101 protein-coding genes (1 of these 101 only partly in view) are annotated in these 112,782 nt (G+C 73.2%); 41 read left to right on the top strand and 60 right to left on the bottom strand.

Going from position 1 to position 112,782, the window contains the following annotated elements; translation table 11 throughout:
* Positions 1-173: the 3' portion of a hypothetical protein gene (locus ACFVDM_RS21145; protein ID WP_383641972.1), read on the top strand. Its footprint begins 49 nt before the window's first position; the window shows 173 of its 222 coding nt (coding positions 50-222); the start codon falls outside the window, past its left edge; the stop codon is at positions 171-173.
* A 15-nt stretch (positions 174-188) separates the two neighbouring features.
* On the opposite strand, the gene ACFVDM_RS21140 is transcribed toward ACFVDM_RS21145, so the two are convergent.
* From ACFVDM_RS21140 to ACFVDM_RS21105, 8 genes are all read right to left on the bottom strand, one after another.
* Complete coding sequence (locus ACFVDM_RS21140; RefSeq protein WP_383641969.1) at positions 189-1,067, bottom strand: polysaccharide deacetylase family protein; 879 nt, start codon at positions 1,065-1,067, stop codon at positions 189-191.
* 98 nt (positions 1,068-1,165) lie between these two features.
* Complete coding sequence (locus tag ACFVDM_RS21135) at positions 1,166-2,014, bottom strand: NAD-dependent epimerase/dehydratase family protein (protein ID WP_383641966.1); 849 nt, start codon at positions 2,012-2,014, stop codon at positions 1,166-1,168.
* Positions 2,015-2,024: 10 nt separating this feature from the next.
* Positions 2,025-4,247 (bottom strand): FAD-dependent oxidoreductase, encoded by a 2,223-nt coding sequence (locus ACFVDM_RS21130; protein WP_383641963.1) that lies wholly within the window; start codon positions 4,245-4,247, stop codon positions 2,025-2,027.
* A 13-nt stretch (positions 4,248-4,260) separates the two neighbouring features.
* Positions 4,261-6,552, bottom strand: a complete 2,292-nt coding sequence (locus ACFVDM_RS21125) for a hypothetical protein (protein ID WP_383641960.1) — start codon at positions 6,550-6,552, stop codon at positions 4,261-4,263.
* A 54-nt stretch (positions 6,553-6,606) separates the two neighbouring features.
* A complete protein-coding gene (locus ACFVDM_RS21120) occupies positions 6,607-7,485 on the bottom strand; it encodes a carbohydrate ABC transporter permease (protein ID WP_383641957.1) in 879 nt (292 codons plus the stop codon).
* On the bottom strand, positions 7,482-8,444 hold the full coding sequence (locus ACFVDM_RS21115; protein ID WP_383641954.1) for a carbohydrate ABC transporter permease: 963 nt from the start codon (positions 8,442-8,444) through the stop codon (positions 7,482-7,484). Before ACFVDM_RS21115 ends, ACFVDM_RS21120 begins: the two co-directional genes overlap by 4 nt.
* A 6-nt stretch (positions 8,445-8,450) precedes the next feature.
* Complete coding sequence (locus tag ACFVDM_RS21110) at positions 8,451-9,830, bottom strand: ABC transporter substrate-binding protein (protein ID WP_383641951.1); 1,380 nt, start codon at positions 9,828-9,830, stop codon at positions 8,451-8,453.
* Positions 9,831-9,944: 114 nt separating this feature from the next.
* The gene (locus tag ACFVDM_RS21105) at positions 9,945-10,934 is read right to left on the bottom strand and encodes a LacI family DNA-binding transcriptional regulator (RefSeq protein ID WP_383641949.1); all 990 of its coding nucleotides are present in this window, start codon (positions 10,932-10,934) and stop codon (positions 9,945-9,947) included.
* A gap of 190 nt (positions 10,935-11,124) precedes the next feature.
* Between ACFVDM_RS21105 and ACFVDM_RS21100 the strand changes: the two genes are divergently transcribed.
* Complete coding sequence (locus tag ACFVDM_RS21100; RefSeq protein WP_383641946.1) at positions 11,125-12,267, top strand: mandelate racemase/muconate lactonizing enzyme family protein; 1,143 nt, start codon at positions 11,125-11,127, stop codon at positions 12,265-12,267.
* A 44-nt stretch (positions 12,268-12,311) separates the two neighbouring features.
* Here the strand turns inward: ACFVDM_RS21100 and ACFVDM_RS21095 are convergent, their stop codons facing one another.
* From ACFVDM_RS21095 to zapE, 8 genes are all read right to left on the bottom strand, one after another.
* Positions 12,312-13,688: an alkaline phosphatase PhoX gene (locus tag ACFVDM_RS21095; protein WP_383641943.1), complete on the bottom strand. Its 1,377-nt coding sequence runs from the start codon at positions 13,686-13,688 to the stop codon at positions 12,312-12,314.
* An 81-nt stretch (positions 13,689-13,769) separates the two neighbouring features.
* The gene (locus ACFVDM_RS21090; RefSeq protein WP_383641940.1) at positions 13,770-15,326 is read right to left on the bottom strand and encodes a sensor histidine kinase; all 1,557 of its coding nucleotides are present in this window, start codon (positions 15,324-15,326) and stop codon (positions 13,770-13,772) included.
* Entirely contained in the window at positions 15,323-16,042 is a 720-nt protein-coding gene (locus ACFVDM_RS21085) for a response regulator transcription factor (RefSeq protein WP_383641937.1), read from the bottom strand. Before ACFVDM_RS21085 ends, ACFVDM_RS21090 begins: the two co-directional genes overlap by 4 nt.
* 209 nt (positions 16,043-16,251) lie before the next feature.
* On the bottom strand, positions 16,252-18,033 hold the full coding sequence (locus tag ACFVDM_RS21080) for a CotH kinase family protein (protein WP_383641934.1): 1,782 nt from the start codon (positions 18,031-18,033) through the stop codon (positions 16,252-16,254).
* Entirely contained in the window at positions 18,030-18,707 is a 678-nt protein-coding gene (locus ACFVDM_RS21075) for a DUF4956 domain-containing protein (protein ID WP_383641931.1), read from the bottom strand. Before ACFVDM_RS21075 ends, ACFVDM_RS21080 begins: the two co-directional genes overlap by 4 nt.
* Positions 18,704-19,543 carry a polyphosphate polymerase domain-containing protein gene (locus ACFVDM_RS21070; RefSeq protein ID WP_383642437.1) on the bottom strand — a complete coding sequence of 280 codons (840 nt, stop codon included), beginning with the start codon at positions 19,541-19,543 and terminating at the stop codon, positions 18,704-18,706. The genes ACFVDM_RS21075 and ACFVDM_RS21070 overlap by 4 nt, the downstream gene beginning before the upstream one ends.
* A gap of 280 nt (positions 19,544-19,823) precedes the next feature.
* Positions 19,824-20,249: an OsmC family protein gene (locus ACFVDM_RS21065; RefSeq protein ID WP_383641928.1), complete on the bottom strand. Its 426-nt coding sequence runs from the start codon at positions 20,247-20,249 to the stop codon at positions 19,824-19,826.
* A gap of 83 nt (positions 20,250-20,332) precedes the next feature.
* Positions 20,333-21,427 (bottom strand): cell division protein ZapE, encoded by a 1,095-nt coding sequence (gene zapE / locus ACFVDM_RS21060; protein ID WP_383641925.1) that lies wholly within the window; start codon positions 21,425-21,427, stop codon positions 20,333-20,335.
* 59 nt (positions 21,428-21,486) lie between these two features.
* Between zapE and ACFVDM_RS21055 the strand changes: the two genes are divergently transcribed.
* The 4 genes from ACFVDM_RS21055 to msrB all read left to right on the top strand — a co-directional run bounded on the left by ACFVDM_RS21055 (position 21,487) and on the right by msrB (position 24,731).
* Positions 21,487-22,251: a pyrimidine reductase family protein gene (locus ACFVDM_RS21055; protein WP_383641922.1), complete on the top strand. Its 765-nt coding sequence runs from the start codon at positions 21,487-21,489 to the stop codon at positions 22,249-22,251.
* A 149-nt stretch (positions 22,252-22,400) separates the two neighbouring features.
* Positions 22,401-22,853, top strand: a complete 453-nt coding sequence (locus tag ACFVDM_RS21050) for an indole-3-glycerol phosphate synthase (protein WP_383641919.1) — start codon at positions 22,401-22,403, stop codon at positions 22,851-22,853.
* A 65-nt stretch (positions 22,854-22,918) separates the two neighbouring features.
* Positions 22,919-24,313 carry a UDP-N-acetylmuramate--L-alanine ligase gene (murC, locus tag ACFVDM_RS21045; protein ID WP_383641917.1) on the top strand — a complete coding sequence of 465 codons (1,395 nt, stop codon included), beginning with the start codon at positions 22,919-22,921 and terminating at the stop codon, positions 24,311-24,313.
* A 10-nt stretch (positions 24,314-24,323) separates the two neighbouring features.
* Positions 24,324-24,731, top strand: coding sequence for a peptide-methionine (R)-S-oxide reductase MsrB (gene msrB, locus ACFVDM_RS21040; protein ID WP_383641914.1), 408 nt, complete (start codon positions 24,324-24,326; stop codon positions 24,729-24,731).
* 64 nt (positions 24,732-24,795) lie between these two features.
* Here the strand turns inward: msrB and ACFVDM_RS21035 are convergent, their stop codons facing one another.
* The 4 genes from ACFVDM_RS21035 to ACFVDM_RS21020 form a co-directional block, all read right to left on the bottom strand.
* A complete protein-coding gene (locus ACFVDM_RS21035) occupies positions 24,796-26,469 on the bottom strand; it encodes a protein kinase (RefSeq protein ID WP_383641911.1) in 1,674 nt (557 codons plus the stop codon).
* Between the two features lie 139 nt (positions 26,470-26,608).
* On the bottom strand, positions 26,609-27,067 hold the full coding sequence (locus tag ACFVDM_RS21030) for a hypothetical protein (RefSeq protein WP_383641908.1): 459 nt from the start codon (positions 27,065-27,067) through the stop codon (positions 26,609-26,611).
* 121 nt (positions 27,068-27,188) lie between these two features.
* Positions 27,189-29,612 (bottom strand): GTPase-associated protein 1-related protein, encoded by a 2,424-nt coding sequence (locus ACFVDM_RS21025; RefSeq protein WP_383641905.1) that lies wholly within the window; start codon positions 29,610-29,612, stop codon positions 27,189-27,191.
* 197 nt (positions 29,613-29,809) lie between these two features.
* Positions 29,810-30,430, bottom strand: coding sequence for an L-threonylcarbamoyladenylate synthase (locus ACFVDM_RS21020; RefSeq protein ID WP_383641902.1), 621 nt, complete (start codon positions 30,428-30,430; stop codon positions 29,810-29,812).
* Between the two features lie 241 nt (positions 30,431-30,671).
* Between ACFVDM_RS21020 and ACFVDM_RS21015 the strand changes: the two genes are divergently transcribed.
* Positions 30,672-31,118: a MarR family winged helix-turn-helix transcriptional regulator gene (locus ACFVDM_RS21015; protein WP_383641899.1), complete on the top strand. Its 447-nt coding sequence runs from the start codon at positions 30,672-30,674 to the stop codon at positions 31,116-31,118.
* A 91-nt stretch (positions 31,119-31,209) separates the two neighbouring features.
* Here the strand turns inward: ACFVDM_RS21015 and ACFVDM_RS21010 are convergent, their stop codons facing one another.
* Complete coding sequence (locus tag ACFVDM_RS21010) at positions 31,210-33,198, bottom strand: RICIN domain-containing protein (protein ID WP_383641896.1); 1,989 nt, start codon at positions 33,196-33,198, stop codon at positions 31,210-31,212.
* Positions 33,199-33,385: 187 nt separating this feature from the next.
* Here ACFVDM_RS21010 and ACFVDM_RS21005 point away from each other — a divergent pair, with 187 nt between their 5' ends.
* From ACFVDM_RS21005 to ACFVDM_RS20990, 4 genes are all read left to right on the top strand, one after another.
* Complete coding sequence (locus ACFVDM_RS21005) at positions 33,386-34,222, top strand: alpha/beta fold hydrolase (RefSeq protein WP_383641893.1); 837 nt, start codon at positions 33,386-33,388, stop codon at positions 34,220-34,222.
* Positions 34,223-34,501: 279 nt separating this feature from the next.
* Positions 34,502-35,530 carry an L-threonine 3-dehydrogenase gene (tdh, locus tag ACFVDM_RS21000; RefSeq protein WP_383641890.1) on the top strand — a complete coding sequence of 343 codons (1,029 nt, stop codon included), beginning with the start codon at positions 34,502-34,504 and terminating at the stop codon, positions 35,528-35,530.
* Between the two features lie 41 nt (positions 35,531-35,571).
* Complete coding sequence (locus tag ACFVDM_RS20995) at positions 35,572-36,765, top strand: glycine C-acetyltransferase (RefSeq protein ID WP_383641886.1); 1,194 nt, start codon at positions 35,572-35,574, stop codon at positions 36,763-36,765.
* 57 nt (positions 36,766-36,822) lie between these two features.
* The gene (locus ACFVDM_RS20990; protein WP_383641883.1) at positions 36,823-37,764 is read left to right on the top strand and encodes a LysR family transcriptional regulator; all 942 of its coding nucleotides are present in this window, start codon (positions 36,823-36,825) and stop codon (positions 37,762-37,764) included.
* A 38-nt stretch (positions 37,765-37,802) separates the two neighbouring features.
* On the opposite strand, the gene ACFVDM_RS20985 is transcribed toward ACFVDM_RS20990, so the two are convergent.
* Positions 37,803-40,424: an FtsX-like permease family protein gene (locus ACFVDM_RS20985; RefSeq protein WP_383641880.1), complete on the bottom strand. Its 2,622-nt coding sequence runs from the start codon at positions 40,422-40,424 to the stop codon at positions 37,803-37,805.
* Positions 40,421-41,131: an ABC transporter ATP-binding protein gene (locus ACFVDM_RS20980; RefSeq protein ID WP_383641879.1), complete on the bottom strand. Its 711-nt coding sequence runs from the start codon at positions 41,129-41,131 to the stop codon at positions 40,421-40,423. Before ACFVDM_RS20980 ends, ACFVDM_RS20985 begins: the two co-directional genes overlap by 4 nt.
* A 171-nt stretch (positions 41,132-41,302) precedes the next feature.
* On the opposite strand from ACFVDM_RS20980, the gene ACFVDM_RS20975 reads away from it, so the two are divergent.
* Positions 41,303-42,532 (top strand): sensor histidine kinase, encoded by a 1,230-nt coding sequence (locus ACFVDM_RS20975; RefSeq protein WP_383641876.1) that lies wholly within the window; start codon positions 41,303-41,305, stop codon positions 42,530-42,532.
* Complete coding sequence (locus ACFVDM_RS20970; RefSeq protein WP_383641874.1) at positions 42,520-43,179, top strand: LuxR C-terminal-related transcriptional regulator; 660 nt, start codon at positions 42,520-42,522, stop codon at positions 43,177-43,179. The genes ACFVDM_RS20975 and ACFVDM_RS20970 overlap by 13 nt, the downstream gene beginning before the upstream one ends.
* Positions 43,180-43,223: 44 nt before the next feature.
* Here the strand turns inward: ACFVDM_RS20970 and ACFVDM_RS20965 are convergent, their stop codons facing one another.
* Positions 43,224-43,778: a hypothetical protein gene (locus ACFVDM_RS20965; protein WP_383641871.1), complete on the bottom strand. Its 555-nt coding sequence runs from the start codon at positions 43,776-43,778 to the stop codon at positions 43,224-43,226.
* An 83-nt stretch (positions 43,779-43,861) separates the two neighbouring features.
* On the opposite strand from ACFVDM_RS20965, the gene ACFVDM_RS20960 reads away from it, so the two are divergent.
* Together ACFVDM_RS20960 and ACFVDM_RS20955 are read left to right on the top strand one after the other, a co-directional pair.
* Positions 43,862-44,524, top strand: a complete 663-nt coding sequence (locus ACFVDM_RS20960) for a nucleoside/nucleotide kinase family protein (RefSeq protein WP_383641868.1) — start codon at positions 43,862-43,864, stop codon at positions 44,522-44,524.
* A 92-nt stretch (positions 44,525-44,616) separates the two neighbouring features.
* On the top strand, positions 44,617-45,747 hold the full coding sequence (locus tag ACFVDM_RS20955) for a M24 family metallopeptidase (protein WP_383641865.1): 1,131 nt from the start codon (positions 44,617-44,619) through the stop codon (positions 45,745-45,747).
* 24 nt (positions 45,748-45,771) lie between these two features.
* On the opposite strand, the gene treZ is transcribed toward ACFVDM_RS20955, so the two are convergent.
* Positions 45,772-47,514: a malto-oligosyltrehalose trehalohydrolase gene (treZ, locus tag ACFVDM_RS20950; RefSeq protein WP_383641862.1), complete on the bottom strand. Its 1,743-nt coding sequence runs from the start codon at positions 47,512-47,514 to the stop codon at positions 45,772-45,774.
* Between the two features lie 153 nt (positions 47,515-47,667).
* Between treZ and ACFVDM_RS20945 the strand changes: the two genes are divergently transcribed.
* Positions 47,668-49,023: a GH1 family beta-glucosidase gene (locus tag ACFVDM_RS20945; protein ID WP_383641859.1), complete on the top strand. Its 1,356-nt coding sequence runs from the start codon at positions 47,668-47,670 to the stop codon at positions 49,021-49,023.
* A 7-nt stretch (positions 49,024-49,030) separates the two neighbouring features.
* Here the strand turns inward: ACFVDM_RS20945 and ACFVDM_RS20940 are convergent, their stop codons facing one another.
* Entirely contained in the window at positions 49,031-49,987 is a 957-nt protein-coding gene (locus ACFVDM_RS20940; RefSeq protein WP_383641855.1) for a GNAT family N-acetyltransferase, read from the bottom strand.
* Positions 49,988-50,184: 197 nt separating this feature from the next.
* On the opposite strand from ACFVDM_RS20940, the gene ACFVDM_RS20935 reads away from it, so the two are divergent.
* Positions 50,185-50,751, top strand: coding sequence for an FHA domain-containing protein (locus tag ACFVDM_RS20935; RefSeq protein WP_383641852.1), 567 nt, complete (start codon positions 50,185-50,187; stop codon positions 50,749-50,751).
* Between the two features lie 34 nt (positions 50,752-50,785).
* Here the strand turns inward: ACFVDM_RS20935 and ACFVDM_RS20930 are convergent, their stop codons facing one another.
* Positions 50,786-52,207 carry an FAD-dependent oxidoreductase gene (locus ACFVDM_RS20930; protein ID WP_383641849.1) on the bottom strand — a complete coding sequence of 474 codons (1,422 nt, stop codon included), beginning with the start codon at positions 52,205-52,207 and terminating at the stop codon, positions 50,786-50,788.
* A gap of 111 nt (positions 52,208-52,318) precedes the next feature.
* Between ACFVDM_RS20930 and ACFVDM_RS20925 the strand changes: the two genes are divergently transcribed.
* Both ACFVDM_RS20925 and ACFVDM_RS20920 read left to right on the top strand, forming a co-directional pair.
* Positions 52,319-53,209: a LysR family transcriptional regulator gene (locus tag ACFVDM_RS20925; RefSeq protein WP_383642434.1), complete on the top strand. Its 891-nt coding sequence runs from the start codon at positions 52,319-52,321 to the stop codon at positions 53,207-53,209.
* A gap of 127 nt (positions 53,210-53,336) precedes the next feature.
* Complete coding sequence (locus ACFVDM_RS20920) at positions 53,337-54,356, top strand: cytochrome P450 (protein ID WP_383641846.1); 1,020 nt, start codon at positions 53,337-53,339, stop codon at positions 54,354-54,356.
* Between the two features lie 198 nt (positions 54,357-54,554).
* Here the strand turns inward: ACFVDM_RS20920 and treY are convergent, their stop codons facing one another.
* Together treY and glgX are read right to left on the bottom strand one after the other, a co-directional pair.
* Positions 54,555-56,942 (bottom strand): malto-oligosyltrehalose synthase, encoded by a 2,388-nt coding sequence (treY, locus tag ACFVDM_RS20915; RefSeq protein WP_383641843.1) that lies wholly within the window; start codon positions 56,940-56,942, stop codon positions 54,555-54,557.
* A 98-nt stretch (positions 56,943-57,040) separates the two neighbouring features.
* Positions 57,041-59,206: a glycogen debranching protein GlgX gene (gene glgX, locus ACFVDM_RS20910; protein WP_383641840.1), complete on the bottom strand. Its 2,166-nt coding sequence runs from the start codon at positions 59,204-59,206 to the stop codon at positions 57,041-57,043.
* 378 nt (positions 59,207-59,584) lie between these two features.
* Between glgX and ACFVDM_RS20905 the strand changes: the two genes are divergently transcribed.
* Both ACFVDM_RS20905 and ACFVDM_RS20900 read left to right on the top strand, forming a co-directional pair.
* On the top strand, positions 59,585-60,817 hold the full coding sequence (locus tag ACFVDM_RS20905; RefSeq protein WP_383641837.1) for an SAV2148 family HEPN domain-containing protein: 1,233 nt from the start codon (positions 59,585-59,587) through the stop codon (positions 60,815-60,817).
* A 75-nt stretch (positions 60,818-60,892) separates the two neighbouring features.
* Positions 60,893-61,663: a 3'-5' exonuclease gene (locus ACFVDM_RS20900; RefSeq protein WP_383641834.1), complete on the top strand. Its 771-nt coding sequence runs from the start codon at positions 60,893-60,895 to the stop codon at positions 61,661-61,663.
* 34 nt (positions 61,664-61,697) lie between these two features.
* Here the strand turns inward: ACFVDM_RS20900 and ACFVDM_RS20895 are convergent, their stop codons facing one another.
* A complete protein-coding gene (locus ACFVDM_RS20895) occupies positions 61,698-62,564 on the bottom strand; it encodes a phosphotransferase enzyme family protein (RefSeq protein ID WP_383641831.1) in 867 nt (288 codons plus the stop codon).
* Between the two features lie 126 nt (positions 62,565-62,690).
* Between ACFVDM_RS20895 and ACFVDM_RS20890 the strand changes: the two genes are divergently transcribed.
* The 5 genes from ACFVDM_RS20890 (at position 62,691) to ACFVDM_RS20870 (ending at position 67,763) form a co-directional block, all read left to right on the top strand.
* Positions 62,691-63,644 carry a carbohydrate ABC transporter permease gene (locus ACFVDM_RS20890; protein ID WP_383641829.1) on the top strand — a complete coding sequence of 318 codons (954 nt, stop codon included), beginning with the start codon at positions 62,691-62,693 and terminating at the stop codon, positions 63,642-63,644.
* Entirely contained in the window at positions 63,641-64,480 is an 840-nt protein-coding gene (locus tag ACFVDM_RS20885; RefSeq protein WP_383641826.1) for a carbohydrate ABC transporter permease, read from the top strand. The genes ACFVDM_RS20890 and ACFVDM_RS20885 overlap by 4 nt, the downstream gene beginning before the upstream one ends.
* The gene (locus ACFVDM_RS20880; RefSeq protein ID WP_383641823.1) at positions 64,480-65,772 is read left to right on the top strand and encodes an ABC transporter substrate-binding protein; all 1,293 of its coding nucleotides are present in this window, start codon (positions 64,480-64,482) and stop codon (positions 65,770-65,772) included. The genes ACFVDM_RS20885 and ACFVDM_RS20880 overlap by 1 nt, the downstream gene beginning before the upstream one ends.
* A 284-nt stretch (positions 65,773-66,056) precedes the next feature.
* Positions 66,057-67,259, top strand: a complete 1,203-nt coding sequence (locus ACFVDM_RS20875) for a S8 family serine peptidase (protein WP_383641820.1) — start codon at positions 66,057-66,059, stop codon at positions 67,257-67,259.
* 123 nt (positions 67,260-67,382) lie between these two features.
* Positions 67,383-67,763, top strand: a complete 381-nt coding sequence (locus ACFVDM_RS20870) for a DUF4440 domain-containing protein (protein ID WP_383641817.1) — start codon at positions 67,383-67,385, stop codon at positions 67,761-67,763.
* Positions 67,764-67,775: 12 nt separating this feature from the next.
* Here ACFVDM_RS20870 and ACFVDM_RS20865 read toward each other — a convergent pair whose 3' ends face one another.
* On the bottom strand, positions 67,776-68,612 hold the full coding sequence (locus ACFVDM_RS20865; protein ID WP_383641814.1) for an ABC transporter ATP-binding protein: 837 nt from the start codon (positions 68,610-68,612) through the stop codon (positions 67,776-67,778).
* Between the two features lie 14 nt (positions 68,613-68,626).
* Complete coding sequence (locus ACFVDM_RS20860; protein ID WP_383641811.1) at positions 68,627-69,496, bottom strand: aldo/keto reductase; 870 nt, start codon at positions 69,494-69,496, stop codon at positions 68,627-68,629.
* A 95-nt stretch (positions 69,497-69,591) separates the two neighbouring features.
* Here ACFVDM_RS20860 and ACFVDM_RS20855 point away from each other — a divergent pair, with 95 nt between their 5' ends.
* On the top strand, positions 69,592-70,179 hold the full coding sequence (locus tag ACFVDM_RS20855) for a TIGR03086 family metal-binding protein (protein ID WP_383641808.1): 588 nt from the start codon (positions 69,592-69,594) through the stop codon (positions 70,177-70,179).
* Between the two features lie 66 nt (positions 70,180-70,245).
* Complete coding sequence (locus tag ACFVDM_RS20850) at positions 70,246-70,878, top strand: DsbA family protein (protein WP_383641806.1); 633 nt, start codon at positions 70,246-70,248, stop codon at positions 70,876-70,878.
* A gap of 51 nt (positions 70,879-70,929) precedes the next feature.
* On the opposite strand, the gene ACFVDM_RS20845 is transcribed toward ACFVDM_RS20850, so the two are convergent.
* The 14 genes from ACFVDM_RS20845 to ACFVDM_RS20780 form a co-directional block, all read right to left on the bottom strand.
* The gene (locus ACFVDM_RS20845; RefSeq protein WP_383641803.1) at positions 70,930-71,700 is read right to left on the bottom strand and encodes a sirohydrochlorin chelatase; all 771 of its coding nucleotides are present in this window, start codon (positions 71,698-71,700) and stop codon (positions 70,930-70,932) included.
* Positions 71,701-71,709: 9 nt separating this feature from the next.
* Positions 71,710-72,633: an ABC transporter permease gene (locus tag ACFVDM_RS20840; protein ID WP_383641800.1), complete on the bottom strand. Its 924-nt coding sequence runs from the start codon at positions 72,631-72,633 to the stop codon at positions 71,710-71,712.
* The gene (locus tag ACFVDM_RS20835; protein WP_383641796.1) at positions 72,620-73,408 is read right to left on the bottom strand and encodes an ABC transporter ATP-binding protein; all 789 of its coding nucleotides are present in this window, start codon (positions 73,406-73,408) and stop codon (positions 72,620-72,622) included. The genes ACFVDM_RS20840 and ACFVDM_RS20835 overlap by 14 nt, the downstream gene beginning before the upstream one ends.
* Positions 73,409-73,442: 34 nt before the next feature.
* Entirely contained in the window at positions 73,443-74,558 is a 1,116-nt protein-coding gene (locus ACFVDM_RS20830) for an aliphatic sulfonate ABC transporter substrate-binding protein (RefSeq protein ID WP_383641793.1), read from the bottom strand.
* 233 nt (positions 74,559-74,791) lie between these two features.
* A complete protein-coding gene (locus tag ACFVDM_RS20825; protein WP_383641790.1) occupies positions 74,792-76,135 on the bottom strand; it encodes a sulfate adenylyltransferase subunit 1 in 1,344 nt (447 codons plus the stop codon).
* A gap of 2 nt (positions 76,136-76,137) precedes the next feature.
* The gene (cysD, locus tag ACFVDM_RS20820) at positions 76,138-77,073 is read right to left on the bottom strand and encodes a sulfate adenylyltransferase subunit CysD (protein ID WP_383641787.1); all 936 of its coding nucleotides are present in this window, start codon (positions 77,071-77,073) and stop codon (positions 76,138-76,140) included.
* Complete coding sequence (cysC, locus tag ACFVDM_RS20815; RefSeq protein WP_383641784.1) at positions 77,070-77,639, bottom strand: adenylyl-sulfate kinase; 570 nt, start codon at positions 77,637-77,639, stop codon at positions 77,070-77,072. The genes cysD and cysC overlap by 4 nt, the downstream gene beginning before the upstream one ends.
* On the bottom strand, positions 77,639-78,355 hold the full coding sequence (locus ACFVDM_RS20810; protein WP_383641781.1) for a phosphoadenylyl-sulfate reductase: 717 nt from the start codon (positions 78,353-78,355) through the stop codon (positions 77,639-77,641). Before ACFVDM_RS20810 ends, cysC begins: the two co-directional genes overlap by 1 nt.
* Entirely contained in the window at positions 78,352-78,531 is a 180-nt protein-coding gene (locus tag ACFVDM_RS20805) for a hypothetical protein (protein WP_383641778.1), read from the bottom strand. Before ACFVDM_RS20805 ends, ACFVDM_RS20810 begins: the two co-directional genes overlap by 4 nt.
* Positions 78,528-80,225, bottom strand: coding sequence for a nitrite/sulfite reductase (locus ACFVDM_RS20800; RefSeq protein WP_383641776.1), 1,698 nt, complete (start codon positions 80,223-80,225; stop codon positions 78,528-78,530). Before ACFVDM_RS20800 ends, ACFVDM_RS20805 begins: the two co-directional genes overlap by 4 nt.
* A 114-nt stretch (positions 80,226-80,339) precedes the next feature.
* On the bottom strand, positions 80,340-80,423 hold the full coding sequence (locus ACFVDM_RS20795) for a putative leader peptide (protein ID WP_311203059.1): 84 nt from the start codon (positions 80,421-80,423) through the stop codon (positions 80,340-80,342).
* A gap of 213 nt (positions 80,424-80,636) precedes the next feature.
* Positions 80,637-81,245, bottom strand: a complete 609-nt coding sequence (locus ACFVDM_RS20790; RefSeq protein ID WP_383641773.1) for a GNAT family N-acetyltransferase — start codon at positions 81,243-81,245, stop codon at positions 80,637-80,639.
* Positions 81,246-81,306: 61 nt separating this feature from the next.
* A complete protein-coding gene (locus tag ACFVDM_RS20785; RefSeq protein ID WP_383642427.1) occupies positions 81,307-82,560 on the bottom strand; it encodes a GAF domain-containing protein in 1,254 nt (417 codons plus the stop codon).
* Between the two features lie 268 nt (positions 82,561-82,828).
* Entirely contained in the window at positions 82,829-84,466 is a 1,638-nt protein-coding gene (locus tag ACFVDM_RS20780) for an acyl-CoA dehydrogenase family protein (protein ID WP_383641770.1), read from the bottom strand.
* 74 nt (positions 84,467-84,540) lie between these two features.
* Here ACFVDM_RS20780 and ACFVDM_RS20775 point away from each other — a divergent pair, with 74 nt between their 5' ends.
* On the top strand, positions 84,541-85,665 hold the full coding sequence (locus ACFVDM_RS20775) for a YihY/virulence factor BrkB family protein (RefSeq protein WP_383642424.1): 1,125 nt from the start codon (positions 84,541-84,543) through the stop codon (positions 85,663-85,665).
* Between the two features lie 24 nt (positions 85,666-85,689).
* Here the strand turns inward: ACFVDM_RS20775 and ACFVDM_RS20770 are convergent, their stop codons facing one another.
* On the bottom strand, positions 85,690-86,094 hold the full coding sequence (locus ACFVDM_RS20770; RefSeq protein WP_383641767.1) for a CU044_2847 family protein: 405 nt from the start codon (positions 86,092-86,094) through the stop codon (positions 85,690-85,692).
* 64 nt (positions 86,095-86,158) lie between these two features.
* Between ACFVDM_RS20770 and ACFVDM_RS20765 the strand changes: the two genes are divergently transcribed.
* Positions 86,159-86,854 carry a DUF6597 domain-containing transcriptional factor gene (locus ACFVDM_RS20765; protein WP_383641764.1) on the top strand — a complete coding sequence of 232 codons (696 nt, stop codon included), beginning with the start codon at positions 86,159-86,161 and terminating at the stop codon, positions 86,852-86,854.
* Positions 86,855-86,859: 5 nt separating this feature from the next.
* On the opposite strand, the gene ACFVDM_RS20760 is transcribed toward ACFVDM_RS20765, so the two are convergent.
* Entirely contained in the window at positions 86,860-87,252 is a 393-nt protein-coding gene (locus ACFVDM_RS20760; RefSeq protein ID WP_383641761.1) for a VOC family protein, read from the bottom strand.
* A gap of 166 nt (positions 87,253-87,418) precedes the next feature.
* Between ACFVDM_RS20760 and ACFVDM_RS20755 the strand changes: the two genes are divergently transcribed.
* On the top strand, positions 87,419-88,120 hold the full coding sequence (locus ACFVDM_RS20755; RefSeq protein ID WP_383641758.1) for a hypothetical protein: 702 nt from the start codon (positions 87,419-87,421) through the stop codon (positions 88,118-88,120).
* Between the two features lie 109 nt (positions 88,121-88,229).
* Here the strand turns inward: ACFVDM_RS20755 and ACFVDM_RS20750 are convergent, their stop codons facing one another.
* Positions 88,230-89,786, bottom strand: coding sequence for a 3-hydroxyacyl-CoA dehydrogenase (locus ACFVDM_RS20750; protein WP_383641755.1), 1,557 nt, complete (start codon positions 89,784-89,786; stop codon positions 88,230-88,232).
* Positions 89,787-89,965: 179 nt separating this feature from the next.
* On the opposite strand from ACFVDM_RS20750, the gene ACFVDM_RS20745 reads away from it, so the two are divergent.
* Positions 89,966-90,904 (top strand): LysR family transcriptional regulator, encoded by a 939-nt coding sequence (locus ACFVDM_RS20745; protein WP_383641752.1) that lies wholly within the window; start codon positions 89,966-89,968, stop codon positions 90,902-90,904.
* Here ACFVDM_RS20745 and ACFVDM_RS20740 read toward each other — a convergent pair.
* Both ACFVDM_RS20740 and ACFVDM_RS20735 read right to left on the bottom strand, forming a co-directional pair.
* The gene (locus ACFVDM_RS20740; protein WP_383641749.1) at positions 90,864-91,232 is read right to left on the bottom strand and encodes a hypothetical protein; all 369 of its coding nucleotides are present in this window, start codon (positions 91,230-91,232) and stop codon (positions 90,864-90,866) included. The genes ACFVDM_RS20745 and ACFVDM_RS20740 overlap by 41 nt on opposite strands.
* Positions 91,233-91,454: 222 nt before the next feature.
* Positions 91,455-91,772, bottom strand: coding sequence for a hypothetical protein (locus tag ACFVDM_RS20735; RefSeq protein WP_383641746.1), 318 nt, complete (start codon positions 91,770-91,772; stop codon positions 91,455-91,457).
* 197 nt (positions 91,773-91,969) lie between these two features.
* On the opposite strand from ACFVDM_RS20735, the gene ACFVDM_RS20730 reads away from it, so the two are divergent.
* Positions 91,970-93,196: an acetyl-CoA C-acetyltransferase gene (locus tag ACFVDM_RS20730; protein ID WP_383641743.1), complete on the top strand. Its 1,227-nt coding sequence runs from the start codon at positions 91,970-91,972 to the stop codon at positions 93,194-93,196.
* Positions 93,197-93,254: 58 nt separating this feature from the next.
* Here the strand turns inward: ACFVDM_RS20730 and ACFVDM_RS20725 are convergent, their stop codons facing one another.
* The 4 genes from ACFVDM_RS20725 to ACFVDM_RS20710 all read right to left on the bottom strand — a co-directional run bounded on the left by ACFVDM_RS20725 (position 93,255) and on the right by ACFVDM_RS20710 (position 97,394).
* Positions 93,255-94,721 carry a sialate:H+ symport family MFS transporter gene (locus ACFVDM_RS20725; protein WP_383641740.1) on the bottom strand — a complete coding sequence of 489 codons (1,467 nt, stop codon included), beginning with the start codon at positions 94,719-94,721 and terminating at the stop codon, positions 93,255-93,257.
* Between the two features lie 62 nt (positions 94,722-94,783).
* The gene (locus ACFVDM_RS20720) at positions 94,784-95,479 is read right to left on the bottom strand and encodes an N-acetylmannosamine-6-phosphate 2-epimerase (RefSeq protein WP_383641737.1); all 696 of its coding nucleotides are present in this window, start codon (positions 95,477-95,479) and stop codon (positions 94,784-94,786) included.
* Positions 95,476-96,438: an ROK family protein gene (locus ACFVDM_RS20715; RefSeq protein WP_383641734.1), complete on the bottom strand. Its 963-nt coding sequence runs from the start codon at positions 96,436-96,438 to the stop codon at positions 95,476-95,478. The genes ACFVDM_RS20720 and ACFVDM_RS20715 overlap by 4 nt, the downstream gene beginning before the upstream one ends.
* On the bottom strand, positions 96,435-97,394 hold the full coding sequence (locus tag ACFVDM_RS20710) for a dihydrodipicolinate synthase family protein (RefSeq protein ID WP_383641731.1): 960 nt from the start codon (positions 97,392-97,394) through the stop codon (positions 96,435-96,437). The genes ACFVDM_RS20715 and ACFVDM_RS20710 overlap by 4 nt, the downstream gene beginning before the upstream one ends.
* 151 nt (positions 97,395-97,545) lie before the next feature.
* Between ACFVDM_RS20710 and ACFVDM_RS20705 the strand changes: the two genes are divergently transcribed.
* Complete coding sequence (locus tag ACFVDM_RS20705) at positions 97,546-98,241, top strand: FadR/GntR family transcriptional regulator (RefSeq protein ID WP_383641728.1); 696 nt, start codon at positions 97,546-97,548, stop codon at positions 98,239-98,241.
* A 189-nt stretch (positions 98,242-98,430) separates the two neighbouring features.
* On the opposite strand, the gene ACFVDM_RS20700 is transcribed toward ACFVDM_RS20705, so the two are convergent.
* Positions 98,431-99,018: a TetR/AcrR family transcriptional regulator gene (locus tag ACFVDM_RS20700; RefSeq protein ID WP_383641725.1), complete on the bottom strand. Its 588-nt coding sequence runs from the start codon at positions 99,016-99,018 to the stop codon at positions 98,431-98,433.
* Positions 99,019-99,167: 149 nt separating this feature from the next.
* On the opposite strand from ACFVDM_RS20700, the gene ACFVDM_RS20695 reads away from it, so the two are divergent.
* Entirely contained in the window at positions 99,168-100,292 is a 1,125-nt protein-coding gene (locus ACFVDM_RS20695; protein WP_383641722.1) for an ABC transporter permease, read from the top strand.
* On the top strand, positions 100,289-100,966 hold the full coding sequence (locus ACFVDM_RS20690) for an ABC transporter ATP-binding protein (RefSeq protein WP_383641719.1): 678 nt from the start codon (positions 100,289-100,291) through the stop codon (positions 100,964-100,966). The genes ACFVDM_RS20695 and ACFVDM_RS20690 overlap by 4 nt, the downstream gene beginning before the upstream one ends.
* Before the next feature lie 337 nt (positions 100,967-101,303).
* Here the strand turns inward: ACFVDM_RS20690 and ACFVDM_RS20685 are convergent, their stop codons facing one another.
* From ACFVDM_RS20685 to ACFVDM_RS20670, 4 genes are all read right to left on the bottom strand, one after another.
* Complete coding sequence (locus ACFVDM_RS20685; protein ID WP_383641716.1) at positions 101,304-102,740, bottom strand: exo-alpha-sialidase; 1,437 nt, start codon at positions 102,738-102,740, stop codon at positions 101,304-101,306.
* A gap of 77 nt (positions 102,741-102,817) precedes the next feature.
* Positions 102,818-104,110, bottom strand: a complete 1,293-nt coding sequence (locus ACFVDM_RS20680; protein WP_383641713.1) for a GDSL-type esterase/lipase family protein — start codon at positions 104,108-104,110, stop codon at positions 102,818-102,820.
* A gap of 15 nt (positions 104,111-104,125) precedes the next feature.
* On the bottom strand, positions 104,126-105,127 hold the full coding sequence (locus tag ACFVDM_RS20675) for an acetylxylan esterase (protein ID WP_383641710.1): 1,002 nt from the start codon (positions 105,125-105,127) through the stop codon (positions 104,126-104,128).
* Positions 105,128-105,293: 166 nt separating this feature from the next.
* Positions 105,294-106,013 (bottom strand): FadR/GntR family transcriptional regulator, encoded by a 720-nt coding sequence (locus ACFVDM_RS20670; RefSeq protein ID WP_383641707.1) that lies wholly within the window; start codon positions 106,011-106,013, stop codon positions 105,294-105,296.
* Between the two features lie 170 nt (positions 106,014-106,183).
* Between ACFVDM_RS20670 and ACFVDM_RS20665 the strand changes: the two genes are divergently transcribed.
* The 5 genes from ACFVDM_RS20665 to ACFVDM_RS20645 all read left to right on the top strand — a co-directional run bounded on the left by ACFVDM_RS20665 (position 106,184) and on the right by ACFVDM_RS20645 (position 112,730).
* Entirely contained in the window at positions 106,184-107,779 is a 1,596-nt protein-coding gene (locus tag ACFVDM_RS20665; protein WP_383641704.1) for an ABC transporter substrate-binding protein, read from the top strand.
* 92 nt (positions 107,780-107,871) lie between these two features.
* Positions 107,872-108,822: an ABC transporter permease gene (locus ACFVDM_RS20660; protein ID WP_383641701.1), complete on the top strand. Its 951-nt coding sequence runs from the start codon at positions 107,872-107,874 to the stop codon at positions 108,820-108,822.
* Position 108,823: 1 nt separating this feature from the next.
* A complete protein-coding gene (locus ACFVDM_RS20655) occupies positions 108,824-110,794 on the top strand; it encodes a dipeptide/oligopeptide/nickel ABC transporter permease/ATP-binding protein (RefSeq protein WP_383641698.1) in 1,971 nt (656 codons plus the stop codon).
* Positions 110,791-111,798 carry an ABC transporter ATP-binding protein gene (locus tag ACFVDM_RS20650; RefSeq protein ID WP_383641695.1) on the top strand — a complete coding sequence of 336 codons (1,008 nt, stop codon included), beginning with the start codon at positions 110,791-110,793 and terminating at the stop codon, positions 111,796-111,798. The genes ACFVDM_RS20655 and ACFVDM_RS20650 overlap by 4 nt, the downstream gene beginning before the upstream one ends.
* On the top strand, positions 111,795-112,730 hold the full coding sequence (locus ACFVDM_RS20645) for a dihydrodipicolinate synthase family protein (protein WP_383641693.1): 936 nt from the start codon (positions 111,795-111,797) through the stop codon (positions 112,728-112,730). The genes ACFVDM_RS20650 and ACFVDM_RS20645 overlap by 4 nt, the downstream gene beginning before the upstream one ends.
* Positions 112,731-112,782: the final 52 nt, after the last annotated feature.

Below are 112,782 nucleotides of genomic sequence, written 5' to 3'. Positions count from 1 at the left end.
GCGGCACCCCGGACGTCCGGCGAGAGGCGTCCCCGGACGAGCCCGCCGGACCGCCGTACGCGGAGTGCGTGCTGTGCCGGAAGCCGACCGAGTACCCCGAGTCGGTCAGGGGCATCACGCTCTGCCCGGTCTGCGAGTGGCAGGAGGCCCAGCGGACGGCCTGTTCCGGCTGACCGGGGGCCGAGACCTCACCGTCCGGCGATGAGCTGCGACACGCGTACGAAACGGTAGCCCCGCGCGCGGAGTTCGGGCACCACCCGCCGGACCGCCCGCGCGGTGGCCGGGGCCGCGCTGCGCGTGCAGTGCAGCACCACGAGCGAACCCGGTTCCACCCCGTCCAGCACCTGCTCCGCCACCGCGTCCGCGTCGGTCGCGAACGCGTCCCCGCCGACCACGTCCCACTGCACCGCCGTCACCTTCTCCGGCGCGATCGCGCGCAGCGCCGCCCGGTCGTAACACCCGCCCGGGAAACGGAAGTACGGCACCACCCGGCGCGCCCCCGACCGCCGGATCGCGTCGAACGCCCGCTCCACCTCCCCGCGCATCGCCGCCGGGTCGCCGTCCACCGCCGGCAGCCCGTAGCAGGGCGTGGTGAACGCGTAGTGGCTGTACGAGTGGTTGGCGATCTCGAACAACGGGTCCGTGCCGATGGAGCGGGCCTGGTCGGGGTACTCCTCGGCCCAGCGCCCCGTCATGAACACGGTCGCCGGCACTTTCAGTCGGCGCAGCAGCGCGATCAGCTCCGGATGGTCGAACCGCTCGCCCGCCGCCGCGCGCGGCCCCTCGTCCGCCGTCATATCGGCGTCGAACGTGAGCGCCACGACCTTCTCCGTACGCCCGGCACCGCGCTTCAGTACGGGCGTCAGACCGCCCGGCCCGGGGGCCAGGACCGGCGGCTCCGGCGCGGGCGGGGGTGTGCGCGGGGCGGCGGGGGAGGCGGACGCGGGGGAGTGCGCGGGGGACGGGGCGTGGGCGGCCGGGGGCGCGGCCTTCGGGGAGCCGTCCGCGCCCGCGCAGCCGGCGAGGCCGCCGCACAGCACCGCACCCAAGATGCTCAGAGTCGTCAATTTCCGTGCAGACGTGATCACTCACGGAAACTAACCGATCAGGGCAGGGGTGCCCGCCCCCGGCGCTCCCGGGGCGGTGAAGCCGCCCCGGGATTCACTCAGTCGTCGAGCAGGTACTCCGCCGTGAAGCCGAACAGCCGCTCCGCGGCCGAGGTGTCCACCGGTGCCGTCCGTCCGGGCAGCGGCCGGCGCAGCGGCGTACCGGGGTGGTAGCGGCGCAGCAGTTCCTCCGTCGGGAACGGCACCAGGGTCTCGGGGGCGCACACATGGACGGCGTGCGCGCCCGGCCCCGGCACACCGAGCGCCAGCAGGGCCGCCCGCGCGGCGTCCCGCACCTCCAGATACGTCCACAGGTCCCGGGCCCCCGCCGCCGGATCCGCCGTCACCCGCGCCGCATGGGCCCGCAGCCGTTCGTCGAAGCCGCCGACGAAGGGGTAGCGCAGACAGACCACGCCCATCCCGTGCCGCCGCGCCATCGCCGCGGCCGTCGCCTCGTCGACCTGCTTGGACAGCCCGTAGGCGTCCGCCACCTGGGAGGGCATCGCCTCGTCGACCGGGAGATAGGCCGGATGCGGCGAGGGATCGGCCGTCCACGGCAGTCCCGTGACCCCCCAGGAACTCGCGACGACGGCCTGCCGCACTCCGGCGAGACCCGCCTCCTCCAGCACCGTGAACGTGGCGAGCGTGTTGGCACCGAACAGCTCCCGCGCCGGGGTGCGCTCCGGCGTGGGGATCGCCGCCAGATGGATCACGCCGTCCACCCCCTCCAGCGCCGCCCGCACCGCCTCCGCGTCCGCGGCGTCCCCGGTGACGACCCGGCGCGCGGCCAGGTCCCCGGGATCCTCCAGGACCAGCGCGTGGGCCTGCACGGACCGCTCCGCGAGCAGTGCGAGCACCGCCCGTCCGATCCGTCCGGCCGCCCCGGTGACCAGGACTCGTGTGACCACCCGCTGCTCCTTACGCGTAGGCGCGGACCGCGACGACATGCGCCGACGCGGCCCCGTTGGTCGTCTCGGCCACGATCCGCACCGCCGAGGCCGTGACCGGCTCGTCGAGCACGTGCACCTGGCGGCGGCGCCGGTTGTCCGTGGTCCGCGCCACGGTCTCCCAGCCGCCGTCCGCGCGCCGCGCCTCGATCCGGTAGTCGCGCAGCAGCGTCGGAAGGACGTCGAACGGGGTGCGGTGGTGGTGCAGATTGATCAGGTCCTCGTTGACGTCGTCGTCGGCCAGCACATCGAACCGCGACAGCGTCACCGGACCGGGCCAGGACAGCTGGAGCCACTCCTCGCCGCCCTCGCGCAGCGGCTCGGAGACCCACATGTGCGGTCCGGCGTACGGTCGGGCGAAACCGTCCACCGCCTTCTGCGCCGCGTACGCCGAGGTGGCCCCCGTCCGCAGGCAGAACGTGCGGCGCAGCAGCCCGGCGTCCGTCCACTCCCGCAGCGGCTGCGGCGACTCGTCCTGCGGCCGCAGCGCCACCCGGGTCAGCGCCAGCACCCCCGGGGCCGGCGCGTCCGAGGTGTACAGGGCGAGATCCGCGTCGGCCCGTACGACGACGAAGGCGTTGCGGGCGCTGTCCGGCGCCCAGCGCAGACCCGTGCGCACCCACTGCTTCTCCCCGGCCGCGACCGGCACCTCCACCCGTTCCACCAGATGGCGGGGCACGTAGTTCTGCCCGAGCCCCGGGTCGTAGAGCTCGACGACGAGCCGGGTGTCACGGGCGGCGTCCACCAGCAGCTCCAGCGCGTCCAGCGCCGGATCGACGGGCACCACGAATCCGGCGTCGGCCGCCAGCGGCCACCGTTCCCGCGCCACCGTCGCGTCGGGGGCCGCCAGCACCGAGGAGGCGGTGGCCGTCGCGCCCAGCGCCAGGTCCTCCGGATCGGCCGAGGCCAGCCCGATCACCGAGGCGTCCTCGCGCAGCAGCGTCCGCTGGAGGGCGGCCGGTTCCAGCTCCCTCGGGGCGATCCCGCCGGCGGCGCACAGCGCCGCTGCCGTGCCCGCCGCCTGCCCGAGCGTCGCACAGGTCGCCATGACCCGGGTCGAGCCGAACGCGACGTGGCTGGCCGAGATGTTCCGCCCGGCGAACAGCAGGTTCGTCGTGTTCACGGAGTACAGACTGCGGTACGGGATGTGGTAGATCCCGTCCGCGTACCGCTGCTTGGCCCCGTCCTCGGTGGCGTACACGCCCTTCGGCGGGTGCAGGTCGATCGACCAGCCGCCGAAGGCCACCCGGTCGGCGAACTCGCTCTGGCCGAGGATGTCGCCCTGGTGCAGGACGTAGTCGCCGAGGAAGCGCCGGTACTCGCGCTTGCCGGGCACCGAGCCCACCCACTCCAGCGTCATCGAGTCGGCGTCGAACTCGCCGGAGTTCTTGATGTGGTCCCAGATGCCGTGGATGACCGCCCACAGCTCGTCACGGATGCGCTCGTTGTCGTGCACCGTGTCCAGTTCGCCGCCGAACTCGATCCACCAGTACGCGCAGCCGTTGTCCCCGGACTTGATGATCCGGCGCTGCGGGATGGTGGTCTCGGCGATGTTCCGGGCGAAGTCCGGGGCGACGTACCGGACCGGATGCCCGGCGTCCTTCGTGTAGAAGAGCAGCGTCGAGCCGAGCGTGATCGAATCGGCGGTCTCCGGAGCCCACGGCTCCGCGTACTCGGCCCGGGACTCCCGGCCGATCCGGTGCCGCGCCCCGGCCAGATGCCCCACCAGCCCGTCCCCCGAGCAGTCCAGGAACATCGCGCTCTCGAACCGGATCCGCCGCTCGGACCCCATCATCCAGCCGGTGACCGCCGTGATGCGCCGAGCGTCCTCGGGGCCCTCCGCGTCCACCTCGCGCACATCGGTGTTCAGGTAGAGCGTGATGTTCGGCTCGGCCCGCACCACGTCCAGGATCACCGCGTCCCAGAAGTACGGATTGCCGTCCGGGTTGCGGAACTGGTTCTCGACGAACAGCTCGCCCATGACGCCGCCCTCGCGGGCGTAGTGGTTGCGGCCGTGCCCGGTCGCGCCGCAGACCCAGACGCGGACCTCGCTGCTGGAGTTCCCGCCGAGGACCGGCCGGTTGTTGATCAGGGCGACGGTGCGGCCCAGCCGGGCGGCGGCGACGGCCGCGCTCACCCCGGCCAGCCCGCCGCCGACCACGGTGACGTCGTGGCGTGCGGTTTCGTTCCTCATGGTGCCGGTGCTCCTACTTCCAGTCGGGGTTGGCGGCGAGGCCGTAGTAGACGCGGGGCGCGCCGTCGAGCGTGAGGGTGACCTTGCCGCCGGCGGCCGTGAGCGTGCGCTCCTGCCCGATGCAGTTCAGCTCCCGCACGGTGCCGTCGACCGCGGCCGAATGGGCCACGACCTCGGTGCGGCTCGTCCAGGTGTCGGTCCAGGGCTCCGGCGAGGCGTACCACGCGTCCTCGCCGTGGTCGGCGTTGAGGACGTACCCGTCCGCGCGGCTCCACAGCACCGAGACCGGACCGTCCGGGGTGGTGAACAGCAGCCCCTTGACGTCCGCGTCCGCGAAGACCAGCGGCCGGACGTACACGGCCCCGTCCAGGACCCGCGCCGCCGTGGCGTACGCCAGCAGCGACGGCTTGGGCGCGGTGTCCCGGTGCATCAGCCCGTAGTGGTACTCCGCGTTCGCCGGGTCCGCCTCCTGCGGGTGCAGCACGGTGGAGTCGTGCAGCTGGTACCAGTTGACGCCCCGGACCCCCTCGGCCTTCGCCAGGACGAGCGTCAGCAGGACGTTCTCGGCGGCGTGCCGGTAGGTGTCGGACCACCAGGCGTTCGGCCGGGTCGGCGCGTACGCCTCGGTCAGCCACAGCTCCTTGTCGCCGCCGTACTCCGCGATCACCGCCTTCGCCTTGCGGACCGCGCCCAGGAAGTTCCAGTAGGTGCCGGCCGAGCCCTGGGTCCAGTCCGCCGGATCCGGTGCGAAGTCGGGGGTGAAGTTGCCCCGGCCCGGATGGACGGCGAGCGCGTCGATGAGGTCCCAGCCGCCCGCCGCGCGGAAGTTCTCCAGCCAGACGTAGTCCATCCCGCCCAGGCCCGCGTTCATCACCTTCATCGTCGGACCGGCCGTGGCCAGCCGGTCGGTGACCTGCTTCAGCCCGTCGCGCACGTAGACGTCGGCGCCCCGACCGGACATCCACGGCTGGTTGACCTCGTTGGCCACCTCGAAGTACCGGGCGCGCGCCGCCACCGCCTTCGCGACGTTGGTGTCCGCCCAGGCGGCGATCTGCTCGGCCGTGCCGCCCAGCGGGATGGAGCTGAGCTCCACGTTGTGCGCGATGCCCGCCGCGTCCAGGGTGTCGATGTCGATGCCGGGCGCCCCCTCGTACGCGATCCGCACCCACTTCACGCCCAGCTTCCGCAGCAGCCCGAGCACCTCCTCCCGGCCCGGCTTCAGCAGCCACGGGTAGTTGGCGATGCCGAACATGGACTCGGTGCCCGCCCGGTAGGCGAAGTCGGGGAGCACCGCGAGGTTGGTCCGGGCGAGCGCCCGGTCGGTGCCCGAGGCGACGGCCACCTCGGTGAAGACGATGCCCTGGCCCGGGGCGGTCAGCGGGAACGCGGCGTCCCACGAGGCGCCCGCCGCCAGCTCCCGGGTCTCCGTGCCGGACCCGAGCACCGCACCCGCGAAGTCGCGGGCCCACCAGGTCAGCGTCACCGGCCGCGACGCCGCTCCGCCGTTGACCACCTGGGCCCGCAGCAGCATGGACTCCCCGGCCGCCTCATACAGGTTGAACGGCTGGTCGGTCCACACCTCGACGCCCAGCGGACGGCCGGCGGCGATCGTCCCGGCCGCACGCGGCCGCAGCTCCCCGAGGACGAAGGCGGCCTCCGTGACCGCGATGTCCGCGCCCGTCGACGTGCCCGGGGCGTGGATCCAGGTGGCGTTCGTGTAGGACGGATTGGTGGCGTCCAGGCAGAAGAAGCCCGAGGTCTCGCCCCAGGAGGCCGCGTACACCCCGCCCGCGTCGATCTCGTACGGAATGCCGCCCCGGGCGTCGCGCTCCCAGACCGTCAGCGCCTCGTACGACTCCGGGACGCTCGGCTGGACCAGGGTCCGGGCGACCATGAAACCGGTCGGGGTCAGCGTGGCGGAGCCGCCCACCTCCCAGCGCATGCGCAGGGTACGGGCGGTGACGTCGAAGACGCCGCTGACGGTGACGCCCGGCGCCCCACTGCCCATCGTGTACGTGATCCGCAGGGCGGGCCGGCCGTCGGGCAGGGTGATCCGGGCCGGGGCGCCGCCGAAGGTGCGCTGCTGGCCCAGCACGCTGTCCTTGATCATGAAGTGGCTGATCAGGACGCGGTCGGCGCCCGAGCCGTCCCGGACGAGCACGCCGCCGTCGCTCTGGCCGACGACCGTGATCCCCTCGGCGGTGAGGGTGACCGGGTCGGCCGCGTGCGCGGGGGCGGCGGGGAGCAGGGCGGCGCCGGTGGCGACGGCCGTGCCCTGGAGGAAGGTGCGGCGGTGAACGGACATGGTGGTGCCTTTCTCTCGTCCCGAAGAGGAAGGTGCGGGGGAGGGCGTGAGGGGTCAGCCCTTGACGCCGGTGAAGCCGAGCCCGGCGACGATGTACTTCTGGCAGACCGCGAAGACGAGCACCGGCGGTGCGACGGCCAGCACCATCGCCGCGATCAGCTGGTCCTGCGGGGCCTGCGTGGCGAGCTGGGCCAGTGCGACGCTGACCGGCTGCTTCTCCGGATCGGTCAGCGCGACCAGCGGCCAGATGAAGTCCTTCCAGCTGTGCATGACGGCCAGCAGGCTGATCACGGCCAGCACCGGCCGGCTCATCGGCAGCACGATCTTCGTGAGCAGCTGCCGGGTGGACACTCCGTCGACCCGGGCCGCGTCGAACAGCTCGCGGGGCAGCGCGTCGAAGAACTGCTTGGCCAGCAGCACCGTGAAGGCGTTCGTCCCGGCCGGCAGCCAGATCGCCCAGTAGGTGTCACCGAGGTTGAGGTGGAGGAACGGTACGTCGATCACGGTCATGAAGAGGCTGACCATGTTCACCGTGTACGGCACGAACATCGTCGCCAGGACCGCCCCGTAGACGACCTTGCCGAAGCGGGGCCTGAGCACCGAGAGCGCGAAGCCGGCGGTGGCCGACACGAAGAGCTGCACCAGCCAGGAACCGCCCACCACCAGCACGGTGTTCATCAGGTAGTGGCCGACGCCCAGATCCCGGTAGGCGGTGGCGAAGTTGCCGGTCAGCGGCCGGTCCGGCCACAGGGCGAGCGGATGCGTGGTCAGTTCGGCCGGTGGCGACACCGCGCCCTTGACCATCCAGTAGAGCGGACCGACGCCCAGGAGCAGCAGCAGGACCAGGGTGAGCACCTGGACGGAGCGCACGGCCGCCCGGACCCCGGGCCGCTGCCGGTCGTTGACGGAGACGAAGGTGGTGAGGGAGGTCATGTCTTGCTCCAGCTGCGGGTGGCCCGCAGATAGACCGCGGAGAGCAGGGCGAGGGTGAGGACCATCAGGAAGGAGAGCGCGGCGGCCTGGCCGTACGCCCCGTCCTGGAAGGCGTACCGGAAGATCAGCAGCAGCACCGTGAGGGTGGAGTTCTCCGGGCCGCCGCCGGTGAAGACGTACGGCTCGGTGAAGACCTGCACCGTGTTGATGAGCTGGACGAGCAGCAGCAGACCGATGACGGGACGCAGCTGCGGCAGCATCACGTGCCAGAGCCGCCGCCAGATGCCGGCCCCGTCGACCTCGGCCGCCTCGTACAGCTCGCCCGGGATGCCGACCATCGCGGCGAGGTAGATCAGGACCGCCCCGCCCATGCCCGCCCAGGTCGCCTCCAGGACCAGCGAGAGCATCGCGCTGCCGGAGGACTCCAGCCAGGGGTACGGGCCGAGGCCCACGGTCCCCAGCACGCTGTTGAAGAGCCCGCTGCCCGGATCGTAGAACCACTTCCACAGCAGGATCGCCACCACCGGCGGGATGACCACCGGCAGATAGACCAGGAAGCGGAAGACCCCGGCGCCCCGCCGCACCGTCGACATCACCGCGGCCAGCAGCAGCGGGGCGGGGAAGCCGATCAGCAGGCCGAGCCCGACGAACAGCAGGGTGTTGGAGACGGCGGTCCCCAGCAGCGGATCGTCGAAGACCGCCCGGAAGTTGTCCAGCCCCACCCAGACGGCGGGGTCGACGAGGTTGGTCCGCTGGAAGCTCAGCAGCAGGCTGCGGACGATCGGCCACCAGGCGAAGAGCCCGAAGACCAGCAGCGTCGGCACGAGGAACAGCCAGGCGGTGAACTGCTTGCGCAGGCCCGCGCCGCGCGGGGTGCCGGAGCGCCCGGCCGGACCGGTCCGCTCCGGCTTTCCGGGCGGTGCGGCGGCGGGGCGCCGGGAGGGGGTGAGCAGGCTCATGGCGGACTACTTCTGGCCGGCGGCGAGCTTGGCGTTGACGTCCTTCTCGGCCGAGGCCAGCAGGGCGTCGACATCGGCGTCGCGCTTGGTCAGCACCGCCTGCACGACGGAGTCCAGCGCGGTGTACAGCTGCTGCGCCTGGTAGGGCGGTTCGGCCTTGAGCTCCAGCTTCGCCAGCCCGTCCGTGTACGGCTTGAAGTGCTCCGCCTTCACATTGGCGTACGGGGCGATCGCCGCGTCGATCTGCTTCTGCCGCTCGGCGTCGAAGACCGGCAGCGTCGGCACGCCGACCGCGGACTTCGGGTCGGCGGCCAGGGCCTTCGCCTGCTGCGCGGCGCTCTCGGTGCTGTACTGCGGCTGGGCGTACGCGAAGGTCAGCCACTTGACCGCGGCCGCCGCGTGCTTGCTGTCGGCCGACTTCGGGACCATGTAGATGTCACCGCCGGTCAGCGTGGCGTCGCCGCCGGACTGCGGCAGCGGACCGACGCCGAAGGCGTCGATGTCCTCCATGCCGAACTGCATCTTGGCCAGCCGGTACGTCCCCGGGCTGCCCATGAACATCCCGACCTGGCCGGCCGCGAACTGCTTGACCACGTCGTTCTGGTTGTTGAGCTGGTTGCGGCCGAGCGAGTCGTCCTTCCAGCGCATGTCCTTGAGCAGGGTGAGCGCCTTCTTCGTGGCGTCGCCGGTGAGCGTGGCGGTGTACGTGTCGCCCTGCCGGGTCTCCAGGTCCCCGCCGAACGCGTACGACAGCATGGTCAGCTGCCAGCCGCCCTGGTTGTCCTTCGACTCGTGGACGAACCCGGCCTTTCCGGTCTTCTCGCTGATCCGCTCGGCGGCGGCCCGGACCTCCTCCCAGGTGGCCGGCGGCTTGTCCGGGTCGAGCCCGGCCTTCTCGAACAGGTCCCGGTTGTAGACCAGGCCCTGGGCGTACGGGTTCTGCGGGACGCCGTAGACCTCGCCCGCCTCGTCGCTGACCGGCTTGAGGACCTGCGGGTTGAACTCCTTGAAGTGGTCCCACGCCTGGAGCTGCCCGGTGATGGGGAGCACCTGCTTCTGCTGGATGAGCCGCTGGGGTTCGGTCAGCGGCACCTTGATGACGTCCTCGACATTGCCGCCGGACAGCTTGGCGGAGAAGGTCAGCGGGTCGAAGACCGTGGTGGACCCCTTCACCTTGATCCCCGGGTTGGCCTTCTCGAAGTCGGCGACCTGCTTCTTGAAGAGGGCCAGGGCCGGCTTGTCGGTGGCCGGGGGCATGCCCTGGACGCGCAGGACGAGATCGCCGCCCGAACCCGCCTTGCCCGGGGTGACGGAGGAACAGCCGGTGAGGGCCACGGCCGCGGCTATGCAGCCGAACACGGCCGCACGTCGGGAGGTTCTGGACATTTCAACTCCAAGAAGGGCAGGGGGAATCAGGGAGGCGGCCGGGAGGGCGCGCGGGGCCGCGGCGGGCCGACGGGGGAGTGAGGCAGTGCGGGAGTGCGGGAGGAGGAAGGGGGATCAGAGAGTGGGTGCGGGACCCGTGGAGGCGCGGGGGACCAGCCGGGAGCCGATCTCCACGCACGGCGCCGAGCCGGCCGCGCCGCCGGCGCGCCCGGCGATGGTCTCGATGAGCAGATCGCCGGCGCGGGTGGCGATCTCCTCCGGGTCGATGCGGATCGTGGTCAGCCCCGGCGTGGAGACGGAGGCCAGCAGGGTGTCGTCGATCCCGACGACGCTCACCTCGCCCGGAACGCCGACCCCCAGGTTCGACAGCTGGTGCAGCACCCCGAGGGCGACCAGGTCGTTGTGGGCGATGACCGCCGTGGCGCCGTGCGCGCCGACGAGCGTCGCCGCGTGCACCCCCGTCTCGAACCTCGGCTCGTAGGGGCCGAGCTCGACGAGCGAGAGGTCCAGCGCCTCGAACGACTCCTGGATCGACTTGCCGCGGCTCAGCTCGGCGCGCGAGGCGTTGATGAACACACAGCGGCGGTGACCGTAGGCGCGCAGGTGCTCGACCGTCTGCGTGATGCCGGCGGACAGGGAGATCCGCACCTCGGGGATGCCCGGCACATGACGGTTGACGACCACCACCGGCATCCGGTCCGACAGCTCGCGCAGCCGGTCCTCGGTGAGCGTGGACGCCCACAGCACCAGACCGTCGACCCGCTTGGAGACCGCGGCGATCGCCTCCAGTTCGTCGGCCTCGCGTTCGTCGCTGTCGGCGACCAGGACCGTGTACCCGAGCCGCCGGGCGCGGGCCTGCATCGCCTTGACGATCGGGGGGAAGAACGGGTTGGCGATGTCCGGGACGATCAGCCCGAGTGTGCCCGTGCCGCCGCCCCGCAGGCTGCGCGCCGCCGGGTTGGGCGAATAGCCCAGCTTGGCCGCCGCGTCCAGGATGCGCTGCCGGGTCCTCGGCTGGACCTGGTCCGGTGCGGTGAACGCACGCGACACCGTCGACACCGAGACGCCCGCGGCGCTCGCCACCTCCCGGATTGTGACTGCCACCGACGGCCTCCTCGCCTCGTCCCTGCTGGATGCGGTGGATCCTTGCGAACGTTCCCGGGAGGTGTCAAGACCGTTTCACCAAGGAAAATCTGCTGCGTTCCGGGGGGTTGTGCAAGGGCTCGGTCGATGTCGATGATGCGTTCTCATCAACGGTTCTGAAATTGCGGGAACGTTTTCATAGAGGAGTGGCATGAAGATCACCGGCCTGGAAGTGCTGACGCTGCCCGATCACGGCGACAGCATGATGCTCGTGGTGGTCGACACCGACGAGGGCATCCACGGCCTGGGCGAGGTCGGCATCAGATCGCGGCAGAAGGCGGTCGCCGGCGGACTCGCCCATCTCGCCGAGCTGATCACCGGTGAGGACCCGCGACGCATCGAGCACCTGTGGCAGGTCATGTTCCGCCGCGGCTTCTTCCCCGCCGACCGGATACTCGGGGCCGCCATCGCCGCCGTGGACGTGGCCCTGTGGGACATCCGCGGCAAGGCACTGGGCGTGCCGGTGCACGAACTCCTCGGCGGCCGGGCCCGCGACCACGTGCCGGCCTATGTGCACGTCGGCGACGGATACCACGACCGCCCGTGGTTCCTGGACCGCTGCCGCGCACTCGTCCGGGAGGGCTGGCGCCATCTGCGCTTCGCCGCTCCGCACGACGAGGGCGACGTGCTGGACGCCCGCCGCTGCCTGCGCGATTCCGTCGAACTCTTCCACCAGGTACGGGAGACGGTGGGCGACGAGGTGGAGCTGATCCTGGACGTGCACACCCGGCTCGACCCGCCCGAGGCGCTGACCCTGTGCCGGGAGATCGAGGCGGCCCGCCCGTACTTCGTCGAGGACCCGCTGCGCTCCGAGAACCCCGAGAGCTACCGGATGCTCCGGGCCCGCACCGGTGTTCCGCTGGCCGCCGGCGAACAGTACGGCTCCAAATGGGAGTTCAGGCCGCTGATCGAGGGCGAGCTGATCGACTACGCCCGGGTCGACGTGGGCGTCGCGGCCGGTCTGACCGAGGCCAGGAAGATCGCCGCCATGGCCGAGGCCCACCACATCAAGCTGGCCACCCACAACCCGCTCGGCCCGGTCACCGCCGCCTCCTCGCTCCAGCTCAACCTGGCCTGCCCGAACGTGGCGATCCAGGAGCACCAGACCGACCCCGAGCCGGCCATCGCCGCGCTCTTCACCCACCGGCCCGTGGTGGTGCCGGGCCGGGTCGAGGCGAGCGAACTGCCGGGCATCGGCGTGGACATCGACCGAGAGGCCGCGCGCCGCTTCACGGCCACCGCCGACGAGCGCCCCCATCTGCGCACCGACGACGGGGCGTTCACCAACTGGTAGGCGGACAGCGGGCGGCGGGGTTCCCGCCGCCCGGGATCAGCTCCTCACCGCCACGGCCCCGTCACCGCGAACGTCGTTCCCGGCGTGTAGCAGTTCACGTACATCGTCCGGTCGTCCGGGGCGAAGGTGACGCCGGCGAACTCGCCCCACTCGGGCTCCTCGGCGGTGCCGATGTTCTGCCGGCCGCGTGCCATCGCGTAGACCTCGCCGCGCCGGGTCAGGCCGAAGACGTGCTGGGCGCCGTTGCCGTCCTCGCACACCATCAGCCCGCCGTCGGCGGCCAGGCAGATGTTGTCGGGGGACTCGCCGGGCAGTTGGACGTCGGTGCCGGGGCCGAAGACGATGACGAGGGTGAGGCGGCGGTGGGCGGGGTCGTAGCGCCAGACCTGTCCGAAGTGGTCGGCGGCCGAGCCCTCGTCGCTGTGGGCGAAGCTGGAGACGAAGTAGACGCTGGTGCCGCCCCAGTAACAGCCCTCCAGCTTCTGGGCGTGGGTGATGCCCTTCGGCCCGAAGTCCTGGAAGCGGATGGGGGTTTCGGCGGCCAGGGGATCCGGTACGGGGACCCACTCGATGCCCTCGAAGACCGTGCCGGTCTCCTGGACGGCGGAGAGGTCGGCGATGCCCGGGACCCGCATGGCCTCCAGCCGTCCGCCCGCCCGCAGGGAGCCCGTGCCGCCCAGCGGCTTGCGCGGCAGGAAGCGGTAGAACAGCCCGAAGGGCTTCTCGAAGGCGTCCTCCGTCTCGTAGACGACGCCGTTGCGCGGATCGATGGCGACGGCCTCGTGCTGGAAGCGGCCCATCGCGGTCAGCGGGACGGCACCGGTGCGGTGCGGGTCCGCGCCGTCCACCTCGAAGACGAAACCGTGGTCCTTGGTGTAGCCGTTGGTACCGGCCCGGTCCTCGGTCTCCTCGCAGGTGAGCCAGGTGTCCCAGGGGGTGCGCCCGCCCGCGCAGTTGACGGCGGTGCCCGCGACGGCGACGCGCTCGGTGAGCACCCGGCCCGCACCGTCCAGCTCCAGGGCGGTGCAGCCGCCCTTGCCCATCGGGTCGTACGTGAGCCCCTCGGTCGTCGGCACGGCGATCGCGGCGTCCACGCGGTTCTCGTGGTTGCGCACCAGCCGGACGCCGCCGCGCCGGCCGGTGAACGCGGCCATGCCGTCGCAGTGGCTGGGCACCGGCCCCTCGCCCGAACGGAGCGGGTCGCCCTCGCGGGAGAGCACCCGGTAGCGGAACCCCTTCGGCAGATCGAGCAGCCCGTCCGGGTCCGGCACCAGCGGGCCGTAGCCGGCATGGCCCCGGGCGGAGGCGCTGCTGCCCGCGAAGAGTTCACCGAACGCGCCGGTGAAGGCGACGGCGGCGACCGCGCCGCCCGTGGCGAGGATCTGGCGTCGGGTGGCGGGGGTGCGGGTTTCGTCGGACATGAGGCAACTCCCTGTTGGCGGACAGGTGACATGGCAACGTCAAGGGCAGCCCTGCCCGTTCGACGTCCCGGGCGAACGTTGTCACGCCACAGTGGCCGATTCCGGTCCGACGCCCCGGGGCAGCAGCAGACGGAACGTGGAGCCGTAGCCCGGACGGGTGTCGAGTTCGAGGCGGCCTCGGTGGGCCGCCGCGATCGTGGAGGCGATGGCCAGACCGAGGCCGGATCCGGGCTCCGGACCGTCCGCCGCCGACGGCCCCCGGTAGAACCGTTCGAACACCTGCCGGGCGGCGTCCGGCGCCAGCCCCGGCCCGTCGTCCACCACCTCCACCACGCACACCGGAACCCCGGGCGGCAGCGCGGCCGTGGCACTCGTGCGACCGGGCCGGTCGCGTCCCCCGGTGCGCTGCCCGGTCAGGGCCGTACCGACCCGCACCTCCACGCCCGCGTCGGGCGGGGTGTGCACACAGGCGTTGGCCAGCAGATTGGCGATCACCTGGGCGAGCTGATGGGGGTCGCCCAGCGTCTCGACGACGTCGAGCGCGGTCGCCGTCCCCTCCGGCCCGTCCCCCGCGAGCGGCGCCAGCCGCACCTCCCGCTCCGGGTGGGCGACGACCGCCGCGCGCACCCCGTCCGCCGCCAGTGAGAGCAGGTCCACGGTCTCCGGGTGCGTCACGGGCGCGTACCCCAGTTTGGCCAGCAGGAAGAGGTCGTCGACGAGCCGGCTCATCCGCTCGGAGTTCCGGACGATCAGCTCATGGGCCTCCCGGCGCCGCGCGGCGGGCAGCCGGGGCTGTTCGACCAGCAGTTCGGCGAAACCCTGGACGGACGTCAGCGGGGTCCGCAGCTCGTGACCGGCGTCGGCCATGAAGCGGCGCAGCCGCTGCTCCGAGGCGTCCTTGCGGTGCAGGGCGGCCCGCACCTGGTCGAGCATGGTGTTGAAGGCGATGCCGAGCCGCCCGGTCTCGGTCCGCGGGTCGGTGTCGGTGACCACGAGCGCCGACTCCCCCGCGGTGATCCGCAGGGCCGTGCGCTCCATCCGGGCCAGCGGGCGCAGCCCCAGCCGCACCGCCGCGCTGCTCAGCAGTCCGACACCGGCGGCGGCGACGGCCCCGATCGCCAGACTGAACCACAGGAGCTTGGAGGTGGCCCCCTCCACGGTGTCGAGCGGCAGCGCCACGACGACCCTCCGCCCCCGCGGATCGGTGTCCACGACCACCCGCCAGCTCCCGTCGCCCTCCTCGGCGGGCAGGGTGGCGGGCTTCCCGGTCGTCAGCCCCAGCGCCGCCACGGTCCCGGGCAGCCGGGGGCGCCCGTCGCCGCTGCCCAGCGAGTCCGGCAGAAGCGTTCCGTCGGCGTCGTAGAAGAAGACCCGGTAGTCGGAGGGGAGGAGGTCCTTCTGCGGCACGGCCGCGTCCGAGGAGCTCGGCAACGTGCCGTGCCCCCGGACGTACGCGGGCAGCGGCGGGGGACGGAACTCCCCGAGACGGTCGTCGATCTGACCCGTGAGCCAGCCGCTCATCACCGTCATCCCGGCCGCCTGCGACACGAGGACGGCGACGGTGGCGAGCACGGTGGAGATCAGCACCAGCCGGGTGCGGATCGAACGGGGCCGCAGCCGGCGCGGCGGCCGTGTCACGGGGCTTCCTCGCGGGGCAGCCGCAGGCAGTAGCCCACCCCGCGCACAGTGTGGATCAGTGGCCGGTCCGCCCGGTCGATCTTGCGGCGCAGGTTCTTGATGTACGTGTCCACGATGCGGGTGTCACCGGCGAAGCCGTACTGCCACACCTCCATGAGGATCTCCTGTTTGCCCAGCACCTTCTCCGGATGGGACACCAGACAGACCAGCAGCCGGAACTCGGTGGGGGACAGCTGCACGGCGCGGCCCGCCCGGTGCACCGTGTGGCGCTCGCGGTCGACGCTCAGATCGGCGTAGCGGAGCGGGGGCCGCTCCGGCGCCCGTCTCGGTGCGCCGGCCGTGCGGCGCAGGATGGCGCGGATCCGCAGCAGGATCTCCTGGATGTGGAACGGCTTGGTGACGTAGTCGTCGCCGCCCGAGCTGAGACCGATGATGCGGTCCTCGATGTCGGTGCGGGCGGTGAGGAAGAGCACGGGGGTGTAGTCGCCCCGCGCCCGCAGTTCGCGCGTCACGGCGAAACCATCGGTGTCCGGCAGCATCACGTCGAGGACGATCAGGTCCGGGCGGCAGCGGTCGGTGGCCTCGACGGCCGCCCGTCCGTCCACTGCCGTGACGACGCGGTACCCGGCCGCGGTCAGGGCCGAGGAGAGCAGGGTGCGGATGCCCGGGTCGTCCTCGACGACCAGGACGGTGTGCGGAGCGGGCCGGTCGCCCATGGAAAGCGATCACCTCGTGGCGTGGCGGACGGGGGCGCACGCCGGGACGGGACGGGACGGTGCCGTGGGTGCGGTGCGCGCGAGCGTAGTCGGCGAACTTGTGCGGATTCACAGGAACGGCCGGGTCCGGCCCGGAGCGGGCCGGACCCGGTGGGGCGTACGCCCGCGCGCCCGGGCGCCGGAAGGGGTTCCGGGCCCGGGGCGCGCCGTCAGCCGGTGACCTCCTTGTTCTTCGCCAGGGCCGTGGTCCGCTGCGTGACCGTGGTGCGCAGCGCGCCCACCGCCTTGTCGACGTCCTTGGCCGCGACCCCGGCCCTGCCCGCCTGCTCGGCGATGTCCTTGAGCGCCTCGGTGGCCTTGCCGGAGCCGTAGAACTTCTCGTACAGGTCCCGGTAGGCCTTCTTGTAGACGGCGTCGAAGGCGTCGAGCTCCAGGAAGCGGCTTTTGAGCGCGTGACCGGACATCCGGCCGCCCGGACCCGCGCCCGGCGCCCCTTCACCGTCGCCGAAGTCGGGCATCCCGGCCCCTTCGGGCAGGTCCGGCATGCCCTCGGGAGGTTCCGGCATGCCTCCGGCCGTGTCGCCGCCGGGCTGTCCGGCGTTCTGTCCGCCCCCGGGTCCGCCCCGGCCGCCGCCCATGCTCATCGAGTCGTCGGGTCCGGCGGTCGCGTCCCCGCTGAAGGTGAGGTTGTAGTCCCAGCCCAGTACCGAGAACTTCTTGGTGTCCAGGTCGTACCCGAGCAGATAGTTCTTCCCCGGGCCCGCCATGTCGTCGAAGTTCATCAGCAGGTTCTGCGCCGCGACGTAGTGGGCGAACGAATCGATGTCCACGTGGTCGTCGAGGTGCTCGGCGAACTCCTCGTCCGAGGCGTTCTCCACCCACTTGATCAGCTTCATCACCGGTTCGAGGTCCTGGCTGCCCACCTTGTTGAGCTGACGGAAGGACGTCTCGTACTTCGAGGGGTCGTCGCCCTGGTAGGCGAAGCTGCCGCCGGCCCTGGCCTTGTAGACGACGGACTCGCCGTCGACCGCCTCGGCGTACTCGGTGTCCGGGTTCTCCACCATCAGCCGGACGGCGGCCGGCCGGTTGTTGACCTTCAGGGTCGAGAAGCCGTACCGCTCGGCCGGCTCGCCCGTCCCGTCGATCAGCGCGAGCGACAGGGCCTCGTTGACCGGCACCTGGGCGTTGCTGCCCGGACGGAGCGAGATCTCCCGCTCGCCCTGGTAGGCGCGGCCCTCCACGTACTCGTCGATCTTGATGAGCCAGGGCAGTTCCTCGGGCTTGTCGGCGGAGAGGTTGTACTGCACCATGCCGCCGCCACGACCGCCACCCGGTCCACCAGCCGCACCACCGGCACCACCAGCCGCATTGTTCTTACCGGCCTCAGCGGTCCCACCGGCGCCGCCGGTCCCCGCCGCACCACCGGCCATGCCCGCACCACCGGCCATGCCCGCACCACCGGCCATGCCCGCACCACCGGCCGTGCCCGCGCCGCCCGGCATTCCGGCGCCCCCGGGCATGCCTCCGCCCCCGCCCGGCATCCCGCCCCCGCCCGGCATCCCGCCCCCGCCGGGCATCCCGCGGCCGCCCCGCAGGGACATCAGGGTGGAGTTGCCCTTGAGGCGGATGCCGACGTCCTGGAGGTAGACCCCGTCGATGGTGAGGTCGGCGGGGATGGCGTCCTTGGTGCCGTCCTTCTTGAACTCCTTCATCATCTTGTCGAAGTCCGTCTGGTTGTACTCCAGTTGGATGGAGTGCCGCACCGAGGTGTCGTACAGGCCGACCGTGCCCTTCACGTTCTCCGTGATGGTGTCCGCCTCCACCCGCGAGGCGGAGGTGACGTACGGGGAGATACGGGCGTCGCCGAAGACGGCCACCATCACCACGAGCCCCGCGCACAGCGCGCCCGCCGGTTTCCAGTGGTGACGCACCCGCACGGGCACCCGGTCGCGCAGCCGCCGGCGGCGGGCGCCGCCGTCGCCGGTGCTCACAGGTCGGTGGTGTCGTAACCGGTCAGCACGGTCACCCGCTGCCCGGACGTGTGCTCCTGGAGCGCGGTGACCAGGTCGCCGGGCTCGGTGCCCTTCTTCATCCGCACGGTGTAGAACACCTCGTTCAGCGCCCCGCCGCGGATCGACTCCGTGCTGACCAGCTCGAACTCGCTGGTGTAGCGGATCAGGACGTCACGGATGCCCGGGGTGTGGTCCTCGCCCGCCGGGACCTGGACCTTGACCACCTGGCGCTGGACGTTCAGCGCGAACCAGTCGAACTTGTGCATGACGACGACGACCACGCAGATGACGACCGCGCCGACCGCGGCCAGCGTGTAGAAGCGCGCACCGCAGGCCATGCCGATCGCCATCGCCAGGAAGATGAACCCGACGTCCCGGGTCTCCTTGACCGCGTTGCGGAACCGGACCACGGACAGGGCACCGACCAGGGAGAACGCCCGTGCAAGGTTGGACCCGACGACCAGCATGATCAGGGCGACGATCATGCCGACGACGACCAGGGTCTGGACGTAGGACTGGCTGTACGACACGTTCCGGTGGGTGTACCGGTAGACGTAGCCGATCACCGTGCTCAGGACGAAGGACAGCACCATCGCCGCGACGACGTCGGTGACGCTGAACGTCCCGCTGAGTTCCTGCAGATCGAAGTTCACTGGGCTCCTGCTTTCACCGGCGCGTCCTGCGCCGGCAGCGTCGTGTCGAGGGGGGAGGGGGTGGGGGAGGGCGGCGGGAAGGCCACCTCGTCGAGATGGAAGACGGAACGGGGGGCCAGTCCGAACGCCTCGATGGACTGGACGTACTTGGACACCCGGATGAGGCTGAGATTGCGGCGGGCCGCCAGATCGGTGATCCAGGTGGGGGTGCGTTCGTTGACCTTGATCTCCATCACCGAGAGGTGCGGCGGGATGGTGAAGCGGTTCTCCGGGTCGGGGCCGCCGAAGTGGAAGTCCCGGTCGCGGCCCCGGATGCGCCGGTCGAAGGTGACGCGCAGTCCGGTGTCGGCCGCCCGCCCCACCAGGGCCTCGCGCTGGTAGCCGGTGATCGCGGTCGGCCGCAGATTCAGCCGTACGACCAGATCGAGCACCTCGTGGACGAACGCCCGCTCGTTCGGCGCGTGCTCGATCAACTCCCGTGCGTCGCAGAGCCGTCGGGCCGTTCCGTACGGCAGGGTGATGCGCCGCTTCTGGGTGACCCGGTTGACGCGCTGCTTGATCTCGACGCAGACCGGGGAGTCGTCGGTGACCCCGACCGGTTCGCCGTAGTGCCGGATCCGCAGCTTGCGGCGGAACTTCAGGCCCTCGATCTTCTCCCAGTAGAACCGCAGCTGCGGTGAGTCGTAGTACAGGCTCCACACGCCGTACCCGCCGACGGGGCTGTGGAGATCGCGGTCCATCCGCTCCGCCAGCTCGTCGCGGAGTTCGGTCGCCTGCTCCACCGGGACCAGGTACTTGAGCTCGAACCGGTTGAACGCGTGCAGTCTGCTCGCCACATGCAGCGGTCGGGGGTCCTCGGAATGCCCCTGGGTGGGCTCCCGGGACGGGGCCGTGTCGTGTTGCGACACCGCGTGCCTCCTTCGTCGTCCGTGCCGGACCGGCCGGCAGGCGATACGCAACCAACGCCGCATGAAGAAGTGATGAGAAACCTCGGTGTATTGCAGGAGGATTCAAGATGGCCGGAAGGTGAACAGGGCGGCGTCCGGGACGGAGGGGGACACAGCGATGCCCCTGGGGCCCGGCCGCGACCGGCCCCCAGGGGCATCGGGGAAGAACTCAGACGAGCGAGGCGCTCAGGGTGATCGTCGTGCCCGTCAGCGCCTGGCTGACCGGGCAGTTGGCCTTCGCGTCCTCGGCCGCCTTGACGAAGCCCGCCTCGTCGAGGCCGTCCACCTCGCCCTGCACGGTGAGGTGGATACCGGTGATGCCGGTGCCCGGCTGGAAGGTGACCTCGGCCTGGGTGTTCAGCCGGGTCGGCGGGGTGCCGGCCTTGGCGAGGCCGTTGGACAGCGCCATGGAGAAGCAGCTGGAGTGGGCGGCCGCGATGAGCTCCTCGGGGCTGGTCTTCCCGTTCGCCTGCTCCGCGCGGGACGGCCAGGAGACCGGGTACTCCCCGATCCCGGAGGAGTCGAGGGTGACGACCCCCGTGCCTTCGAGCAGGTTGCCTTCCCAGACCGTGTGCGCCTGACGCGTGGTAGCCATGCTGGTTCCCTTCGAACGGAATGCGCGGTTGTACGGGGACGGCGCGGCACTGCGTCGGACCGCGCCGGTGTACGCCCCCGAACCTACTGCGCCACCAGCCCCTTCGCGTCACGCGCCAGGGCCGTCAGCCGGGAGATCGCCCGGAAGTACTTCTTCCGGTACCCGCCGTTCAGCATCTCCTCGCTGAACAGACGGTCGAAGGGCTGCCCGGAGGCGAGCACCGGGATCTCCCGGTCGTACAGCCGGTCGGCGAGCACCACGAGCCGCAGCGCGGTCGACTGGTCCGGCACCGCCCGCACCTCGGTGAGGCACACCGCCCGCACCCCGTCCGTCAGCGCGCCGTACCGGCTGGGGTGCACCCGGGCCAGATGGTCGAGCAGCGCGGGGAAGTCGTCCAGGCTGGAGCCCTCGGTGGCGTACGCGGCCTTGGTGACCTGCTCGTCGGAGTACGGCGGCGGGGCCTCGGGCAGACCGCGGTGGCGGTAGTCCTCGCCGTCGATGCGCAGCGGGCGGAAGTGCGCGGAGAGCCCCTGGATCTCCCGCAGGAAGTCCGCGGCGGCGAACCGTCCCTCGCCGAGCTTGCCCGGCAGCGTGTTGGAGGTCGCCGCCAGGGCCACACCCGCCTCGACCAGCCGGCTCAGCAGCGAGGAGACCAGCACGGTGTCGCCCGGGTCGTCCAGCTCGAACTCGTCGATGCACAGCAGCCGGTGCCCGCTCAGCGTGCGTACGGTCTGCTGGAAGCCGAGCGCGCCCACCAGGTTCGTCAGCTCCACGAAGGTCCCGAAGGCCTTCAGCGAGGGCGCGGCGGGGGTGGCGTGCCAGAGCGAGGCCAGCAGATGCGTCTTGCCGACGCCGTACCCGCCGTCGAGGTAGACCCCGCGCGGCCCGCTCGGCGCCACCGCCTTCTTCGCGAACCACCTGCGCTTGCCGGAACCCGAGGCGTGCGCCCCGCCGAGCCCCGCCGCGAAGCCGGAGAGGACCTCGACGGCCTCGGTCTGGCTCGGCTGGTTCGGATCGGGGACGTAGGTGTCGAAACGCACCGAGTCGAAGCGCGGCGGCGGCACCATCTCGGCGACCAGCCGGTCGGCGGGGACGTGCGGTTCGCGGGCGCACAGGGACAGCGGGGCCGTATCGGCTATCGGACCCGGCCCGGACGCACTGGCAGTGAAGGAGGACACAACCACTCAGCTTACGGCCTCGCCCGCGGTGGCCGGCGGGCCGTGCCAGACTGCGGATCATGCGACGCCTGTTCCCTGTGACCGACCCGACAGCCGCCGAGGACCGCGGGGAGTGGAGCCTCGACGCCCTCGCCGACGCCTACGCGTACCCCGGCGGTGACGGACCGTGGCTGCGCGCCAACATGGTCTCCACGCTCGACGGAGCCGCCCAGCACGAGGGCCGTTCCCAGCCGATCTCCTGCGAGAGCGACATGCGGATCTTCGGCACCCTGCGGGGCCTGGCCGACGTGGTGATCGCGGGCGCGGAGACCGTACGCCTGGAGGGATACCGCCCGGCCAGGGCGCGCGAGGTCTTCGCCGCGCGCCGGGAGGCCGCCGGGCAGGGGGCCGCACCCGCGATCGCCGTGGTGAGCGGCAGCCTGGACCTGGACTTCTCGCTGCCGCTCTTCGTCTCCCCGCTGGTCCCCACCCTCGTACTGACCGGGGCCGGGGCGCCGCCGGACCGGATCGCTGCGGCCCGGAAGGCGGGCGCCGAGGTGGTGATCGCGGGGGAGGGTTCCCGGGTGGACCCGGCCCGCGCGGTGGCCGAGCTGGCCGCCCTCGGACACCGCAGGCTCCTGACGGAGGGCGGGCCCCGGCTGCTCGGTCAGTTCGTCGCGGCGGGCGTACTGGACGAACTCTGTCTGACCCTGGCGCCGATGGTCACGGCGGGCGACGCCCAGCGGATCGCGGGAGGTCCCCCGGTCGCCGTGCCGGAACGATTCGCCCTGGCATCGCTGCTGGAAGAGGCCGGGTTCCTCTTCGCTCGGTACCGTCGGGGCTGACAAACAGCGGAATATCCCGTTCCGGTTAGCGTTCGGTGGGCAGAATGGATCTCGCAGACCCCGTGCGCGCACGGGGAAGGATGGTTTCAGCAGCGATCGGCCACGGTCACTGAATCAGAAGGGCCCCTGTGGTGTTCACCAGCGTTTTGATGATCGAGAAGCCCCTCACCTCCGCGGACGTCGAGTTCGTCACCACCCTGCACGGGGAGGAGCGGATCTCCTTCGTCGTCCTGATGCAGCCGCGCGGGGACCAGGCGGACATCCTGTTGCGCGCCATCGACGACCTGGCGATGGGCGAACTGAAGGAGGCGGCCCGCGAGAGCGAGGTGCCGGAGGGGAAGAACGCCAGAGAGTCCGCCGATCTGGCCCTGGAGGTGTCGGTGGAGGCGCTGCGCCAGGCCGGCTGCGAGGCCGTCGGACAGGTGATCGAGGACCACCCCCTGGACAAGCTGAAGTCCGTCGTCGACGACGCGCGTGCCGACGAGGTCATCGTCCTGACCGCGCCCCACTACGTCGAGGAGTTCTTCCACCGCGACTGGGCCTCGCGCGCCCGGCACAAGGTCGGCGTCCCGGTGCTCAAGCTCTTCGCGCACAGCGAATAGGCTGGTTCCGCGGCTCCGGAGTGGCACCGGTCCGCAGAACTCGAAGCCCACCCGGAGGAGCACAGATGGCACCCGGCATTCCAGCCGCCATGGAACGACCCCACTTCATCGGCATCGGCGGCGCCGGAATGTCGGGCATCGCCAAGATCCTCACCCAGCGCGGCGCCAAGGTCGCGGGCAGCGACTCCAAGGAGTCCCCCACGGCCGAGGCGCTGCGCGCCCTGGGCGCGACCGTCCACATCGGACACGCCGCGGCGCACCTCGCCGACGACGCCACGTGCGTGGTCGTCTCCAGCGCCATCCGCGCCGACAATCCGGAGCTGGTGCGTGCCGGGGAGCTGTCGATCCCCGTCGTGCACCGCTCCGACGCCCTGGCCTCGCTGATGCACGGGCTGCGCTCCATCGCCGTCGCCGGCACCCACGGCAAGACGACCACCACCTCGATGCTGGCCGTCGCCCTGACCTCCCTGGGCCTCGACCCCTCGTACGCCATCGGCGGCGACCTGGCCGGACCCGGGACCAACGCCACCCACGGCGAGGGCGAGATCTTCGTCGCCGAGGCCGACGAGAGCGACCGCAGCTTCCAGAAGTACGACCCCGAGGTCGCGATCGTCCTCAACGTCGAACTGGACCACCACGCGAACTACGCCTCGATGGACGAGATCTACGAGTCCTTCGAGAAGTTCACCGGCAAGATCGTCCCCGGCGGCACCCTGGTCGTCTCCGCCGACCAGCCCGGCGCCGTCGAGCTGACCGCCCGGGTGCGCGCCCTGCCCGGCGTCACCGTCGTCACCTACGGCGAGTCCGAGACCGCCGACGTACGCGTCCAGAAGATCACCCCGCGTGGTCTGACCAGCGAGGTCACCGTCGTCCTCAACGGCAAGTACCTCACCTTCACCGTCTCGGTCCCCGGCCGCCACTACGCGCTGAACGCGGTCGCCGCCCTCGCCGCCGGCGTCGCCCTGGGCCTGCCCGCCCACAACCTCGCCTCGGCCCTCGGCACGTACACCGGGGTCAAGCGCCGCCTCCAGCTCAAGGGCGAGGCCGCGGGCGTCCAGGTCATCGACAGCTACGCCCACCACCCGACCGAGATGACCGCCGACCTGGAGGCCATGCGGGGCGCCGCCGCCGACGCCCGCCTCCTGGTCGTCTTCCAGCCCCACCTCTTCTCCCGCACCCAGGAACTGGGCACCGAGATGGGGCGGGCCCTGGCACTCGCCGACGCCTCCGTGGTCCTGGACATCTACCCGGCCCGCGAGGACCCGGTCCCCGGCGTCACCAGCGCCCTGATCATCGACGCCGCCACGGCCGCCGGGGCCGACGTCGCCGCCGTCCACGACAAGGACACGATTCCCGAGGTCATCGCGGGAATGGCGAAGCCCGGCGACCTCGTTCTCACCATGGGGGCGGGCGACGTCACTGACCTCGGCCCGCGGATCCTGGACCACCTGTCGAGCTGAGGGAGCCACCGTGCCGTACGACATCGAGAAGTCCGACGAGCAGTGGCGGGCGGAGCTCAACCCCGCCGAGTACGCCGTACTGCGCGACGCGGGCACCGAGCCCGCCTTCGTCGGCGAGTACACCGACACCACGACCGAGGGCGTCTACTCCTGCCGCGCCTGCGGCGCCGAGCTGTTCCGCTCCGACACCAAGTTCGCGTCGCACTGCGGCTGGCCGTCGTTCTACGACCCCAAGGACACCGACGCGGTCGAACTGCTCCAGGACCGCAGCCACGGCATGGTCCGCACCGAGGTGCGCTGCGCCCGCTGCGGCTCGCACCTGGGCCATGTCTTCGAGGGCGAGGGCTACCCCACCCCGACGGACCAGCGGTACTGCATCAACTCGATCTCGCTGAGGCTCACGCCCGACGAGGGCTGAGCCCCGGGCCCCGCCGCCACCCGTCCGCCGGATGTGCGGCGGGCGGCGGCGGGGCCCGCGTGCGTCAGCCGCCGTTCCCGGCCCCGACCGCCGCCCAGGAACGGGGCTGCAGCACCGCGATCACGAGGGCGACGGCCGCCCAGGCGCCCACACCGATCGCCGCGGAGGCGAACGCGGAGAGACCGGTCACGGCGGCGAGCAGACCCGCCAGCACGAGACCGTTCAGCAGACCGGCGGCCGAGGCCGCGGCGGCCTGCCAGTCGGGCCTGTCGGCCACCGTGGCGACACCCATCCGGATGCCCATCCCGCTCAGGATCAGGACGGGGCCGCCCAGCACGGCGGCCAGCAGCGCCGTCCACCACGGCGACGGGGGCCAGAACAGCAGGAACACGGTGGCCAGCACCGTGCAGAGCACCCCCATGCCGGCCACACCCGTGTCCGGGTCCGTCCTGTCGTCCGCGGCCACCGTCGGCGCCCCCAGGAACGCCGCCGCCAGCGCGACCAGATAGACCGGCACGCACACGGCCACGGTCCAGAACACGGACCAGCCGGTCAGCAGCGTGAACTGGGCCCCGAGACCGCCGGTGGCCAGCAGCGCGTCCCACGACGCGATGCGCCCGGACCCCGGAACCGACGGGGCATGGGTGGCGGGACGGGCGGCAGGCGCCGCGTCCGGCGGTACGGGCTCCGGTGACGGGACCGCGTCCCCGTCACCGGCGACCCGGGGCCGGGGTGGGGGCGGTGCCGTGTCCGGCTCTCCGGTGGCCCGGGGCGGGGGCATGTCCGGCTCCCCGGGGGTATGGTCCCGGCTGCGCGGGGCGTCGGCCGTGGGCGCGCCGGCGAACGCCAGCGCGTCGGGCGGCACGGGCCCGGCGGCGGGCGGCCGGGCGTCGCGCACGGTGCCGGCCGGCAGTGCGCGCAGACGCGCGGACACCGCCTCGGCCGTCGCCGGCCGGTCGTCCGGATCCTTGTGCAGCAGGGCGGCGACCAGCCGGTCCAGGGCGGCCGGGACGTCCGGGCGCAGGCTCCGCACCGGCTCCGGCGTGCCGTTGAGGTGCTGGGCGAGCACCGACCAGCCCACCCCCTCGAACGGCGGCCTGCCCACCAGGAGCTGGTACAGCAGACAGCCCAGCGAATAGAGGTCGCTGCGGCCGTCGAGCGTACGGTCGCCGCGCACCTGCTCCGGGGACATGTAGGCGGGCGTGCCGATCGCCGCCCCCGTGCCCGTCAGTCCGGCGCCGGACTCCTCGACCAGCCGGGCGATCCCGAAGTCGCAGATCTTCAGGTCGTGTTCGCCGTCCCCGTACACCATGACGTTCGCCGGCTTGATGTCCCGGTGGACGACCCCGGCCCGGTGGGCGGCCGCCAGACCGGCGCAGATCTGGAGCGCCCAGGCCACCACCGTCTCGACGCTCCGCCGCTCGGCCGCGTCGAAGGAGGCCATGGAGCGGCCCGGGACCAGCTCCATGACCAGGAAGAGGATCTGCTGCCCGTCGACCAGGGCCTCGCCGTGGTCGTGGATGGTGACGATCCGCGGGTGCGTCAGCCGCGCGGTGGCCCGAGCCTCCTGGCGGAAGCGCGCGGCCGACTCACCGGTGGCGGGCGCGTTCTGGGCGATCACTTTGACGGCCACGTCACGGTCGAGCCGTGCGTCGACGGCCCTCCAGACCTGGCCCATCCCGCCGGCCCCGAGCTTCTCCACCAGCCGGTAGCGGTTCTCCAGCACCTCGCCGCGCACTGACGTCTCCCCCTAGGTCGTGTCCGGGGTCCGGACCCGGTGGTGCGGCCGTCGGACCACGAGGCAGAAGCCTACGCAGCGACGGGCCGTGACACACACTCGCGCGGGGAACCCGTCCGGACCCCGTCCGGCGTATCGCTCAGGAGTCGTCGCTCTCCGGTTTCAGCAGCGGGTGCGCCACCCCGGGGAAGACCCGGGCCCGCACGACCTCCTCCGCCGAACCTCCCCGGACCACCGTCTCGGCGACGCCCCAGGGCCGCCCGGCCAGCCGGACGAACAGGGTGTACGAGGCCGAGCAGCCCAGGCACTCGTACCGGTCGACCCAGGTCTCCACCTCCGTGGTGCTGCCCGGGTAGCGCGCCACGTGCCGGTGCAGGGCGTGACAGCGCGCGCACCGCTCGCCCGGCTCGCACGTGCTCCCGCACGGGCACGGCACGTCCGGGGAGTCCGCGGGCTTCCAGCGCTGGGTGAGCACCGCCTCGCGCGTGGCGCCCATGTCCTTCATCGCCTTGAGGTTCCGCGCGGCCACGTTGTACGACTCACCCGTCGCCGCCATCCGGTCGCGGATCACGTCCTTGCGGCCGCGGTTCGTCGTCACGTCGTTCCTCCTGGGGTTCACGCAGCCCGCCAGGAGCCCATGAGATCGGTACCCGTCCACGGTACCCGGCGGCGCGCGCTCCGCGACACGCGCGGGCGCGGGAGGCCCGTGCGGCCCCGGCTCAGGCCCGGCGGACCCGGCCCGCGATCCGGCGGCCGAGCTGCCCGAGGGTGCGCCGGCCCCGGCGGTTCCAGTCGCGGAAGGCGTCCGCCCGGCCGCTGCTGCCGGACCGGGCCACGGCCTCCTCGACGGCGGCGACCCGCTCGGCGGGGAGCGCGCGCACGACGGGGCGCAGCACCTCCTCCAGCAGGGCGGCCGAGGTCCGGCTCCAGGCGGCGCCCGCGTGCGGATGGGCGGTCCAGACCGTGAAGCAGTCCGCGGCGTAGGACGGTTCGGCGGTGAGCCGGGCCCGGACGCCGGGGGTGCGGGCCGCCCGGTCGTAGGCGGCGACGAGGTCGGCGTCGCCGCTGTGCACCAGCGCGTACAGCTCGGCCTCCGGCCGGTCCGGGACGAGGAGCCGGGCGGCGAGCGCCCCGAAGGCGTGCCCGAGGACCTGCGGCTCGACCGGTTCGGCGTCCCGGCGCAGCCCGAGCACCCGCTCCGCCCACTCGGGCGCGGCGGTGTCCGCGCGCAGTTCCCCGGCGAACTCCAGGAGCAGCAGCGCCCCGCGCTCGCGGTCCCCGATCTCCTGCGGGAAGGCGCGCAGCACGTCATGGGCGAGGACCGGTGCCTCCTCGTCGCCCTCGGGCGCGCCGAGCGCGGCGGCGACCAGATGGGCCCAGGTGCCTGCGGTGCGGTGGGCGTCCGATGTGGCGGCCTCCAGGAGCAGCCGGGCCTCGCCCGCCGTGGGCGCGCCCTCCTCCCAGACCAGCCCCACGGCCGTGCGCAGGACCAGCGGCTCGGCGAACGGCGACAGACCGCCGGCGCGCAGCACCCGGTGCATGGCGCCGACCCGGTCGTCCCCGCAGCCGGCCTTCGCCTCCGGCCCCTGCGCGCACATCCGCAGATGCGGCAGCGACTGGGTGCCGGTGAACGGCAGCGGCACGCGCCCCAGCAGCCGTTCCACGGCCGACGGGTCCTGCGGGGCGATCCGGTCCAGGGCACCGAGCAGCGCCGTACGGACGTCGAACTGTTCGTCCATCAGCTCCAGCAGCGCCGGCGCCCAGGCCGGCTCGCCGCCGGTCCGGGACAGCAGCGCCGGGGCCAGCCGGCGCACCACCGAGGGCAGCAGCTCCGCGCAGTCCACGTCGAGCAGCCGGGCCACCCGCAGCAGCTGCACGGTCCTGGCCACGTCCAGGCCGACGCCCGCGCCGCCCAGTTCGGTGAGGATCTCCGGGCCGAGGACGGAGGCGACGGCCGCGCCCTCGGGCCCGCCGAAGGCGCTGCGGCCCGGCAGCTCCACGGAGGCGTTGCCGCCGCGTACCGCCTCGGTCACCAGCATCGCGGCCAGCGGGGCCGTGGTCGTGGCGGGGGAGCGTCCGTCGAGCGCGGCGAACAGCCGTCCCGCGGCGTCGAATTCGGGCCCGGTGCGGTCGTCGACGCCCGGGGCGGTCAGTGCCTCCACGAGCTGCCGCGTCCGCTTGTCGTCCAGCGCGTACGGCCGCTCGGCGGCCCAGGCCGCGGCGGCGGCCCGCCCGCCCGGCCCCAGGGCGATGCCCGCGCACAGGGCCGTCACCGCGAGCGGACCGGCGGCGAACGGTTCCCCGGGCAGCGCGGCGGCCTCCCGGAACAGTCCGGGGGCGCGGCCCCGCCAGATCCGCGCGGCGGTCTCCGCCCAGGCGTCCGTCACCGGACCCTCCGGACGCGCCCCGGCGCAGCGGTGCACGTACAGCTCCGGTCCGGTCAGCCCGTCGCCGTCCTGCGGCAGCACGCCGACGACCCGCTGGGGCGCGGTCAGCGGGTGGCGGGTGTACGTGGTGAAGGTCAGCCGCTCGGCGGCGTCGGCGGGCAGGGCGACGCAGGCCAGCGCGATCCACCGGGCCACGTCCGCGCTCTGCGGCTCGACCAGGACGATCCGCCCCGCCCCCTCGTCCCGGCACAGCCGCCGCAGATCCGCCAGCACCCCGGCGAGCCACGGGCCCCGCGACACCGCGAAGTCGTTCAGCCCCTCCCGGTCCCCGGCCCGCCCGGCGGCCGCCCCGGTCAGCGGTCCCGGCGCGCCGCGCTCCGGCGTCGCCGCCGCCCAACGGGCGCTCCGGCAGGCGGTGATCGGCAGCGTCCCGCCCGGCAGCCGGCCCCCCGGCGGAAGGTGCACCGCGTGCGCGTGAAAGCCCGTCCCGGCCGCCGCCCCGCCCCGCACCGCCACGGTCCGGGCCAGCAGATGCCCCCCGTCGGCCAGCGCACTGAAGCTGTACGCCTCGGGCAGCGCCCGCAACGCGGCGTCGGACAGCCCGGATTCGGCACCGGCGGGCGGCTCGTAGGCCAGCAGCGCCTCCGCCTCGCTCAGCACGGACGCCGGTATCTCCGCGTCAACCGCGCTGAACCGCCCGGAGACCGGTCCCTCCCCGTCCGCCGCCGAGGTGTAGTGCAACTGCGCGAGGCTCATGCGTCGGCTCTCTTCGTCCTGCCGTGAAGGTCCCCTGCCACCCGCACCCGCCCCCGCGGTGGCAGCGCCGTCCCGGCAGAGAGCGGCGACCCCGGCGGGGAGTGCTCCGCAGTCGCTGGGGCGACGCTATCAAGGACCCGCACACCCGTGCGGCGAGACGGCGGAGCACGGTTCCTCCGCGCGGCCGGCGTGCTCCGTTACTCGAAGCGCGCGGTGTCGCCCGCTCCGCGCCGTACGATCTCCGGCTCGCCGCCGGAGAAGTCGATGACGGTGGTCGGTTCGGTGCCGCAGTCGCCGGAGTCCACGACGACGTCGACCTCGTGGTCGAGGCGTTCCTTGATCTCCCAGCCCTGGGTGAGGGGTTCGGCCTCGTCGGGCAGGAGGAGGGTGCTGGAGAGCAGGGGTTCGCCGAGCTCGGCCAGGAGGGCCTGGACGACGGTGTGGTCGGGGATGCGGACGCCGACGGTCTTCTTCTTCGGGTGCAGGAGCTGGCGCGGCACCTCCTTCGTCGCGGGGAGGATGAAGGTGTACTGGCCGGGCGTGGCCGCCTTGACGGCGCGGAAGACGTCGTTGTCGATGTGGACGAACTGGCCCAGCTGCGCGAAGTTCTGGCACATCAGGGTGAAGTGGTGACGGTCGTCCAGGTTGCGGATCGTGCGGATGCGGGAGAGGCCGTCGCGGCTGCCGAGCTGGCAGCCGAGCGCGTAACAGGAGTCCGTCGGATACGCGACGAGTGCTCCGGAGCGGATGCTTTCGGCCACGCTGGTGATGCTGCGGGGCTGGGGGTTGTCCGGGTGTACGTCGAAATACTTCGCCATCCGGCGAGTCTACGGCCGGAACGGCGGGCGGTTCGCGGCGAAGGCGGAAGGCCGCGTCTCCGGGAGGGGCAGGACAACCGGTTCGAGTGGCGATCGTCGTTCAAACCTTTTCGGCCACGCCGGGCATGCAGTGTGTAGCGTACACACTGCATGCATCGTGCACACAATCTGTGATATATCTGTACAGAGGGGTCGCCGTCCCGGAGGAGGGGGCGGTGTCCGTAGTCGTAGGGAGCCGCGTGTGGACATGCCTGTGGACCGGATCGAGTTCGAGACGATGCTGCTCGGCCGGCACATGAGTCTGCTGACCTCGCGCGGCGGCGGGCGGCTGGACCGGAGCGCGTACATCCTCCTCAGCCGGATCCGGGCCCAGGGGCCCATGTCCATCGGTCAGTTGAGCGACGCCTTCGGACTGGACACCTCCACCCTCAACCGGCAGACGGCCGCCATGGTCCGCGCCGGCGTCGTCGAGCGCATCGCCGATCCGGACGGGGGCATCGCCCGCAAGTTCGTCATCACCGAGGAGGGCCGGCGCCGGCTGGACAGGGACCGCGCCGAGAACCGCGAGGGGCTCCAGCGGGTGCTGGCCGAGTGGACGCCGGAAGAGGCGGCCCGGTTCGCGGACGATCTGGCCCGGCTCAACCGGGACATCGAGCGCCTGGACGGGCGGCCCTGGCCGCGCGACTGAACGGCGAGAGGGGCGGGGCACCCTCCTCGGCGCCCCGCCCCGGCCGGCCGTCGTCGGAGCTCCGCCCCGCCCTCCCGCCCTCGGTCCCGCCTCAGTCCGCCGTGGTGAACGTCCACGTCTGGATCGCCGAGGACGCCGCCGCCCGCTGGGTCAGCGCGGCGCCGTTCACCGACGAGGCGGCGGTCAGGAGCAGCCCGCTGCGCCGGCTCGTCAGCGTGTAACCGCCGCCCGGCACGGGTGTCGCGGTCCAGCGCTGGTTGTCCGTGCCGCCGCACGGCCACTGGATCACCGCGGCGCCCGCCTGTGTCGTGTTGCCCTCGACATCGGCGCACAGCCCGCTCTCGACGTTCTTCAGCGTGTACGTGCCGTCACCGGCGGCGGTCACGTTCCACTGCTGGTTGGGGCCGCCGTTGCGCAGCCAGCCGACCAGGCGGGTGCCCTGCGTCGTCGCGTGCGCCGGGACGTCGATCGCCTGGGTGCCCGCCGTGATGACGGAGACGCCCGTCGGGGGTCCGGACGGCGCGACGCATCCCGGCGAGGACTGGTGCGCGCCCCGGTCCGGGACGCAGCCCGCCGGGACCGCGCCGCCGAAGTAGTCGCGCCCGCCCGCGTCCGCCACCACCGCGCCGTTCGCCAGCGCCGAGGAGCCCGCCGCGAGCCGGTAGCCGTCGGCGTCGGTGCGCGAGGTCGCCGTCCCGGGCGCGGTCAGTTTCGGGTCGGCCGTCACCTTGTGGGCGTCGGCCGGCTCACCGGCCGGATGCGTGCCGTAGAAGACGTTGGAGTCGAAGCCGAGGGCCGTGGCGTTCACATAGCTCGCCTCGGCCGTCGCGACGTGGAAGACGTTGTTGGTGAACACGGCGTTGGCCGCCGTCGACCCGTTCGCGTTGTTGACGATCTGCACCGGATCGGAGAGGTAGAAGGTGTTGTTGTGGATCCGGGTGTTCGTGGTCTTCGCGCAGACGAGGTCGAAGAGCTGGCCCCCGTCGTTCTGGCTGATGTTGTAGCGGACGACGTTGCCGTCGGTCGTCGAGCCCGAGCCGTTGCACAGGAGGATGAAGCCGCCCTCGTTGTCGTGGCTGTAGTTGTACTGGTAGACCGTGCGGATATTGCCCTCGTCGAGGTCGAACCCCTGGCCGTCGCACTCGCTCCGGCCGCCGCTCACCTCGTTGAACTGGTACAACGCGTCATCGGTGTTCCAGCCCCAGATGCCCGCCGCGCAGTGCTGCGGCTCGCGCTCGCGGAAGCCGTCCACGCGGTTGTACTCGACGAGTGCCCCCTCGGTGTGGTGGGGGACGATCGCGTCGCCGCCGATGTCCGTGACGGTGTTGCCCCGGATCACCACCCGGGTCTGCGGTGTCCACGCCCCGCACGTCGTGCCGCAGTTGGCGTTGTTCAGCTCCGGCCGGCTCATCCACCGCGTCCAGAAGTGGATCCCGTAACGGTCCACCGTGCGCACCGTGTTGTCCGCGATCACCACGTCGTCGAACCTCGTCGGCGTGGTGTTCCCCAGGACCTCGAAGAAGATGCCCGCGCTGGCGTCGTCGTCCTTCTTCGTCCGGTTGCCGTTGACGTCGTGGATGTCGAGGCCGCTCAGCCGGTAGTGCGTGCCGGTGCCCGAATCCGTACGCGTGATGTGCACCCCGCGCCGGGTCGCCTCGGCCGCCCCGTGGTTGGAGATCTCCAGATCGCGGATCTCCCAGTACTGCTGGTCCGCGAGCCGCACCACGTCGGTGACCAGGCCCTCGCCCGCCAGGACGGGCTTCGCGCCCGTGCCGTAGGCGGCGACGGTGACCGGCGCTCCGGCCGCGCCCGAGCCCTTGGGGAAGAGCTGCTGGCCGGTGCAGGTCGAACCGCGCCGGAGCAGGATCGAATCACCGGGCTGGAACGTGTGCGCGTTCACCGCCGCCAGCGCGTTCCAGGGCGCGGACTCGCTGCCGTCGCCGGCGGACGCGGCCCCGCAGTCGACGTGGAAGGACCGTGCGGCGGCCGGGGCGGCGGCGGGTGCGGGCGTCGCGGCCAGGAGGGCTGCCAGGGGCGGTAACAGGGCCGCGAGGAGAAGCGTGGTGCGTCGTGCGGTCATGGGGGACTCCCGCGTGTGGTGGATGGCTTGTGGTGCCTGAAAACGGACAGCAGACGTCTGACGCCTGCTCACCGTAGGGGGGTGTCGAACCAGTGGTCAAGACCTCTTCACCGCCTCCCGGTACGGTGGCCGCGGCGGCACCGGGCCGTCGCGGCACGCCTGTCCTCTCGTTCAAGTGGGGTACCGAATGGCCGAGTTGGAGCTCTCCGCCGGAATCGTCGAGTACGAGGACACCGGTGGGGACGGTCCCGTCGTGGTGCTGCTGCACGGGGTGGCGATGGACGGCTCGCTGTGGCGGCATGTCGTCGCCGATCTCCGGGACGGCCACCGGTGCATCGTGCCGACCCTGCCGCTGGGCGGCCACCGGCGCCCCATGCGGCCCGACGCGGACCTGTCGGTGCTGGGCGTCGCCCGGCTGGTCGCCGAATTCCTCGACGCACTGGACCTCGACGGCGTCACCCTGGTCATGAACGACTGGGGCGGGGCCCTCGCCCTGGTCGCCGACGGCCGGGACCGGCGCATCGGCCGGCTCGTCCTCACCTCCTGCGAGGCCTTCGACAACTTCCCGCCCGGTCTGCCCGGCGCCAACCTCCGCGCCTCCGCCCGCATGCCCGGCGGCCTGCGCGCCGCCTTCGCGCTGCTCAGGTTCGGGCCGATGCGGAGGCTGCCGATGACCTGGGGCCGGATGAGCAAGCGGCCGGTGCCGGACGCGGTGATGGACGCCTGGTTCCGCCCGCTGTGGACGTCCGCGGAGATCCGGCGCGATCTGCGCCGGTACGTCCTCGGCGTACCGCCCCGGGCGGAGCTGCTGCGCTGGACCGACGCCCTGCGCGGCTTCGACCGGCCGGCCCTCGTCGTCTGGGCGTCGGAGGACCGGGTCATGCCACCGGAGCACGGGCGCGGGCTGGCGGAGCTGCTGCCCCGCGGTGAACTGGTGGAGATCGCGGACAGCTACACGCTCATCCCCGAGGACCGGCCGGAGGAGCTGGCTCGGCACCTGAGGGCGTTCCTGGCCGGGGACTGAGGGCGGCGGTCCCGGGACGGGCCGGGGCCGCCGCGTCCCCCGTACGGAGCAGCGGCCGCCGGGCGTGAAGCGAAGCTGCGGGGGCGCTTAAGAAAACCTCGATGGACCTGGGGCGCGGGGTACGGCAGATTTCTCCGTGACGGCGGAGGATGGTGCGCGGCAGCCGGACGAAGCGCGCTGCCATGCCGTCCCTCTCACTTCCCCGGGCCGCAGGATTCCTCAGGCATGCCCCCGGCCCGGGGACATCAACGCCGCACCACGCACCAGGGAGCCGCAGCCGTGAAGGCACTCGTGAAGCAGAAGGCCGAGCCGGGACTCTGGCTGATGGACGTGCCCGAACCGGAGACCGGCCCCTCCGACGTGCTGATCAAGGTGCTCCGCACCGGCATCTGCGGCACCGACCTGCACATCCGCAACTACGACGGATGGGCCCAGCAGGCCGTCACCACCCCGCTCGTCCTCGGCCACGAGTTCGTCGGCGAGGTCGCCGCGATCGGCGCCGACGTCGTGGACATCGCCGTGGGCGACCTGGTCAGCGGCGAGGGCCACCTCGTCTGCGGCAAGTGCCGCAACTGCCTGGCCGGCCGCCGCCACCTGTGCCGCTCCACCGTCGGGCTGGGCGTCGGCCGCGACGGGGCCTTCGCCGAGTACGTCGCGCTGCCGGCGTCCAACGTCTGGGTGCACCGGGTCCCCGTCGACCTCGACATCGCCGCGATCTTCGACCCCTTCGGCAACGCCGTGCACACCGCCCTGTCCTTCCCACTGGTCGGCGAGGACGTCCTGATCACCGGCGCCGGCCCCATCGGCATCATGGCCGCCGCCGTCGCCAAGCACGCCGGCGCCCGCAACGTCGTGATCACCGACGTCAGCGAGGCCCGGCTGGAACTGGCCCGCAAGGTCGGCGTCAGCCTCGCCCTCGACGTCTCCGGGCGCACCATCGCCGACGGACAGCGCGAACTCGGCCTGCGCGAGGGCTTCGACATCGGCCTGGAGATGTCCGGCCGCCCCGAGGCCATGCGCGACATGATCGCGAACATGACGCACGGCGGCCGGATCGCCATGCTCGGACTGCCCTCCGAGGAGTTCGCCGTCGACTGGGCCCGGATCGTCACCTCCATGATCACCGTCAAGGGCATCTACGGCCGCGAGATGTTCGAGACCTGGTACGCCATGTCCGTCCTGCTGGAGGGCGGTCTCGACCTCGCCCCCGTGATCACCGGCCGGTACGGCTACCGCGACTTCGAGGCGGCCTTCGACGACGCCGCCAGTGGGCGCGGCGGCAAGGTCATCCTCGACTGGACCGCCTGAGACCTGTCCGTACCAGTCCCGACCCCCTTAAGGAATCCGGCATGTTCGACTCCGTACGCGACGATCTGCGCACCACCCTCGAAGAGATCGAGGCCGCCGGGCTGCACAAGCCCGAGCGCGTCATCGGCACCCCGCAGTCCGCGACCGTGGCCGTCACCGCCGGCGGCCGCCCCGGCGAGGTGCTGAACTTCTGCGCCAACAACTACCTGGGCCTCGCCGACCACCCCGAGGTGATCGCCGCCGCGCACGAGGCACTGGACCGCTGGGGCTACGGCATGGCCTCGGTCCGCTTCATCTGCGGCACCCAGGAGGTCCACAAGGAACTGGAGCAGCGGCTCTCCTCCTTCCTGGGCCAGGAGGACACGATCCTCTACTCCTCGTGCTTCGACGCCAACGGCGGCGTCTTCGAGACGATCCTCGGCGCCGAGGACGCGGTCATCTCCGACGCCCTCAACCACGCCTCCATCATCGACGGCATCCGCCTCTCCAAGGCCAAGCGGTTCCGCTACGCCAACCGCGACATGGCCGACCTGGAGCAGCGGCTCAAGGAGGCGTCCGGGGCCCGGCGCCGGCTGATCGTCACCGACGGCGTCTTCTCCATGGACGGGTACGTCGCCCCGCTGCGGGAGATCTGCGACCTCGCCGAGCGCTACGACGCCATGGTCATGGTCGACGACTCGCACGCCGTCGGCTTCGTCGGCCCCGGCGGGCGCGGCACGCCCGAGCTGCACGGCGTCATGGACCGCGTCGACATCATCACCGGCACCCTCGGCAAGGCCCTCGGCGGCGCCTCCGGCGGCTATGTCGCCGCCCGCGCCGAGATCGTCGCCCTGCTGCGCCAGCGCTCGCGCCCGTACCTCTTCTCCAACTCGCTCGCCCCGGTCATCGCCGCGGCCTCCCTGAAGGTCATCGACCTCCTGGAGTCCGCCGGCGACCTGCGCGAGCGGCTCAACGCCAACACCGCGCTCTTCCGTTCCCGGATGACCGAGGAGGGCTTCGACATCCTGCCCGGCGACCACGCCATCGCCCCCGTCATGATCGGGGACGCGGCGAAGGCAGGCCGGATGGCGGAGCTGCTCCTGGAGCGCGGTGTGTACGTGATCGGGTTCTCGTACCCGGTCGTTCCTCAGGGCGCGGCCCGGATCCGCGTCCAGCTCTCGGCGGCCCACTCGACGGCCGACGTCAACCGGGCCGTCGACGCGTTCGTCGCCGCCCGCGCGGCTCTGGAGAGCTGACCCCAGCCGGTCGCGGGGGCGGTCAGGGCGCCCCCGCGACCTGGGACAATAGGGCACATGATCGATGCACGGCGGCTGCGCGTCCTGCGCGCCGTGGCGGACCACGGCACGGTGACCGCCGCTGCCGCCGCCCTGTACCTGACCCCCTCCGCCGTCTCCCAGCAGCTCGCCGCGCTGGAGCAGGAGACCGGCCACCACCTCGTCGAGCGCGGTTCGCGCGGTGCCCGGCTGACCCCCGCGGGCGAGATCCTCCTCACCCACACCAACGAGGTGCTGGCCCAGCTGGAGCGGGCCGAGGCCGAACTCGCCGCCTACGGATCGGGCGAGGCCGGCACGGTCACCGTCGCCGCCTTCGCCACCGGCATCGGCCTGGTCCTCGCCCCCGCGATCGCCGCGCTGGGCCGGACCGCGCCCGGGATCAAGGTCCGCGTCCAGGACGCCGAGGGCGATGCCAGCGTCCCCATGGTCCTCGGCCGGCAGGCCGATGTGGCCGTCGCCGTCGAGTACCGGGGCGCACCCGGCGAGGACGACCGCCGGCTCACCCGCGTACCGCTGTACTCGGAACCGTTCGACGCCGTGCTCCCCGTCGGGCACCGGCTGGCCGGTCGGGACGAGGTGGCCGTCGCCGACCTCGCCAAGGACGGCTGGATCGGCCCCTACCCCGGCAACCCCTGCCACGACGTGGTCGTTCTGGCCTGCGAGTACGCCGGTTTCGCACCCAACCTCGAACACTCCTCGGACGACTTCCACGCGGTGGTCGCCCTCGCCGGCGCCGGAGCGGGCGTGGCCCTCGTCCCCCGCTCCGCCCTCAGCGGCACCACCCCGCCCGGCGCCGTGGTCCGCCCGGTCCGCGGCACCGCCCCGACCCGCCGCGTCTTCGCCGCCGTCCGCCGCGGCACGGAGGCCCATCCGCTCATCGCCCCGGTCCTGGACGCCCTGGTGGGGGCGGCGGCCGACGACCTGCTGGGAGGGGGGCCGGAGCGGGGCGGGGCCGACTGACATACCGGGGCCCCGGCTCGGCCCCCGCACCCGGCCCGCTACCTCCGTCCCTTCGTCGCCCCGCCCCGCCCCGGCAGCAGCGTGCCCACCGTCGCGGCCGCCGCGACGGTGAGGGCCAGGAGGGCGTACCGCTCGGGCGGCAGATAGGGCAGTCCGCCCGTCACGGGCAGGGCGAACGCGAGGAGGGGGACGGCGGCGACGGCGGTGCCGATGAGCAGGCCGGCCACGGTGACCAGGGCCGTTTCGACGAGGCGCATCCGCCGGACCTGGGCGCGGCCCGCGCCGACCAGGCGCAGCAGCCGGAATTCGGGGCGCCGGCCGGCGGTGATGAGGGCGAGGGTGCTGACCACCGCGAGGAGGGCGAAGCCGCCGATCACGCCGACGCCGATGATGTCCAGCGCCTCGTCGTCGTCCGCCGACGGGGAGATCCGGACGTCGTCCGGGACCGCGGGGCGGACCGACAGACCCGCGTAGGGGGCCAGTGCGCGCCGTACGGCCGCCGCCGTTTCCGCGCCGCCCGTCGAGCGGATCAGGATCCGCTGGTCGTGCGGGGCGGTGACATGGCCGGTGAGGGCCTGGCGGGGCAGCAGGAACTCGCCGAGGCCCAGCGACCGTTCGTAGACGGCGACGACGGTGGGCCGGATCTGTGCGCCGTCGCCGAGGCGCAGCCGCACCCGGTCGCCGACGCCGGCCCCGAGGCTGTCGGCCCGGTCCTCGCCGAGGGCGATCGTGTTCCGGCCGGTGAGGCGGGAGAGGTCGCCGTCGGTCACCCGGGGATCGAGCGTCCCGGCGAGCCGGTCCGGGGTGACGCCGAGGACGGGGAAGGAGTCCAGCACCGGATCACCGGCCTCCCGGTGGGCGAGGACGACGGTCGAGCGCAGGACGCCGGTCGCCGCCGCGACACCCGGCGTCCCGCGCACGGCGTCGGCCGCGCGCCCGGGGATGCCGGTGGCGGGGCCCGTCACCACGAGGTCGGCCCGCAGCGCGTCCGCCGCCTGCCGGGCGGAGGCCCGTTCCAGGGTGCTGCCCGCCGCGAGCTGCACGCAGACGAACGCGACGACCAGCACGATCGGGGTGAGTGCCGCACCGAGCCTGCGGTGGTGCGCGGCGGCGGACCGGGCGGCGAGGAAGCCGGCGACCCCGCCCGTGCGCCGGGCCGGGGCGCCCAGGACCCGCATCGCGATCCGGGCGATCCACGGACCGAGCAGCGCCACCGCGATGATCAGCGAGGTGGCCGCGCCCGAGGCGGCGATCGCCGCCGTCTGCCCGCCCTGGAAGGCCGCCGCGCCCGCCGAGCTGAGCCCCGCGAACCCGGCCAGCACCCCGGCGCCGGTCCGCAGCCGGCCCGGCCGGTCCGGTTCCGGGGCCCGTGCCGCGCCGAGCGCCGCCGCCGGGCGCATCCGGGTGATCGGGCGGGCGGCGAGCAGCGCCACCGGCCGGGCGGCCAGTGCGACGACCAGCGCACCGGCCGCGCCCGCCGCGCCCGGCAGCCACCAGGGGACCGGCAGCGGCAGCGGGTCCGTGGCCAGCAGGGACCGCATCAGCAGTCCCAGCGGTACCGCGGCGACCGCGCCCAGCACGGCGGCGACGGCCGTCACCCGTCCCGCCTCGCGGCCGATCGCCGACCGGAGCTGCCGGGGTGTCGCCCCGACCGCCCGCAGCAGCGCCAGTTCGCCGGAGCGCTGGTGGACGGCCTGTGCCAGTGTCGTGGCGATCACGAGCAGGGCGACCATGACGACCGTCCCGGAGATCGCCGCCAGCATCTGGATCAGCTCGTCGCGTGCGCCGGCCACCCCCAGGTGCTCGGCCGCCCCGCGCTCCGCCCCCGTCAGCACCCGCGGCCCGCGTTCGCCGCCCTTGCGCCCCGCCACGGCCCGCTCCAGCGAATCGCGCAGGTGCGCGCCGGAGACCCCGTCCGCGGCGACGACGCCGATGGCGTCCACCGTGCGGGGGTGCCCGGCGAGCGCGGTCAGCCGGGACGCGGTGAAGAACACGGCCGGTCCGCCGCCGTGCGCACCGGACGCGATCCCGGTGACGGTGTACCGCCGGGGCGTCCCGTCCGTCCGGAGCAGGATCTGCCGTCCCGGTCCGCCGGACCCCGCGAGGGAGCGGTCCACGACGACCTCGGAGCCGGTCCGCGGTGCCCGTCCCCCGGTCAGCGTGTACGGGGTGAGCACCGCGGACTCCCAGGAGCGGCCCTCCGCCGCCACGCCCCGCCCCGCCGTCACCGGCACCGTGTCGTCCGCCACCGCCCGTGCCACGCCGTCGGCGGCGGCCACCCGGGCCAGGACGGAACGGTCCAGCCGCACCCGCTCCGGCAGATCCGCGCGCACGGTCTCCGGCTCGCTGCCCCAGGGCTTCGCGGTGTACGTGACGCGCTGGTCGGCCACCACGACCGCGTCCGCGCCGGTGTAGCGCTCCACCGGGGGCCGCGCCAGCAGCAGCGCCCCGATCACCAGGGCGAACGCGCCGAGCAGCGCCGAGGCGGCGACCGCCGAGGCGAACACCGCCGCCCAGGCCCTCCGGTGGTGCGTAAGGGAACGGCGGGCCAGGAAGGCCGAGGCCCGCCGCACCCCGTGCCGCACGGCTCCGCGCCGCACCGGAGGACCGGGGCGGCGCACGTCGTGGTGCGGGTCCGTCCGTGTCGTGGTGCGGCTCATCGCAGTCGGCCCCCGTCCATCGTCAGCACGGTGTCCGCCCAGCTCGCCGCCACCGGGTCATGGGTGACCATCACGACCGTACGGCCGTCCAGCCGCACCGCGTCCCGCAGCAGACCGAGCACCAGCGCCGCCGCCTCCGGGTCCAGGGACGCGGTCGGCTCGTCGGCGAAGACGACATCGGGCTCGGTCACCAGCGCACGGGCCACCGCGACCCGCTGCTGCTGGCCGCCGGAGAGGGTGCCCGGGGCGTCGTCCGCCCGGCCGGACAGGCCCACCCGGTCCAGCAGCAGCCGCCCCCGGTCCCGCACCCGCGAGCCCCGGGGGTCGGCCCCGGCCAGGACCAGCGGCAGCACCACGTTCTCCACGATGGACAGCGAGGGCACCAGATTGAGCGCGTGGGACTGGAAGACGAATCCGATCCGGTCCCGCCGCAGCCGGGTGAGCGCGGCCTCGGAGAGCGAGCCGAGATCGGTGCCCGCGATCCGTACCGTCCCCGAGGTCGGCCGGTCCAGGCCCGCCGCGCACTGGAGCAGCGTGCTCTTGCCGGAGCCCGAGGGCCCGACCACGGCGGTGAAACTGCCCACCGGCACCGCGCAGCTCACCGCGTCCAGCGCGACCGTCTCCCGGCCGCTGCCCGGCCGCCCGTGCCGCCGCGTCACCGCCGCCAGCTCCAGCGCCGCCGCGCGTACCGTCGTGGTTGTCTCCACCGTGCACCCCTCGTTCCGTCCCCGTACCTTCTGACCTGCGTAAACGGTAGAAGTCGGGGCCCGGCGCGGGCGAGGGTGCGCGCTCCCGGGCGGGGGTGCAGCGGGCTACACCCCCGGCCCGGGGGCCGTCCCTCCTCCGGGGACGGGCCCGCCCCCGTACCGTGGTGCGACATGAGCACCGCCCCCGCCCCGCTGACGACCGCGATCCGCAGATCCTGGCGGGCCTCGCGCTATCTGCTCATCGGCATCCCGGTCGCGCTCTGCGCCTACGTGGGCACGTTCCTGGTGGTGGCGGTGCTGCTCTTCGCCGCCGTGCTCATCGGGCTGCCCGCGCTGCCGGAGGCGGCGAAGGTGCTGCACCGCTGCGCGGAGTTCGAACGGCGCAGGGCCGCGGCGTACCTGGGCGTGCCGTGCCGCCCGATCGCCCCCGTCCCGTACGACGGCGGCGAACTCGGCGAGCGGGTGCGGCGGGTGCTCACCGATCCCGTCGTGCGCCGCGAGGCGCTGTGGCTGCCGTTCCAGGCGCTCGCGGGCAATCTCCTGGGCTACGCCACGATGGTGCTGTGGCCGGTGGGGCTGCTGGTCGACGGGGCCGTGCTGCCGGTGATGCGGCTGGTGGACCGCCGGGCCGCCGACGAGTACGGCACCGAGCCGCCCGAGCGGCTCGGTCTCGTGCTGCGCTGGCACCCCGTCCTCGCCCGGCTCGCGGCCGACTGGACCCGGGCCCTGCTCACCCCGCCGCAGTCCGCCGCGCTCGCCGAACGCGTCGCGGAACTGACGGAGAGCCGGGCCGGAGCGGTCGAGGCGCACGGCGCCGAACTCCGCCGCATCGAACGGGACCTGCACGACGGCGCTCAGGCCCGGATCGTCGCCCTCTCGATGCGCATCGGTCTGGCCAAACAGCTCCTGGACCGTGATCCGGCCGCCGCCCGGCAGCGCCTGGACGAGGCCCAGGACGGGGTCGACGCCGCACTCGCGGAGCTGCGGCACGTGGTGCGCGGCATCCATCCGCCGGTCCTCACCGACCGGGGACTCGCGGGCGCGGTACGGGCGCTGGCGGCCGACTGCGCGGTCCCGGTCGCCGTGGACCTCGACGGGATCGACGAGACGAACCGCCTGCCGGCCGCCGTCGAGGCCGCCGCCTACTTCGTCGTGGCCGAGGCGCTCACCAACATCGGCAAGCACAGCGGCGCCACGGCCGCGACCGTACGCATCCACCGGGCCCCCGACACGCTGTCCGTCGCCATCGGCGACGATGGACGCGGCGGCGCGGAGGAACGCGGCGGCAGCGGACTGGTCGGGATCAGACGGCGCATCGCCGCCCTGGACGGCACCACCCGCATCAGCAGCCCCCTCGGGGGGCCGACGGACATCGAGGTGGAACTGCCGTGCGGATCGTGATCGCCGAGGACAACGCCCTGCTGCGGGAGGGGCTGATCCTGCTCCTCACCAGCTCGGGCCACGAGGTCGTGGCCGACGCGGTGGCCGGCCCCGAGGTCCTGCCGGCGCTCCTGGAGCACCGCCCGGACGCCGCCGTCCTCGACGTGCGCCTGCCCCCGACCTTCCGCGACGAGGGGCTGCGCGCCGCCGTCGCCGCCCGTGAACAGCTGCCCGGACTGCCGATCCTGGTCCTCTCCCAGTACGTCGAGGAGACCTACGCGGCCGAACTCCTCGCCCGGGGCGCACAGGGCATCGGCTACCTCCTCAAGGACCGGGTGGGCCGGGTCGACGAGTTCCTGGAGGCCCTGGACCGGGTGGTGGCGGGCGGCACCGCGCTCGACCCCGAGGTGGTCGGCCAGCTCCTCAGCCGCAAGGCGTCCGCGCAGCCCCTCATGAGCCTCACCCCGCGCGAGCGCGAGGTCCTGGAACTGATGGCCCAGGGCAAGGCCAACGGCACCATCGCCGCCGAACTCGTCGTCACCGAACGGGCGGTCAGCAAGCACATCGGCTCCATCTTCGCCAAGCTCGGCCTGGAGGCCGACGACGGCTCCGTCCACCGCCGGGTCCTCGCCGTCCTCGCCTATCTGGAGGGCCGGACGTCCCACTGACGCCCGGGGCGCCACCGGACGGACGTGGGCCCGTCCGACAGGCCCTACTCCGCGCGCACCACCGGAATGCCCGGCGCGAAGGCGCCCACCGCCGCCGTCAGCGCGTCCCGGTCCAGCCGCCAGCCGTTCACCGGCCGCGAGGCCAGCACCACGTCCTCGGGCACATGCGGGACGAGGGCGCGCAGCGTGGCGCGCGCGAGTGTGCCCTGCCCCGGTCCGGGCGGCGGCGCGGCCCCCGGCCGGCAGGCGACCCCGACCCACTCCATGCCACTCCCCGGGACGTTCTGCCGCCAGAGCACCACCGCCGCGACGTCCTCCCACGGCACGCGCGCCGTCGTCGCCCGGTGGCGGACCGGCGACCCGCCCAGCAGCACCCCGTCCGCGTCCACCCGGAACGCGGCCTTGCGGCTCAGCGCGCCGTACGCCATCAGCAGCCCGCCCCCGCCGAACAGGACGATCCCCGCCCACCGCATCAGCGCCGACACGTCGAGCACGATCAGCAGCACCGTGAAGACGACGGCCACCGCGACCACCCCCAGCGTCCTGGGGTTCCAGCCGTACCTCGCTTCGTACACCCCGTGCGTTCCGTTCGCATTCATGGGGCGGAGCATGACAACCGGGGGCGGTCTTGTGAAGGGCGTACGCACCCGGCGCACCCGCCCCGCGCGCGACACTGTCCGGCATGGACCTCACCGAACCCGCCGCCCAGGACCGGCTCGTCGAACGCGCCCGCCGGCTCGCCCGTGCCGGCGAGCGGAGGGTGCTCGGCATCGCCGGGGCGCCCGGCGCCGGGAAGTCGACGCTCGCGGCCCGCGTCACCGAAGCGCTCGGACCGCTCGCGGTGCTCGTCCCGATGGACGGCTTCCACCTCGCCGGGGCCGAACTGGACCGCCTCGGCCGCGCCGACCGCAAGGGCGCCCCCGACACCTTCGACGCGGCCGGCTACACCGCGCTGCTCCGCCGGCTCCGCGCCCCCGAACCGGGCACCGTCGTCTACGCCCCCGCCTTCGACCGCGCCCTGGAGGAGCCGGTCGCCGGATCCGTCCCCGTACCCCCGGAGGTCCCGCTGGTCGTCACCGAGGGGAACTACCTGCTGTACGGGGAGGGGCCCTGGGCGCCGGTGCGGGACCTGCTCGACGAGGCCTGGTTCCTGGAGGCCGACGACGAGAGCCGGGTGCGCGGACTGGTCGAGCGGCACGTGCGGTGCGGCCGGTCCCGGCCGGCCGCCGAGCGGTGGGTGGCCCGCTCCGACGAGGCGAACGCCCGGCTGGTCGCCCCGGGACGCGCCCGCGCCGACCTCGTCGTACGCCGGGGCCGTGTCCGGAAGGCCCCGCCCGGCCCGTGAGGCTACGCACGCCCGCCCGCCGTCCGGCTCGCGGAGCGGAGCGCGGACGGGCAGGATACGGAGAGCCGTTCCGTGCCGCCAGGAGGTTCCGCATGCCCCGATCCGAAGCGCCCGCGCCGTTCACCGCAGACGACTACCGGGCCCGGATGGAGCGGGCCGCCGAGAGCGCCGCGGCCGCCGGACTGGCCGGCGTCCTCGTCGCCCCCGGCCCGGACCTCGTCTATCTGACCGGATACCGGCCCACCGCGATCACCGAACGCCTCACCGTGCTCGTCCTCGCCGCCGGGCAGGACCCGGTGCTCGTCGTGCCCACCCTGGAGGCCCCGGACGCGGAGCACGCCGCCGGCGCCCCCGCGCTGACCCTCCGCGACTGGACCGACGGCAAGGACCCCTACGCCGTGACCGCCCCGCTGCTCGACGCCCGGGGCCGCTTCGGGATCAGCGACAACGCCTGGGCGATGCATCTGCTGGGCCTCCAGCGGCAGTTGCCCGGCACCACCTACGCCTCGCTCACCGACGCGCTGCCCATGCTGCGCGCCGTGAAGGACGCCCACGAACTGGAGCGGATCGCCGCGGCCGGCGACGCCGCCGACGCCGCGTACGAGGAGATCCTCACGGTCCGCTTCGCCGGCCGCAAGGAGACCGAGGTCGCCGCCGACCTCGCCCGGCTGCTCACCGAGCACGGGCACTCCCAGGTCGACTTCACCGTCGTCGGCTCCGGGCCCAACGGCGCAAACCCGCACCACGAGGCGGGGGAGCGCACCATCGAACGCGGCGACATGGTCGTCCTCGACTTCGGCGGCCTCAAGCACGGCTACGGCTCCGACACCTCCCGCACCGTCCACGTCGGCGAACCCACCCCCGAGGAGCAGCGGGTCCACGACATCGTGCGCGAGGCCCAGGAGGCCGGCTGCGCGGCGGTGCGGCCCGGGGTCGCCTGCCAGGAGATCGACCGCGCGGCCCGTGCCGTCATCACCGAGTTCGGCTACGGGGAGCGCTTCATCCACCGCACCGGCCACGGCATCGGCGTCACCACCCATGAACCGCCGTACATGATCGAGGGCGAGGAGCAGCCGCTGGTGCCCGGCATGTGCTTCTCCGTGGAGCCCGGCATCTATCTGCCCGGCCGCTTCGGCGTCCGCATCGAGGACATCGTCACCGTCACCGAGGACGGCGGGCGCCGCCTCAACGCGACCGCCCGCGAACTGGCGATCGTCGAGTAGCGCCCGCCCCCTCCCCGTACGGCGTCAGAGGTCGGACAGCACCACGCAGGACTCCGCCGGCAGCCGCAGCGTCCCGTCCGCCCCGGGCGGGTCGACCGGCAGCCAGGCGGCCACCACCCGGCCCCCGCCGCCCAGCGGAATGGTTGCGGGCTTCTCACCGAGGTTCACCGCGATCCGCAGCTCGCCCCGGCGCAGCACCAGCCAGTGGGCGTCGTCGTCGTACGCCGTGCGCACCGCGCCCAGGTCCGGATCGCCGAGGTCCGGCAGGGCCCGGCGCAGCGCGATCAGCTCGCGGTACCAGGCGTGCAGCCGGGCGTGCGGTTCGCGCCCCGGCTCCTCCCAGTCGAGACAGGAGCGGTCGCGGGTGGCGGGGTCCTGCGGATCGGGGATCTCCTCCGCCGTCCAGCCGTGCGCCGCGAACTCCCGCCGCCGGCCGGTGCGCACGGCCTCGGCCAGCTCCGGATCGGTGTGGTCGGTGAAGAACTGCCAGGGCGTCCGGGCGCCCCACTCCTCGCCCATGAACAGCATCGGGGTGAAGGGGCCGGTCAGCACCAGCGCGGCGGCGCAGGCCAGCAGCCCGGGGGAGAGGGTCGCGGACAACCGGTCGCCGAGGGCCCGGTTGCCGATCTGGTCATGGGTCTGGGCGTAGCCGACGAAGCGGTGGGCGGGGACACGGGTCACGTCGACCGGGCGGCCGTGCCGGCGGCCCCGGAAGCCGGAGTACGTGCCGTCGTGGAAGAAGGCGTGCGTCACCGTCTTGGCGAGCCCGGCCAGCGGCGCCCGCGCGAAGTCCGCGTAGTAGCCCTGCGACTCGCCCGTCAGCGCGGTGTGCAGACCGTGGTGGAAGTCGTCGTTCCACTGCGCGTGCAGACCGAGACCGCCCTCCGCGCGCGGCGCCGTCGTCCTCGGATCGCAGAGATCGGACTCGGCGATCAGGGCGAGCGGCCGGCCCAGCTCCGCCGCGAGCGCGTCCGTGGCGGCGGACAGCTCCTCCAGGAACGTCAGCGCCCGGGTGTCGGCCAGCGCGTGCACGGCGTCCAGCCGCAGCCCGTCCAGCCGGTAGTCGCGCAGCCAGGCCAGCGCGCTGCCCCGCAGGAACGCCCGCACCTCGTCCGAGCCCGCCGCGTCCAGATTGACCGCGGCGCCCCACGGGGTGTGGTGCGTCTCGGTGAAGTACGGGCCGAACGCGGGCAGATGGTTCCCCGACGGCCCGAGGTGGTTGTGGACCACGTCCAGCACCACGGCGAGCCCCAGCCCGTGCGCCGTGTCGACAAAGCGCTTCAGCCCCTCGGGGCCGCCGTACGGTTCGTGCACGGCCCACAGCGACACCCCCTCGTACCCCCAGCCGTGGACCCCGGGGAACGGGCAGACCGGCATCAGCGAGACATGCGTGACGCCCAGTTCGGCCAGATGCCCCAGCCGGGCCGCCGCCGCGTCGAAGGTGCCCTCCCGGGTGTACGTACCGATGTGCAGCTCGTACAGCACGGCGCCCGGCAGCCCCCGCCCCGCCCAGTCGGACCGCCAGTCGAACGCCTCGTGGTCCACGACCGCGCTCTCTCCGTCCGGGCCGTCCGGCTGGCGGCGCGAACGCGGATCGGGGCGCACCGGGCCGCCGTCGAGCCGGAGGCCGTACCGGTCGCCGTCGGCGGCCTCCGCCTCCGCGGTCCACCAGCCCGCGCGCTCCGGATCGGGCCGCATCGTCCGCGCCTCACCGGCCAGCCGCAGAACGGCCGACTCCGCCTCCGGGGCCCAAACCTCGAACAACATGCGGCGCTCCCTCGTCTCCGTGTGCCGGCCCGCCGAAGCCCCGCTCACTTCTCCAGGACGCTGGATCGGGGACGTTACCGGCCGTTAGGGTCTGGTTCTGATCACTGCCCGGTCAGGTTGCCCTACTCACCTCGTACGGCTGTGGAGGCCGCGATGACTGTCCCGCCGTTCCCGCCCGGCTTCCTCTGGGGAGCCTCCGCCTCCGCCTTCCAGACGGAGGGCGCCGTCGACGCCGACGGCAAGGGCCCCTCCGGCTGGGACGCCTTCGCCGCCCAGCCCGGACGCATCAAGGACGGCACCGACACCACCCGCGGCACCGGCTTCCACCGGCACTACCGCGAGGACGTCGCCCTGCTCGCCGGGCTCGGTGCCGACGCCTTCCGCTTCTCGGTGAGCTGGCCGCGCGTGGTGCCCGGCGGCAGCGGGCCGGTCAACCCCCAGGGCCTCGACTTCTACGACCGCCTCGTCGACGAACTCTGCGCCCACGGCATCACCCCGGCCCCCACCCTCTACCACTGGGACACCCCGCTCCCGCTGGACGAGGCCGGCGGCTGGCTGGACCGGGACACCGCCTACCGCTTCGCCGAGTACGCCGGCATCGTCGCCGAACGGCTCGCCGACCGCGTCCCCATGTGGATCACCCTCAACGAGCCCGCCGAGGTGACCCTGCTCGGCTACGCGCTCGGCGAGCACGCCCCCGGCCGCACCCTCCTCTTCGACGCGCTCCCCGCCGCCCACCACCAGCTCCTCGCCCACGGACTGGCGGTCCGCGCCCTGCGCGCGGCGGGTGCCGACAACATCGGCATAGCGGTCTCGCACTCGCCGGTCTGGACGGCCGGCGACACCGACGAGGACCGCTTCGCCGCCGAGCTGTACGACACCCTCACCAACCGGCTGTTCGCCGACCCGCTCCTCACCGGGCGCTACCCGGACGAGAACGTCGCCGCGCTGATGCCGGGACCCGTCCAGGACGACCTGCGCACCATCTCCGCCCGGCTCGACTGGTACGGCGTCAACTACTACAACCCGACGCTGGTCGGCGCCCCCCGGCCGGACGCCCTCGACACCTTCGCCGGATTCGGCATGCCCGCCGAACTGCCCTTCGGCATCCGGGAGATCGAGGGCTACGAGAAGACGGACTTCGGCTGGCCCGTCGTCCCCGACGGACTGCGCGAGACCCTCGTCCAGCTGAAGGACCGCTACGGCGACCGGCTCCCGCCGCTCTACATCACGGAGAACGGCTGCGCCGTCGACGAACCCGCCAACGACACCCGCCGCATCGCCTTCCTCGACGGCCACCTCGGGGCGCTGCGCGAGGCCATCGACGCGGGCGTCGACGTACGCGGCTACTTCACCTGGTCGCTCACCGACAACATCGAGTGGACCGAGGGCGTCAGCAAGCGCTTCGGCCTGGTCCACATCGACTACGAGACGCTGCGCCGCACCCCGAAGGACTCCTACGCCTGGTACCGCGACGTCATCAAGGCGCAGCGCTCGGCGAGGTCATGAGCCTCCGTCAGTCGTCCCAGACCATGTCGAAGGCCCGCTCGAAGTTGACGTAGCCCAGCCGGGCGAAGGACCTCGCCATGGGGACGTTGCCGAGGTCGGTGGCCGCCCGGACCCGCTCCACCCCGTCCTGGGCGGCGAGCACCCGGGTGCCCTCGGCCAGCAGGTCGTCGATGTAGCCGTGACCGCGTCGTTCCGGCAGCACGCCGATGTACGCGATGATCGGGTTGTAGCTGTTGCGGGCCGGGATCACGAAGCCGACCGGGGAGCCGTCCGGGAGTTCCGCGATCCGCCACCACGTGCGCGGGGTGGTGTAGCCGGCCAGCTCCTCGTCGTAGTGCTTCTCCGCCGCCTCGCGGGGCGTCAGGCCCGAGGCCAGGTCCTGCTGCCCGTGGGCGTCCAGGGTGCCCTCCATGACCGGGGTCATCAGGGCGAGCAGGTCCTCCCGGCCGGTCACCTCGCGGAACCGCAGCCGGCCGGAGTCGGCCGGCACCGGCGTGCCCGCCCGCCACTCCAGCCGCAGCCGCTCCACCAGCATCCTGGCCCCGGTGCGCTCCATGACCCGGATCCGGGCCTCCACGACGTCACGGGCCGCCGGGTCCTCCCGCCAGTCCGGCGGCACGAAGCGCCCGTACTCCGGTCGCGGGGCGCCGGCCGGCACGACGGCGGCGGTCGCCGTCTCCACCAGCCGCAGCCCGGCCTCGCCCCGCTCCGGCTCCGGCAGCGTGTCGTCCAGATCGAAGAAGTCGAGCACCAGCGGCGCTGCACCGTCCCTGCTCCACCAGGCGATCCTCGCCACCACCCGGTCACCGCGCAGCGCCACCCACATCCACTCCGGACGGCGGCGGCCCGTCGAGAGATCGTCCGCGAGTTCGTGGTCGAGGACATAGGACAGCGAGCGGAACAGGCCGAGCTCCTCGGGCCCGGTGAGCGGACGGACGGTCAGATCGAGTGGTGCGTCGGGCACGTATCCCCCAGGGACGGAAAGGCGCGTCACGGCAGGTCGCCGCGCGGCACGGCGGCCGACCCTAGCAACGTCCGCCGACCGCCGCCGCTGGATATCCGTTGCCTACCGCCCAGGTCAGAGCCGCCGGGGAGGTCCGGGCGGGCGGATAACAGGGTTGTTCTGGACACCCCGGGGGCCTCGGCCCGACAATCGGTGCTGTGACGTCCTCCTTCGAGTCCCACACGTATCCCGTGCGGCTGTCCGACGCCCAGCGCGACCGTGTCCTCGGTGTGCTCAGGGAGGGCGCGGCCCAGGGCAGGCTCTCCCACGACACCTTCATGCGCCGCATGGAACTGGCGCTGCACGCGAGCCGCGTCGAGGAACTGGACGCGCTCACCGCCGATCTGGAGGGCGAGGGCCGCTGGTCGCGGCAGTTGGTCCGGGTCGTGGGCGGGATCTCCGGCTTCCCCGAGCGGGTGCGCCGGGCGTGGCGGGCGGAACGGCTGCCGAAGCTGCTGCTGCCGGCCCCGAGCCCGCATCCGCTGTTGATCGGCCGCGACCCCGGCAACGGACTGCGCCTCACCCACGAGACGGTCTCCCGGATGCACGCCGAACTCGTCGCGCACGGCGGCCGGTGGACCCTGCGCGACCTCGGCTCGACCAACGGCACCTGCGTCAACGGGCAGCGCGTCACCGGGACCGTGCCGGTGCGCGACGGCGACCAGGTGAGCTTCGGGCGGATGGCCTTCCGCCTCGCCGCACCCGCCCCGCGCCCGCCGGTCTGACCGCCGCCGCGCGTACCCACGGCCCCGCGCCCGTTCACGCCTGCTGGTGCAGGCCCCGGCCCGCCAGGGTCAGGAAGGCCTCGCCGACCGCCTCGGAGAGCGTCGGATGGGGGTGGACGTGGCGGGCCACGTCCGACGGCTCGGCGTCCCAGCCGACGATCAACTGGCTCTCGGCGACCATCTCCGAGACGTGCGGCCCGACCAGATGCACCCCGAGGACCCGCCCGCCCCGCTCCGCGACCACCTTCACCATGCCGCCCTGCCCGTGCACCAGCCCCTTGGCCACCGCCGTCAGCGGCATCGTGTTGACCACGACCTCGTGCCCCGCGTCCCGGGCCGCCGCCTCGGACAGGCCGACGGCCGCCGTCTGCGGCGAGGAGTACGTGACCCGGGGCACCGCCGCGTAGTCCACCGGCGCCGGACGCAGCCCCGCCAGCGTCTCGGCCACCACCATCCCCTCGGCGAACGAGGCGTGGGCCAGCCCGAGCGAGGGCGGCGGCAGCAGATCGCCCACCACATGGATGCCCGGCACCGGCGTCTCCAGCCGCGCCCAGTCGGCCGGTGCCACGTATCCGCGCCCGTCCGCGGCCAGCCCCGCGGCCGCCAGCCCCAGACCGTCCGTCACCGGGACCCGGCCCACCGCGACCAGCAGCCGCCGCGCCTCCACCGTCCGGCTCTCGCCGCGCGGGGTACGGACCGTGGCGCGCACCCCGTCCTCCAGCAGCGTCGTGTCCAGCAGCCGCGAACCCACCCGCACATCGATCCCGCGCCGCTTCAGCCCGCGCGTCAGATGGCGCGACACCTCGGCGTCCTCCAGCGGCACCAGCCGCTCCGCCGCCTCCACCAGGGTCACGCGCGCCCCCATCGACCGGTGCAGCGAGGCGTACTCGACGCCGATCGCCCCACCGCCCAGCACCAGGACCGAATCCGGCAGACCGGGTGCGAACAGGGCGTCGTCACTGGTCACCACGCGCCGCCCGTCGGCCGGCAGCCCCGGCAGCGTCCTCGGCCGAGACCCGGTGGCGAGCACGATCCCGCGCCGGGCGACGACCTCCCCGTACCCCTCGATCCGGACCCCGCGCGGTCCCGTCAACGCGGCGCTCCCACGGACCACTTCGACCCCCGCGTGCGCCAGATGACCGAGGACGCCCCGGTGGTTGCGGGCCACGATGTCGTCCCGGGTGGCGGTCAGCGCCGGCCAGTCCACGGAGTCCAGCACCGCCTTCACGCCCCACCGCTCACGGGCCTCCGCGATGCCGTCCACCAGCTCGGCCGCGTGCAGCATCGCCTTGCTGGGAACGCAGCCCCGGTGCAGACAGGTGCCGCCCACCTCGTCCCGCTCGGCCAGTACCACCTCCAGCCCCAGCGCCGCCGCCCTCAGCGCCGTCGAGTAGCCGCCCGTACCCCCGCCGACGACCACCACATCGGTCGCGCGCACCCGCTTCGTCCCTGTCATGTCCCCAGCCTCCGCCCGGCCCTTGCCATGAGTCCAAGGCAATGTTTGTGTGGTGGCCATGCACATCGTTCATGACGGGGAGCGGGGGAGCGGACGGTGAGCCTGCGTCAGATGGAGTACTTCGTCGCGGTCGTCGAGGAGGCCTCCTTCACCCGCGCCGCCGCACTCCTCCACGTCACCCAGCCCGCCCTCTCCCACCAGATCAAGGCGCTGGAACGGGAGGTGGGCGGCGCCCTGCTGGAACGGCTGCCCCGGGGCGTGCGGCCGACCCCGATGGGCCGCGCCTTCCTCCCGCACGCGGAACGCGCCGTACGCAGCGCCGCCCAGGCCGGGCGGGCGGCCCGCGCGGCGGCCGGGGCCGAGGGCGGCGAACTGCACATCGCCACCGTCCACGCCCTCGCCGTCGGCATCCTCCCCGACGTCTTCGCACGCTGGCGCGCGGCCCACCCCGGTGCCGCCCTGGTCCTGCACGAGTACGCCGCGACCGACGCGCTGGAGGAGCACGTCGAGCGCGGTACCGCCGACCTCGCCGTCGGCCCGCCGCCGCCCGGATGGCCCGGACCGGTCGTCCCGATCGGGGCCGAGGACATCGTCCTGGTCGTCCCCTTCGACGACCCGCTCGCCGGCCGGGCCTCGGTCCGCCTCGCCGAACTGGCCGGCCGGCCCTGGGTGCGCTGCGCCATGGAACCGGTCGTGCAGGGCCGCCCCTTCCTCGACCTGGCGTGCGCCCGCGCCGGATTCGAACCCCGCACCGCCGTGCGCACCGAGCACACCTCGACCGCCGTCCGCATGGCGGCGGCCGGTGTCGGCGTCGCGACGGCCCCCGCCCACATGGTGCGCGGCGCGGTCGGCGAGGACTGCGCGGTCCTCGCCGTCGACCCGCCCTGGTCACGGCCGCTCGCGGTGTTCTCCCGCGTCGAGCTGACCGGTGCGGCCGCCGCCTTCACCGAGCTCCTGCGCTCCACCCGCCCGCCGGAGCCCCCGCCCGCGACACTTCCCTGACCTGACCTGACCTGCCCCCGGCCCGTCACCCGGACGGCCGTACGCCGACTGCGACGGGACCGGCCGGGTGATCCCCTGAGGGGGACCGCGCCGCCCACCGGCGCGCCCGACACCCCGGGGGTACGCCATGCAGGCCGACGCGCCCGGAGAGATACCGGCCCCGACGCCTTCGCCCGAGCACCGCTCCGCCCGGCGACCGGCCGGGACCCGCCGCCGCCCCGGCGCCGGGCCCAGCCTCCTCGCACCGGGCGCCGCGCACGACCCGTACCGCCTCTACCGGGTGCTGCGCGAAAGGCACCCGCTGAGCTACGACGCCCCGCTGGGCGCCTGGCTGGTCAGCCGGTACGACGACGTGGCCGCCGCGCTCACCGACCCCCGCTTCGCCGGCTTCCCGCACGACGGGGCACCGCGCGGCGGACCGGCACCGCTCGGCCTCTGCCACGGGAGCTACCGCTGCCTGCCCCGCGACCGCTACGCCGTGGAGACCGGCACCGTGCCCCGGCCCGTCGCCGAACGCGTCGAGCGGACCGCCCATGTCCTCGCCCGCCGCATCGCCGGACGCGAACGGGCCGATCTGGTCGAGGAGTTCTGCCGCTGGCTGCCCGCCGGTTCGGGCGGCTTCGCCACGGTCCGGCTGCCCGGCGCACCGGCCGACGAGGGACCCTGCACCCGGCACACCGGACTGCGGGAGACCGCGCTCGCCTCGCTCCTCGCCAATCTGCTCGACGACCCCGACCTGCTGGCCGCCCTGCGCATCGAACCCGCGCTCGCCGGCCGGGCCTGGACCGAGTCGCTGCGCCGCGACCCGCCCGTCCAGGTCGTCCTGCGCCGCACCCTCACCGAGGTCACCCTCAGCGGCGGCACCCTCCCGGCCGGCGCCCCCGTCGCCTGCCTCCTGGGCTCCGCCGGGCGCGACCCGGAACGCTTCGCCGCCCCGGACGTCTTCGACCCCTTCCGCCGCGACCAGGACCGCGGCCTGCCCGGCCCGGCCGGCTGCCCCGCCGTGGCCCTCGGCCGCCTGGAGGCGGAGGAGGGGCTGCGCGCCCTCCTCGACGCGATGCCGGGCCTGCGCTGGGCGGAAGGCTTCCGCCCCGCCGCGACCGGCCTCCTCACCCGGGGGCCGCGCTCCCTGCTCGTACGGCCCTGAAGGGTTAGGGCGTGTGGTGAAAGTCCCGCCTGCTCGGCGACGCCTGGCACGCCCGCTCGCGGCGTTGTCGGGATCACCCCGATACATCCAGTATCGGGGCGACCCTCCGTCTTGCGATCGCACGCACCAGACGCCGCCGAGCCCGCCCTACGGGCGGACGGCGCTACTTTCACCACACGCCCTCGGCCGGACCGGCCGTCAGCCCTCCCCGTCCGCCCGGACACCCCGGACCAGCAGGGCCACCGGGCGCTCAGCGAACAGTTCTCCGGCGGCCACCGCGCCGCCGGAGAACTTCCGGCCCGGGGTCAGCAGATCGCTCCACACCCCGTCGTCCGGGAGCCTCAGCGCGGTGTCCCGCCAGCCGCCGGACTCCTCCAGCCGCAGCGACAGCCGGGTCACCGCCGTGACCACCTCGCCCGAGCGGCAGAACGCCAGGCAGTGCCCGGCCGCCGGGCCGGACGCGGCCAGCGGGGCGTACGTACCCGACTCACCGAACACCTCGGGCCGCTCCCGGCGAAGCCGCAGCACCGTCGTCGTCAGGGCGGCCTTGTCGTCGAGCGGCGCGCCGTCGCCGGGCGCGGCGAACGGGCGCCGGTTGTCCGGGTCGACGAGCGCCAGGTACTCCCGTTCGGTGCCCTGGTAGAGGTCCGGCACCCCGGGCATCGTCAGGTGCACCAGCGCCGCGCCCAGGACCTGGGCGCGCACATGCGGGGCGAGCGTGGCGGCGAAGCGTTCCAGGAGAGTCCTCGCCGGACCGGTGAGGGCGGCCGGCCCCGCGGCCACGAAGTCGGTCACCGCGCGCTCGTAGACCGGATCGGGTTCGGTCCAGCTGGTGAAGAGCCCCGACTCGCGCACCGCCTTCAGCAGGGCGGGCTCCAGCCGTGCCGCCCGCTCCCCGGCCGGCATCCCCACGCAGCCGAGCGCGGTCTGCCAGGCCTGCCAGGCCAGTTGCGGATCGGGGGCGGCGGGCGCGGTCCGGGTCAGCTCGGCGACCAGTTCCGCCCAGGCCCCGGGGCACTGCGCGAGCACCGCGATGCCCGCCCGGACGTCCGCGCTGCGCTTGGTGTCGTGGGTGGTCAGCACCGTGCCGGTGGCGGGCCAGTCGCGGGCCAGCCGGGCGCAGAAGGCGTGGAACTCGTCCGGCTCCACCGCCGGCCGCCCCGGATCGCCGCCCACTTCATTGGCCGCGGCCAGCGGCACGTACCGGTAGTACGCCGTGTCCTCGACGGCCTTGGCCCGCAGCGCCGACGCCGTCTGGGCGAAGCGGGCGCAGAACGCCGCGCGGTCCTTGCCGCCGCCGAGCCGGCCCAGCGCCAGCTCCCGCACCACGTCCACGGCCGCGGCCTCCTCCCGGACCGCGAAGGCCGCCTTGGCGTCGCTCACCGCCACCGCGTCGAGCGCCGCCTCCGCCGTCAGGGTGCACGGCCCGCCCGCCGTGGCGTACGGCCGGTAGACCGGCACCCGGACCAGCAGTTCGCGCACCGCGGTGTGCAGGGCCCAGGGGGCGTGGTCGCGCAGGGCGGGGTCGGTGTCGCAGATCCGCGCGGCCAGCCGGGCCAGCAGCCCGGTCTCGGCGGCCAGCTCGTGCGTGACCACCCGGTACGCGGCCCGGCGCACGGTCCCCGTCCAGTAGCCGCCCCGGTCCCCGGCCGGGGACGCGTGGTTCCGGTAGCCGCCCAGCAGCGCGGCCGCGCCCTCGGAGTCGGTGAACAGACCGTCGATCCGGTGCAGCGCGTCGTAGCCCGTCGTCCCCGCGACCGCCCAGTTGGCGGGGAGCGGTTCGTCCCCGGTGAGGATCTTCTCCACCACCGTCCACACCCCGCCGCCCGCCTCGGAGAGCCGTTCCAGATAGCCGGCCGGGTCGGCGAGCCCGTCCGGGTGGTCGATCCTCAGCCCGTCCACGACCCCGTCCCGGACCAGTTCCAGGATCTTGACGTGGGTCGCCTCGAACACCTCGGGGTCCTCGACGCGCACGCCGATCAGCTCGGAGACGGTGAAGAACCGCCGGTAGTTCAGCTCGGTACGGGCCAGCCGCCACCAGCCGAGCCGGTAGTGCTGGGCGTCCAGCAGCTCGGGCAGGGCGAGGTGCGCGGTGCCGGCCCGGAGCGGGAACTCCTGCTCCCCGTAGCGCAGCACCTCACCGTCCACCCGCATCCGCTGCCGCTCCTCGGTGAGCCGTCCGGCGAGGACGGGGAGCAGGACGCGTCCGCCGCCCGCCGCCCAGTCGATGTCGAACCAGCGGGCGTACGGGGAGCCGGGGCCCTCGCGCAGCACCTCCCGCAGGGCGTGGTTGTGCCGGGGGTCGGCGGCCATGTGGTTCGGCACGATGTCCAGGACGAGGCCGAGACCGTGCTCCCGCGCGGTGCGGGCGAGCCGCCGCAGCCCCTCCTCGCCGCCCAGCTCGGCGCGGACCCGGCCGTGGTCGACGACGTCGTAGCCGTGCCGGGAGCCGGGGACGGCCTCCAGGACCGGGGACAGATGCAGATGGGAGACGCCGAGCGAGGCGAGGTACGGGACGGCGGCCTCGGCGGCCGGGAACGGGAACTCCGGCTGGAGCTGGAGCCGGTAGGTGGCGGAAGGCGTCATGGGGCGTTCGTACCCAGATCCGGGCGGCCTGTGTCACGACGGCGCGCACAAGGCCCCGACCGGCGGTCCCGCGCGCCCCGTCCCCTGCCGCCCCGTTCCTACGCGGGACGCTGGAGCACCACCATGCTGCGGCCCACCAGCGTCACCCGATCGCCCGCCGCCACCTTGGGGCCGGAGCCGGTGAGGACCCCCACCGGGCGGGCCGTGTCGACGACCTTGTGCCACTGCCGGCCGTGGTTGACCGGCACGGCGAAGTCCAGGGTCTCCGCGCTCGCGTTGAACATCAGCAGGAAGGAGTCGTCGGAGATGCGCTCGCCGCGCGGACCGGGCTCCGAGATGGCGTGCCCGTTCAGGAAGACGGTCAGCGCCTTGGCGTGCGCCGCCTGCCAGTCCCGCTGCGTCATCTCCTCGCCCTCAGGAGTGAACCAGGCGATGTCCGAGAGCTCGTCGTGCGTGCCCTCCACCGGCCGTCCGTGGAAGAAGCGCCGGCGCCGGAAGACCGGGTGGTCGCGGCGGAGCCACACCATGGCGCGGGTGAAGTCCAGCAGACTGCTGCCGGGCACGGCCCCGGTGCCGCCGTCCTCCCCGTCACCGTCGGATCCCGCCGCCGCGGACGGTTCCGGCCAGTGCACCCAGGACAGCTCGCTGTCCTGGCAGTAGGCGTTGTTGTTGCCCCGCTGGGTGCGGCCGAACTCGTCGCCGTGGCTGAGCATCGGCACGCCCTGGGACAGCATCAGCGTGGCCACGAAGTTGCGCATCTGACGCTCGCGCAGCTCCAGCACCTCGGGCCGGTCCGTCTCGCCCTCCGCGCCGCAGTTCCACGACCGGTTGTGGCTCTCGCCGTCCCGGTTGCCCTCCCCGTTGGCCTCGTTGTGCTTGTCGTTGTACGCGACCAGGTCGTGCAGGGTGAAACCGTCGTGGCAGGTGGTGAAGTTGATCGAGGCGAGCGGCCGCCGCCCGTCGTCCTGGTACAGGTCCGAGGAACCGGTCAGCCGGCCGGCGAACTCGGCGAGGGTGCGCGGCTCGCCGCGCCACAGGTCGCGCACCGTGTCGCGGTACTTGCCGTTCCACTCGGTCCACAGCGGCGGGAAGTTCCCCACCTGGTAGCCGCCCTCGCCGACGTCCCACGGTTCGGCGATCAGCTTCACCTGGCTGACCACCGGATCCTGCTGCACCAGGTCGAAGAACGAGGACAGCCGGTCCACCTCGTGGAACTGCCGGGCCAGCGTGGCCGCCAGATCGAAGCGGAACCCGTCCACATGCATCTCGGTCACCCAGTAGCGCAACGAGTCCATGATCAGCTGGAGCACGTGCGGGGAGCGCATCAGCAGGGAGTTCCCGGTCCCCGTGGTGTCCGTGTAGTAGCGCGGGTCGTCGGCGAGCCGGTAGTACGAGGCGTTGTCCAGACCCCGGAAGGAGAGCGTCGGACCCAGGTGGTTGCCCTCGGCCGTGTGGTTGTAGACCACGTCGAGGATCACCTCGATCCCCGCCTGGTGCAGGGCCCGCACCGCCTGCTTGAACTCCAGCACCTGTTCGCCCCGGTCGCCCCAGGAGGCGTACGCGTTGTGGGGGGCGAAGAAGCCGATGGTGTTGTAGCCCCAGTAGTTGGCGAGCCCGGCGTCCGCCAGCCGGTGGTCCTGGACGAACTGGTGCACCGGCATCAGCTCGATCGCCGTCACCCCCAGCTCGGTCAGATGCGCGATGACCTCCGGATGCGCCAGCCCCGCGTACGTACCGCGCAGTTCCTTCGGCAGCCCCGGATGGAGCATCGTCAGACCCTTCACATGGGCCTCGTAGATCACCGTGCGGTGGTAGTCCGTCCGCGGCCGGCGGTCGTCGCCCCAGTCGAAGTACGGATTGACCACGACCGAGGTCATCGTGTGCGGGGCCGAGTCCAGGTCGTTGCGGGCGTCGGGCCGTCCGAAGGGGTAGCCGTAGACCGCCTCGCCCCAGTCGATCCGCCCGGCGACCGCGCGCGCGTACGGGTCGAGCAGCAGCTTGGCGGAGTTGCAGCGCGCGCCGCGCTGCGGTTCGTACGGGCCGTGCACCCGGAACCCGTAGCGCTGACCGGGCATCACCCCGGGCAGATAGGCGTGGCGGACGAACGCGTCGGTCTCCCTCAGCTCCACCGCGGTCTCGGAACCGTCGTCGTGCAGCAGGCACAGCTCGATTCGGTGGGCGGCCTCCGAGAAGACCGCGAAGTTGGTGCCGGCGCCGTCGTACGTGGCACCGAGCGGGTACGCCTGTCCCGGCCAGACCTGCATGGATTCGACTCTTCCCGTTCTGATGCGGTTGCCTGGGGATTGCGGGCTCCTGGGGCAGATCTTCCCCGAAAGAGGGGCCCGTACCTAGGACCGCCCGGCGAACGGGGGACGGCGTCGCCCGGTCCGGTCAACTTCGCTCCCCTCCGTGTCGCCCGGAACCGGAATCCGTCGGCCCGGGACGGGCCGAAGACCGGAACCAGGCCCGTGATGGGGTGTTTAATCCCTATGAATCCGCTCACTCCGCCCGAACCCGTCCATGAGAACAGGCTTGATCCACTGGGGAGTTGGGAAAGGAGCCTGCGCATCCGGCTGCACCGGCTCCCGCTCCCGGAGTACCCTTCCTTGATCGTTGGTGGGGGAGTGGAAGGCGGTGCGCGGGTGAGCTCGGGAGGGTTCGAGCTGCCCCCGGGTGACACGGGTCACGAGGGGGATCTGGCCGATGTCCCACCCGGGGCGGTCTCGGTGGCGCAGCCGCTGGAGATCGGTGCGGAACTGGACTGGGGCGCGGACGCCTGGAGCGAGGTGCGCACCCGTGCGCAGCGGGCCGGCCGCGCCTACATCTGGCTGAACCTCGTGGAGCAGCGGCTGCGCGCGGTCGTCGCCGCGGTGCTGCGGCCCATCTACGAACCGGTCCACGGCGAGGACTGGGTGGTGGCCGCCGCCGGCCCCGCCGGCCAGGAGTGGGTGCAGCGCGCCGTCGCCGTGCGCGAGGTCTCCCGGCGCAAGGGCTATCTGCTGGACCCGGCCGACGACAACGTCCTGAGCTTCCTCACCCTGCCGCAGCTGCGCGAGCTGATGGTCCAGCACTGGCCCTGCTTCGAGCCCTACTTCGACGACCGCCGCGATGTGGAGCTGGCGCTGGACGAGCTGGAGGTCGCCCGCAACGTGGTCTCCCGCAACCGCGCGCTCAACGAGGCGGTGCTCGCCCAGGCCGAGCGGGCCTCCGCCCGGCTGCTGGAGATCCTGGGCAGCGGCGCCGGGGTGCCCTCCGCCGACCGGCTCCCGGTCGACGCGGTGGAGGAGCTGGTCGGCGACCGGTACGCGGACGTGGTCTCCGTCCACCCCGACCGGGTGCGGCTCCAGCGCCAGCTGCCGGCCGAGGACCTGTTCGGCGGGGCGCGCCGGCTGGACGCCATCGGCATAGGGCTCAACCTGCTCGTGCAGAACTTCTCCGGGCGCCGGCTGATCCGGCTCGCCGAGTCGGGGTGCCGGGTCCGGCTGCTGTTCATCAATCCGGCCAGCAGTGCGGTCAAGCGGCGCGAACGGGAGCTGGGGCTGAAGAAGGGCGAGCTGAGCCGTTCGGTGGAGATGAACATCCTCCATATGCGCCGGGTCCGCTCCAAGCTCCGCGATCCGGGCGCCTTCGAGATCCACGTCTTCGACGAGACCCCGCGCTTCACGGCCTATCTGGTGGACGGCGACGGGGCCAACGCGGTGGGGGTCGTCCAGACCTATCTGCGCCGGGCCCGGGGTATGGAGGCCCCGGTGCTGGTGCTGCGGGGCGGCGGACGGGCGGTGGTGCGGGCCGGGCAGGACACCGAGCACGGACTGTTCGAGACGTACCGCGAGGAGTTCGAGTCCGTGTGGACGGACTCCCGCCCGGTCTCCTGAGACCGCCCCGGGCGTTGTCAGTGGGCCGTGCGAAGGTGTTCGTCATCTGGGGGAGCACCACGAAGGAGGTACGGGATGAGCTGGCACCGGCAGGCGCTGGTCGGCTTCGACCTGGAGACGACGGGGACGGAGCCGCTGGAGGCGCGGATCGTGACGGCCGCGGTCGTGCGGGTCGACGGCGCGGGGGGCGAGCCGTCCGAGCGGCGCACCTGGCTGGCCGACCCGGGGATCAGGATTCCGGCGCAGGCGTCCGCGATCCACGGCATCAGCAGTGAGCGGGCCGCCGCCGAGGGCCGGCCGGCGCGCGAGGTGGCCGACGAGGTGGCCGACGCGCTGACGGACCACTGGCGCCGCGGGGTGCCGGTCGTGGCGTACAACGCGGCGTTCGACCTGACGCTGCTCACGGCCGAACTGCACCGCCACGGACTGCCCTCGCTCACCGAGCGGCTGGGCGGCGAGGGCATCGGCCCGGTCGTCGACCCGTACACGATCGACCGCGCCGTCGACCGCTACCGCAAGGGCAAGCGCAATCTGGAAGCGGTCTGCGTCGAGTACGGAGTGGTCCACGGGGGAGCGCACGACGCGGGTGCCGACGCGCTGGCCGCCGTGCGCGTGGCGTACGCCATAGCCCACCGGCACCGCTCCGTCGCCGCCCTGTCGGCGGCCGAGCTGCACGAGCGCCAGATCGTCTGGTACGCGGAGTGGGCCGCCGACTTCCAGCAGTTCCTGCGCCGCAAGGGCACGGCGGACGCCGTGATCGACGGCCGCTGGCCGGTGCGGGAGCCGGTGTCCGAGGCGGTGCCGACCGGGACCGGGTCCGGGTCCGGGTCCGGGTCGCAAAGATAGGACATACCGGGGCTTTTCATTCGGCGCGGAGCCGTCAGAACGGGTACCAGCGCACCTCGGGGTCGCCGTCGCGGAGCGATGCCACCCTGCGGCGGAACTCGGCGAGCGCCTTCGGGTTCGTCGGGGCGTGCTGGGCGACCCAGGCACAGCTGGCCGTCTCCCGCGCCCCGCGCAGCACCGCACAGCCGTCCCACTCGCGCACGTCCCAGCCGTAGGCCGCGGTGAACGCGTCATAGGCCCCGGCCGGCAGGCCGTAGCGGTCGCGGGACAGGGCGAGGACGACGAGGTCGTGCTCGCGCAGGTCCGAGGAGAAGGTCTCCAGGTCCACCAGGACCGGGCCGTCCGGGCCGACGTGGACATTGCGCGTGAGCGCGTCGCCGTGGATCGGGCCCGGGGTCAGCCGGGGGACCAGCCCGGCGGCGGCAGCGGCGAAACCGTCGCGCCGCTCGCGCAGATAGGCCGCGTCCGCCGGGTCGATCGCTTCGCCCGCCAGCCGCAGCCAGCGCTCCACGCCGCCCAGCAGCTCGCGCGGCGGCAGCGTCAGCCCCTCCGGGGCGGGCAGGGCGTGCACGGCGGCGAGCAGCGGCCCCAGGTCCTTCGGCTCGGCGGGGCGCACGGCCTGCGGCAGCCGGTGCCACACGGTCACGGGATGGCCGTCGACCAGCCGCGCCCCGGGCTCGGCGGCCCGCACGGCCGGCACACCGGAGCCGGCCAGCCAGCGGGCCACGGCGACCTCGCGCTCGGCCCGGTCCCACAGCTCCGGGCTCGCCCCGGCGTCCCGGCCGACCTTGACGACCAGGTCCCCGACGGCGAAGACCGCGTTCTCACCCAGCGCGATCAGCTCCGCGTCGCCGGACAGACCGGCGGCGCCCAGCACCTCGCGCGCTCGCATCTCGTTCATGGGTCCGATTTTCGCATCCGTGCAGGCCGCCTTGACGAACCGACGGTCCGTCAGGACCATGACGGTGGCCACCTGAGCGGCCAGAACGGTATCAAGCCGGTCGAATCACGCAAGGGGGTCGTCTTCATGACATTGGCTGGTGCAACCGTTTCGTCCGGGCGGAGTGCTCCCCCGGGCACCCGGCCCGGCGCCCGGGGCGGACCGCCCGCCCGGAGCGGCGCGGGCGCCTGGTTCCTGGTGCTGCCCGCCCTGATCCCGATCCTGCTGCTGAGCGTCGTACCGATCGTGTACGGCATCGCGCTGGCGTTCACCGACGCCCAGTCCGGGCGCACCCGCTCCATCCAGTGGATCGGGACCCTGAACTTCCGGGACCTGCTCCACGACGGACTGTTCTGGGAGTCGTTCCGGATCGGCCTGGTCTGGGCCGTCGGCGTCACCGTCCCGCAGTTCGTGCTGGCCCTCGGCCTGGCCCTGCTCCTCAACGAGAACCTGCGGCTGCGCTGGCTGGCCCGCGCCCTCGCGATCGTGCCCTGGGCGATGCCCGAGGTCGTCGTCGGCATCATGTGGCGCCTGGTCTACAACCCGGACGCCGGCATCCTCAACGAGACGATCCGCGATCTCGGGCTGGGCGACGGCCGGGACTGGCTGACCGGGCTCGCCACCGCACTGCCGGCGGTGATCCTCGTCGGCGTCTGGGCCGGAATGCCGCAGACCACGGTCGCGCTGCTGGCCGGACTCCAGAACACCCCGCACGAACTCCACGAGGCCGCGGCCCTGGACGGCGCGGGCGCCTGGCGCCGCTTCAGGACGGTGACCTGGCCCGCGCTGCGGCCCGTCGCCCTCTCCATCACCGCGCTCAACTTCATCTGGAACTTCAACGCCTTCGCCCTGGTCTACGTGCTGACCAACGGCGGCCCCGGCGGCCGGACCCGGCTGCCGATGCTCTTCGCGTACGAAGAGGCGTTCCGCTACGGACAGTTCGGCTACGCCGCCGCGATGGGCTGTGTGATGGTCGCGGTGATCTCCGTGATCCTCGCCGTGTACCTCGCCGGACGGCTCAGGGGAGGCGAGGACCGATGAGCATGCGCACCAGCCGGCCCGCACGCGCCGGACAGTACCTGGCACTCCTCTGCTACCTGGTCTTCCTGGCCTTCCCGTTCCTCTGGCTGATCTCCACCGCCTTCAAACCCGCGCCCGAACTGGGCTCCCTCCACCCCACCTGGATCCCCCAGCACCCCACGCTCGACAACTTCCGGCAGGCCTTCGACGAACAGCCGCTGCTGCGGGCCGCCGCCAACTCGCTGCTCGTGGCGCTCGGCGCGGGCGTGATCGCGGTCGTCGTCGCGACCCCGATGGCGTACGTCATCGCCCGCGCCCGCACCCGGCTCTCCGCCGCCGCGACCGGCTGGGTCGTCGTCAGCCAGGCCTTCCCCTTCGTCCTGCTGATCATCCCGCTCTTCCTGATCCTCAAGGAACTGCGCCTGATCAACACGCTCTGGGGGCTGACCCTGGTCTACGTGGTGTGGGCGCTGCCCTTCGCGCTCTGGATGCTCGTCGGCTACGTACGGGCCGTACCGGCCGAACTGGAGGAGGCGGCCGCGGTCGACGGGGCGGGCCGGCTGCGCATCCTCGTCTCGGTCACCGCCCCGCTGCTCGCCCCCGGCATCGTCGCCACCGCGCTCTTCGCCTTCGTCACCGCGTGGAACGAGTTCTTCTTCGCCCTCGTGCTGCTCAAGACCCCCGAGAAACAGACCCTGCCGGTCGTCCTGACCCACTTCCTGGGCGCCGAGGGCGCCAGCGACCTCGGACCGCTGGCCGCCGCCGCGTTCCTCGCCACCCTTCCCTCGCTCCTCCTCTTCGCCGTCATCCAGCGCCGGATCACCGGCGGCATGCTGGCCGGGGCGGTGAAGAGCTGATGCGCGCCCTCGCCCGCACCGCCGCCGCCGCGGCCACCGCCCTCGCCCTGCTGCTCACCGGCTGCGCCGGCGGCGGGGACGGCGGGACGGACGGCACGATCCGGCTCCGCTTCCAGTCGCTGGCCTGGCAGAAGGAGTCCGTCGACATCAACAGACGGCTGGTGAAGGAGTGGAACGCGAGCCATCCGGACGTCCAGGTCCAGTACGTCCAGGGCAGCTGGGACAGCGTCCACGACCAGCTCCTCACCTCCTTCGAGGGCGGCGAGGCGCCCGATGTCATCCACGACGCCTCCGACGACCTGGCGGACTTCGCGTACGGCGGATACCTCGCCGATCTGCGGACCCTGCTGCCGGACCGGCTGAGGGCCGACATCCCCGAACGGAGCTGGGAGACCGCCACTTTCGACGGCGGTGTGTACGGCGTGCCCTTCCTCCAGGAACCGCGCGTCCTGATCGCCAACAGCCGGATCCTCAAGGAGTCCGGGGTCCGGATCCCGACCCCGGCGAAGCCCTGGACCTGGCCCGAGTTCCGCCAGGTCACCCGGGAACTGACCGGGAAGGGCCGCTACGGGATCGCCTGGCCGCTCAAGGAACCCGTCTCCGTCACGCTCAACCTGGGCCTGTCGGCGGGCGGCGAACTGTTCCACCGGGGCGCCGACGGCAAGGTCACCGTGGCCGTGGAGGCGGGCGACCGGGTGGTCCCCGACACCATCGCGGCCCAGGTGAACACCGACCACAGCGCCGCCCGCACCGCGCTCGGCATGGGCGGCGGCGACACCCTCCCCGGCCTCTTCGGCGGCAAGTACGCCATGGTGCCGCTCGGCTTCTCCTACCGCCAGCAGGTGGTGGAACAGGCCCCGAAGGGCTTCGAGTGGACCGTGCTGCCCGCTCCGGCCGGCCGCGGAGGCACCGCCCAGGGGGTGAGCCCGCAGACCCTGTCCGTTGCCGAGGACAGCCCGCACAAGAAGGAGGCCGTGGAGTTCATCGACTTCCTGCTGCGGCCGGAGAACATGGTGCGCCTGGCCAAGGGGGACTGGATGCTGCCCACCGGCACGGCCGCGCTGGCCGACCCCGCCCTGCACACCCCGGAGCTGGGCTGGGCCACCGGCGCCGCCCTCGCCGCAGGGCTGCGCCCGGCCCCGGCCCAGTCCGTGCGCGGCTACCCCGAGTGGAAGGACAAGGTCGCCACGCCCGCGTACCAGGAGTACTACAGCGGAGCCATCGACGCCGGGGAGCTGACCGGCCGTCTGGTCGGCGACGGCAACCGGGTCCTGGCCCGCTACCAGCGCTGACGCACGCATCCGCCCTCCCCGGCTCCGAGGGAGGGCGGATCCGTGTGTCGGCGTCGCCGGGCTTGCCCCCGGGGCACCGGGTCCAAGCCCCATACACGTAAAGGTGATCGGGGTATCGCGAAACGGGTGAGGGCGTCCTGTGACGAAAGATTCACGACTGCGTCGGAGCCGTAGGAAGGCCTTGAACTGTGCGCGTCAATCGGTCAGGGTTTCGAGCCAGCCCCCGGAGATCTTCCGGCCGAGGGCCAATCCCCCCACAAAGAATGACGAGGAGACCCCTCTTCATGGCACTTCACAAGCGCGCACGCCGGTTCAAGCTGACCGCCGCCGTCACCGCGGTGGCCGCGGCCGCCGGAGTCACCCTGCTGGGCACCCCGTTCGCCGGGGCCGCACCCGCCCCCGCCACCGGCAAGGTGTACGGCGCCGACGCGGCCACCGCCGTCGCCGGCAGCTACATCGTGATGCTGGACCACAAGGCCGACAAGTCCGAACTCGCCGCCAAGTACGGCGGAAAGCTCAAGCGCGACTACAGCTCCGCCATCAACGGCTTCTCCGCCAGCGGGCTCTCGGAGACCGAGGCGAGCCGCCTCGCCGCCGACCCGGCCGTCTCCAAGGTCGTCCAGAACAAGAAGTTCCACATCGACGCCACCCAGGACAACCCGCCGTCCTGGGGCCTGGACCGCATCGACCAGACGGAGACCGCCGGGGACAACGCGTACACCTACCCCGACAGCGCGGGCGAGGGCGTCACCGCGTACGTCATCGACACCGGGGTCCGCACCACCCACGAGGAGTTCGAGGGCCGGGCCACCTCCGGCTACGACGCCGTGGACGACGACGACAGCGCGGACGACGGCCACGGCCACGGCACCCATGTGGCCGGCACCATAGCCGGGGCCACGTACGGCGTCGCCAAGAACGCCAAGATCGTCGCCGTCCGGGTGCTCGACGACTCCGGCTCGGGCACCACCGAGCAGGTCGTCGCCGGCATCGACTGGGTCACCGAGAACCACGAGGGCCCGTCCGTCGCCAACATGAGCCTCGGCGGCGGCGCCGACGAGGCGCTCGACGCGGCCGTCCAGAAGGCCATCGCCTCCGGCGTCACCTTCGCCGTCGCCGCCGGCAACGAGTCCTCCGACGCCGGCGGGGGCTCCCCCTCGCGGGTGCCCGAGGCCATCACCGTCGCCTCGTCCACGGTGGACGACGAGCAGTCCTCGTTCTCCAACTACGGACCGGTCGTGGACATCTACGCCCCGGGCTCGGACATCACCTCGTCCTGGAACACCGGCGACGACGCGTCCAACACCATCTCCGGCACCTCCATGGCGACCCCGCACGTCGTCGGCGCCGCCGCGGTCTACCTGTCCGGCCACCCGGACGCCACCCCGGAGGAGGTGGCGACGGCACTCACCGAGGGAGCCACCCCGGACGCCATCACCAACGCCACCGAGGGCACCGCCAACAAGCTGCTGAAGATCGTCGAATAGCACAGCGCCGCCCACCAGCGACCGCCGCGCCCTCCCCCACGGGGCGCGGCGGCCGCGTGTGCGCGGGGGACTGTCCTAAGGTCTGCACATGATCAGAACCGAACACACGGCCGGAGGCCCCGCGTGAGCGTGCCGTCCCCGGCCCTGGCCGCCGCGGTCGAGGGCGAACTGCGCCTCCTCGACCCGCTGGTCCGGTCCTCCGCCGACCTCCTCCTCCAGGTCCTGCACCCCGACTTCCACGAGGTCGACACCACCGGCCGCCGCTGGGACCGCGCCATGGTCGTCGCCGCCCTGATCGCGGACGAGGCCCCGAGGCCCGGCCAGCTCACCGCCTCCGGGATGCGCGGCGTCCAGCTCGGCGACACGCTCGTCCACCTCACCTACGAGACCGAGATCAAGGGCAGGCGCGCCCACCGCAGTTCCCTGTGGCGGCGCACCGGGACGCGCTGGCTCCTCTACTACCACCAGGCCACCCCGTACGACGGCGCCGAGCCCGCCACCTGATCCGCACGGAGGTCAGCGTCGGGCCGCCCGCTGCGCCCGCGCCGCCCACCGGCCGTCCGTGCGCGAGATCCGCACCGGATGGCCGAAGCAGTCGCTGACCAGCTCCGTCGTCAGCACCTCGTCGGCCGCCCCCGAGGCCGTGCACCGCCCGCCGCGCAGCAGCATCGCGTGCGTGGTGGAGGCGGGCAGCTCCTCCAGATGATGGGTGACCAGCACCGTCGCCAGCTCCGGATGCTCCTCGCGCAGCGCGTCCAGACTGTCCAGCAACTGCTCCCGGGCGGCCAGGTCCAGACCGGTGGCCGGTTCGTCCAGTAGCAGCAGCCGGGGCCGGGGCATCAGCGCGCGGGCGATCAGCGTCCGGCCCCGCTCGCCCTGCGACAGCGCCGGCCAGCGCGAATCCGTCTTGCCGCCCATGCCCAGCATCTTCAGCAGCCGCTCCGCCCGTTCCCGCTGCTCCGCCGTCGGCGACCAGCGCGGCACCGGCTCGACCGAGTTCGTCAGACCGGTCAGCACCACGTCCTTCACGCTCAGCGGGGAACGCAGCGGATGACGCGGATTGACGTGCCCCAACAGCGTCCGCAGCTCCCGCAGGTCGACCCGGCCGAGCGTGCGCCCCAGCACCTCCACCGAGCCCCGGGTGGGGTGGGTGACCGCGCCCAGCAGACCGAGCAGGGTGCTCTTGCCCGCACCGTTGGCACCGAGCAGCGCCCAGTGCTCCCCGGAGTGCACGGTCAGCGAGACCGCGTCCAGCAGGACGTTCCCGTCGCGGACGAGCGCGACGCCGTCCGCCCGGATCACCGGTGTCCGGGCGGCGGGGGAGGACTGGACGGGGACGGTGGTCGTGGTCACGTGCGGGAGCTCCTTCATGCCGGTGCGAGCGCCTCCAGGCGGCTCATGTCCTCGGTGGTCAGCCGGATGTCGCGCGCCCCCAGGTTCTCCGCCAGATGGACGGCCGAACCGGTGCCCGGGGTCGGGCACAGCACGGGGGAGCGGTGCAGCAGCCAGGCGAGGGCGATCTGTCCGCGGGTGGCGCCGTGGCCGTCCGCGACCGCGTCCAGCGCGGCGGCCGTGTCACCGGTCAGCGCGCCGTTCGCCAGGGGGAACCAGGGCAGGAACGCCAGGCCGTGGGCCTCGCACATCTTCAGCACCGCGTCCGAGGCGCGGTCGAGAAGATGGAAGCGGTTCTGCACCGAGACGATCCCGGTCAGGGAGAGCGCCTGCTCCAGCTGCTCGGCGGTGAGGGTGTCCAGGCCGATGTACCGGATCTTACCCTCCTGCCGCAATCCCTCCAGCGCCCCCAGCTGCTCGTCCATCGGCACCCGCGGGTCCAGCCGGTGCAGCTGGTAGAGGTCGATCCGGTCGGTCCGCAGCCGCCGCAGGCTCGCCTCGCACATCGCCCGCAGCTCCTCGGGCCGCCCCGCGACGTGCCAGGCGCTGTCCCCGGTCCGCACCACCCCGCCCTTGGTGGCGATCACCACCTCCTCGCGGTACGGGTGCAGCGCCTCGGCCACCAGTTCCTCGGCCAGCTCCGGACCGTAGTTGTCCGCCGTGTCGATCAGCGTCACCCCCGCGTCGACCGCCGCCCGCAGCACCGCGACCGCGTCGGCGCGGTCCCCGCGCGGGCCCCAGTACCCGGGGCCGGTCAGCTGGGCGGTGCCGTAACCGAGCCGGCGGACCGGCAGCTCGCCGCCCAGGAGGAACATGTCATCGGGTGAGGGAAGTGCGCTGTTCATGGGGGAACGGTAGTCCGCGCCCGGATCCGGCCCGGGGCCCGGGGCTGTCGCCTTTCTTCAATACGGGCCGCCCGGCCCCTCCTACCGTGGCACGCATGAAGACCGAGCACGCCCATATGACCGAATGCGCCGCCGAGGCGGCCCGGGTGGCCCGCGCCGTGCGCCCCGCCCAGCTCGACGGCACCGCGACCCCCTGTGCGGACTGGGACGTCCGCACCCTCGTGAACCACTGGGTGCTCTACACCTCGCACGGACTGGAGCACCGCGCCCTGCGCACCGAACTGCCCGGGGAACTGGTCGACCGCGACTTCACCGCCGACGCCGACTGGGCCGAGCGGTACGCCGCCCAGCTAGACCGGGCCGTCGCCGCCTGGTCGGACCCCGCCGTCTGGGAGGGCACCATCGGCACCGGCGACCTGGCCTCCCCGGCCGCCGAGTACGCCGCGATGCTCATCGAGGAGACCGTCCTGCACACCTGGGACGTCGCCCGCGCCACCGGCCAGGAGCTCCGGCTCTCCGACGGGGCCGCCGCGTACCTGCTGGCGACCGTCGAGGGCAACGCCGCGCTGTACCGGAGTTACGAGGGCTTCGGCGGCGAGGTCGCCGTGGACCCCGGCGCCACCGTCCTCACCCGCGCCCTGGCCGCGTCCGGCCGCGACCCCGAATGGCGCCCCGCCGGGTGAATGGCCCAGTCGGAAGCTTCCCGAATGGCCCGTGAGACCGAGCCACCGGCTGCCTAGGCTCGTCCCATGACCACACAGCGCGCCCCGGAGACGGGCAGGACCGTCGTCGACCTCTACTTCGACCCGGCCTGCCCGTTCGCCTGGATCACCTCACGCTGGATGCTGGAGGTCGAACGGCACCGCCCGGTCGACCTCCGCTTCCATGTGATGAGCCTCTATCTGCACAACACCGGCAACGAACTCCCCGACTGGTACCGCACCCTCGTCGACAAGTCGATCGGCCCCGTCCGCGTCGCCGCGGCTGCCGCGGCCCTGCGCGGCGAGGAGATCCTGCGGGACCTCTACACGGCCTACGGGACCCGGATCCACCGGGAGAAGAACGAGGACTTCGACGAGGTGATCGCCCAGTCCCTCGACGAACTGGGCCTGCCCGCCGAACTGGCCGACACCGCCCACTCCGAGGAGTACGACGAGGCGGTCCGCGCCCGGCACGACGCGGGCAGGGACCCGGCCGCCGACGGCTACGTGGGCACCCCCACCCTGCACGTCGACGGAACCGTCTGGTTCGGGCCGGTGCTGCGGGCCGTCCCGCGCGGCGAGGAGGCGGCCCGGCTCTTCGACAGCTTCCGGGCGCTCGCCGCCCACCCCGACTTCTTCGAGCTGAAGCGCACCCGCACCGGCGGCCTCGACCTGGGCTGAGCCCGACGGAAGGGCCCGGCCCGGACCGGGCGCCGGGCCGGGTCGAACGGATCAGGCGCTCAGCCGGGCCGGACGCGTCCGTTCGGCACACGCCTCGTCGTACCGGTCCAGCAGCAGCCGGGCCAGCTCCGGCGCCGGACCCAGCACCCCGGACAGCACCTCGGCACCGGCCTCGGCCGCCCCCGCCGCTATGCGGTCCGGAAGGCGGCCGGGCGCGATGACGTACGGGGCGACCGCCACCCGGCGGACCCCTTCGGCCCGCAGGGCCCGTACCGCGTCCTCGGTCCGGGGAACGCCCCCGGACCGTACAGCGGAGGCGAACGCAGGCCGCACGGAACACCAACCGGTGTGCCGCAGCTCCCGCGCGATTTCAGCGATCACTGCGCCCGCCTCCGGGTCTGTGGAGCCCGCCGAGGCCAGGACCAGCCCCGTCGAGCCGCGGTCGCCGGGACGGATCCCGGCCTCCCGCAACCGCCGCTCCAGCGCGGCGTTCAGCAGCGGCGAGGGCCCCAGCACCTCGGCCTGCCGCACCCGCAGACGGGGAAGCCCGGCACGGGCCTCCCGCAGCACCGCGGGGATGTCGGACTTGGCGTGGAACGCCCGGGTGAGCAGCAGCGGAAGCGCCACCACCTCGTCCGACCCCTCGCCGGCCAGCCGCTCCAGGACCCGCGGCACCGACGGCGCGTTGAAGTCCAGGAACCCGGTCTCCACCCGCAGCCCCGGCCGCAGCGCCCGGACCCGCGCGGTCAGCGCGTGCACGGTCGCGGCGTGCCGGGCATCACGGCTGCCGTGGGCGACGACGAGAAGGACCGGAGCGGTCATGACGGGCACTCAGTTCCTGACCAGGAGACCGCGGCTGCGCAGCACCCACCGCTCCAGCGGGCTGAAGATGAGCAGATCGATCGCGATGCCGACGAACAGGATCAGCAGGATGGCGAGGAAGATCCCCGGCATGTCCGCGTTGTTGCGCCCGTTCTCCAGCAACTGGCCGAGCCCCAGCCCGAGATCGGGCGAGGAGGCGATGATCTCGGCGGCCATCAGCGAACGCCAGGAGAACGCCCAGCCCTGCTTCAGACCGGCCAGATAGCCCGGCAGCGCGGCCGGCATGACGATGAACCAGGTCCCGCGCAGCCCGGTCGCGCCCAGCGTCCGGCCCGCCCGCAGGAACAGCGGCGGCACCTGGTCGACCCCGGAGACCAGACCGTTGGCGATCGAGGGCACCGCGCCCAGCAGGATCACCGCGAACATCATCCGGTCGTTGAGACCGAGCCAGATCACGGCCGGAGCCACCCAGGCCACCGACGGCAGGGACTGGAGTCCGGAGAGGATCGGGCCGATCGCGGCCCGCACCAGCTTCACCCGCGCCACCAGCAGCCCCAGCGGCGTACCGATCGCCACCGACAGCAGGAAACCGAGCAGACCGCGCGAGACGCTGGTCCAGACGACCTCCAGCAGGGTGCCCTGGCGCCACATGTCGCCGATGCTCTCCCCGACCGCGGACGGGGACGGCAGCTTGTAGTCGTCGGTCACCTTCGCCCAGACGAGCAGCTGCCAGACCACCAGCACCAGGGCCACCGCGACCACCGGCGGCAGCACCTTGCGCAGCAGCACCTCGCGCACCGGGGTGCGATGGACCTGCACGGCGTCCAGGGCGTCGAGACCGGCCTCCAGGCCGGCCAGGTCGTCCGGCTTCACGGCGCCCGGACCGCTCCCGCCGGACCCCGGTGCGTCCGACGTGACATCAGTGCTGGCCATGACGGCGGATCTCCCCACGCAGTTGTTCGGTGATCTCGACGGACAGTTCCGCCACGGCGGTGTCCTCGATACGGCGCGGGTGCTCGATGTCGACCGTCCACTCCCGGGCCACCCGGCCCGGCCGGGAGGAGAGCAGCACCACGCGCTGGGCGAGCCGTACGGCCTCGCGCACATTGTGTGTGACGAACAGGACGGACACGTTCGTCTCGCGCCAGATCCGGGTCAGCTCGTCGTGCAGCACATCCCGGGTGATCGCGTCGAGCGCGGCGAACGGCTCGTCCATCAGCAGCAGTTGGCTGTCCTGGGCCAGCGCGCGGGCCATCGCCACCCGCTGCCGCATCCCGCCGGACAGCTCGTGCACGCGCTTGCCGTGGGCCCCGCCCAGACGCACCAGCTCCAGCAGCCGTTCCGACTCCTGGCGGCGCTCCGCCTTGGGGACACCGCGCAGCCGCAGCGCCAGTTCGATGTTCTTGCCCGCGGTCAGCCACGGGAACAGGGCGTGCTCCTGGAACATCAGGGCCGGCCGCCCGCCGGGGGTCTCGATGGTCCCCCCGGTCGGGCGGTCGAGTCCGGCCACCAGGTTGAGCAGCGTCGACTTCCCGCACCCGGAGGCTCCCAGGAGGGTGACGAACTCACCCGGGGCGACATCGAGCGTGATGTCGTCCAGGACCAGCTGCTGTCCCGTGGGCCCGGAGAAGGACTTCGAGACATGGTCGATACGAGCGGCGTGCCCGACCGAGACGCGTTCCTCGGCCTTGGTGAGGGTGGTCGCCATGGTCGTCACCTCCTGGGGTCGTCGAGCGGCTGGGTTACTTGACGCCGAGACCGGCGTCGGCGACCTCGGGCTTGCCCGCGGCCTTGAGGACCTTGTTCAGCGGCTTCAGGTCGTAGATGCCCTGGAGGTCGGGCTTCTCCAGGAGACCGGCCTTGACGGCGTGCTGCGCCTGCGCGTCGAGGGTGGCGGCCAGCGGGTCGTCGGTGATCTGGATCGACTTCCAGGCCGGGTCGAGGATCTCGGCCGGCAGCTCCTTGCCGGTGAGCGACTTGAGCGCGGCGTTGGCCGAGGCCTTCGCCTTGTCCTGGTTGGCGTTGATCCACGCGTTCGTCTTCACCGAACCGCGCAGCACCGCCTCGACCACGTCCGGGTGCTCGGAGAGGAACTTCTGCGACACGATGATGTTCGTGATCACGAACTTGTCGTCGGGCCACAGCGTCGACTCGTTCAGCAGTTCCTTCGCGCCCTCGGCGACGAGCTTGGAGGCGGTCGGCTCGGGGACCCAGGCGCCGTCGATGGAACCGGACTTGTAGGCGTCCGGGGTCACCTTGTTGTCCGTGCGGACCACGGAGACGTCGCCCTTGCCGCTCTGGGCGTCGACCTTCCAGCCCTTCTCGGAGATCCAGTTGAGGAAGGCCACGTCCTGGGTGTTGCCGAGCTGCGGGGTGGCGATCTTCTTGCCCTTGAGGTCGTCCAGGGTCTTGATCTTCTCGGGGTTCACCACGAGCTTCACCCCGCCGGAGGCCGAACCGCCGATGATGCGCAGGTTCTTGCCCTTGGACTTGGTGTAGCCGTTGATCGACGGCGAGGGGCCGATGAAGCCGATGTCGATGGAACCGGCGTTGAGCGCCTCGATCTCGGAGGGACCGGCGTTGAACGTCGCGGTCTTGAGCTGGGTGCCCCCCAGCTCCTTCTGGAACAGGCCCTCCTGGTCACCCACGAGAGCCGTGGCGTGCGTCAGGTTCGGGAAGTAGCCGATCCGTACGGTGTCGGCGGAGAGCTTCTCTCCCTCGGCGGCGACCTTCGTCTTCTTGGCGTCGTCGTCCTTCGCCTCGGAGCCGTAGCCGCAGGCGGTCAGCGCCACGGCGAGCAGGGGCAGGGCGGCGACGGCCGCCGCGGAACGGCGCAGCGTGGTACGGGGGGCAGACACGGATGGTCTTCCTCTCGGAGGCCCTGGCTCAGCTCCCTCGGAAGTCCGGGGAGGCGGCCGGGCGGTCGGCAGGTCTTCGTCTGTACGGGCGGTGCGGGTGGTACGGCCGGGCGCGCAAGCGGTGCGCGTACGTCATCGCGCACATCGCGCCACCCCGCCCTGGCCGCTGCCGAGGGCGCCGCTGCCGACCCGGCCGCCCTCCTTCGCGAAGGTCGAGAAGATGTCGGTCCTCATCAGAAGTCCCATTCCGCGTCGTCGTCCGCCGCGGCCTCCGGCTCCGCGGCGGCGGCGAAGGAGGCGCCGGCCATGCCCGCGGTGAGCGTGGTGCCGTCGGCCGGGTCGATCAGGAGGAACGAGCCGGTGCGGCGGGAGTCGGCGTACGCGTCCAGCGCCAGCGGCTCCGCGGTGCGCACGACCACGCGGCCGATGTCGTTGGCGACGAGCCGGCCCGGGGCCGGGTGCTGCGAGAGGTCGTCCAGGGTCAGCCGGGACGGGATGTCCTTGACGATGGCCTTGACCGTGCGGGTGGTGTGCTTGAGCAGCACCCGCTGGCCGACGGTGAGCGGCTGGTCGGCGACATGGCAGACGGTCGCCTCGACGTCCTGCGTCACGGCCGGCGCGTCGTCGGCCGGGGCGATCAGATCGCCGCGCGAGACGTCGATGTCGTCGGCCAGGCGCAGCGTCACCGACTGCGGCGCCCAGGCGATGTCGACGCTGTCGCCGAGCAGATCGATCCCCGCGATGGTCGAGGTGCGGCCGGACGGCAGCACGGTGACGGACTCGCCGACGCGGAACACGCCCGCGGCGATCTGGCCGGCGTAGCCCCGGTAGTCGGGGTGCTCGGCGGTCTGCGGGCGGATCACGTACTGGACGGGGAACCGGGCGTGGCAGCCGGTCAGATCGTGGCTGACCGGAACGGTCTCCAGGTGCTCCAGGACCGTCGGCCCGCCGTACCAGTCCATGTGCGCGGACGGCTCCACGACGTTGTCGCCGGCCAGCGCGGAGATCGGGATCGCGGTGATCTCCGGGACGCCCAGGGACGCCGCGTAGGCGGTGAACTCCTCGGCTATGGCGGCGAACACCGGCTCCGCGTAGTCGACCAGGTCCATCTTGTTGACGGCCAGCACCACGTGCGGCACCCGCAGCAGGGCGGCGACGGCCGCGTGCCGGCGGGTCTGCTCGACGACACCGTTGCGCGCGTCGACCAGCACCACGGCCAGCTCGGCGGTCGAGGCACCGGTGACCATGTTGCGGGTGTACTGCACATGGCCCGGGGTGTCCGCCAGGATGAAGCGGCGCCGGGGGGTGGCGAAATAGCGGTAGGCCACGTCGATGGTGATGCCCTGCTCGCGCTCGGCGCGCAGACCGTCGGTCAGCAGCGCCAGGTCGGGCGCCTCCTGGCCCCGGTTGCGGGAGGCGTGCTCGACAGCCTCCAGCTGGTCGGTGAGGACCGACTTGGAGTCGTGGAGCAGCCGGCCCACGAGGGTGGACTTGCCGTCGTCGACGGAGCCCGCGGTGGCGAAGCGCAGCAGCGTGGTGGTGGACAGCTGGTCGGCCAGCTGGGTGGGTGTGGTCATGGTTAGAAGTACCCCTCGCGCTTGCGGTCTTCCATCGCGGCCTCGGACATCTTGTCGTCGGCGCGGGTCGCGCCCCGCTCGGTGAGGCGGGAGGCGGCGATCTCGGCGATCACGGCGTCCAGGGTGGTGGCGTCGGAGTCCACGGCGCCCGTGCAGGACATGTCGCCCACCGTGCGGTAGCGCACCTGGCGGGTCTCGGTGCGCTCGTTCTCCCGGGGGCCGCCCCAGTCGCCCGCGGTCAGCCACATGCCCGAGCGGTTGAAGACCTCGCGCTCGTGCGCGAAGTAGATCTCCGGCAGCTCGATGCCCTCGCGGGCGATGTACTGCCAGACGTCCAGCTCGGTCCAGTTGGAGATGGGGAAGACCCGGACGTGCTCACCGGCGGCGTGCCGGCCGTTGTACAGCTGCCACAGCTCGGGGCGCTGGCGGCGCGGGTCCCACTGCGAGAACTCGTCGCGCAGCGAGAAGACCCGCTCCTTGGCGCGCGCCTTCTCCTCGTCGCGGCGCCCGCCGCCGAAGACCGCGTCGAAGCGGTGCTGCTGGATCGCCTCGGTCAGCGGAACCGTCTGCAGCGGGTTGCGGGTGCCGTCGGGGCGCTCGCGGAGCTTCCCGGCGTCGATGTACTCCTGGACGGAGGCCACGTGGAGCCGCAGCCCGTGCTCGGCGACCGTGCGGTCGCGGTAGGCCAGCACCTCGGGGAAGTTGTGCCCGGTGTCCACGTGCAGCAGCGCGAACGGCACCGGCGCGGGTGCGAACGCCTTGAGCGCCAGATGCAGCATCAGGATCGAGTCCTTGCCGCCGGAGAACAGGATCACCGGCCGCTCGAACTCGCCCGCCACCTCGCGGAAGATGTGCACCGCCTCGGACTCCAGGGAGTCCAGGTGGCTGAGTGCGTACGGATTGTCGGTGCCCTCCGACACAGTCGCGACGGTCGTCACGCTGCACCCCTCTCGCTCAGCAGCGCGTACAGCTCCGCCGCGGACTCCTGCACGGTCTGACGGTGCGACTCGATCCGCAGGTCGGGCGCCTCGGGCGCCTCGTAGGGGTCGTCCACCCCGGTCAGCCCGCTGATCTCGCCCGCCGCCTGCTTGGCGTAGAGGCCCTTCACGTCCCGCTCCGAGCAGACCTCGACCGGAGTGGCGACGTGCACCTCCAGATACGGGGTGCCCTCGGCCAGGTGGCGCTTGCGGACCGCGTCACGGCTGTCCGCGTACGGGGCGATGACCGGGACCAGCACCTTCACGCCGTTGGCCGCCAGCAGTTCGGCGACGAAGCCGATCCGCTGGACGTTGGTGTGCCGGTCCTCGCGGGAGAAGCCGAGCCCCGCCGAGAGGAACTCGCGGATCTCGTCCCCGTCGAGGACCTCCACCCGGTGTCCCTCGCCGCGCAGCCGCGCGGCGAGTTCGTACGCGATGGTGGTCTTGCCCGCGCTCGGCAGACCGGTCAGCCAGACGGTGGCTCCCGTCTCCGTCACGCTCATCGAATTCTCCTGCTCCGTCGTCATCAGTCGTGCAGCCCGCACTCGGTCTTGCCGCGCCCGGCCCAGCGGCCGGCGCGGGCGTCCTCGCCCTCCCGCACCCGCCGGGTGCAGGGGGCGCAGCCCACCGACGCGTAGCCGTCCATCAGCAGCGGGTTGGTGAGCACCCCGTGCTCGGTGACGTAGGCGTCCACGTCGTCCTGGGTCCAGCGGGCGATCGGCGAGATCTTGACCTTCCGCCGCTTCTCGTCCCAGCCGACCACCGGGGTGTTCGCCCGGGTGGGGGACTCGTCGCGGCGCAGCCCGGTGGCCCACGCGGTGTAGTCGGTCAGGCCCTCCCGGAGCGGCTGCACCTTGCGCAGCTTGCAGCACAGGTCCGGGTCGCGGTCGTGCAGCCGGGGGCCGTACTCGGCGTCCTGCTCGGCCACCGACCGGCGCGGGGTCAGCGTGATGACGTTGACGTCCATCACGGCCTCGACCGCGTCACGGGTGCCGATGGTCTCCTCGAAGTGGTAGCCGGTGTCCAGGAAGACCACGTCCACGCCGGGCATGGCCCGGGAGGCGAGGTGGGCGACGACGGCGTCCTCCATCGACGAGGTGACGCAGAAGCGCGTGCCGAAGGTCTCCGCGGCCCAGGTGAGGATGGCGAGCGCGGAGGCGTCCTCCAGCTCCCGGCCGGCCTTCTCGGCCAGCTCCCTCAGCTCGGCGTCGGTGCGGTCCCCGGCCGGCAGACTGTCCGTCATATCCCGTCCCCTTCCACGTCGTCGCGCGCCAGTCCCCGGGTCAGCAGGCCCAGGAACTTCAGCTGGAACGCCCGGTTGCAGGAGGCGCATTCCCAGGCCCCGTGCCCCGCCTCGTGGGGGCGCAGGTCCTCGTCGCCGCAGTAGGGGCAGTGGAACGGCGCGGCCCGTCCGCTCATGACAGGGACTCCGCACTGGCCCGAGCCGCCCAGGTCGCGAAGCGCTCGCCCTCCTCGCGCTCCTCCTGGAACTTCCCGAGCACCCGCTCGACGTAGTCCGGCAGTTCGTCCGAGGTGACCTTGAGGCCGCGGACCTTGCGGCCGAAGCCGGCGTCCAGCCCGAGGGCCCCGCCCAGGTGCACCTGGTAGCCCTCCACCTGGTTGCCCTCGTCGTCCAGCATCAGCTGGCCCTTCAGGCCGATGTCCGCGGTCTGGATCCGGGCGCAGGCGTTCGGGCAGCCGTTGATGTTGATGGTCAGCGGCTCGTCGAAGTCCGGGAGGCGGCGCTCCAGTTCCTCGATCAGGGACGCGCCGCGCCCCTTCGTCTCGACGATGGCCAGCTTGCAGTACTCGATGCCGGTGCAGGCCATCGTGCCGCGGCGGAACGTGGACGGCTTGACCTGGAAGCCCAGCGCCTCCAGTCCGGCGGACAGCGACTCGACCCGATCGGCCTCCACGTCGAGCACGATCATCTTCTGCTCGACGGTGGTGCGCACCCGGCCGGAGCCGTGCGCCTCGGCCAGATCGGCGATCTTGGCGAGCGTGGAGCCGTCCACCCGTCCCACGCGAGGGGCGAAGCCCACGTAGAAGCGGCCGTCCTGCTGGGGGTGGACGCCGATGTGGTCGCGCCAGCGGCTGCTGGGCTCGGCGGGCGCCGGGCCGTCCAGCATCGGCCGCTTGAGGTACTCGTCCTCCAGCACCTGGCGGAACCTGGCGACGCCCCAGTCGGCGACCAGGAACTTCAGCCGGGCCCGGTTGCGCAGCCGGCGGTAGCCGTAGTCCCGGAAGATCCCCACGACCCCGGCCCAGACGTCCGCGACCTCGTCCAACGGCACCCAGGCGCCCAGGCGTTCGGCCAGACGCGGGTTGGTGGACAGCCCGCCGCCGACCCAGAGGTCGAAGCCGGGCCCGTGCTCGGGGTGGTCCACGCCGACGAAGGCGATGTCGTTGATCTCGTGCACCACGTCCTGGACCGGCGATCCGGAGATCGCCGTCTTGAACTTGCGGGGCAGGTTGGAGAATTCGGGGCTGCCGATGTAGCGGCGGTGGATCTCCTCCAGTGCCGGGGTGCCGTCGATGATCTCGTCGGCGGCGATGCCGGCGACCGGGGAGCCGATCATCGTACGCGGGCAGTCCCCGCAGGCCTCGGTGGTGGAGAGCCCGACGGCCTCCAGCTTCTCCCAGATCGCCGGGACGTCCTCGATGCGGATCCAGTGCATCTGGACGTTCTGCCGGTCGGTGATGTCCGCGCTGCCCCGGGCGTACTCCTGCGAGATCTCGCCGATGACGCGCAGCTGCTCGGTGGTCAGCTTCCCGCCGTCGATGCGCACCCGCATCATGAAGTACGAGTCCTCCAGCTCCTCGGGCTCCAGGACCGCGGTCTTGCCACCGTCGATCCCGGCCCGGCGCTGGGTGTACAGACCCCACCAACGCATGCGTCCGCGAAGGTCGTTGGGGTCGATGGAGTCGAACCCGCGCTTGGAGTAGATCGTCTCAATGCGTGTCCGCACATTGAGACTGTCGTCGTCCTTCTTGAACTGCTCATTGCCGTTCAGCGGGGTGTAGTGCCCCAGGGCCCACTGACCTTCGCCGCGGTGGCGTCCCGCCTTGCGGCGGGGTGCGGCGGGCGCAGGCTGTTCCGGGGTAGCGGCCATGACAGTACGTCCTTCGGGACTGCAGGAGGGCGGCTCTGAACTGCACACTCGCGTGAGGCGCGGCGGTGCGCAGGGGTTGCAGAGAAAAGGGGGATCGCGGCGGTGCTGGGACTCTCAGCTCGCCGGACAGATGGCGCTGGACACGCGGCCGAGGTCGACGTGACGCCGACTCACCAAGGCAATTCCAGTTCCAGACATGACGGAAGCGTGTCACGCGAATCTCGGGCCAGTCCACTACTATCCGCAATGTGGACGCGAGAGTCCCGACAGGTGAGACGTTGTGGCGCCCGTCACTTCGGTGACGGGCGCCGGGTCCCCCGGAAAACCGGACAACCGTGTGCATTTCTTTCGTACGCGAGACGCTCCCGCGAGGAATTCGGGAACGTGCTCCCGCGAGGAATTCTCAAGCGTTCAGGAACGGGACGTCGGGCCGGCCTCCGGCCACGGTCCGGGGGTCGCCACGTCGGGCTCCCGCTCCGTCGCGGTGTCGAAGAGCCGGAAGCCGCGCCGCTCGTAGTTCGCCAGCGCGTGCGGACCGTCCTTGGAGCAGGTGTGCACCCAGACCCGCTTCGTCGCCGGCCGCTGCGGCCACCGCTCCGCCAGGTCCCACGCCCGCGCCGTCCCGTACGACAGCAGATGCCCGCCGATCCTCCGGCCCCGGAACGCCGGGATCAGACCGAAGTACATGATCTCCACGACCCCGTCGTCCTGCGGGTCCAGCTCGATGTACCCGGCCGGGGTGCCGTCGACATAGGCCACCCAGGTCTCCGCGCCGGGCCGCTCCAGCACCTCCCGCCACTGCGCGTACGTCATCGGCAGGCGGTCCGTCCACCGGACGTCTCCGCCGACCGCCGTATAGAGGAAGCGGCTGAACTCGGGCAGCGGCACCTCGGAACGGACGATCCGCACCGCGCCCTCCGGTTCGGCGGACGGCCGCAGATCGTCGGGGGAGGTCTGCTCCAGCGACCAGACGGTCACCTCGGCCAGGGCGGGACCGGACACGGGTTCGGATGTGCTCATACCCGCCAGACAACCATGCCCCGCGCGCCCGGCCCAAGCCGGGACCTGCGTGAACACCGTCTCAGGACGCCTCGCGCGCCGCCGCCACCACCGGCGCCTTGGACCGAGGCAGCAGATCGACCGGGTCCGCCGGACGCACCACCTCCACCTCGACCCCCTCGCCGAAACGGTACGGGCGGTGCGCCAGCACCTCCGCGAGATGGCGCCGCAGCCGGGAGATCTCCGCCCGGACCGTCACCGTCCGGGTCGGATCGCCGAACAGGTCCTCCGCCAGCTCCGACGCCGTACGCCCCTCCCGGTGCAGCGCCAGCGCGTACAGCAGCTCGGCATGGCGCGGCGAGAGCCGCTGCGTCCACGTCCCCACCGGGGAGACCACATGCGCCGCGAGCGCCTGCGGCATGCTCAGATCCAGCACCACCCGGCGCGGCGGGCTGTCCAGCGTCCCGTCCGCCACCTGCACCAGCCAGCCGCCCGGCAGCGGCTCCACCCGGCACATCCCCAGCGACGGCAGCCAGACCCGCCCCGGCCGCAGCGATTTGGGCAGCGGCAGCCGCTCCATCGGCGGCATCCCGGTCACCGCGGCCAGCCAGCCGTGGGCGTCCACCGCCAGCGCCCGCCCGCCCAGCCGGCAGAGCATCGGCGCCGCCACCGACCGCAGCCGGTCGATCGACTGGAGATGGCGGTTCCTGATCTCGCTCTCGGCCAGCCGCGCCACCGACCCCACCAGGGCCAGCGTCGCCGGATGGAAGGTGCTCGCCGGACCGCTGATGTCGACGATCCCCATCAGCCGGCCGTCCCGGGGGTCGCGCACCGGGGCCGCCGCGCACGTCCAGCCGTGCAGGCTGCGCACGAAGTGCTCGGCGGAGTGCACCTGGACCGGGGCGCGCGAGGCCAGCGAGGTGCCGATCGCGTTGGTGCCGGTGGTCTCCTCCGACCAGGCAGCGCCCTCGGCCAGACAGATGGCGTCGGCCCGCCGCAGCACGCCCGTGTTGCCCTGGCGCCAGAGCACCCGGCCCTCCGCGTCGGTCACCACCATGATCTGCCGCGAGACGTCCGCGATGCTCACCAGGCCGTCGCTCAGCAGCGGCATCACCTCGCCCAGCGCGGAGCTGCGCCGCCGGTGCTCGATCTCCTCCTGCTCCAGCAGCTCGCTCTGGGTGGACTGCTCGGGATCGATGCCACTGCGCAGCACCCGGTCCCAGGAGGCCCCGATCTCCGCACGCGGGCGCACCCGCATCCGGCCGCCCTCCAGCCGCGCCTCGCGCGCCCGGTGGAGCCGCGGGTCCTGGCCGGACACCTGGACAGCCGGCGGCATCACCTCGACAGGGCCTGTCTCCACGTCGGTATCTCCCTAAGGGGGCGGAACGTGCGGGCCGCCCCATCCTGCCGGTACGCGGACCTGTGCGCCGCAACTCCACACAATGGTTGCAACCCTCTGCAACTCTGGCGACGTCCCCCCGACCGTACAAGAGTGGAAGTACACCGCACGGCGGGGTTTCGGCCCTTACGGTCGGTGTGTACTGCATGGGGGGTGGTGCCGTGTCGGCGCAGCACCACCCCCTGTTGCCGTACCCGCCGCCGGATCAGTGCTCCACGGCCCTGGCCCGTGCCACCACCGCCGCCAGGTCCAGCGTGTGCGGCAGCGTCCCGAAGGCCCCGCCCCCGTCCCCGCCCAGCCGCGACGCGCAGAACGCGTCGGCCACCTCCGGCGGAGCCCAGCGCACCAGCAGCGAGCCCTGAAGGACCAGCGCCATCCGCTCCGCGAGCCGTCGGGCCCGCGCCTCGATCCCCTCCAGATCGGCCAGCTCCGTCAGCAGCTCCCGGATCGCCCGGTCCAGCCGGTGGTCGGCGCCCCGCGCCCGCCCCACCTCCTGGAGGAAGGCGTTCAGCGCGGCCGGCTCCCGCTGGAGCGCCCGCAGCGCGTCGAGCGCCTGCACATTGCCCGAGCCCTCCCAGATCGAGTTGAGCGGCGCCTCGCGCAGCAGCCGGGGCATCCCCGACTCCTCCACATAGCCGTTGCCGCCCAGGCACTCCAGGGCCTCGGCCACCAGCGGCGTGCACCGCTTGGTCACCCAGTACTTCGCCACCGGCACCGCGAGCCGCAGGAACGCCGTCTCGGCCGCGGACCCGGCGTCGTACGCCGCCGCCAGCCGCAGCGCCAGCACCGTCGCCGCCTCCGACTCCACCGCCAGATCGGCCAGCACGTTGCGCATCAGCGGTTTGCCGGCCAGCGGCCCCCCGAAGGCGTGCCGGTAGGTGGTGTGGTGGACGGCCTGGGCCACCGCCTGCCGCATCAGCGCCGCCGAACCGGTCACACAGTCCAGCCGGGTCGCCGCCACCATGCCGATGATCGCCCGGACCCCGCGCCCCTCCTCGCCGATCCGCCGGGCCCACGTCCCGTCGAACTCGACCTCGGCCGAGGCGTTGGACCGGTTGCCCAGCTTGTCCTTGAGCCGCTGGATCGCGAAGGGGTTGCGACTGCCGTCCGGGAGCACCCGGGGGAGCAGGAAGCAGGTCGGCCCGCCCGGGGCCTGCGCCAGCACCAGGAACCCGTCGGACATCGGCGCCGAGCAGAACCACTTGTGCCCGGTCAGCAGGTACTCGCCCTCGCCGGACAGCGGCTCGGCGCGGGTCGTGTTCGCCCGCACGTCCGTGCCGCCCTGCTTCTCCGTCATGCCCATCCCCAGGAGCGCCCCGGCCTTGAGCCCGACGGGGCGCAGCCCCTCCTCGTACACGTGCGAGGTCAGCAGCGGCTCCCAGACGGCCGCCAGCTCCGGCTCGGTCCGCAGCGCCGGGACCGCGGCGTGCGTCATCGAGACCGGACAGCCGTGCCCGGCCTCGGCCTGCGTCCACACCAGGAACCCCGCGGCCCGGCGCACATGCCCGCCCGGCACGTCCCAGGCGTCCGTCAGACCCGCGCCGACCGCGTGGCCGAGCAGCCGGTGCCAGGCCGGGTCGAACTCCACCTCGTCGATCCGGTGCCCGTAGCGGTCGTGCGTGCGCAGCCTCGGCGGGTACGCGTCGGCCCGCTCGGCCCACCGCGCGGCCTGGGCGGAACCGGCCGCCCGGCCCAGTTCGCCCAGGGCCGTCCGGGCCGGTCCGAGCAGATCCTCCGGAAGGTGCCGCTCCACCGCCTCGACGAGCACCCGGTCCGCCGCGAAGACGTCGTAGCCGAGGAGCGGCGGGGGCTGATTGGACACGGTGTGGGTGCTGGCTGCCATGCCGATACGGTAAGGACGTGCAGGCAGCAAATGAAACACCCGAGCGGCCGACGGGCCGGCTCCACCGGGCCAGAGTGCTCTACCGCAACGTGTCCAAGCGGCACATGGCCTGGCAGCTGCTCAAGGACACCGTCAACTCGTGCATGGAGTACCGCATCCTGGGGCTCGCCGCCGAGGCGGCGTTCTTCACCCTGCTGTCCCTGCCGCCGCTGCTGCTCGGCCTGATCGGCCTGCTCGGATACGTCGACGAGTGGACCAGCACCACCACGGTCGCCTCCATCGAACGCAACATCCTCAGCGCCGCCCAGACGGTGCTCTCCGAGCGCGGCGTCAACGACTTCGCCAAACCGCTGCTCGCGGACGTCACGACCGGGGCCCGTCCCGACGTCATCTCCATCGGTTTCGCCATCGCCCTGTGGTCCGGCTCGCGCGCGGTCAACGTCTTCATCGACACGATCACCGTGATGTACGGACTCGACGGGCACCGCGGCATCGTCAAGACGCGGATGCTCGCCTTCCTGCTGTACGTGGTGGCGCTGCTGCTCGGCGCGGTGGTGCTGCCGCTGCTCGTCGTCGGCCCGGACCGGGTGGTGGAGCTGATCCCCTGGGGCACCGAGGTCATAAGCGTCCTGTACTGGCCGCTGGTGATCGTGCTGTCGATCGCCTTCCTGACGACCCTCTACCACGTGTCCGTCCCGGTCCGCTCGCCGTGGATCGAGGACACCCCGGGCGCCCTGGTGGCCCTGACGATGTGGGTGCTCGGCAGCTTCCTGCTGCGGATCTACCTCACCAGTACAGTCGAGGGACCCACGATCTACGGCTCGCTGGCGGCCCCGATCGCCGTGCTCCTGTGGATCGGCATCTCCGCCTTCGCGGTCCTGGTGGGCGCCGCCGTGAACGCCGCCATCGACCGCGTCTGGCCGTCGGTGGCGACCGCCGCGGCCCGCGCCGCGAGCGACCGGGCGCGCGTCGCCCAGGCGGCCGAGTTCGTGGCCCGGACCCAGGCGGAGCACGGGGACCCGGGCCCGGACGACGACATCGAGGACGGCGACCTGCCGTACATGCCGTCCGAGTTCCCGGAGCGGTGGTCGCGGTTCCTGCCGCCGGACGACGTGAAGTCCCGGCTCCAGCCGAGCCGCGAGAAGGAGAAGGAGCCCGACCGGACGGAGAACCCGCACCCCCGGCCGCCCGGGGAGTGAGCGGCGACCCGGCCGGCGGACCCGTCAGCCGGCCGGCGGGGGAACGGGCGGGACCGGCGCCTGCGCCGGTACGGCGGGCGGGGGCGCCGGCGGCGCGGGAGGCGCCGGCTGGGAGCCCGGGGACCACGACAGCTTGACCACGAGATGGCCCTCCATCGCGCTCTTCGCGATCACCGCTCCGGCCTCCGAGGTGATCTTCACCCCGAACTCCAGCTCCACCCCGTCCGGCTTCAGCGTCCCGTCACGGAACACGGCGAGCGCCGACTCGGCCGCCGAGCGGATGCCCTGGAGGGCGCTGTCGAAGGTGCGCCCGGCCCGCGCCAGTGAATGCCCGTCCCGCGCGACCAGCCGGGCACCGGGCACATGCCGGTCCACCTCCACCGTCACCGTCGCGCCGCTCTCCGTGGTGAACTCCATCATCGACGCCATGAACGCCCCCGGGATGCCGATACCGCGTGTGCGTGCCCCATCCTGCGTCCCCGAGACTAGTGGCATGGGCCACTCCTACGAAGAGCGCGCGTCGAGGCTGGAGGGCGCCCTGCTCTGGACCCTGACCCTGCCCCCGGGGGCGTCCCGCCCGGTGCTGCCCGACGGCTGCATGGACCTGCTGTGGATCGGCGGCCGGCTCCTCGTGGCCGGTCCGGACACCCGGGCCCAGACGCCGGCCGCGACCGGGGGCACCTTCGCGGGCGTCCGCTTCGCCCCCGGCACGGCCCCCGCCCTGCTCGGCGTACCGGCGCACGAACTGCGCGACCGGCGGGTCGCGCTGGACGCGCTGTGGCCAGGGGCCCGGGTCCGGGAGCTGACCGAACGCGTCGCCTCGGCCGCCGACCCCGCGACCACCCTGGAGGACATCGCCCTGCACCGGGCCGCCCGCACCGCACCGCCCGACCCGCTGATGCGCTCCGTAGCCGCCCGGCTCGACGCCGGCCGCAGCGTCGCCGACACCGCCCGGCTCGCCGGCCTGGGCGCCCGGCAGCTGCACCGCCGCTCCCTGGAGGCGTTCGGCTACGGCCCCAAGACGCTCGCCCGGGTGCTCCGCCTGCAACGGGCCCTGGCCCTGGTCCGCGCCGGAACGCCGTACGCGCACGCGGCCGTCGCGGCGGGCTGCGCCGACCAGGCACACCTGGCCAGGGAGATGCGCGCCCTGGCCGGCACCACCCTGACCGCGTACCTGGACGGTGCCTGAGCCGGTCAGCCCGCCGGGGCGAACAGCGACACCCCGCAGCCGTCCGGGTCGAGGACCACCGCGTACCGCTGCCCCCACACCGCGTCCCACGGCTTCAGATGTCCCTGGTACCCGGCCCCGGTCAACTCCTCGTACACGGAGTCGACCTCGGCGGGACTGTCGCAGAGGAAGGCGAGACCGAGCCGTTCCGCGCCCCGTCCGGGGGCCCAGTGGGGGTCGAAGGAGCGGACGACGTCCTCGGTGTCCCACAGCAGGCGCTGTCCGCCCGGGAGCGTCACCTCGACATGGGGTGCCGATTCCGCCCCGTCCGGGATGTCGAGTCCGAGCCTGCGGTAGAAGGCGAGCGAGGCCGCCAGGTCAGTGGTGACGATGCCGATGGCGTCGAGTCGTGGAGTCATGCCACGACCGTAGGACCGCACGCCCCGTCGGGTCTTGAAGGAATCGGCCGTGTCCTTCCCCGTCCCTCTCCGCCCGAACGCTCTCCCCACCTGGGACGATGCGGCCTCCCGCCGTGTCCGGGGACGCGGGCGTGACATAGGTTCACGGGTGGGGAGGTCGAGAGACATGACACGCGGACGGGTCCTCGCGCGGGGATCACTGGCGGTGGCCTGCGCGCTGCTGGCCTGGCAGGTCTGGATGCTCTTCCACGTCAGCTCCGCCGAGAGCGCCCGGGTCCGCTGGTCCTGCGACGCCTCCGAGTGCGCCACCGACGACCTCGCGGGCGGTGCCCCCTTCCTGGGCGCGCTCGTCGTGGCCGCCCTGGCGCTGCTGGCACGGCGCTTCCTGCACCGGGCGGCGCCCGGCGCGGCCCTGACCCTGGCCGCCCTCGCGTTCGGCGCGGGGTGGCGGACGGCCGTGGACCGGGGCGAGCTGCGCGCCGACGCGTCCGCCGGCTGGCTCGTGGACCGGCTCACCGTGTCCGACTGGATCACCGTCTCCCACACCGCCGCCGCGCTCTTCGCCCTGACCGCCGTCGCGGGCGCCGTGAGCAGTCTGCGCAGGACCAACGGGCCGCACCGGCTGCGACTGCGGCTGCGCGGCCGGCTGGCCACGGCGGAGGCCGAACTGCACGGCTGGGAGCGTACGGGCCGCCACCGGGGCCGGGTCGAGGCCCGCTTCACCGACGCGGACGGGGTGCGCCGCGCCTTCCCCGCGGTCGTCCCCCGGGCCGCGCTGGGGCGGCGCACCCTCGTGCTGTACGACCGCGAGCGCCCCGGCGACGCCACGCACAGCCGGGTCTCCCTGCCGCGCACGGGGCCGCTGTGACCGGGGGCACCGCCGTGTCCGGTCCGCTCACCGGGGCGGCGGCCGTGCTCCGGGGCACGGTCCACCTCGGCAGGTGACGCGGTGCGGCCGAGACCGACCCGCCGCGCTCCTACGCCTCCGCGTCCAGGCAGTCCCCGGGCGAGGTGCCCGGGTCCGTCAGGGCCAGGCCGAGTGCGGCGCGTTCGGTGACCCAGCGGGTCGGGCGGTGGCGCGGATCGCCCGTCGTGGCGTGCAGCGCCCGGTGGAGCTCCAGCATCCGGGCCGCGCCGATCCGGTCGCCCCAGGCCAGCGGGCCCAGCGGATAGCCCAGTCCGGCGGTGACCGCCAGATCGATCTCGGCCGGTGCGGCGGGCCCGCGTTCGGCGATCGACGCGGCGACGGACACGATCGACGCGAGGAGCCGCTGCGCGACCGAGCCCGCCGTGTCCCGCACCACCGACACCGCGAACGGCTCCCCGCCGTCCGCCGCCCGCGCCAGCACCGCCCGCGCGTCCCGTGCCGCGCCCGCCCCGGCCGCCGGTGTCACGGCCAGCACCCGGCGCCGCCCGGCCGCCGGCAGCGGGTCCACCCCGAAGGTGCGCCCGGCGGGCAGCCCCAGCTCCGCGACGGCCGAGGCGACCGTCGTGCCCCACACCGGGACGACGACCAGCGCGCCCTCCGGCGGTTCCGGGCCGTCCTCGACCCGGGCGCCCGCCGAGGCCAGCGCCGCGCGCAGCGCCGCCGCGTCCGTTTCACCGGACGGCGAGGCGGCCACCACCAGGACCGGCCGGTCCGCATCGCCGGTCACCGGGGCCTCAGGGGCGGGCCCGGCGGCCCCGGGACCGTACGCGAACCAGCCCTGCCCCGTCTTGCGGCCGTGCAGTCCGGCGGCCACCCGGTTCGGGGTCAGGGCGGAGGGGCGGAGCCGGTCCTCGTACCGGAAGCCCTCCCAGATGGAGTCGATGACCGCGGCGGTCACATCGAGTCCGGTGAGGTCCATCAGCTCGAAGGGGCCCATCCGCAGCCCCAGTACGTCGCGGGCCACCCGGTCGATGTCCGCGGGGCCGGCGACCCGCTCCTCCAGCAGCGCCAGCGCCTCCGTCACCAGACCGCGCCCGGCGTGGTTGACGAGGAAACCGGGGGTGTCGGCGACCGTCACCGCGCGGTGCCCGCAGCTCTCCACCAGAGCGGTCAGCATCGGCGGGATGTCCGGCCGGGTGGTGGCGCCGGGGACCACCTCGACGATCCGCATCAGCGGCACCGGGTTGAAGAAGTGCAGCCCGGCCAGGCGCGTCGGGTCCTTCAGCGTGGCCGCGATCCGGGTGACCGGGATCGAGGAGGTGTTGGTCGCCAGCACCGTGGAGGCGGGCAGCACCCGCTCCAGCCGGCCGAAGACCTCCGCCTTGGTCTCCAGGTCCTCGCGCACGGCCTCGACGACGAGGTCCACCTCGGGTCCGGCCGCCCACGGATCGTCCAGCGGGACGATCCGGCCCACCGCCTCCGCCGCGTCCCCGGCGGACATCCGGCCCTTCTCCACGGCCCGGCCGAGCATCGAGCGGACGAACGCGACCGCGTCGGTCACCGCCTCCGCGCGGACATCGGCCAGTTCGACGGTGTGTCCGGCCGCGGCGGCCCACTGGGCGATGCCCCGCCCCATGGCTCCGGCGCCGACGATCCTGATACGCATGCGGGTCACGGTCCTTTCGAGGGGCGGGGTGCCGCCGGCCTGATCGTGTACGTGGTCGGCCTCCCCGGATACCGGGAGGCGGCCCCACCCTGCCAGCCTTCATTGATCGGCGTCCACTACCGAATTAGGCTCGGATCAGGACGCCGTACACATCAATCGTGGTGGCGGGAGGGACCGCTATGGAACTGCGCCATCTGGAGGGCTTCCTCGCCGTGGCCGAGGAACTGCACTTCGGACGGGCCGCCCGAAGGCTCCGGATGGCCCAGCCGCCGCTGAGCCAGCAGATCCGCCGGCTGGAGAGGGAGCTGGGCGTCCAGCTCTTCGAACGCAACACCCGCTCGGTGCGGCTGACCGGTGCGGGGGAGTCCTTCCTGGAGCCGGTGCGGGCCGTCCTCGACGCCCTCGACACCGCGGTACGGGCCGCGCGGGCGGCCGGACGCGGCGAGTACGGCCGGGTGGGCATCGGCTTCGCCGGCGCCTCCAGCCACGAGACGCTGCCCCTGCTGACCCGGGCCGTCCGGGCCGCCCACCCCGCGATCGAGCTGGTCATGACCGGGCAGACCTACGCCAACGTGGCGCTCGACCGGGTCGCCGACGGCTCCCTGGACCTGGGGTTCGTCCGGCTGCCGGTGAACCGGCCCGGCGTGGAGGTCCGGGTGATCGGCGAGGAGGAGCTGGTGTGCGCGCTGCCCTCCGACCATCCGCTCGCCGCCCGGGAGGAGGTCCCGCTCGACGCGCTGGCCGGGGAGCCCTTCGTCTCCTTCCCCGCGAACAGCGGCTCCACCGTCCGCGACGCCATGGTCGAGGCGTGCGAGTCCGCCGGGTTCGACCCCCGGGTCGTACAGGAGGCCCCCGACTCGTACACCATCATGGCGCTGGTCGCGGCGGGCGTCGGGGTGACCCTGACCGTCACCTCCGTCCAGCACATCCAGCAGAACGGCCTGGTCTACCGCCCGCTGGCCGGCCCGCCCATCCGCCGCCAGGCCGCGCTCGCCTGGCGGACCGACAACCCCTCGGCCGCGCTGCGCTCCGTGCTCGCCGTCGCGGAGACCGCGCTGCCCACTCCGCCGGCGCCGGTCACCCGCCCCGGCCCGCGCCGAGGAACGCCAGCAGACTGACCGCCGCCGGGCGCGTTCCGCCGAGCACCGAGCGGTGGAGGTCGCGCACGGTCCGCACGACGGCCCGGGTCACCACGTCGGTCCCCGCCCTCCGCTCGAACCAGTCCCAGTCGCCGTGCGCGTTCACCTCCAGGAACACCGGCTCGTCCCCGGCCCGCAGCAGGTCGAACGCCCCGTGGACGAGACCGAGGCCGGCGGCCGGGGCACGCACCGCCGAGGCCACGGCGTCCGGCACCGCGGCCCTCCGCACCGCCACCGTGTCCGGCCGGGTCCAGACGTCCTCGGGGATCGGGGTGTTCTCGCTGACGCCCGGGTCGATCGTGGCCAAGGATCCCGGCCGCTTCGGCATCGACGTGCTGCCGCTGCCCGCCTCCGACGACATTCGCCGCTATGTGCCGTGGCGGGACCGGACAACGGGCGAGGTGCACTGACCGGTGCCGGAGGACCCCCGGATCCCGCGCGAGTACATCGCGGACAACCGGAGGGTGAGCTTCGACCGGACTTTCGTCGGCGGCATCGACTCGGCGCACAGCCTGCTCGACTTCGCGCGCTACGGCCGCGGACTGCTGCCCGGGTCGCCGGGCGCGGGGCACACCCGCGAGGAGGAGCCGAGGGTCCGCCTGGTCGAGGAACCGGTGGTCGGCATCCCCTTCGCCTCCGTGGACGAGCTGACCGGGGTCGACGATCTGATGACGGAGGTCGGACGGCGCAGCCGGGCCCATCCGGACACCACCTCCGCCGCCTTCGGCGAGTGGCTGGGTGGCACGGGCACGGCACGGCCCGGCTCCTGCGGGGTGCTGGTCCTCGCCCACGGCGAGCTGGTCGAGGTGCCGGCCGGGGTGGACTTCGGCGAGGACAACGCGCTCACCCCGCGCCCTGCGGCTGATGCTCGCCACCCAGACCCGCGTCTGACGGAACCGGCCCGGCGGGGCCGGGGAGCCGCTGTACGGCCGATTGAGACGTTCAGCGTCTTGAATCCGAGGAAACCGGATATTGGACCGAATCAGTCGAGGGTGCGAGGGTCGTGTCGGACCCTTGTCTCCCGCTCCCCGGAAAGGCCCCGCCGTGCCCGACCCTCTCGACGTCGTGATCTGCGAACCCCTGCGCACCCCGATCGGCCGCTTCGGCGGGGTGTTCGCCGGGCAGAAGCCGGCCGCCCTCGCCGCCCGTGTGATCGGCGAGGTCGTCGCCCGTACCGGCATCGACCCCGACCGGGTGGACGAGGTGATCCTCGGCCACTCCTACCCGTCGGCCGAGGCCCCGGCCATCGGCCGGGTCGCCGCGCTGGACGCCGGACTCCCGCAGACGGTCACCGGGTCCCAGACCGACCGCCGCTGCGGTTCCGGGCTCCAGGCGGTCCTGGACGCCGCGATGCAGATCCGGGCCGGATTCAGCGAGGTCGTGATCGCCGGCGGCGTCGACGTGATGAGCGCGGCCCCCTACTACACGCACGAGGGCCGCTGGGGCATCAAGGGCCCCGGCCTCCAGCTCCACGACGCGCTCGCCCGCGGCCGGGTCACCGCGGGCGGCGTGAACCACCCGGTCCCCGGCGGCATGATCGAGACCGCCGAGAACCTGCGCCGCGCGTACGGGATCAGCCGCGCCGACCAGGACGCCCTGGCCCTGCGCTCGCAGCGGCGCGCCGGACGGGCGGCGGCCGAGGGACGGTACGCGGCCGAGACCGTCCCCGTCACGGTGACGGGCCGCAAGGGCGACACCGTCGTCACCGCCGACGAGCACCCCCGCCCCGACACCACCGCCGAACAGCTCGCCGCGCTCCGACCGGTCATGGCCAGGTCGGACCCGGACGCCACGGTCACCGCGGGCAACGCCAGCGGGCAGAACGACGCGGCCGCCGCCTGCCTCGTCACCAGCGCCGCCACCGCCGAACGCCTCGGCCTGATCCCGCTGGTGCGCCTCGTCTCCTTCGCCCGCGCCGGGGTCCCCGCCGCCACGATGGGCATCGGTCCGGTCCCGGCCACCCGCGCCGCCCTCGACCGCGCCGGGCTCACCCTCGCCGACCTCGACCTGATCGAGCTGAACGAGGCCTTCGCCGCCCAGGTCCTCGCCTGCACCCGGGAGCTGGGCCTCGGCGAGAAGGACCACGAGGAGCGGATCAACGTCAACGGCTCCGGTGTCTCCCTCGGCCACCCCGTCGGCGCCACCGGCGCCCGCATCCTCGCCACCCTCACCCGCGAACTGCACCGCCGCGAGGCGCGCTACGGCCTGGAGACCATGTGCATCGGCGGCGGCCAGGGCCTGGCGGCGGTCTTCGAACGCATCGCGGTCTGAGAGCCGGTCCGTACGGGTACAGGGGCGGCCGCCCGGCCGCCCCTGCCCGCGAGCGTTCCTACCGTTCGACGGCGACCGGTGCGTCCGCCGTCCGGTCCACCGCCCGCCCCGCCGCGAGGTGGTCGTCCTCGGCGGACGGGTCCGCGAGCCGGTGCAGCCGGGCCGGCACGTCGAAGCCGACCAGCACCACCACGATCACGGTGCCCGCGAAGGTCAGCACGGCCAGCGCCTGCCCGAGGTCCATCCCGGACGCCAGATGTGCCCCGAGGACCGGGGCGACGGCCCCGCCGAGCGCGCCCACGTTGTAGGTGAAGCCGAGCGCCGCGCCCCGGCTCCGGGTGGGGAAGTGGCCGCCGATCCAGCGGGGGAGCAGTCCGGAGATCCCGAAGCTCGTCGCCTGGAGCAGGAAGAGCAGGACGCCGAGGACCATCAGGTTGTCGCGCACCGCGAAGACCGGGTAGACGAAGGCGAGCGAGGCCAGCAGCGTCAGCGCGTACGCCTTCTTCGTACCGATGCGGTCGCCGAGGAAACCGGCCGCCCAGCAGCCCACCATGGTCCCGAAGCCCGCGAAGTACAGGACGTCGGTGACCTGGTCGGTGGTGTAGCCCAGCTCCGTCTTCAGATACGTCGGCAGCAGGGCCTGGATCGGCCAGGAGTACAGGAACGCGAAGAACAGCGTCACGATCATCGACAGGTACAGCACCCAGCCGCGCCGACCGCCCAGCTGTACGGCGAGCGCGGCGAGCGCGAGTCCGGCGGCCATCGACAGCACCGGCACCAGGCCTGCGCCACCCGGGGTGAAGACCAGGAACAGCGACACGGTGGCGACCGCGACCAGGACCGTGTTGACGGTCGCCCGGCGCGGGGTGCGGAACAGCGGCCTGAGCGGACGGGGCCGCTCGCCCTTCTCCGCCACGGACTCGGTCCACTCCTCGGCCTCCGGCAGCGCCCGCCGCATCCACAGGGCGACCGCGATCGGGATCAGCCCGAGGTAGAACATCCAGCGCCAGCCGAGCGAGGGCACCACCCAGTCGTAGACCTGGGCCGCGAGCACCGAGCCCACCGAGAAGCCGGAGATCAGGAAGCCGCTGGCCCGGTTGCGCAGGGCGGCGGGCCAGCTCTCCATGACGTACGTGGAACTGGCGCTGTACTCCCCGGCCATGCCCATCCCGATGGCCAGCCGGGCCGCGAAGAGGCTGTGGTAGTTCCATGCGAAGCCGCAGGCGAAGGTGCCCAGCGAGTACAGCAGGATGCTGAGCACCATGGAGACCTTGCGGCCGTAGCGGTCGCCCAGCGCGCCGAGCACGGCACCGCCCAGCCAGCGGGTGATGAACGCGCCGGAGACCAGACTGGCCGCCTGCACCGTGCTCAGGCCGAAGTCGTCGCTGATCTCGGTCAGTACGAGGGTGATCAGCACGAAGTCGAAGCCGTCGAGGACATAGCCGATCCAGGCGGCGAAGAACGACTTCCACTGGGTGCGGCTCACCTGGCGGTACCAGGGGAGCGTGGGGGGTGTGGTGTGCACGGTGTCTCCAGGATGCGGGACGGCGTTCGCCCTTGAACAGCCGTCCCGCGGGGTGGGGATCGTCAGGGCCGGGTGATTTCCGCGACAAAACGCGCGGTCAGGGCCGTGGGAGCGGTGATGGCGGTGCCGACGACGACGCTGTGCGCGCCGAGCTCCAGCGCCTTCGCCGCCTCCTCGGGGGTGTTGATCCGGCCCTCGGCGACGACGGGGACGTCGATCGCGGCGGACAGCTCCGCGACCAGGGCGAGATCCGGACCGGTCTGCTTCGGCTGTCCCGGTACGTAGCCGGACAGCGTCGTGGAGACGAAGTCCGCGCCCAGCGCGGCGGCGGTGACGCCCTCGGCGAGCGTGGACACGTCCGCCATGACGAGCGCGCCTGCGGCGTGGACCGCCTCGACCAGTTCGGCGAAGGACGAGCCGTCGGGGCGCGGCCGGTCGGTGGCGTCGGCGGCGACGACGGCCGCCCCCGCCCCGGCCACGGCCAGGGCGTGCCGGACGGTCGGGGTGATGTAGACCCCGGTGTCGCCGTCCTTCCACAGCCCGATCACGGGCAGGTCCACGGCGGCGGTGACCGCCGCCACGACCTCGGGCTCGTTGGCCCGGATCGCCGCGCCGCCCCCGGCCGCCGCCGCGCGGGCGAGCCGGACCAGCGTGGACGTCTCGCGCATCGGATCGCCCGGAGGTGCCTGGCAGGACACGATCAGCCTGCCCCTCAGGGCGGTGGCCAGGTCGCGCGCGGTCGGCGGAGTGCGGGTCATCGGAGTGCTCCCGGACGGTGGAGGGGAAGGGTGGTGGTGAGGGCGGCGGCGCCGAGCACGGCCGCGTCGTGGCCGAAGGCCGGTGCCCGGGGGACGAGGCCGCGCAGCGGGGGCATCAGCTCCGCCGCGAAGGCGTCCCGGAGGGCGTTCTCGTACAGCGGCCCGATCCGGGGGACCCCGCCGCCGACGACGACCCGGTCCGGGCCGAGCGCGTTGGCGAGGCCGCCGAGGACACGGCCGGCCGCCGCCGCGCCGGTGGTGATCGCGGTGACGGCGTGGGCGTCGCCCCGCGCGGCGCGCGCGGCGACGGTCTCCAGCCGGTCCACGGGGGCGCCGGTCAGCCGTGCGTAATGGGCGGCGATGCCCGGTCCGGAGGCGATGACCTCCAGATGGCCGCCGGCCCCGCAGGTGCAGGGCAGTCCGGCGGCCTCCGGGCTCGGCACATGGCCCAGGTGCCCGGCGATACCGGCCGTGCCGTGCAGCATCCGGCCGTCCACGGCGACGGCGCCGCCGACCCCGGTGCCGATCGCGGCGAAGAGCAGCGAACCGTGCCCCTCGCCCTCCGCCCGGAGCGCGGCCAGCTCCGGACCGGCGGTGGCGCGCACGTCGTTGTCGCAGGCCACCGGGTATCCGGTGCGGTTCGCCAGGCCGGTGCCCAGCGGCGTACCGGCCCAGCCGCCGATGGAGTCGGTGGCGCTGGTGACCATGCCGGTACGGGGGTCGATCACCCCGGCCGCCGCGACGCCGAGGGCGGCGGCGATGTGCTCCGGGTCGACCTCGGTGGCCGCGGCGGCGAGCGCGTCGAGCACCGCCGCCGCGCCCTCCCGGGCCGGGGTGGGCCTGCTGTGGCGGGCCAGCACCGTGCCGTCCGCGCCGAGGAGCGCCGCGGCGATCTTGGTTCCGCCCAGATCGAGCCCGACGACGGGGCGCCCGGCCGCGGTCCGCGCTGCGGCGGTCATCGGACCGGCGGCAGGCCGGCGCCGCGCAGCCGCCCGGACACCAGCGCGACGGACTCGGCCGAGAGCGGGATCTGCGGGAACACGGTGTCGCCGCACTCGATCACGCCCAGCAGCTGGAGGGCCGCCTTGAACGCGCCGAGCGCCGAGGAGCTGCGGCCCATGTCCGCCTCGGGGCCCGCGTCGACCATGGCGAACAGCTCGACCAGCCGCTCCTGCTCCTTGGCGGCGAGCGTCCAGTCGCCGCCCCGGGCGGCCTCGTACAGCCGGACGTACCCGGCCGGGTCCACATTGCCGAGGCCCGGGACGACACCGTCGACGCCGGCCAGCAGGGCCGCGTCCACGGTCAGTTCGGAGCCGGTGAGGATGCCGAAGCCGGGGGCCGGGCCGTCCGCGCGGCCCTCGCGGCCGCCCAGTTCCACGACGAGCCGGCGCAGCCCGCCCTCGTCGCCGCTGCTGTCCTTGAGACCGGCGAGCGTGCCGTCCTCGGCCAGTTCGCGGACCAGGGCAAAGGAGAGCTTGCTGTGCACGGCCACCGGGATGTCGTACGCGAACAGCGGCAGGTCCACCTCGGCGCGCAGCCGGCGGAAGTGGCCGGCGATCTCGCGGGTGTGGGTGCGGGTGTAGAAGGGGGCCGTCGCAACGAGGGCGTCGGCGCCGAGCGCGGCGGCGGTGCGGGCGTGCTCGACGACCCGGGGCGTGGTGGTGTCGATGACGCCGGCCAGGACCGGGACGCGGCCGTCGGTCGCGTTGACGACGGTCTCCAGGACCGTGCCGCGCTGTTCGTCGGTGAGGTAGGCGACCTCGCTGGTGGAGCCGAGCGCGAAGAGCCCGTGCACGCCCCCGCTCACAAGGTGTTCGACGAGCCGGGCGAGGGAGGCGGTGTCGACCTCCCCCCGGTGATCGAGCGGGGTGCAGACCGGCGGGACGACGCCGCGCAGCGGTGCGGTCAGAGGCATGGTGAGGGGCTCCAGCTGATCGGGACAGCGATCCGCGGCCTGAGCGGCTACTCGGATCGAGACATGAGACGTAAGATGTCCTATGTCTGGCTCACCTTAAACAGATGCTCCTGTGAACGGTCAAGGGGCAACGGCATCCCGGGAGGACGTTGTGGCGCGGCCCACCATGGCGCAGGACATCGAGCGCAGGCTCAAGGAGCTGATCCTGGAACGGCGGCTCGCCCCGGGCGACATGCTGCCCACCGAGGGCGAGCTGATGGAACTGTTCGACGTGGGCCGGGTCTCGGTGCGCGAGGCCCTGAAGTCCCTCCAGGCGGTGAACGTCGTCGAGATCCGGCGGGGCTACGGCACCTTCGTCGGCTCGCTCTCCCTGTCCCCCTTCGTCGAGGGGCTGGCCTTCCGGGCCGCCGTGCGCCACCGCCTCGGCGAGCCGGGGCTGGCCGAGCTGATGAAGGTGCGCGAGGCGCTGGAGGCGGGGCTGGTCGGGGCCGTGGCCGCCGGCGTCCCCGACGAGGACCTGGCGGTGCTGCGGGGACTGGTCGCCGCGATGGAACGGGAGGCGGCCGGCGGCCGGGTGGCCCGCGCCACCGACCGGGCCTTCCATCTCGCGCTCTACGCCGCCCTGGACAACCACCTGCTCAGCGAGGTGCTCGACGCCTTCTGGGCTGCCATGGACCGGGTCCGCGAGGACTTCGACGACGGCCACCAGGACCCGGCGGTCACCTGTGCCCAGCACCGCGAGATCGTCGAGGCCGTCGCGGCCGCCGACGGCGAACGCGCGGTCCGGGCCATGCGCACCCACTTCGACGGCATCCGCGCCCGCCTGGAACCGGCGCCCGTCTCCTAGCGGGGACCGCTCGGCCTTGTGCCGGCCCGGGTCGCTCGAGCCTGTCGGGATGACGGCTTCCTGTCGCCCTGGTGGGGGCTTGCCCGGGCGGGGCGTGCCGGGTTCCCGCCGGCCCCGGCCGTCGAGCCCGCCGGATCGCGCCCGGCATACCGCCGACCCCGGTGCGGGGCTCAGTCGGCCGGGGCCCGCTCAGCCTTCCGCCGCCCCCGTGATCGCGGTGACCGCCATCCGGACCGCCCGGTCCGTCACCGCCGGGGCGTCGTCGCCGTTCTCGATCGCGGTGGTGGCCGCGTTGACGATGCCCTGGAGCAGCAGCGCCGTGCGCCGGGGGTCCTGTTCTCCCAGCTCGGTGAGCGCCCCGATCAACGGGGTCAGCAGCTCGCGGTGGACCCGCGCCGCGCTCTCCCGTACCAGCGCCGCGTCCTTGACCCGGGCCAGCGCCCCGGCGATCCGGTGCTCCCCGCCTCGCACCAGTTCCAGCTGCGAGGAGACATAGGCGGCGATCTTCTCCTCGGGCGTCCCGGCCGCCGCCATGCCGGCCCGGATGGCGTCCGTCCAGCGCGGCATCGCGTCCTCGACGACGGCGGCCAGCAGCTCGGGGCGGCCGGGGAAGTACTTGTACACGCTGTTGCGGGCCAGGCCCGTGGCCCTGGCGACCGAGGCGAACGTCACCGCCTCGGCGTCGCCGCCCTCCAGCAGCTCGCGCGCGGCCCGCACCAGCGCCAGCCGCTGCTGGGCGTGGTGCTCGGCGACGGTCGCGGCGCTGATCCTGGGCACCGGCCCAGTTTAGGGCGTGACGTACGGGCGGGGCCGGGCCCGCCCCGGCCCCCGGACGTCTCACCCCACCCCACTTGGGGACGCCGTGTCCCCATCATCTATGTTGGCGACACACCGTCCCTAACATCGATCCACCGAAGGGAACCGCCGTGTTCCTCGCACTGCTGGAGCTGCGTGCCGCCCGGGGCCGCTTCCTGCTCATGGGGTCCGTCGTGGTGCTCGTCGCCGCACTCGTCGGCATCGTCTCCGGCTTCACCACCGGACTGGGCGACGACACCATCTCCGCCCTGCGGAGACTGCCCGCCGAACGGCTCGTCTTCTCCTCGGACGCCCGCTCCGACCAGTTCGCCCGCAGCCTTCTCGACGAGAAGACCGCGACCGCCTGGCGCGAGGGGTCGGGCGCCGACCTCACTCCGCTCGGCGTCTCCATCACCCGGGGCACCACGGACCGGGGCGCCGAGGTCGACATCGCCGCCTTCGGCGTCGACCCGGACTCCTTCCTCGCCCCCTCCACCGGCGAGGGCAAGGGGCTGAAGGGCGCGGGCGACGACACCCTGGTGATGTCCGCCCAGCTCGCCGACGACGGCGTGCGCGTCGGCGACACCCTCGTCATCGACCGCCTCGGCATCCGGCTGCGCGTCGTCGGCGCCACCGAACGCTCCAGCTACGGCCATGTGCCCGTCGCCTACGTGCCGCTGACGACCTGGCAGCGCATCCGCTTCAGCACCCCCGGCGCCCCCGCCGCCACGGCCGGGGCGATCCCCGCCCAGTACAGCGCCCTGGCCGTGCGCACCGCCCCCGCCGGGGCGACGGCCGACGCCCTCGACACCCGCCTCTCCACCACCACCCTCACCAAGGAGAAGGCGTACGAGGCCGCCCCCGGCTACACCGGCGAGCGCGTCACCATGAACTCGATCCAGGTCTTCCTCTACCTGATCGCCCCCCTCGTCGTCGGCGCCTTCTTCGCCGTGTGGACCGTGCAGCGGCAACCCGAACTCGCCCTGCTGCGCGCCCTGGGCGCCTCCCGCCGCCGGCTCCTCGGCCACACCCTCTTCCAGGCCGCCGTCGTCGTCGTCCTCGGCACCGCCGCCGGCGCCCTGCTCGCCGGGGCCGTCGGCCTCCTGGTCGGCGAGAAGGTGCCGTTCAGCCTGCCCGCCGGCACCCTCACCGCCACCATGTGCACCGTTGCGGCCGTCGGCCTCGCGGGCACCGTCCTGACCCTGCGCCGGGTCACCCGAGCCGACCCGCTGACCATGCTGGGAGCCAACCGATGAGCCTCGAACTGAGCGGCGTCACCGTCGCGTTCGGCACCGACGACGCCCGTACCACCGTCCTCGACCAGCTCGACGTCACCTTCGAACCGGGCAGGATGACCGCGCTCGTCGGTCCGTCCGGCTCGGGCAAGTCCACCCTCCTGGCCGTCGCGGGAGCGATGCTGCGGCCCGGCGCCGGCACGGTCCTGCTCGACGGCGAGGACCTGGCCGCGCTCTCCGACGCCCGGCGCGCCCAGGCCCGCCGGGAACGGATCGGTTACATGTTCCAGAGCGGCAACCTCCTCTCCGGGCTGAGCTGCGTCGACCAACTGCTCGCCGTCGTCTCGCTCACCGGCGCCCGCACCCGGGCCCACCGCTCCCGAGCCGAGGAGGCGCTGACCCGGGTCGGCCTCGGCCACCGGCTGCGCCACCGCCCGGACCAGCTCTCGGGCGGCGAACGCCAGCGCACCGCCCTGGCCAGGGCGCTCTTCCTCTCGCCCCGGCTGCTGCTGATCGACGAGCCGACAGCGGCCGTCGACCGCTCGCAGGCCGGGGACCTCGCCGCGCTCCTCGCCGAGCGCACCCATCAGGACGACTGCGTGACCGTCGTCGCCACCCACGACCCGGCCGTGGCGGACACCGCCGACCGGGTCGTGGACATGACCGCCCTGACGGCAGCGGCCCCGGCCGGCTGACCGGTGCCGTCGCGACGGATCCGTATCGTCGCGACGGCACGGTCACGTAGCGACGGTCGCGCCGCGACGGATCGGTCGCGGCGTGACGGCCGCGCCACGACGAAACGGGTGCGTCGCGACGGTCACGCCGCGACGGCACCGTTGCGTCGTGACGATCACGCTACGACGCAACGGTCGCGGTGCGACGGTAGGCCACGACGGTACGGGTGCGTCGCGACGGTCGCACCACGACGGCACCGTTGCGTCGTGACGATCACGCTACGACGCAACGGTTGCGGTGCGACGGTAGGCCGCGACGGTACGGGTGCGTCGCGACGCTCACGCCACGACGGAACGCTCACGGCGCGACGGTCACCGCCGTGCTCCCCGACGCCTGCTTGCCGTCCGCGCGGTAGGTCGCGGTCAGTACGGCGGAGCCGGAGGCCCCCGAGGGCACGGTCACCGGCACCTTGACGTTGGCACCCTCGCCCGGCCGCGTCGCCGGGAACGCCACCGTCGCGCCCGTCCAGCCGGCCGGCCCGGACAGCTGTACCGTGCCCGCGCTGCGGCGCACGTCCATCCGGTTGACCACCCGGACCGTGACGTCCGTCGTGGTCCCCGCCTTCAGTGACGCCGGCGGGGTGATCGTGATGTCGGCGCAGGTCCCTCCCAGCCACTTCAGGTCGAACGAGGCGTAGGTGATGTGCTCGTAGTTGCCCCGCTCGTACAGCAGCCCGAGCCGCCCGTCCGGCAGCCGGGTCAGGGTCGAGTACGCCGAGGCACCGGCGTCCACGACCTTCTTGATCGGCCACGACTTCCCGTTGTCGCAGGACATCTTGACCGTGAGGTTCTTGCGCGAGGTGGCCTCGGTGTTGCTGAACAGGAGCCAGGAGGACTGCGGGTTCGACACGGGTGCGTCGGGGGCGTAGCGCATGATCGAGCCGTTGTTCGCCGGGTCGGGCAGCTCGGTGTCCTGGACGAACGGGGTGTAGGTGACGCCGCCGTCGGTCGAGAGGGCGACCGTGCGGTACGGCGCGGAGCGGTTGTTGAGCATGACCGTGCCGTCGTTCAGCTCGACCGTCTTGTTCTCGTCGCCGCCGGGGCCGACCGGGGTGCCCGTCCGCCACGTCGCCCCGTGGTCGTCGCTGTACGCGCTGACCGCGTAGTTGGCGCCGTTGTTCCGGATCGCGTACTGCTGGATCAGCCGGCCCTTGTGGGGCCCGTTGCGCAGTTGGATGCCCTCCCCGGACGCGGCGAACATGCCGCCCCAGGCCGGGTTCTTGATCTGCTTCGTGATCCGGCGGTGGGTCCAGGTCAGTCCGTCGTCGTCGGAGTAGCTGTAGTCCGCCTGGAGGACGTTCGGGTCGGACTCGTCGGTGCCGGTGGCCGAGCCGAAGAAGCCCTGGTTGACCCCGGCCGCGTAGAACAGGAAGATCCGGCCGGTCTGCCGGTCGACGAGCAGGCTCGGGTCTCCGTATCCGGCGGGGGCGGCGTCCTTGCGGACCACCTGCTGCGCCTGCCAGGTCGCCCCGCCGTCCGTGCTGCGCCGCAGCACGATGCCGATGTTGGACGGCAGGTCGCCGAGGGTGGGGCGGGCGTCGTACGCCGCCAGCACCGTGCCCTTGACCGAGGTGGTCAGGGCCGGGATGCGGTAGTGCGGGGAGCCGACCCCGTCGACGGTCAGGTCCTGGGAGGTGAGCGTGCCGGGGGTGGCGGCCGCGGCCTGGCCGGTGACGGCCGTGGCGGCCACCAGCAGGGCGGCGCCGAGCAGGGCGGTGGGAACGGTTCGCTGCATGGACGGTCTCTCTTCTCGGAAGGGGTGGTGCTTCTCGGAAGGGGGGCTCGCGGGGGAGTGCGTACGGCGCCCGGGGGTTACGGGACGCGCAGCGAGCACACCGCGCTGCCCGCGTCAAAGATCCGCAGGTCCTTGATCATCTTGAGGGCCATGCGGTGGTGGCCCCGCTCATTGGGGTGCAGCCCGTCACTGAGCAGGGAGAGGGGTACCTGGCCGCCGTCGCCGGTCAGCCAGTCGTGGTAGTGGTCGACGAAGACCGCCTTCTCATGGGCCGCGACCCCGCCCATGATCTCCGCGTACCGCGAGAGCCCCACCCGCCCCGGCCACCTCGCCGGATCGACCGGATTGGGGGACTGGAGCACCGGGACCGGGGAGCCCGGCAGCGCGCGCACCGCACGCACCAGCGAGACCAGGTTGGCCCGGTACACCTCGGGGCCGAGCCCGGCCGTCGCGATGTCGTTCGTCCCGATCATGATCGGGACGACCTGCGGCGAGAAGGCGGTGACGCGCTGGGCGAACTGCGCGAGGAGTTCCGCGCTGGTCGCGCCGCTCACCCCGGAGTCGATGACGAAGTCCCGGTTCTTCGGCTTGCCCAGTTCCCAGCGGACCCGCTCCGTCCAGTGCTCGGGATAGCTGCGCCAGCCGTGGGTGTGCAGCGCGCCGTGCGTGATGCTGTCGCCGGTGACGACCCAGGTGGCCGGGGTGTCGCCGTTGAGGACGAGGGAGATCCGGCCCAGGTCGGCGAGGTCCGGCTCCGGGCACTGTGCGACCAGTTCGCTCTCGCTCAGCACCCGGTCCCAGACGGCGGCCCGTTCGACGGTGCCGGTGAAGAACCACTCGCCGCCGGGGTGGTCGCTGTCGGTGTTGCGGCCGAGCGACAGCGAGCCGAGCCCGGAGACGTGGCCGAAGAAGGGGTGTGCGGTGGTTTCGAGGACCGTACGGCCTCCGGCGTGCAGCCGGGTGCCCGAGGGGCCGACGGTCACGGCCACGGTGTGGCTCCGCCCGTCGTCGTAACATGTCCTGGTCATGACATTCACGAGCACGGCCCCCTTCTCCCGTACGGAGAACTGCAGGGCGCCGCCGCTCAGGTTCAGCGTGAGGTTCGAGGAGGGGGCGGTCGGGTCCGAGGCGCTGAACAGCGCCATCGCCTGGTTGTGGCTGGTGGTGCGGAAGGTGACGACGATGGTGCCCGTGGTGAGCGGGGCGAGTACGCCGACCTGGTTCGACAGGTCGGCGTACTCGGTGCCGTCCAGGTCCACGGGGGTGTCGTGGTCCAGGACGGGGCCGCGCCCCGCGGCGAGGGCGCGACCGCCGAGCTGGCTGCCCAGGGCCGCCGCGCCGGCGGCGAGAAGCATGGATCGTCTGCGCACGGAAGGTGCCTCCGGTCAGGAGTGGCCGGCCTGCCCCGATGACAGGCCTGCGAACAGGGAACGCACCCAGGCCAGTTGTTCCCGCTGCTGGTACTCCGCTCCGCCCTCGTGCCCGTTGAACGCGTAGACCCGGACGTCCTTGGGTCCGGCGTAGCCGTTGTACGCGGCGAAGCACGTGGACGGCGGGCAGATCTCGTCCATCATCGCGACGGAGAACAGGGCGGGGGCGGTGGCCCGGGTGGCGTGCAGGGCCGCGTCGAAGTACGCGAGCGTCCCGAGGACGGACTCGGCGCGGTCCCGGTGGAGCCTGAGGTACTCGGCGATCTCGGTGAACGGCGGGCGGCCCGCGATCTCCGCCCCGCGCCGGATGTCGCACAGGAACGGCACGTCCGGCATCACCCCGGCCAGCCCCGGTACGAGGCCCGCGACGGCCAGGGCGATGCCGCCGCCCTGGCTGATCCCGGTCACCACGATCCGGTCCGGGTCGATCTCCGGCCGGTCGCGTACCGCGTCCACGCAGCGCACCGCGTCGGTGAACAGCCGGCGGTAGTAGTACGTTTCCGGGCTCTCGATGCCCCGGGTGAGGAAACCCGGAACGGACCCGGGTGTGCCCTCGTGCGGATCGGCGGTGTCGCCCCCGGCGGAGGACCAGCCCTGCCCGCGGGTGTCCATGAGCAGGTGCGCGTGCCCGGCCGCGGCCCAGAGCAGGTTCTCGTGGGCCAGGCCCCGGCCGCGCCCGTACCCCAGGAACTCCACGACGCAGCCGAGCGGTTCGCTCGCCCCGGCCGGCAGCCGGAGCCAGCCGCGGACCGGCTGCCCGTCGAAGCCGGGCAGGGTCACGTCGTACGTACGGACCTGGGTGAGCCCGGTGTCGACCTCGGTGAACCGTGCCTTCGCGGCCGGGTGGGCGCGGGCCTCGCCGAGGGTCCTCGACCAGAAGGCGTCGAAGTCGGCGGGGACCGGCAGATCGGGCCGGCGGGCGAGACAGTCCGCGAGCGAGAGGTCGGTCAACGGCATGGGTGCCCTCCTGGGGCGGTGGTGCGGGTCTGTGAGAGATCGCCGATTCATCAGACGGATGACGTCAGATGTCCTGTCGGCACACGGACCCTAGGCATCCCCGCACGGGGGCGTCAAGGGTCCGGCGGGACGGCGTCCGCCCGCTCGGGAGGGTGCGGGCCGACCGTCAGCGGCGGGCGCGGGCTTCGGAGATCCGGCGCCTGACCGGGGCGTAGTGCTCGCCGAGCGCCTTGACGAAACCGGCGATGTCACCGGCGCGGGCGGCGTTCACGATGTTCTGGTGGGCGGTGATCGTCTCGGTCTCGTCGGCGTGCGTGAAGCCGTCCAGATGCGGTGCGACGATCGCGTAGACGTCCCAGAACGCCATCGAGAGCTGGCCGATGAGGTCGTTGCCGAGCGGTGCGACGAGCAGGGCGTGGAAGGCCCGGTCGGCGTCGACGAAGCCGTGCCCCTCCTGGGCGCCGGTCGCGCGCATGGTGGCCACGAGCGCGTCCAGGCTGTCGAGCTGCTCGGGGGTGAGCAGCGAGACGATCCGGTCGGCCATGCCGCGCTCGAAGAGTTCGCGCACGTCCACCAGGTCGGCCATCACCTGGAAGTCGTCGTCGGGGGAGAGCAGGCCGCGGAAGGTCAGGCTCTCCACCAGCGCGGACAGGCTGAGCCGGCCCACGTAGGTGCCGTGACCGTGCCGGACCTCCACGATGTCCAGCGCGTTGAGGATCTTCACGGCCTCGCGGACGCTGGAACGGCTGGCACCCAGCGCCTCGCACAGGGCGGGCTCGGTGGGCAGCGGGTCCCCGGGGCGCAGCCGCTCCTCCAGGATGTACCGCTTGATGCCGTCGACGACTTCCTGCCGGAGCAGCTGCCGGCCGGACCTCGTACCGGACATATGTGAACTCCCCACCTCTTGACCCCTCTCGATTGTCAAGCTACGTTCCCACGCTATCAAGGCATCAGACATCTGACGTCTGATGCTCTGCGCTCCGCGGTCGTTCCGCGGACCCCGCGGAACCCCCCGTTCCGACCCATCTCGCCCCACCTCACGTCCCTGGAGGACCCGTGCCCGAGCTGAGAGCAGCCGGTGTCGAGCGCCGCACCTTCCTTCGTTACACCGGCGCCATCGGTGCCGCGGCCGCCATCACGGCGGGCCTGTCCGCCTGCGGCGGACCGTCCTCGACCACCGACGGCTCGGCGGGCAAGGGCAGCGGCACCGACCTCATCGAGGCCGGCCTGTCCTACGCGCTGTCGACCGGATTCGACCCGATGATCACCTCGGGCGCGACCCCGTACGCCGCCAATATGCACATCTTCGAGGGCCTGGTGGATCTCGATCCGGCAACACTCGTGGCCCGCCCCGCGCTCGCCACCGAGATGCCGAAGAAGATCAACGCCACCACCTACCGCGCCACTCTCCGCAAGGGCGCCACGTTCCACGACGGCTCGCCGGTCACCGCCGACGACGTGGTCTTCAGCTTCGAGCGCATCCTGGACCCGAAGAACGCCTCGCTGATGGCGCAGTTCGTGCCCTTCATCGACACCGTCGCGGCCGTCGACGCCGGCACGGTGGAGTTCAAGCTGAAGTACCCCTTCGCGCTCTTCCCGTCCCGGATCGCCGTGGCCCGGATCGTGCCGAAGAAGGTCGTCGAGGCCGACGTCAAGGGCTTCGACGCCAAGCCCGTCGGCTCGGGCCCGTACAAGTTCGTCTCCGCCACCCGCGAGGACAAGATCGTCTTCGAGAAGTTCGACGCCTACAACGGGCCCCACCCGGCCAAGGCCAAGAAGATGATCTGGCGCCTCATATCCGACCCGTCGGCCCGTGTCAGCGCCATGCGCTCCGGCCGCGTCCAGGCCATCGAGGACGTCCCGTACATCGACGTGGCCGGGCTCTCGGGCAGCGCCAGGACCGAGTCCGTGCAGTCCTTCGGCCTGCTCTTCCTGATGTTCAACACCGCCGACAAGCGGTTCGCCGACAAGCGGGTCCGCCAGGCCCTGCACTACGCGCTGGACACCGAGAAGATCATCAAGACCGCCATGGTCGGCAACGCGGCCGCCGCCACCGGCTACGTCCCCGCCACCCACCCCGACTACCACAAGGCCGCCACCGTCTACACCCACGACGTGGCCAAGGCCAAGCAGCTCCTCGCCGAAGCCGGCGTCAAGAACCTCAAGTTCACCGTCCTGACCGCCGACACCGGCTGGGTCAAGGACATCGCCCCGCTCATCAAGGAGAGCTGGGCGGCGGCCGGCATCGACGCCACCCTCAACATCGCCCAGTCCGCGGCCCAGTACGCCAAGGTCGACAACGGCGACTTCGAGGTCCTCGTCGCCCCCGGCGACCCCTCCGTCTTCGGCAACGACGTCGACCTGCTGATGCGCTGGTTCTACTACGGCTTCTGGCCCGAGAAGCGCTACGCCTGGTCGAAGACCCCCGCCTACAAGCAGGTCAAGAAGCTCCTCGACCAGGCCGCCGCGGCCGCCGACGAGGCCACCCGCAAGCAGCTCTGGGGGCAGATCACCGACCTCGTCGCCGACGAGGTCCCGCTCTACCCGATCCTCCACCGCAAGCTGCCCACCGCCTGGAACGAGAAGTCCCTCACCGGCTTCAAGCCGCTGCCCACCACCGGCCTGTCCTTCCTGGACGTCGCCCGCGCCTGACCGGCCCCGGCCCGTCCGCCCCGCCCCGGTCCGGGACACCGCCCCCCGGTGTCCCGGACCGGACACCCCGCCCAACCGCAAGGAACCCGACGATGGTTGCTTTTCTCCGGCTCGCGCTGCGCCGCGTCGCGATGATGCCGGTGATGATCCTCGGCATCGCGTTGCTCGTCTTCGTGGTGCTGCAGTTCTCGCCGGTCGACCCGGCCTTCAACGCGCTCGGGGAGAGCGCCACTCCCGAGGCACGGGAGGCGTTCGCCGAGGCCAACGGCCTCAACGACCCGCTGCCCGTCCGCTACGTCCACTTCCTCGGCCAGCTGCTCCACTTCGACCTCGGCATGACGGTCCCGCCGAGCCAGCCCGTGACCGACCGGATCGGCGCGGCCTTCCCGCTCACCCTCCAGCTCACCGTGCTCGGCCTGATCATCGCCGTCGTCCTCGCCGTCATCGGCGGCGTCGTCGGCGCGATGTACCGCGACCGCTGGCCCGACCAGCTCTTCCGGCTGCTCTCCATGGCCGGGGTGGCCGTCCCGTCGTTCTGGCTCGGCGTCCTGCTCATCCAGCAGTTCGCGCTGAACACCCAGCTCTTCCCGACCGGCGGCTACACCAACATGGCCGACTCCTTCGGCGGCTGGCTGCGCACCATGTTCCTGCCCGCCGTCTCCCTTGCCGTCCCCGTCGCCGCCTCCCTCGCCCGCCTCATCCGCACCGCGATGGTCACCGAACTCGACCGGGACTACGTCCGCACCGCCCAGGGCAACGGACTCCCCGTCCTCCTCGTCATCCGCTCGGTGCTGCGCAACGCGCTCGTCACCCCGCTCACCGTGCTCGGCGTCAAGGTCGGCTACCTGCTCAGCGGCGCCGTCGTCATCGAAGCGATCTTCGACCTGCCCGGCATGGGCAAACTCATCCTCGAAGGTGTCACCGGAGGCGACGTCGCCCTGGTCCAGGGCACCGTACTGACCATCGCCATCGCCTTCCTGGTGGTCAACGTCATCGTCGACCTGCTCTACCTGCTGGTCAACCCGCGCATCAGGACGGTGTGACATGTTCGCCACCGGCTCTCTGGCCAAGAAGCTCTCTCGTCCGGGCATCGCCTTCCGCGCCCTCCCGGTCACCTCCCGCGTCGCCCTCGGCGTCCTGGTCGTCGTCGTCCTCGGCGCCGTACTCGCCCCGCTGCTCACCCAGGACCCGCTCGCCACCGGCGACCCCGTCCAGGCCCCCGGCGGCGCCCACTGGTTCGGCACCGACCGGGCCGGCCGCGACGTGTTCGCCCGCGTCGTGCACGGCGCGCGCTACTCGCTCGTCATCGGCCTCGGCGCGACGCTCTGCGCGCTGATCGCCGGATCGCTGCTCGGCTCCCTCGCCGCCACCTCCCGCAAGCTCGGCGACGAGTCCGTCATGCGCACCCTCGACGTCGTCATGTCCTTCCCGCCGATCGCCCTCGCGGCCGTCCTGGTCGCCGTCTTCGGCACCAGCGTCCCGGTGATCATCTTCACCATCGCCTTCGTCTACACCCCCTCCCTCGCCCGCGTCGTCCGCGCCAATGTGCTCGCGCAGTACGGCGAGGACTACGTGGCCGCCGAGAAGGTCATCGGCGCCCGGCGCGGCTACATCGTCCTGCGCCACGTCGCCGTCAACTGCATGGCCCCGGTCATGGTCTTCGCCACCGTCATGGTCGCCGAGGCCATCATCTTCGAGGCCAGCCTCTCCTTCATCGGCGCCGGCGTGCAGGACCCCGACCCCAGCTGGGGCAGCGTCCTGGCCTACGGACGGCAGATCCTCCTGGCCGGCGGCTGGTGGGCCACCTTCTTCCCCGGCCTCGCCCTCCTGATCACCGTCCTCGCGCTGAACATCCTCTCCGAGGGACTCACCGACGCCTCCGCAGCGCCCCGCAGCGCCCGCGCCGTCGTCGACCCGGCCGCCACCACCGCACCCGACCCGGTCGAGGCCGCCTCCGAGACCGACGTCGACGCCGCCCTCGCCCGGCTCGCCGCCCACATCGAGGCCACCCCCTCCACCATCACCCCGGTGCGGGAGGACGCCGGTGAACTCCTCGTCGTCCGCGACCTCGCCATCCGCTTCCCCGACCGCTACGGCGACATCCCCGTCGTCGACCGGCTCGACTTCACCGTCCACGAGGGCGAGACCCTCGGCCTGGTCGGCGAGTCCGGCTGCGGCAAGTCCATTACCAGCCTCGCCGTGATGGGCCTCCTCGCCCGCAACGCCGAGGTCAGCGGCGAGATCCTCTACCGGGGCAGGGACCTGCTGAAGCTCCCGCCCAAGGAACGCCGCGCCCTGATGGGCCCCGAGATCGCGATGGTCTACCAGGACGCGCTCTCCTCCCTCAACCCCTCCGTCCTCGTCGGCACGCAGCTCAAGCAGCTGACCTCGCGCGGCGGTACGAAGACACCGGCCGAACTCCTGGAACTCGTCGGCCTCTCACCCGAACGCACCCTGCGCAGCTACCCGCACGAACTCTCCGGCGGCCAGCGCCAGCGCGTCCTCATCGCGATGGCCCTCTCCCGCAGCCCCCGCCTGCTCATCGCCGACGAACCGACCACCGCCCTCGACGTCACCGTCCAGGCCCAGGTCGTCGAACTCCTCGTGAAGCTCCGCGACGAACTCGGCTTCGCCATGGTCCTGGTCTCGCACGACCTCGCCCTGGTCGGCGACCTCTCGCACCGGGTCGCCGTGATGTACGCGGGCCGGCTCGCCGAGGTCGGCGCCACCCGGTCCGTCCTCACCGACCCCGCCCACCACTACAGCCGCGGCCTGCTCGGCTCCGTGGTCTCGCTGGAGGCCGGTGCCCAGCGACTCCACCAGATCCGCGGCATCGTCCCCGCCCCCCAGGGCTTCGGTGCCGGCTGCCGCTTCGCCGGCCGCTGCGCCGCCGCCACCGAACTCTGCCGCACCGCCGCGCCCGCGCTCACCGCGCGCGGCACCGCCGACGACCACGGCTTCGCCTGCCACCACCCGGCGGACGCCGCGAAGAAGCTGGAAGGGAGCGCCCTGTGATCAGGCTCGACGGCGTTCACGTACGCCACAAGGCACGCGGTGGCGGCCTCTTCGGCCGCACGGCCGTGCACGCCCTGACCGATGCCACCCTGGAGGTGTCCCGAGGCGAGATCGTCGGCCTGGTCGGCGAGTCCGGCTGCGGCAAATCGACGCTCGCCCGGGTCCTCACCGGACTCCAGAAGCCCACCGAGGGCGAGGTCCGCTTCCACGGCGAGGACCTGTGGACCATGCCGGGGGCCGAGCGCCGCCACGACTTCGGCTCCGCCGTCGGCGTCGTCTTCCAGGACCCCTCCACCGCACTCAACCCCCGGCTCACGGTCCGTCAGATCCTGCGTGACCCGCTCGATGTGCACCGCCGGGGCTCCCGGGCCGAGCGCGAGGCCCGGGTCGCGGAACTGCTCGACCTGGTCGGCCTGCCCGGACACACCCTGGGCGCGCTGCCCGGCCAGCTCTCCGGCGGTCAGCGCCAGCGCGTCGCCATCGCCCGCGCGCTCGCCCTGGAACCGGAGCTGATCGTCGCCGACGAACCCACCTCCGCCCTGGACGTCTCGGTGCGCGCCCAGGTCCTCAACCTCCTGGTGGACCTGCGCGACCGGCTCGGCCTCGGCATGGTGTTCATCTCGCACGACATCCAGACCGTCCGCTACCTCGCCGACCGCATCGCCGTCCTCTACCTCGGCCGCATCGTCGAGGAGGGTCCCGCGGGCCGGGTGGCCGCGAGCCCCCGCCACCCGTACACCGAGGCCCTGCTCTCCGCGACGCCCAGCCTGATGGAGGCGACGGAGCGCATCGTGCTCACCGGCCCGGTGCCCTCGGCGACCAATCCGCCGCCCGGCTGCCCGTTCACCACCCGCTGCTGGAAGGCCGACGCCGACTGCTCCACCGCCTTCCCGGCCGCGACCGACGGCCCCGACGGACGCCGCTGGCACTGCGTCCACCCCCAGACCCCCACGTCCCCCTCCGGGGACCCGGCCCCCGTACCGTCCGCAAGGAGCACCGCATGACCGCCCGAACCCCCCGCTACTCGGGAGTGATCCCGCCCGTCGTCACCCCGCTCACCGCGGACGGCGCGCTCGACCGCCCCTCCCTGGAGCGGGTCGTGGGCCACCTTCTCGACGGCGGCGTCAGCGGGCTCTTCGCCCTCGGCAGCTCCGGCGAGACCGCGTATCTGACGCCCTCCCAGCAGGACGAGGTCATCGAGGTCGTCACGGCGTCCGCCGCCGGCCGGGTGCCCGTCCTCGTCGGCGCGATCGAGACCACCACCAACCGCGCGATCGAGCGTGCCCGCCGTGCCGCCGCCCTCGGCGCCGACGCCGTCGTCGCCACCGCGCCGTTCTACACCCGCACCCACGACCTGGAGATCGACCGGCACTTCCGGGACATCGCCGCCGCCGTCGACCTGCCGCTGCTCGCGTACGACGTGCCGGTCTGCGTCCACAGCAAGCTCGACCCGGAACTGCTGCTGCCGCTCGCCGCCGACGGTGTCCTCGCTGGGGTGAAGGACTCCAGCGGGGACGACGGCTCGTTCCGCCGGCTGGCCATCGGCGCCCGTGAACTGCCCGACTTCTCCGTCCTGACCGGTCACGAACTGGTGGTCGACGCGATGATGCTGGGCGGCGCCGACGGCTCGGTGCCGGGGCTCGGCAACGTCGACCCGCACGGGTACGTCCGGCTGCACGAGGCCGCGGTGCGCGGCGACTGGGCGGCGGCCGCGGCCGAGCAGGACCGCCTCGTCGCCCTGTTCGACATCATCCGAGCCGCCCGTCCCGGCACCGCGTCCGCCACGGCGGCGGGACTGGGCGCCTTCAAGACCGCGCTGATGCTCCGCGGGATCATCGCCACCAATGTGATGAGCCCGCCGATGCGGCGGCTGGACGCGGCGGAGACGCAGGCGGTGGCCGCCTGCCTGGAGCGCGCGGGCCTCGACCGCATCTGACGGGACGTCATCGCGGTACGCGGAAGGGGGCGGGCGGGACAGCGTGTGGCTG

This window comes from Streptomyces sp. NPDC057682, assembly GCF_042799575.1.
Taxonomy (GTDB): Bacteria; Actinomycetota; Actinomycetes; order Streptomycetales; family Streptomycetaceae; genus Streptomyces.
This window is presented reverse-complemented; position numbering and strand designations above follow the sequence as displayed.

What these genes read in the sequence shown, in the direction of transcription:
- ACFVDM_RS21020 (WP_383641902.1), bottom strand. Translation starts at nt 30,430, where the DNA reads ATGGCGAAGTATTTCGACGTACACCCGGACAACCCCCAGCCCCGCAGC.
- ACFVDM_RS20975 (WP_383641876.1), top strand. Translation starts at nt 41,303, where the DNA reads ATGAGCACCGCCCCCGCCCCGCTGACGACCGCGATCCGCAGATCCTGG.
- ACFVDM_RS20895 (WP_383641831.1), bottom strand. Translation starts at nt 62,564, where the DNA reads ATGAACGAGATGCGAGCGCGCGAGGTGCTGGGCGCCGCCGGTCTGTCC.
- ACFVDM_RS20995 (WP_383641886.1), top strand. Translation starts at nt 35,572, where the DNA reads ATGTTCGACTCCGTACGCGACGATCTGCGCACCACCCTCGAAGAGATC.
- ACFVDM_RS20670 (WP_383641707.1), bottom strand. Translation starts at nt 106,013, where the DNA reads ATGTCCGGTACGAGGTCCGGCCGGCAGCTGCTCCGGCAGGAAGTCGTC.
- ACFVDM_RS21130 (WP_383641963.1), bottom strand. Translation starts at nt 4,247, where the DNA reads ATGAGGAACGAAACCGCACGCCACGACGTCACCGTGGTCGGCGGCGGG.
- ACFVDM_RS21055 (WP_383641922.1), top strand. Translation starts at nt 21,487, where the DNA reads ATGCGACGCCTGTTCCCTGTGACCGACCCGACAGCCGCCGAGGACCGC.
- ACFVDM_RS21085 (WP_383641937.1), bottom strand. Translation starts at nt 16,042, where the DNA reads ATGGGCGACCGGCCCGCTCCGCACACCGTCCTGGTCGTCGAGGACGAC.
- ACFVDM_RS20835 (WP_383641796.1), bottom strand. Translation starts at nt 73,408, where the DNA reads ATGGCGACCACCCTCACCAAGGCCGAGGAACGCGTCTCGGTCGGGCAC.
- ACFVDM_RS20850 (WP_383641806.1), top strand. Translation starts at nt 70,246, where the DNA reads ATGACCACACAGCGCGCCCCGGAGACGGGCAGGACCGTCGTCGACCTC.
- ACFVDM_RS20955 (WP_383641865.1), top strand. Translation starts at nt 44,617, where the DNA reads ATGCCCCGATCCGAAGCGCCCGCGCCGTTCACCGCAGACGACTACCGG.
- ACFVDM_RS20785 (WP_383642427.1), bottom strand. Translation starts at nt 82,560, where the DNA reads ATGCCGCCGGCTGTCCAGGTGTCCGGCCAGGACCCGCGGCTCCACCGG.
- ACFVDM_RS20810 (WP_383641781.1), bottom strand. Translation starts at nt 78,355, where the DNA reads ATGACGGACAGTCTGCCGGCCGGGGACCGCACCGACGCCGAGCTGAGG.
- ACFVDM_RS20925 (WP_383642434.1), top strand. Translation starts at nt 52,319, where the DNA reads ATGGAGTACTTCGTCGCGGTCGTCGAGGAGGCCTCCTTCACCCGCGCC.
- ACFVDM_RS20685 (WP_383641716.1), bottom strand. Translation starts at nt 102,740, where the DNA reads ATGCAGCGAACCGTTCCCACCGCCCTGCTCGGCGCCGCCCTGCTGGTG.
- ACFVDM_RS20930 (WP_383641849.1), bottom strand. Translation starts at nt 52,207, where the DNA reads ATGACAGGGACGAAGCGGGTGCGCGCGACCGATGTGGTGGTCGTCGGC.
- ACFVDM_RS20945 (WP_383641859.1), top strand. Translation starts at nt 47,668, where the DNA reads ATGACTGTCCCGCCGTTCCCGCCCGGCTTCCTCTGGGGAGCCTCCGCC.
- ACFVDM_RS20985 (WP_383641880.1), bottom strand. Translation starts at nt 40,424, where the DNA reads ATGAGCCGCACCACGACACGGACGGACCCGCACCACGACGTGCGCCGC.
- ACFVDM_RS20655 (WP_383641698.1), top strand. Translation starts at nt 108,824, where the DNA reads ATGTTCGCCACCGGCTCTCTGGCCAAGAAGCTCTCTCGTCCGGGCATC.
- ACFVDM_RS20885 (WP_383641826.1), top strand. Translation starts at nt 63,641, where the DNA reads ATGAGCATGCGCACCAGCCGGCCCGCACGCGCCGGACAGTACCTGGCA.
- ACFVDM_RS21095 (WP_383641943.1), bottom strand. Translation starts at nt 13,688, where the DNA reads ATGTCCGACGAAACCCGCACCCCCGCCACCCGACGCCAGATCCTCGCC.
- ACFVDM_RS20790 (WP_383641773.1), bottom strand. Translation starts at nt 81,245, where the DNA reads ATGAGCACATCCGAACCCGTGTCCGGTCCCGCCCTGGCCGAGGTGACC.
- ACFVDM_RS20690 (WP_383641719.1), top strand. Translation starts at nt 100,289, where the DNA reads ATGAGCCTCGAACTGAGCGGCGTCACCGTCGCGTTCGGCACCGACGAC.
- ACFVDM_RS21005 (WP_383641893.1), top strand. Translation starts at nt 33,386, where the DNA reads ATGGCCGAGTTGGAGCTCTCCGCCGGAATCGTCGAGTACGAGGACACC.
- ACFVDM_RS20890 (WP_383641829.1), top strand. Translation starts at nt 62,691, where the DNA reads ATGACATTGGCTGGTGCAACCGTTTCGTCCGGGCGGAGTGCTCCCCCG.
- ACFVDM_RS20780 (WP_383641770.1), bottom strand. Translation starts at nt 84,466, where the DNA reads ATGGCAGCCAGCACCCACACCGTGTCCAATCAGCCCCCGCCGCTCCTC.
- ACFVDM_RS20770 (WP_383641767.1), bottom strand. Translation starts at nt 86,094, where the DNA reads ATGGCGTCGATGATGGAGTTCACCACGGAGAGCGGCGCGACGGTGACG.
- ACFVDM_RS21115 (WP_383641954.1), bottom strand. Translation starts at nt 8,444, where the DNA reads ATGAGCCTGCTCACCCCCTCCCGGCGCCCCGCCGCCGCACCGCCCGGA.
- treZ (WP_383641862.1), bottom strand. Translation starts at nt 47,514, where the DNA reads ATGTTGTTCGAGGTTTGGGCCCCGGAGGCGGAGTCGGCCGTTCTGCGG.
- ACFVDM_RS20660 (WP_383641701.1), top strand. Translation starts at nt 107,872, where the DNA reads ATGGTTGCTTTTCTCCGGCTCGCGCTGCGCCGCGTCGCGATGATGCCG.
- ACFVDM_RS20900 (WP_383641834.1), top strand. Translation starts at nt 60,893, where the DNA reads ATGAGCTGGCACCGGCAGGCGCTGGTCGGCTTCGACCTGGAGACGACG.
- ACFVDM_RS20825 (WP_383641790.1), bottom strand. Translation starts at nt 76,135, where the DNA reads ATGACCACACCCACCCAGCTGGCCGACCAGCTGTCCACCACCACGCTG.
- ACFVDM_RS21120 (WP_383641957.1), bottom strand. Translation starts at nt 7,485, where the DNA reads ATGACCTCCCTCACCACCTTCGTCTCCGTCAACGACCGGCAGCGGCCC.
- ACFVDM_RS20765 (WP_383641764.1), top strand. Translation starts at nt 86,159, where the DNA reads ATGGGCCACTCCTACGAAGAGCGCGCGTCGAGGCTGGAGGGCGCCCTG.
- ACFVDM_RS20750 (WP_383641755.1), bottom strand. Translation starts at nt 89,786, where the DNA reads ATGCGTATCAGGATCGTCGGCGCCGGAGCCATGGGGCGGGGCATCGCC.
- ACFVDM_RS21100 (WP_383641946.1), top strand. Translation starts at nt 11,125, where the DNA reads ATGAAGATCACCGGCCTGGAAGTGCTGACGCTGCCCGATCACGGCGAC.
- glgX (WP_383641840.1), bottom strand. Translation starts at nt 59,206, where the DNA reads ATGCAGGTCTGGCCGGGACAGGCGTACCCGCTCGGTGCCACGTACGAC.
- ACFVDM_RS20760 (WP_383641761.1), bottom strand. Translation starts at nt 87,252, where the DNA reads ATGACTCCACGACTCGACGCCATCGGCATCGTCACCACTGACCTGGCG.
- ACFVDM_RS20805 (WP_383641778.1), bottom strand. Translation starts at nt 78,531, where the DNA reads ATGAGCGGACGGGCCGCGCCGTTCCACTGCCCCTACTGCGGCGACGAG.
- ACFVDM_RS20960 (WP_383641868.1), top strand. Translation starts at nt 43,862, where the DNA reads ATGGACCTCACCGAACCCGCCGCCCAGGACCGGCTCGTCGAACGCGCC.
- ACFVDM_RS21065 (WP_383641928.1), bottom strand. Translation starts at nt 20,249, where the DNA reads ATGGCTACCACGCGTCAGGCGCACACGGTCTGGGAAGGCAACCTGCTC.
- ACFVDM_RS20755 (WP_383641758.1), top strand. Translation starts at nt 87,419, where the DNA reads ATGACACGCGGACGGGTCCTCGCGCGGGGATCACTGGCGGTGGCCTGC.
- ACFVDM_RS20855 (WP_383641808.1), top strand. Translation starts at nt 69,592, where the DNA reads ATGAAGACCGAGCACGCCCATATGACCGAATGCGCCGCCGAGGCGGCC.
- ACFVDM_RS20800 (WP_383641776.1), bottom strand. Translation starts at nt 80,225, where the DNA reads ATGGCCGCTACCCCGGAACAGCCTGCGCCCGCCGCACCCCGCCGCAAG.
- ACFVDM_RS20920 (WP_383641846.1), top strand. Translation starts at nt 53,337, where the DNA reads ATGCAGGCCGACGCGCCCGGAGAGATACCGGCCCCGACGCCTTCGCCC.
- ACFVDM_RS20965 (WP_383641871.1), bottom strand. Translation starts at nt 43,778, where the DNA reads ATGAATGCGAACGGAACGCACGGGGTGTACGAAGCGAGGTACGGCTGG.
- ACFVDM_RS20880 (WP_383641823.1), top strand. Translation starts at nt 64,480, where the DNA reads ATGCGCGCCCTCGCCCGCACCGCCGCCGCCGCGGCCACCGCCCTCGCC.
- ACFVDM_RS20795 (WP_311203059.1), bottom strand. Translation starts at nt 80,423, where the DNA reads ATGTCTGGAACTGGAATTGCCTTGGTGAGTCGGCGTCACGTCGACCTC.
- ACFVDM_RS20645 (WP_383641693.1), top strand. Translation starts at nt 111,795, where the DNA reads ATGACCGCCCGAACCCCCCGCTACTCGGGAGTGATCCCGCCCGTCGTC.
- ACFVDM_RS21125 (WP_383641960.1), bottom strand. Translation starts at nt 6,552, where the DNA reads ATGTCCGTTCACCGCCGCACCTTCCTCCAGGGCACGGCCGTCGCCACC.
- cysC (WP_383641784.1), bottom strand. Translation starts at nt 77,639, where the DNA reads ATGACGACGGAGCAGGAGAATTCGATGAGCGTGACGGAGACGGGAGCC.
- ACFVDM_RS20745 (WP_383641752.1), top strand. Translation starts at nt 89,966, where the DNA reads ATGGAACTGCGCCATCTGGAGGGCTTCCTCGCCGTGGCCGAGGAACTG.
- ACFVDM_RS20875 (WP_383641820.1), top strand. Translation starts at nt 66,057, where the DNA reads ATGGCACTTCACAAGCGCGCACGCCGGTTCAAGCTGACCGCCGCCGTC.
- ACFVDM_RS21010 (WP_383641896.1), bottom strand. Translation starts at nt 33,198, where the DNA reads ATGACCGCACGACGCACCACGCTTCTCCTCGCGGCCCTGTTACCGCCC.
- ACFVDM_RS21025 (WP_383641905.1), bottom strand. Translation starts at nt 29,612, where the DNA reads ATGAGCCTCGCGCAGTTGCACTACACCTCGGCGGCGGACGGGGAGGGA.
- ACFVDM_RS20860 (WP_383641811.1), bottom strand. Translation starts at nt 69,496, where the DNA reads ATGAACAGCGCACTTCCCTCACCCGATGACATGTTCCTCCTGGGCGGC.
- treY (WP_383641843.1), bottom strand. Translation starts at nt 56,942, where the DNA reads ATGACGCCTTCCGCCACCTACCGGCTCCAGCTCCAGCCGGAGTTCCCG.
- ACFVDM_RS20675 (WP_383641710.1), bottom strand. Translation starts at nt 105,127, where the DNA reads ATGCCGTTGACCGACCTCTCGCTCGCGGACTGTCTCGCCCGCCGGCCC.
- murC (WP_383641917.1), top strand. Translation starts at nt 22,919, where the DNA reads ATGGCACCCGGCATTCCAGCCGCCATGGAACGACCCCACTTCATCGGC.
- ACFVDM_RS20845 (WP_383641803.1), bottom strand. Translation starts at nt 71,700, where the DNA reads ATGACCGCTCCGGTCCTTCTCGTCGTCGCCCACGGCAGCCGTGATGCC.
- ACFVDM_RS20715 (WP_383641734.1), bottom strand. Translation starts at nt 96,438, where the DNA reads ATGACCGCCGCAGCGCGGACCGCGGCCGGGCGCCCCGTCGTCGGGCTC.
- ACFVDM_RS21050 (WP_383641919.1), top strand. Translation starts at nt 22,401, where the DNA reads ATGATCGAGAAGCCCCTCACCTCCGCGGACGTCGAGTTCGTCACCACC.
- ACFVDM_RS20710 (WP_383641731.1), bottom strand. Translation starts at nt 97,394, where the DNA reads ATGCCTCTGACCGCACCGCTGCGCGGCGTCGTCCCGCCGGTCTGCACC.
- ACFVDM_RS21110 (WP_383641951.1), bottom strand. Translation starts at nt 9,830, where the DNA reads ATGTCCAGAACCTCCCGACGTGCGGCCGTGTTCGGCTGCATAGCCGCG.
- ACFVDM_RS20840 (WP_383641800.1), bottom strand. Translation starts at nt 72,633, where the DNA reads ATGGCCAGCACTGATGTCACGTCGGACGCACCGGGGTCCGGCGGGAGC.
- ACFVDM_RS20720 (WP_383641737.1), bottom strand. Translation starts at nt 95,479, where the DNA reads ATGACCCGCACTCCGCCGACCGCGCGCGACCTGGCCACCGCCCTGAGG.
- ACFVDM_RS20990 (WP_383641883.1), top strand. Translation starts at nt 36,823, where the DNA reads ATGATCGATGCACGGCGGCTGCGCGTCCTGCGCGCCGTGGCGGACCAC.